The sequence below is a fragment of the Pseudomonas sp. NPDC087342 genome, assembly GCF_044744265.1.
Classification (GTDB): domain Bacteria; phylum Pseudomonadota; class Gammaproteobacteria; order Pseudomonadales; family Pseudomonadaceae; genus Aquipseudomonas; species Aquipseudomonas nunensis.
Genome location: NZ_JBIUXZ010000003.1, coordinates 342,346 through 437,835, shown reverse-complemented (window position 1 = coordinate 437,835; position 95,490 = coordinate 342,346). Strand labels below are relative to the sequence as shown.

89 protein-coding genes and 1 pseudogene are annotated in these 95,490 nt (G+C 57.5%); 50 read left to right on the top strand and 40 right to left on the bottom strand.

From position 1 onward, the window contains the following. The 8 genes from ACIOYV_RS12385 to ACIOYV_RS12350 all read left to right on the top strand — a co-directional run. Positions 1-257 (top strand): S1 RNA-binding domain-containing protein (locus ACIOYV_RS12385; protein WP_401324004.1); only part of this gene is annotated, 257 nt, incomplete at its 5' end. 184 nt (positions 258-441) lie between these two features. Next, positions 442-720 carry a hypothetical protein gene (locus tag ACIOYV_RS12380; protein ID WP_054051918.1) on the top strand — a complete coding sequence of 93 codons (279 nt, stop codon included), beginning with the start codon at positions 442-444 and terminating at the stop codon, positions 718-720. Between the two features lie 149 nt (positions 721-869). Next, positions 870-1,178 carry an integration host factor subunit beta gene (gene ihfB / locus ACIOYV_RS12375; RefSeq protein ID WP_054051920.1) on the top strand — a complete coding sequence of 103 codons (309 nt, stop codon included), beginning with the start codon at positions 870-872 and terminating at the stop codon, positions 1,176-1,178. Between the two features lie 11 nt (positions 1,179-1,189). Then, the gene (locus tag ACIOYV_RS12370) at positions 1,190-1,429 is read left to right on the top strand and encodes a LapA family protein (RefSeq protein WP_054613903.1); all 240 of its coding nucleotides are present in this window, start codon (positions 1,190-1,192) and stop codon (positions 1,427-1,429) included. Between the two features lie 226 nt (positions 1,430-1,655). Continuing rightward, complete coding sequence (gene rfbB, locus ACIOYV_RS12365) at positions 1,656-2,732, top strand: dTDP-glucose 4,6-dehydratase (RefSeq protein ID WP_163913126.1); 1,077 nt, start codon at positions 1,656-1,658, stop codon at positions 2,730-2,732. Then, entirely contained in the window at positions 2,729-3,622 is an 894-nt protein-coding gene (gene rfbD, locus ACIOYV_RS12360; RefSeq protein WP_401324002.1) for a dTDP-4-dehydrorhamnose reductase, read from the top strand. The genes rfbB and rfbD overlap by 4 nt, the downstream gene beginning before the upstream one ends. Next, on the top strand, positions 3,619-4,509 hold the full coding sequence (gene rfbA, locus ACIOYV_RS12355) for a glucose-1-phosphate thymidylyltransferase RfbA (RefSeq protein WP_054051928.1): 891 nt from the start codon (positions 3,619-3,621) through the stop codon (positions 4,507-4,509). Before rfbD ends, rfbA begins: the two co-directional genes overlap by 4 nt. Before the next feature lie 57 nt (positions 4,510-4,566). Continuing rightward, positions 4,567-5,487, top strand: coding sequence for a glycosyltransferase (locus ACIOYV_RS12350; RefSeq protein ID WP_401324000.1), 921 nt, complete (start codon positions 4,567-4,569; stop codon positions 5,485-5,487). Between the two features lie 109 nt (positions 5,488-5,596). On the opposite strand, the gene ACIOYV_RS12345 is transcribed toward ACIOYV_RS12350, so the two are convergent. From ACIOYV_RS12345 to ACIOYV_RS12310, 8 genes are all read right to left on the bottom strand, one after another. Beyond that, positions 5,597-6,532, bottom strand: a complete 936-nt coding sequence (locus ACIOYV_RS12345) for an NAD-dependent epimerase/dehydratase family protein (protein ID WP_401323998.1) — start codon at positions 6,530-6,532, stop codon at positions 5,597-5,599. Positions 6,533-6,548: 16 nt separating this feature from the next. Beyond that, positions 6,549-7,955 carry a glycosyltransferase gene (locus ACIOYV_RS12340; protein ID WP_401323997.1) on the bottom strand — a complete coding sequence of 469 codons (1,407 nt, stop codon included), beginning with the start codon at positions 7,953-7,955 and terminating at the stop codon, positions 6,549-6,551. Positions 7,956-8,013: 58 nt separating this feature from the next. Then, on the bottom strand, positions 8,014-9,684 hold the full coding sequence (locus ACIOYV_RS12335; RefSeq protein ID WP_401323995.1) for an acyltransferase family protein: 1,671 nt from the start codon (positions 9,682-9,684) through the stop codon (positions 8,014-8,016). Positions 9,685-9,779: 95 nt separating this feature from the next. Further along, positions 9,780-11,120, bottom strand: coding sequence for a glycosyltransferase family 4 protein (locus ACIOYV_RS12330; RefSeq protein ID WP_401323993.1), 1,341 nt, complete (start codon positions 11,118-11,120; stop codon positions 9,780-9,782). Next, entirely contained in the window at positions 11,120-14,893 is a 3,774-nt protein-coding gene (locus tag ACIOYV_RS12325) for a glycosyltransferase (protein WP_401323992.1), read from the bottom strand. The genes ACIOYV_RS12330 and ACIOYV_RS12325 overlap by 1 nt, the downstream gene beginning before the upstream one ends. 4 nt (positions 14,894-14,897) lie before the next feature. Beyond that, on the bottom strand, positions 14,898-16,238 hold the full coding sequence (locus ACIOYV_RS12320; RefSeq protein ID WP_401323990.1) for an ABC transporter ATP-binding protein: 1,341 nt from the start codon (positions 16,236-16,238) through the stop codon (positions 14,898-14,900). Then, entirely contained in the window at positions 16,228-17,061 is an 834-nt protein-coding gene (locus ACIOYV_RS12315) for an ABC transporter permease (protein WP_401323988.1), read from the bottom strand. Before ACIOYV_RS12315 ends, ACIOYV_RS12320 begins: the two co-directional genes overlap by 11 nt. A gap of 104 nt (positions 17,062-17,165) precedes the next feature. Further along, a complete protein-coding gene (locus tag ACIOYV_RS12310) occupies positions 17,166-18,173 on the bottom strand; it encodes a glycosyltransferase family 2 protein (protein WP_401323986.1) in 1,008 nt (335 codons plus the stop codon). A gap of 450 nt (positions 18,174-18,623) precedes the next feature. Between ACIOYV_RS12310 and ACIOYV_RS12305 the strand changes: the two genes are divergently transcribed. The 6 genes from ACIOYV_RS12305 to fabF all read left to right on the top strand — a co-directional run bounded on the left by ACIOYV_RS12305 (position 18,624) and on the right by fabF (position 25,460). After that, positions 18,624-19,595, top strand: coding sequence for a UDP-glucose 4-epimerase family protein (locus ACIOYV_RS12305; protein ID WP_401323985.1), 972 nt, complete (start codon positions 18,624-18,626; stop codon positions 19,593-19,595). Then, positions 19,592-20,620 carry a glycosyltransferase family 4 protein gene (locus tag ACIOYV_RS12300; protein ID WP_401323983.1) on the top strand — a complete coding sequence of 343 codons (1,029 nt, stop codon included), beginning with the start codon at positions 19,592-19,594 and terminating at the stop codon, positions 20,618-20,620. The genes ACIOYV_RS12305 and ACIOYV_RS12300 overlap by 4 nt, the downstream gene beginning before the upstream one ends. Positions 20,621-20,725: 105 nt before the next feature. Further along, on the top strand, positions 20,726-22,720 hold the full coding sequence (locus tag ACIOYV_RS12295) for a polysaccharide biosynthesis protein (RefSeq protein WP_401323981.1): 1,995 nt from the start codon (positions 20,726-20,728) through the stop codon (positions 22,718-22,720). Positions 22,721-22,832: 112 nt separating this feature from the next. After that, the gene (locus ACIOYV_RS12290) at positions 22,833-23,168 is read left to right on the top strand and encodes a ComEA family DNA-binding protein (RefSeq protein ID WP_401323979.1); all 336 of its coding nucleotides are present in this window, start codon (positions 22,833-22,835) and stop codon (positions 23,166-23,168) included. A 190-nt stretch (positions 23,169-23,358) separates the two neighbouring features. Next, a complete protein-coding gene (locus ACIOYV_RS12285) occupies positions 23,359-24,153 on the top strand; it encodes an SDR family NAD(P)-dependent oxidoreductase (RefSeq protein WP_401323977.1) in 795 nt (264 codons plus the stop codon). Between the two features lie 32 nt (positions 24,154-24,185). Beyond that, on the top strand, positions 24,186-25,460 hold the full coding sequence (fabF, locus tag ACIOYV_RS12280) for a beta-ketoacyl-ACP synthase II (protein WP_401323976.1): 1,275 nt from the start codon (positions 24,186-24,188) through the stop codon (positions 25,458-25,460). Here the strand turns inward: fabF and ACIOYV_RS12275 are convergent. The 3 genes from ACIOYV_RS12275 to eat all read right to left on the bottom strand — a co-directional run bounded on the left by ACIOYV_RS12275 (position 25,457) and on the right by eat (position 27,802). Then, on the bottom strand, positions 25,457-26,014 hold the full coding sequence (locus ACIOYV_RS12275; protein WP_401323973.1) for a TetR/AcrR family transcriptional regulator: 558 nt from the start codon (positions 26,012-26,014) through the stop codon (positions 25,457-25,459). The two genes, fabF and ACIOYV_RS12275, sit on opposite strands and share 4 nt — an antisense overlap. A gap of 131 nt (positions 26,015-26,145) precedes the next feature. Next, positions 26,146-26,313, bottom strand: coding sequence for a DUF2897 family protein (locus ACIOYV_RS12270; RefSeq protein ID WP_081744012.1), 168 nt, complete (start codon positions 26,311-26,313; stop codon positions 26,146-26,148). A 124-nt stretch (positions 26,314-26,437) separates the two neighbouring features. Continuing rightward, positions 26,438-27,802, bottom strand: a complete 1,365-nt coding sequence (eat, locus tag ACIOYV_RS12265; RefSeq protein ID WP_054051961.1) for an ethanolamine permease — start codon at positions 27,800-27,802, stop codon at positions 26,438-26,440. 396 nt (positions 27,803-28,198) lie between these two features. Between eat and kdpF the strand changes: the two genes are divergently transcribed. The 6 genes from kdpF to ACIOYV_RS12235 all read left to right on the top strand — a co-directional run bounded on the left by kdpF (position 28,199) and on the right by ACIOYV_RS12235 (position 36,312). Then, positions 28,199-28,288, top strand: coding sequence for a K(+)-transporting ATPase subunit F (gene kdpF, locus ACIOYV_RS12260; RefSeq protein ID WP_007899818.1), 90 nt, complete (start codon positions 28,199-28,201; stop codon positions 28,286-28,288). Between the two features lie 8 nt (positions 28,289-28,296). Further along, positions 28,297-29,991, top strand: coding sequence for a potassium-transporting ATPase subunit KdpA (gene kdpA, locus ACIOYV_RS12255; RefSeq protein ID WP_163913171.1), 1,695 nt, complete (start codon positions 28,297-28,299; stop codon positions 29,989-29,991). A 10-nt stretch (positions 29,992-30,001) separates the two neighbouring features. After that, positions 30,002-32,059 (top strand): potassium-transporting ATPase subunit KdpB, encoded by a 2,058-nt coding sequence (gene kdpB / locus ACIOYV_RS12250; RefSeq protein WP_401323970.1) that lies wholly within the window; start codon positions 30,002-30,004, stop codon positions 32,057-32,059. A 156-nt stretch (positions 32,060-32,215) separates the two neighbouring features. Further along, positions 32,216-32,761 carry a potassium-transporting ATPase subunit KdpC gene (kdpC, locus tag ACIOYV_RS12245; protein ID WP_401323968.1) on the top strand — a complete coding sequence of 182 codons (546 nt, stop codon included), beginning with the start codon at positions 32,216-32,218 and terminating at the stop codon, positions 32,759-32,761. Positions 32,762-32,899: 138 nt separating this feature from the next. Further along, the gene (locus ACIOYV_RS12240; protein ID WP_401323966.1) at positions 32,900-35,545 is read left to right on the top strand and encodes a DUF4118 domain-containing protein; all 2,646 of its coding nucleotides are present in this window, start codon (positions 32,900-32,902) and stop codon (positions 35,543-35,545) included. A gap of 68 nt (positions 35,546-35,613) precedes the next feature. After that, a complete protein-coding gene (locus ACIOYV_RS12235; RefSeq protein ID WP_401323964.1) occupies positions 35,614-36,312 on the top strand; it encodes a response regulator in 699 nt (232 codons plus the stop codon). A gap of 148 nt (positions 36,313-36,460) precedes the next feature. Here ACIOYV_RS12235 and ACIOYV_RS12230 read toward each other — a convergent pair whose 3' ends face one another. Next, complete coding sequence (locus ACIOYV_RS12230; RefSeq protein WP_401323962.1) at positions 36,461-37,498, bottom strand: patatin-like phospholipase family protein; 1,038 nt, start codon at positions 37,496-37,498, stop codon at positions 36,461-36,463. 222 nt (positions 37,499-37,720) lie between these two features. On the opposite strand from ACIOYV_RS12230, the gene ACIOYV_RS12225 reads away from it, so the two are divergent. From ACIOYV_RS12225 to ACIOYV_RS12215, 3 genes are all read left to right on the top strand, one after another. Then, positions 37,721-37,999 carry a hypothetical protein gene (locus ACIOYV_RS12225; protein ID WP_054051974.1) on the top strand — a complete coding sequence of 93 codons (279 nt, stop codon included), beginning with the start codon at positions 37,721-37,723 and terminating at the stop codon, positions 37,997-37,999. An 89-nt stretch (positions 38,000-38,088) separates the two neighbouring features. Next, positions 38,089-38,856: a CHAD domain-containing protein gene (locus ACIOYV_RS12220; protein WP_401323960.1), complete on the top strand. Its 768-nt coding sequence runs from the start codon at positions 38,089-38,091 to the stop codon at positions 38,854-38,856. 309 nt (positions 38,857-39,165) lie between these two features. Next, positions 39,166-39,963: an acyl-CoA thioesterase gene (locus ACIOYV_RS12215; RefSeq protein WP_401323958.1), complete on the top strand. Its 798-nt coding sequence runs from the start codon at positions 39,166-39,168 to the stop codon at positions 39,961-39,963. 1 nt (position 39,964) lies between these two features. Here the strand turns inward: ACIOYV_RS12215 and ACIOYV_RS12210 are convergent, their stop codons facing one another. The 3 genes from ACIOYV_RS12210 to ACIOYV_RS12200 form a co-directional block, all read right to left on the bottom strand. Continuing rightward, complete coding sequence (locus ACIOYV_RS12210; protein ID WP_265040117.1) at positions 39,965-40,327, bottom strand: Mpo1-like protein; 363 nt, start codon at positions 40,325-40,327, stop codon at positions 39,965-39,967. 204 nt (positions 40,328-40,531) lie between these two features. Continuing rightward, complete coding sequence (locus tag ACIOYV_RS12205; RefSeq protein ID WP_401323956.1) at positions 40,532-42,016, bottom strand: methyl-accepting chemotaxis protein; 1,485 nt, start codon at positions 42,014-42,016, stop codon at positions 40,532-40,534. Between the two features lie 227 nt (positions 42,017-42,243). After that, positions 42,244-43,053 carry a TatD family hydrolase gene (locus ACIOYV_RS12200; RefSeq protein WP_401323954.1) on the bottom strand — a complete coding sequence of 270 codons (810 nt, stop codon included), beginning with the start codon at positions 43,051-43,053 and terminating at the stop codon, positions 42,244-42,246. A gap of 234 nt (positions 43,054-43,287) precedes the next feature. Here ACIOYV_RS12200 and ACIOYV_RS12195 point away from each other — a divergent pair, with 234 nt between their 5' ends. The 3 genes from ACIOYV_RS12195 (at position 43,288) to ACIOYV_RS12185 (ending at position 45,804) form a co-directional block, all read left to right on the top strand. After that, positions 43,288-44,709, top strand: a complete 1,422-nt coding sequence (locus ACIOYV_RS12195) for a transglycosylase SLT domain-containing protein (protein WP_163913191.1) — start codon at positions 43,288-43,290, stop codon at positions 44,707-44,709. A gap of 103 nt (positions 44,710-44,812) precedes the next feature. Beyond that, positions 44,813-45,247 carry a DoxX family protein gene (locus ACIOYV_RS12190; RefSeq protein WP_054613922.1) on the top strand — a complete coding sequence of 145 codons (435 nt, stop codon included), beginning with the start codon at positions 44,813-44,815 and terminating at the stop codon, positions 45,245-45,247. 248 nt (positions 45,248-45,495) lie between these two features. Continuing rightward, positions 45,496-45,804, top strand: a complete 309-nt coding sequence (locus ACIOYV_RS12185; protein WP_054051989.1) for a hypothetical protein — start codon at positions 45,496-45,498, stop codon at positions 45,802-45,804. Positions 45,805-45,822: 18 nt separating this feature from the next. Here the strand turns inward: ACIOYV_RS12185 and greB are convergent, their stop codons facing one another. Genes greB through ACIOYV_RS12170 form a run of 3 tightly spaced genes read right to left on the bottom strand, consistent with a single transcriptional unit; the run spans position 45,823 to position 49,542 of the window. After that, entirely contained in the window at positions 45,823-46,320 is a 498-nt protein-coding gene (greB, locus tag ACIOYV_RS12180) for a transcription elongation factor GreB (RefSeq protein ID WP_054051991.1), read from the bottom strand. A gap of 34 nt (positions 46,321-46,354) precedes the next feature. Further along, positions 46,355-48,859, bottom strand: a complete 2,505-nt coding sequence (locus ACIOYV_RS12175; RefSeq protein ID WP_401323951.1) for an ABC transporter permease — start codon at positions 48,857-48,859, stop codon at positions 46,355-46,357. Continuing rightward, complete coding sequence (locus ACIOYV_RS12170) at positions 48,859-49,542, bottom strand: ABC transporter ATP-binding protein (RefSeq protein WP_054051996.1); 684 nt, start codon at positions 49,540-49,542, stop codon at positions 48,859-48,861. Before ACIOYV_RS12170 ends, ACIOYV_RS12175 begins: the two co-directional genes overlap by 1 nt. Before the next feature lie 10 nt (positions 49,543-49,552). Here ACIOYV_RS12170 and ACIOYV_RS12165 point away from each other — a divergent pair, with 10 nt between their 5' ends. The 3 genes from ACIOYV_RS12165 to ACIOYV_RS12155 all read left to right on the top strand — a co-directional run bounded on the left by ACIOYV_RS12165 (position 49,553) and on the right by ACIOYV_RS12155 (position 51,759). Continuing rightward, the gene (locus ACIOYV_RS12165; RefSeq protein ID WP_401323949.1) at positions 49,553-50,158 is read left to right on the top strand and encodes an arylesterase; all 606 of its coding nucleotides are present in this window, start codon (positions 49,553-49,555) and stop codon (positions 50,156-50,158) included. Between the two features lie 56 nt (positions 50,159-50,214). After that, the gene (locus ACIOYV_RS12160; protein ID WP_054051999.1) at positions 50,215-50,508 is read left to right on the top strand and encodes a hypothetical protein; all 294 of its coding nucleotides are present in this window, start codon (positions 50,215-50,217) and stop codon (positions 50,506-50,508) included. A 279-nt stretch (positions 50,509-50,787) separates the two neighbouring features. After that, positions 50,788-51,759: a L,D-transpeptidase family protein gene (locus ACIOYV_RS12155; protein ID WP_054052002.1), complete on the top strand. Its 972-nt coding sequence runs from the start codon at positions 50,788-50,790 to the stop codon at positions 51,757-51,759. Between the two features lie 124 nt (positions 51,760-51,883). On the opposite strand, the gene ACIOYV_RS12150 is transcribed toward ACIOYV_RS12155, so the two are convergent. Further along, positions 51,884-52,135 carry an Lpp/OprI family alanine-zipper lipoprotein gene (locus ACIOYV_RS12150; protein ID WP_401323947.1) on the bottom strand — a complete coding sequence of 84 codons (252 nt, stop codon included), beginning with the start codon at positions 52,133-52,135 and terminating at the stop codon, positions 51,884-51,886. Between the two features lie 645 nt (positions 52,136-52,780). On the opposite strand from ACIOYV_RS12150, the gene ACIOYV_RS12145 reads away from it, so the two are divergent. After that, on the top strand, positions 52,781-53,068 hold the full coding sequence (locus ACIOYV_RS12145; RefSeq protein ID WP_020800382.1) for a GNAT family N-acetyltransferase: 288 nt from the start codon (positions 52,781-52,783) through the stop codon (positions 53,066-53,068). 63 nt (positions 53,069-53,131) lie between these two features. Here ACIOYV_RS12145 and ACIOYV_RS12140 read toward each other — a convergent pair whose 3' ends face one another. Continuing rightward, positions 53,132-54,208, bottom strand: a complete 1,077-nt coding sequence (locus ACIOYV_RS12140; protein WP_054052004.1) for a 3-deoxy-7-phosphoheptulonate synthase — start codon at positions 54,206-54,208, stop codon at positions 53,132-53,134. A gap of 129 nt (positions 54,209-54,337) precedes the next feature. Continuing rightward, entirely contained in the window at positions 54,338-54,781 is a 444-nt protein-coding gene (locus ACIOYV_RS12135; protein WP_054613925.1) for a PilZ domain-containing protein, read from the bottom strand. On the opposite strand from ACIOYV_RS12135, the gene ACIOYV_RS12130 reads away from it, so the two are divergent. The 5 genes from ACIOYV_RS12130 (at position 54,780) to cysB (ending at position 58,735) form a co-directional block, all read left to right on the top strand. After that, positions 54,780-55,166, top strand: a complete 387-nt coding sequence (locus ACIOYV_RS12130) for a co-chaperone YbbN (RefSeq protein WP_054613926.1) — start codon at positions 54,780-54,782, stop codon at positions 55,164-55,166. The genes ACIOYV_RS12135 and ACIOYV_RS12130 overlap by 2 nt on opposite strands. Then, complete coding sequence (locus tag ACIOYV_RS12125) at positions 55,163-56,119, top strand: putative 2-dehydropantoate 2-reductase (RefSeq protein WP_401323944.1); 957 nt, start codon at positions 55,163-55,165, stop codon at positions 56,117-56,119. Before ACIOYV_RS12130 ends, ACIOYV_RS12125 begins: the two co-directional genes overlap by 4 nt. A 24-nt stretch (positions 56,120-56,143) precedes the next feature. Next, on the top strand, positions 56,144-57,049 hold the full coding sequence (locus ACIOYV_RS12120; RefSeq protein WP_163913198.1) for a 5'-nucleotidase: 906 nt from the start codon (positions 56,144-56,146) through the stop codon (positions 57,047-57,049). A gap of 94 nt (positions 57,050-57,143) precedes the next feature. Then, positions 57,144-57,647, top strand: coding sequence for a universal stress protein (locus ACIOYV_RS12115; RefSeq protein WP_054052016.1), 504 nt, complete (start codon positions 57,144-57,146; stop codon positions 57,645-57,647). A gap of 113 nt (positions 57,648-57,760) precedes the next feature. Beyond that, on the top strand, positions 57,761-58,735 hold the full coding sequence (gene cysB / locus ACIOYV_RS12110; protein ID WP_054052018.1) for an HTH-type transcriptional regulator CysB: 975 nt from the start codon (positions 57,761-57,763) through the stop codon (positions 58,733-58,735). 6 nt (positions 58,736-58,741) lie between these two features. Here the strand turns inward: cysB and ACIOYV_RS12105 are convergent, their stop codons facing one another. Together ACIOYV_RS12105 and ACIOYV_RS12100 are read right to left on the bottom strand one after the other, a co-directional pair. Then, positions 58,742-59,224, bottom strand: a complete 483-nt coding sequence (locus ACIOYV_RS12105; protein ID WP_054613928.1) for a GreA/GreB family elongation factor — start codon at positions 59,222-59,224, stop codon at positions 58,742-58,744. A 2-nt stretch (positions 59,225-59,226) separates the two neighbouring features. After that, positions 59,227-59,637 (bottom strand): hypothetical protein, encoded by a 411-nt coding sequence (locus ACIOYV_RS12100; protein WP_265040040.1) that lies wholly within the window; start codon positions 59,635-59,637, stop codon positions 59,227-59,229. Positions 59,638-59,761: 124 nt separating this feature from the next. Between ACIOYV_RS12100 and earP the strand changes: the two genes are divergently transcribed. Together earP and ACIOYV_RS12090 are read left to right on the top strand one after the other, a co-directional pair. Further along, positions 59,762-60,919: an elongation factor P maturation arginine rhamnosyltransferase EarP gene (gene earP, locus ACIOYV_RS12095; protein WP_401323941.1), complete on the top strand. Its 1,158-nt coding sequence runs from the start codon at positions 59,762-59,764 to the stop codon at positions 60,917-60,919. Between the two features lie 48 nt (positions 60,920-60,967). Further along, positions 60,968-61,537, top strand: coding sequence for an elongation factor P (locus ACIOYV_RS12090; protein ID WP_401323939.1), 570 nt, complete (start codon positions 60,968-60,970; stop codon positions 61,535-61,537). 174 nt (positions 61,538-61,711) lie between these two features. On the opposite strand, the gene ACIOYV_RS12085 is transcribed toward ACIOYV_RS12090, so the two are convergent. From ACIOYV_RS12085 to ACIOYV_RS12070, 4 genes are all read right to left on the bottom strand, one after another. Then, on the bottom strand, positions 61,712-62,728 hold the full coding sequence (locus tag ACIOYV_RS12085) for an alpha/beta hydrolase fold domain-containing protein (RefSeq protein ID WP_401323937.1): 1,017 nt from the start codon (positions 62,726-62,728) through the stop codon (positions 61,712-61,714). Between the two features lie 33 nt (positions 62,729-62,761). Next, the gene (locus tag ACIOYV_RS12080; protein ID WP_054052028.1) at positions 62,762-63,181 is read right to left on the bottom strand and encodes an organic hydroperoxide resistance protein; all 420 of its coding nucleotides are present in this window, start codon (positions 63,179-63,181) and stop codon (positions 62,762-62,764) included. A 342-nt stretch (positions 63,182-63,523) separates the two neighbouring features. Beyond that, a complete protein-coding gene (locus ACIOYV_RS12075; protein WP_401323935.1) occupies positions 63,524-63,985 on the bottom strand; it encodes a MarR family winged helix-turn-helix transcriptional regulator in 462 nt (153 codons plus the stop codon). 69 nt (positions 63,986-64,054) lie between these two features. Next, complete coding sequence (locus tag ACIOYV_RS12070) at positions 64,055-65,011, bottom strand: LysR family transcriptional regulator (protein WP_401323933.1); 957 nt, start codon at positions 65,009-65,011, stop codon at positions 64,055-64,057. Positions 65,012-65,121: 110 nt separating this feature from the next. Here ACIOYV_RS12070 and ACIOYV_RS12065 point away from each other — a divergent pair, with 110 nt between their 5' ends. After that, positions 65,122-65,871: a sulfite exporter TauE/SafE family protein gene (locus ACIOYV_RS12065; RefSeq protein ID WP_401323931.1), complete on the top strand. Its 750-nt coding sequence runs from the start codon at positions 65,122-65,124 to the stop codon at positions 65,869-65,871. On the opposite strand, the gene ACIOYV_RS12060 is transcribed toward ACIOYV_RS12065, so the two are convergent. Next, positions 65,861-66,715: a LysR substrate-binding domain-containing protein gene (locus tag ACIOYV_RS12060; RefSeq protein ID WP_054613934.1), complete on the bottom strand. Its 855-nt coding sequence runs from the start codon at positions 66,713-66,715 to the stop codon at positions 65,861-65,863. The genes ACIOYV_RS12065 and ACIOYV_RS12060 overlap by 11 nt on opposite strands. Before the next feature lie 96 nt (positions 66,716-66,811). Between ACIOYV_RS12060 and ACIOYV_RS12055 the strand changes: the two genes are divergently transcribed. Beyond that, positions 66,812-67,027 carry a DUF1127 domain-containing protein gene (locus ACIOYV_RS12055; RefSeq protein WP_054052224.1) on the top strand — a complete coding sequence of 72 codons (216 nt, stop codon included), beginning with the start codon at positions 66,812-66,814 and terminating at the stop codon, positions 67,025-67,027. Positions 67,028-67,091: 64 nt separating this feature from the next. Then, entirely contained in the window at positions 67,092-68,321 is a 1,230-nt protein-coding gene (locus ACIOYV_RS12050; RefSeq protein WP_401323929.1) for a winged helix-turn-helix domain-containing protein, read from the top strand. Positions 68,322-68,410: 89 nt separating this feature from the next. Here ACIOYV_RS12050 and ACIOYV_RS12045 read toward each other — a convergent pair whose 3' ends face one another. Next, the gene (locus tag ACIOYV_RS12045; protein WP_163913213.1) at positions 68,411-69,757 is read right to left on the bottom strand and encodes a class II 3-deoxy-7-phosphoheptulonate synthase; all 1,347 of its coding nucleotides are present in this window, start codon (positions 69,755-69,757) and stop codon (positions 68,411-68,413) included. A 146-nt stretch (positions 69,758-69,903) separates the two neighbouring features. Between ACIOYV_RS12045 and ACIOYV_RS12040 the strand changes: the two genes are divergently transcribed. Next, positions 69,904-70,659, top strand: coding sequence for a spermidine synthase (locus ACIOYV_RS12040; RefSeq protein WP_401323927.1), 756 nt, complete (start codon positions 69,904-69,906; stop codon positions 70,657-70,659). A gap of 112 nt (positions 70,660-70,771) precedes the next feature. Here ACIOYV_RS12040 and ACIOYV_RS12035 read toward each other — a convergent pair whose 3' ends face one another. Further along, a complete protein-coding gene (locus ACIOYV_RS12035; protein WP_401323925.1) occupies positions 70,772-71,563 on the bottom strand; it encodes a crotonase/enoyl-CoA hydratase family protein in 792 nt (263 codons plus the stop codon). A 421-nt stretch (positions 71,564-71,984) separates the two neighbouring features. On the opposite strand from ACIOYV_RS12035, the gene ACIOYV_RS12030 reads away from it, so the two are divergent. After that, positions 71,985-73,658, top strand: a complete 1,674-nt coding sequence (locus tag ACIOYV_RS12030; protein WP_401323923.1) for a DEAD/DEAH box helicase — start codon at positions 71,985-71,987, stop codon at positions 73,656-73,658. Positions 73,659-73,873: 215 nt separating this feature from the next. Here ACIOYV_RS12030 and ACIOYV_RS12025 read toward each other — a convergent pair whose 3' ends face one another. Then, positions 73,874-74,641, bottom strand: a complete 768-nt coding sequence (locus tag ACIOYV_RS12025) for a DODA-type extradiol aromatic ring-opening family dioxygenase (RefSeq protein WP_401323921.1) — start codon at positions 74,639-74,641, stop codon at positions 73,874-73,876. 103 nt (positions 74,642-74,744) lie between these two features. On the opposite strand from ACIOYV_RS12025, the gene ACIOYV_RS12020 reads away from it, so the two are divergent. After that, positions 74,745-75,401: a thiopurine S-methyltransferase gene (locus tag ACIOYV_RS12020; protein ID WP_054052047.1), complete on the top strand. Its 657-nt coding sequence runs from the start codon at positions 74,745-74,747 to the stop codon at positions 75,399-75,401. Between the two features lie 199 nt (positions 75,402-75,600). Here the strand turns inward: ACIOYV_RS12020 and htpX are convergent, their stop codons facing one another. Beyond that, positions 75,601-76,488, bottom strand: coding sequence for a protease HtpX (gene htpX / locus ACIOYV_RS12015; RefSeq protein ID WP_010461286.1), 888 nt, complete (start codon positions 76,486-76,488; stop codon positions 75,601-75,603). 316 nt (positions 76,489-76,804) lie between these two features. Then, on the bottom strand, positions 76,805-78,016 hold the full coding sequence (locus ACIOYV_RS12010; protein ID WP_054052048.1) for a pyridoxal phosphate-dependent aminotransferase: 1,212 nt from the start codon (positions 78,014-78,016) through the stop codon (positions 76,805-76,807). 225 nt (positions 78,017-78,241) lie between these two features. Here ACIOYV_RS12010 and msrB point away from each other — a divergent pair, with 225 nt between their 5' ends. The 3 genes from msrB (at position 78,242) to ACIOYV_RS11995 (ending at position 79,768) form a co-directional block, all read left to right on the top strand. Next, positions 78,242-78,634: a peptide-methionine (R)-S-oxide reductase MsrB gene (gene msrB, locus ACIOYV_RS12005; RefSeq protein WP_401323918.1), complete on the top strand. Its 393-nt coding sequence runs from the start codon at positions 78,242-78,244 to the stop codon at positions 78,632-78,634. A 190-nt stretch (positions 78,635-78,824) separates the two neighbouring features. Next, positions 78,825-79,310, top strand: a complete 486-nt coding sequence (locus tag ACIOYV_RS12000) for a glutathione peroxidase (protein ID WP_054052052.1) — start codon at positions 78,825-78,827, stop codon at positions 79,308-79,310. Continuing rightward, the gene (locus ACIOYV_RS11995) at positions 79,307-79,768 is read left to right on the top strand and encodes a MarR family winged helix-turn-helix transcriptional regulator (protein WP_054052054.1); all 462 of its coding nucleotides are present in this window, start codon (positions 79,307-79,309) and stop codon (positions 79,766-79,768) included. The genes ACIOYV_RS12000 and ACIOYV_RS11995 overlap by 4 nt, the downstream gene beginning before the upstream one ends. Here the strand turns inward: ACIOYV_RS11995 and ACIOYV_RS11990 are convergent. Continuing rightward, a complete protein-coding gene (locus tag ACIOYV_RS11990) occupies positions 79,752-82,073 on the bottom strand; it encodes a response regulator (RefSeq protein WP_401323916.1) in 2,322 nt (773 codons plus the stop codon). The genes ACIOYV_RS11995 and ACIOYV_RS11990 overlap by 17 nt on opposite strands. A 154-nt stretch (positions 82,074-82,227) precedes the next feature. On the opposite strand from ACIOYV_RS11990, the gene ACIOYV_RS11985 reads away from it, so the two are divergent. Beyond that, complete coding sequence (locus tag ACIOYV_RS11985; RefSeq protein WP_163913228.1) at positions 82,228-83,118, top strand: ATP-binding protein; 891 nt, start codon at positions 82,228-82,230, stop codon at positions 83,116-83,118. Further along, positions 83,115-83,597, top strand: a complete 483-nt coding sequence (locus ACIOYV_RS11980) for a GAF domain-containing protein (RefSeq protein ID WP_054052060.1) — start codon at positions 83,115-83,117, stop codon at positions 83,595-83,597. Before ACIOYV_RS11985 ends, ACIOYV_RS11980 begins: the two co-directional genes overlap by 4 nt. Before the next feature lie 135 nt (positions 83,598-83,732). Here the strand turns inward: ACIOYV_RS11980 and ACIOYV_RS11975 are convergent, their stop codons facing one another. The 3 genes and pseudogenes from ACIOYV_RS11975 to ACIOYV_RS11965 all read right to left on the bottom strand — a co-directional run bounded on the left by ACIOYV_RS11975 (position 83,733) and on the right by ACIOYV_RS11965 (position 91,007). Next, positions 83,733-86,678: an HD domain-containing phosphohydrolase gene (locus ACIOYV_RS11975; RefSeq protein ID WP_401323914.1), complete on the bottom strand. Its 2,946-nt coding sequence runs from the start codon at positions 86,676-86,678 to the stop codon at positions 83,733-83,735. 48 nt (positions 86,679-86,726) lie between these two features. Continuing rightward, positions 86,727-90,372 (bottom strand): annotated as a pseudogene (locus ACIOYV_RS11970) (transporter substrate-binding domain-containing protein). Positions 90,373-90,380: 8 nt separating this feature from the next. After that, entirely contained in the window at positions 90,381-91,007 is a 627-nt protein-coding gene (locus ACIOYV_RS11965) for a response regulator transcription factor (protein ID WP_054052066.1), read from the bottom strand. A 332-nt stretch (positions 91,008-91,339) separates the two neighbouring features. On the opposite strand from ACIOYV_RS11965, the gene ACIOYV_RS11960 reads away from it, so the two are divergent. Then, entirely contained in the window at positions 91,340-91,570 is a 231-nt protein-coding gene (locus tag ACIOYV_RS11960; RefSeq protein ID WP_401323912.1) for a hypothetical protein, read from the top strand. 163 nt (positions 91,571-91,733) lie between these two features. On the opposite strand, the gene ACIOYV_RS11955 is transcribed toward ACIOYV_RS11960, so the two are convergent. The 3 genes from ACIOYV_RS11955 to ACIOYV_RS11945 all read right to left on the bottom strand — a co-directional run bounded on the left by ACIOYV_RS11955 (position 91,734) and on the right by ACIOYV_RS11945 (position 94,038). Further along, positions 91,734-92,219: a hypothetical protein gene (locus ACIOYV_RS11955; protein WP_401323910.1), complete on the bottom strand. Its 486-nt coding sequence runs from the start codon at positions 92,217-92,219 to the stop codon at positions 91,734-91,736. Positions 92,220-92,585: 366 nt separating this feature from the next. Further along, positions 92,586-93,158, bottom strand: coding sequence for a hypothetical protein (locus ACIOYV_RS11950; protein WP_401323908.1), 573 nt, complete (start codon positions 93,156-93,158; stop codon positions 92,586-92,588). Between the two features lie 370 nt (positions 93,159-93,528). Next, complete coding sequence (locus ACIOYV_RS11945) at positions 93,529-94,038, bottom strand: hypothetical protein (protein WP_401323907.1); 510 nt, start codon at positions 94,036-94,038, stop codon at positions 93,529-93,531. A 469-nt stretch (positions 94,039-94,507) separates the two neighbouring features. Here ACIOYV_RS11945 and ACIOYV_RS11940 point away from each other — a divergent pair, with 469 nt between their 5' ends. Further along, a complete protein-coding gene (locus ACIOYV_RS11940) occupies positions 94,508-95,440 on the top strand; it encodes a hypothetical protein (RefSeq protein WP_401323905.1) in 933 nt (310 codons plus the stop codon). Positions 95,441-95,490: the final 50 nt, after the last annotated feature.

Sequence of the window (95,490 nt, the reverse complement as noted above, 5' to 3'; positions counted from 1 at the left end):
TGAAAGCCTCCGAAATCAGCCGTGACCGCGTTGAAGACGCGCGCAACGTTCTGAAAGAAGGCGAAGAAGTAGAAGCCAAGATCATCAGCGTTGACCGCAAGAGCCGCGTAATTCAGCTCTCGATCAAGTCGAAAGACGTTGAAGACGAGAAAGAAGCTATCCAGAGCCTGCGCGATAAGCCAGCTACGGAAGCTGCTGCCACTGGTGATACCACCATGGCTGCACTGCTGCGTGAAGCAATGGCCAAGCAGAACTAAGTTCTGTAAGACCATAGAAAAAGGGCGACTTCGGTCGCCCTTTTTTGTGCCCGGAATTTGGCTTCATGAACCAATCTCCTTCGCGTGCTGTCTCTTTCTTTAGTCGGATCAATCGTTTATTTGCAGCTAGGCTTACGCTTGGGGCGAACGAGAGTCGGGCGTAGCGTCCGGCATAAGGAAGTGAATGAACAAGCTCATTGTCGCAATTGCTGTGCTGACATTGACGGGGTGTACTACTAACGCCAAGACTCATGTTGTACGCGGGGTCAGTGGTATCGAGATCGATTGCTCGGGATTGGGTTCCGGGTGGGAGAAATGCCGCAAGCGAGCCGCCAAGGAGTGCAAGGCTGCCGGGTACAAGGTGGTTGCACGATCCGACGATGCCAAAGAAGAGGATGAGTTTCCTTTTGGCTTTAATCCAGCAGGCTACCTGACGCGCACCATGTTGGTTATTTGCAGGTGATAGCGTGGTGCCGCGGGTGTTTCGGTGTCCTGTAAATGGGCATTTTGAGGCTGGTAAAGATATGTCAAACCCTGGGCTGTTCAAATTCCTCCGGGCATGCTAAAACCTTTGAAGCGCTGATCTAGCTGCTTGAAAAAGAAGGGAAAAATATGACGAAGTCGGAGTTGATCGAACGAATTGTCACCCATCAAGGGCTGCTCTCATCCAAGGATGTGGAGCTGGCCATCAAGACCATGCTTGAGCAAATGTCCCAATGTCTGGCCACTGGGGATCGTATCGAGATTCGTGGTTTTGGCAGCTTCTCCCTGCACTACCGCGCGCCGCGCGTGGGTCGTAACCCGAAAACCGGTCAGTCGGTTAGCCTCGATGGCAAGTTCGTTCCGCATTTCAAGCCGGGCAAGGAACTGCGTGATCGGGTCAACGAAGAAGAGGAGGAAGGTTTTGATCTCCATAACTAAAGGTTCGGCGCATGCGTAGCCTCAAGCGTGTACTCCTTGGCTTGGTATTCCTGTTGCTGATTCTGGTTGTTCTGGCGTTCGTTCTCGAAAATCAGCAATCGGTTTCACTGTTGTTCTTTGGTTGGGCTGGGCCGCAACTACCGGTGTCGCTGGTAATGGTTCTTGCACTACTGATCGGCATGTTGATCGGGCCGATTCTGGGCTGGTTCCTGGGGCGTGCGTCCCGGGCCTCACGCAAGCGCCTTGTCTGAATTCCGATAATGTCATCGCAGGGCGAATTTGCTACACAGCTTGTCTATATCCATTAGTAAAACCTTCATTAAGCTGTAAAATGCTCCGCTTGTCCGGAGAGTGGCGCCTGCCGTTCCGTTCAGACTGACACTGTCAAAAGCCATGCTTAGTTGTTGGCTTTTGCATTCATGGATCAGACAGCGCTCGGTTGGTAGCTCTGTCAGCAGCTCAAGGGTATGGTTTCGCGTGAAAATTCTAGTAACCGGCGGCGCCGGGTTTATCGGTTCGGCAGTCATTCGTCATATCATTTCCAATACTGCCGACTCGGTGATTAATGTCGATAAGCTGACTTACGCCGGCAATCTTGAGTCATTGGCCGAAGTTAGCGAAAATTCGCGTTATGCATTCGAGCGCGTAGATATCTGCGACCGCGATCAGATCGACCGTGTTCTGCGTGAGCATCAACCCGATGCCATCATGCATCTGGCTGCAGAGTCCCATGTCGATCGCTCGATCTCTGGTCCGTCCGAGTTCATCCAGACCAACATTATCGGCACTTACACCCTACTGGAAGCTGCACGCCACTATTGGGCGGCATTGGATGATGCGCGTAAAGCCAACTTCCGTTTCCACCATATTTCCACCGACGAAGTCTACGGAGACCTCGAAGGTCCGGAAGACCTCTTCACGGAAACCACGCCATACCAGCCAAGCTCGCCGTACTCGGCTAGCAAGGCCAGCTCCGATCACCTGGTTCGCGCCTGGAGCCGTACCTATGGCCTGCCGACCCTGGTCACCAACTGCTCGAACAACTACGGCCCTTGCCACTTCCCTGAGAAGCTGATCCCGCTGATCATCCTCAATGCACTGGAAGGCAAGCCGCTGCCGGTCTACGGCAAAGGTAACCAGGTCCGTGACTGGCTCTACGTCGAAGACCACGCTCGTGCCCTGTACAAGGTCGTGACCGAAGGTGTCATCGGCGAGACTTACAACATCGGCGGTCATAACGAAAAGCAGAACATCGAAGTCGTTCAGACCCTGTGCGCACTGCTTGATGAGCTGCGCCCGGACTCCGCACATCGTCCTCACGCCAGCCTGATCACCTATGTTCAGGACCGTCCGGGCCACGATCAGCGTTATGCGATCGATGCCAGCAAAATCCAGCGTGAGCTGGGCTGGACTCCAGAAGAAACGTTTGAGACCGGTATCCGCAAAACGGTCGAGTGGTACCTCACTAATACTGAGTGGGTTGATCACGTGAAGAGCGGCAGCTACCAGCAATGGATTGACCAGAACTACGCGGATCGTTCGAGCAAGGCATGAAGATCCTTCTGCTGGGAAAAAACGGGCAAGTCGGCTGGGAGCTGCAGCGCTCCCTGGCTGCACTTGGCGAGCTGACTGCCCTGGATCGCCAGACGGTCGATGGTTTGTGCGGTGACCTGTCTGACCTCGATGCATTGCGTGCGACTATCCGTCGGGTCAAGCCTGACGTTATCGTCAACGCCGCAGCTTATACCGCCGTCGATAAAGCCGAGTCCGAAACCGAACTGGCTGATCGTGTGAACGCTCAGGCAAGTCAGGTTCTGGCAGAAGAGGCCGCGTCCCTGGATGCCTGGCTGATTCACTACTCGACTGATTACGTCTTCAGCGGTCAGGGCTCCATGCCATGGCAAGAGACGGATGGCGTCGCACCGGTGAACCACTACGGGGCCAGTAAACTGGCTGGCGAGCGGGCGATTATTGCGTCGGGTTGCAAGCATCTGATCTTTCGCACCAGTTGGGTCTACGGCGCTCGCGGCAACAATTTCGCCAAGACGATGCTGCGCCTGGCAAAGGATCGCGAAACACTGAGTGTCATCGCCGATCAGATCGGCGCCCCGACGGGTGCAGACTTGATCGCCGATGTGACTGCATTGGCTATTCAGCAAGTCATGCGGCGCCCTGAACTGGCTGGCTTGTATCACCTGGCGGCTGGCGGTGAAGTGTCCTGGCACGGCTACGCCAGTCATGTGATCGAATTTGCCCAGGCCAATGGCGAGTCACTTGCCGTCAAGTCAATTAGCCCGATCGAAACAACCGCATACCCGACACCTGCCCGTCGCCCTCTGAATTCGCGCTTGAATACTCAGAAGCTACGCGACAATTTCTCTCTACACTTGCCGGATTGGCAAAGTGGTGTAACCCGAATGCTTAGGGAAGTTCTGAACAAATGAACACGACAAATCGTAAAGGCATCATCCTCGCTGGCGGTTCGGGCACGCGCCTGCATCCGTTGACTCTCGGCGTGTCCAAGCAGATGTTGCCGATCTACGACAAGCCGATGATCTTCTATCCGCTGTCGGTGCTGATGCTTGCGGGGATGCGAGAGATCCTGATCATCTCCACGCCTGATGACTTGCCAAGCTTTCGCAAGTTGCTGGGTGACGGCAGCCTGTACGGCATCAAGCTGACTTACGCCGAACAGCCTACTCCGGATGGCCTGGCTCAAGCGTTCATCATCGGGGAAGAGTTTATCGGCAAGGACCCTTGCTGCCTGATCCTTGGTGACAACATCTTCTACGGCCAGCACTTCTCGGATAACTTGCGTTCTGCGACTGAACAGAAGTCTGGTGCGACGGTATTTGGTTACCACGTCTCCGACCCCGAACGTTTTGGCGTGGTTGAATTCGATGCTACTGGTCGTGCTCTCAGCATTGAAGAAAAACCGCTGAAGCCCAAGTCCAACTACGCGGTAACCGGCCTGTACTTCTACGACAACGAAGTTGTCGAGATAGCCAAGAACATCAAGCCTTCCGAGCGCGGCGAGCTGGAAATTACCGACGTCAACCGAGCTTACCTTGAGCGTAAGTCCCTTAACGTCGAAATGCTTGGCCGTGGTTTTGCCTGGCTCGATACCGGTACTCACGACTCGCTGCTTGAAGCCAGCCACTTCGTGCATACCATCGAACAGCGTCAAGGCCTGAAAGTGGCTTGCCTGGAAGAGATCGCCTACCACAATGGCTGGATTACTGCCGAGCAGCTGGGGGCTCAAGCTGACGCCCTGAAGAAGACGGGCTACGGTCAGTACCTGCAGAAGTTGTTGGACTCGCCTTCCCACTGATTCGAAAGACCAGTCCTTCTCGAAAAAAAGCGTTCAATCGGTTCAAGCAGGAATGGCATGCCAGTAAAACTTCCCAAGATTGCGGTTTTGCTGGCTGCCTACAATGGCATGCAGTGGATCGAGGAGCAGCTTTTATCAATTCTTGACCAGTCCTCTGTTGCGGTAACGATCTACATAAGTGTCGATCCCTCGAGTGATGGAACAGAGTCCTGGTGTGAAGCTTTTTGCGCTACCCAAGAGCGTGTTGTTTTGCTACCCGATGCAGGACAATTTGGCGGCGCTGCACGCAATTTTTTTCGATTGATACGCGATGTCGACTTTGAAAGTTACGATGCCGTTGCCTTTGCTGATCAAGATGATATCTGGCATTCAGATAAGCTGATGCGCTCCATGGAAATCATGGCTGCGCGAAAGGTTGACGCCTATTCAAGTAACGTCACGGCCTTTTGGTCAGGCGGAAAAAAGGTGTTACTCGATAAGAGTCAGCCACAGGTCGCATGGGACTATCTCTTCGAAGCGGCCGGCCCAGGTTGTACTTACGTTTTTACCAAGCCGCTTGCTAAAGCACTAAAAGAAGCTGTCTTGCAGAATTGGAGTCAGCTTCAACAAGTAAGTTTGCATGACTGGTACTGTTACGCATTTGCTCGAAGTCACGGGTATGACTGGTTTATAGACCATCACTCAACAGTGCTTTATCGGCAGCATGAAAGTAATCAGGTCGGTGCTAACACCGGGTTGTCACCATTGCTGCAGCGATATAAGACCATCCACGAAGGTTGGTGGTTTACTCAGGTGAGGGTGATTGCAGAGCTGATAGGGCAGGCTGACGAGCCGTGGGTGAAGAGTTGGTTGCGCTTCAGGCGCCGTAATCTATTGGCGCTGGCATTGAAGTCATGGCAGTGTCGTCGACGATTAAGAGACAAGATTTTGTTTTTCTTCGTGTGCTGCTTGACTGCAATAGTCGGCAGGAACATTTAACGAGAGGGGAGAAGCAACAGCTGTAACTCCAGGACGCTCTTGCTTGCCAGCTTAAGCCACTACCAAACTCATGGTTGTTAAACAGCATGAGCTTGGCTTGAAAGTGTGCTTATTCGCTCTTTAGAGTATCAACGTACCAGCGAATGGTTTGGGCCAACCCCACCTCTAGTGAATGCTTGGGCTCCCAGCCAAGGTGTGTCTTTGCAAGTGTACAGTCAAGTACATTGACTGGCACATCGAATGGTCGGGCAGGCAAGTAGTTACGGGCAACATTTTTGTGCGTAATCTTTTCTATCAGATCAATTAGCGTATTGAGCGTCGTTCCGTTGCCGGAGCCGATGTTGAAAGTAATTTGCTCGCCATCATATTCCAGGGCCTTGGAAAATGCGCTTGCGATATCCTGGATATAGATATAGTCACGGGTAACGGAGCCATCGCCCCATATATCAATAGCTTTATCACCTACAGCCCTGCTGACGAACGCCGCAATGGCGCCTTGTGCAGTTTCGATGCGTTGCCGTTCCCCATATGGGTTCGCTACACGCAGAATGACAGGTTTGATGTTGTGTAACTTGCTATAGAGATAGAGGTATTTTTCGATAGCGAGTTTGCTGATGCCATAAGACACTTCCGGATTCGTCGGATGGTCTTCTGACAGCGGGCATGAAACGGGTTTTCCATAAACAGTACCACCTGAAGAGATGAATACTATTTTGTCCACTTTCTGCTCAACCATGACGTTGAGCATATTGATGGTGGCAATGACATTAGTCTGAACGTCATAAACAGGATCTTCGTTAGAGGATTTTGGTAGCGTGGTGGACACAAGGTGAAGCACGCCGTCGACGCCCTTGATAGCTTCCTCAAGGTCATGATTGCTCTGGAGGTCGCCCGATATCCATTCAACGGACTCATGGGGCGCAAACGTGCGGTAAGGCGGAACTCGAGGTCGCTCGAAAATACGCAGGCTGTGACCTTCTTTGAGGAGCCTGTCCGCGATGGCCGAGCCAATGAAGCCACCACCACCAAAAATTACATATTTCATGATTTATTCCAATTCTTCATGAGCTGTGGATAAGGCTCGAATAAACACTTGAAAGCGTGCTGATATACGCATGCATCGGTTCACCGGCTATCCTTCCCGCGCCCTGATTGTGAGCCGGGTCACTAATCAATGCAAGGCGTGCCACAAGGCGTTCCGCCAGTTGCTCCGCATTCCCTGGCTCGAACAAGGTTACGTCGTCCGTAGCGCCCAGATACTCGGTTATACCCGTGACGTTGCTGGCCACAACCGGTGTACCGCAAGCCACTGCGTTCAATAACACGAGCGGGGCGTTTTCGCGCCAGGTAGAAGGTATGACCAGTACATCGATGGAATGCAAAATGTTGCCAATTTGTTGATGGGGAAACGTACCCATAAAACGGACGCGAGGGTCCGATTGAATAATTGCATTCAGCTTCTTGACGTAATCAGGGTTTTGATTGGTGTCGCCGTAAATAACGAAGTCGACATTCGCATCCGCAATTGTCTTTATCGCTTGAGCAAAGACATGGCAGCCTTTGTGGTCCACAAGGGTCCCTATAAAACCGATCGCAGGGCGACGACGAGCCGAAATCTCTGGCGTTGCCTCCGAGCGATAAATAAGAGGGGGCTGGATCCCATACCTCAAGCGAGTTATTTTTTGTTGCGAAATACCTGAGTTGAGCAGCAGAGATTCAATAAACAAGGTAGGCGGCAGTATTCTATCTATTTGGATCAGACTGTCGTGTATGGATTGTTTACGATTCGCCAAATCGCGAAGCACTTGCGCGTGTTTTTTAAATCGAGTTGCTGTGAACCATGACGATGCAAAAATCAGTGCAGAAAATAAAGCGCTGGGTACCACGCTCAAAAGGCGTCGAATAGGCCCGGTCTTTTTGCTCATGATCACATGCTTCAAGCAATTCCCTGATAGCAGGCTGGGTCCGGAGCATTCCTCTTTACCCCAAGGCTTGACCAGTTGGCAGGCTCTACAAGTTATCCAATAGTCAGTGGGGGTGTAGACCGTGGGGATCTTATAGTCAAAACACGCTTGAAGCGCTGCAGTGGTCAAGTTTTTAAGGTGAAAGAAATGCACCAGGTCGGGTTTGAACTCGTCGAGCAAGCGTCTGAACGGAGTAGTGATTGCCGTGTTGCGGTACTCGTTCAAAATTGCATCGCTAGAGAAACGGCCGGGCAGGTAGGTTACCTCTATTTGATGTACCTGGAAGCCTTGGTACAGGTAACTTGATGTGCCCGGGGTTTGCCGATCGGTCAGTGCAACCGTAACGATTTCAACCGTATACCCAGATGCTCGCAACGATTGCGCCGTCGATAGTGTAAGTACCTCTGTTCCCGCAGAAAACTGAGGGAAAAATTGATGTACGCACAACAAAATACGCTTGCCGTCGGCAATACTTGATTCACCTGTCATGGTGAGAAGCGGCATCGCGGATTTTGTTTTCTATCTCGGTTTTCTCATCGTCGCGGGGCATGATCCGGTTTCCTTAGTTTGACTGAATACTTGATAAATCAAGAATCACGCGTCGCCCATTGTAATCAGAAACAGGACTTTCCACGCTCATGGGTAGGGAAGGGTCGAGATAAATTGCCAGTCCCAGTTTCTCAGGTTGGCTGTTACCCGACTTCCCGCCAAGTGTCGCCACTTCCACCCATTCATCACCTGCACGCAGGCTACTGGATTTTGAAAAGTAGGTATCGGACTTGTCAATGATCTCGGAGTTCTTGTCGAGCAGGTGGACAGCGAGTATGTAGCCTTTTGGCAGCGGTTGAAGCAGCTTGAATGCCAGCTCAATATTGCTGCTGCCAGACGTAGCTTTTCGGGATGTCGCCGCAATGAGTCGAACGCTATCACCAAATTGAGGTGATTTGCTTAACGTGAAGTTCTTGACCAGATAGTTGCACTGTTCGGACTGGCAACCGTGGGGGGCAAACATCGGCGGCAACGTTTTCAGCATGACTATCAGGCTGACGGCGACCAGCATGTAGCCTATCGCTTTCCCAGGGTAGGCAGATGCAAGGCCCTTTGAGATCGAAGTTTTATTGATGCTTAGTATCAGCTTGCGGCAAGGGTTTTCGATAGCCCTTTGCATCAGGAACGCTGTCCCCAGGGCCAGCAACCAGAATGCGGGGCCTCGGATATACAAGGGGATGTTACTAAAATAGGGTTCGTTCGCCACATACCATTGGAACAGTGTCATATGAACAAGGTACAGCGAAAAGCTGATCTCGCCCAAAAGCACAAGCAGTGGATTGGACAGCGCTCGGGAAAGGATGCCTTTGCCAAGCGCAAAAGCAACGATCAGCAATGCGAAAAAAACGAAACTGCCGGATTTGATCAGGTAATAATTTAATGCTGTACCTATAACGCCGTGCATGCCAAGAAACGTGGTCAGTTTAGGTGTAAGCCACATTGCTCCTATGGCGAGAGCAACTGTAAGGCATTCGACGACAGAGAACAGAGAGGTCGGCTTGCCGTCGGCATTCGCTCGGATCTTTTGGTAAGCGCCGCAAGCGAGAATGCCGGCGAAAAACTCCAACAGCCGAACCAGGGGATTTACATACAATAAACCCATCATGCTGACTTGTGACGAGGCGTCGTCAGCAGGGATGTTCCACGCAATCGAGAATCCCAGGAACAAAGCGACTATGAAGGATATGAATAACAGTTTCGCCTTCCAGCCCGGGATGATGCTGGTGATAAGCAGCGGAAAGGTCAGGTAGAAGAACATCTCTGTTGAAATGCTCCAGGCAACTCCGTTAAAAGTCAGGAACACATCTCGCAAAGGAATCAGAGACTGGATCAGGAAGAGATTCGCCAGCGCTGTAAATCCGGCCTGCAGGTGTGACAGGGCGCCAAGATTTAAGCTTGATGTCAGCAGGTAGAGCAAGACAATGGCTGCTATATGCGCGGGCCAGATGCGTGCAATCCGGGCTTTTAGAAAGCCACCTATTTCTGCGGCGGTCGAAAGGCTAGGGTAGTTGTAGGCAAGAATGAAGCCGGAAAGCACAAAGAAAAACGAGACCCCCTGAGCGAGAGAGAGGGTTGTCGCCAAACCGAAGGAGCCGAATGCGCCGTGTGTATGGCCCAGAACAATCATCGCTGCTGCGAAAAAGCGGAGTGATGTCAGTGAGTCAAGTTTTACTGTCGCATGCATGAAAAATGGATCCTGTGCTTTAGTCTATAAAGCGAGTTCGAATTGATGAATGTTTAGCCATCCTTGGCTAAGTTGCTATCAACGGCCTTATAGACTTAACCAGCTGTTTTCATGTACATGGCAAACGTCTCTTTTGCCATGATTTCTGGTGTTCTTTCATACTTAGTGGTTTTGGCCAGTTCGTAGAGCTTTTTCGGATTGGCAATCCAGACGGATAGTTTTCGGTACAGATCCTCTGCACTGCCTCTGTCGAAAATTTCGCCATTTACGCCGGCTTCTACAAACTCCGTCATCCCGCGTACGTCCGAGACAAGAGCTGGTGTATGAGTGGCCAGTGCATTCAAAAGAACCAGCGGGCTGTTCTCATACCAGCGCGATGGAATGACCAAGGTATCCATGTCCCTAAGGATGTTGACCATGTCCTTGCTTTCGAATACGCCGCGGAATTCAATTTGAGTGCCTGCGCTTTTGGCTTTCAGCTCTTCCATGTAAGCCGGATCCTGATCTGTCGGTCCATAGATCAGTAGGCGCGCAGAGCCCACAGGCAGCCGATTGAACGCATCAATCAGCAGGTCTGTACCTTTATGTGGGGCAATCTGGCCAATGAATCCAATAGTTGGAATGTGATCAGCGGGGCGTTCGGGTTTCTCGGTGCGGTCTACATCAATCCCGAACCACAGAGTCTTCATTGGCACCTTGATATCATTATTGACATAGGCTTCTTTCAGAAACGTGGTTGGTGCGACTGCACCGGAATAGGAGCCGTTGTACAAGGCTCCCAAAATATCGGGGCGCTCGGCGATGTAATCTATCGTCGTGTCGAAAACACCATTTTTGATTCCTGGCAGTTTTCTTAAAGTTGTCGCTACGCTGGCGATCAGCTTCGCCGATGTGCCATTTTTTGCGTATTTGATCCAGCCGTCGTTAGCCGTACGAGCCGACTCCTTCAAGTAGCAGGCAACACAATTGCTTCTGGATGGCGAGGGGCCGGCACACAGCGCTCCGTCAGCAGCTTCCAGCTTGTTGGTCAGGCAGAAGCCGAAGAAGTCTGTAAAGGTTGCATACGTCGGGATGCCCAAGGCCTTGGTCGCTTCAAGCAGGGCACTGGTATGGTTAATCAAGTGCGTGACATGAACAATATCCGGTTTCAACTCCGCCAATAGGTCGGTTAATACCGGACGCATTTCGGCCTGATAGTATGTTTCTTTGATAGTAGAGTGTGGGATCTTGTTCTTGTCGATGCAGACGACCTCGAACCCCTCGTGCTGATAAGTCGTCACCAACTGTTCGGCAGCCGGTTCGCCTTGAAACAAGGCACTCACGATGACAACTTCATGGCCCCAGGCTTTATAGTTCTTGGCCAGTTCCAGCGTGTAGGTTTCGGTCCCGTAAAAGTGGTCCGGGAAAAAACAGTGTACGAAAAATACGATTTTCATTATTTCTTTTCCGCCAAGGTTGCGGCATAAATTTTGTCATAGCTTTTAATCATCGCTTTAATTGAGAAGTGAGCTTGAGCTCTCTCACGATGACGTTGGGCGATAAGAGTTCTGCGGGAGGTATTTTCCAGCAGGTTCACGATGATATCCGACAGGCTATCTGCGTCACCGTAAGGTGCGAGCAGAGATGCATCATCGACGATTTCGCCGATGGCACCGATGTCGTATCCCACGACCGGGACATGCATGTTCATCGCAAACGGACTTACCTGGCCGAAGCTCTCTTTCCAGACGGGAGCTACAAACAGCTTCATGCGGCGATAGAGTTCCGGCAACTGGGAGTAGGCCACATAGCCCGTGAACTCGAAGTTATCGCCGACCCCTGCAGTGTTGACGGCATTCTTGAATTCTTCCATCAGGCTTCCGCCACCGACAATCAGCACGCGGGTCTGCGGTCGCTTCTGTACGGCTTTTATGAACGGAAAGATGGACGCCGCATTGAGTTTGTCCGTTTCGAGACGGTAAACCATGCCGATGGTGTCTATGTCGGAAAGGTTGGGGCTCTTGGCTTCGAATATAGAAAAATCGGAACCTGGATAAACGGTGACGTTCGGATCAGTATCGTGGCCAAACACGTTGCGCACATAGTCACTGACGTAGACGTAACGCTTGATCGCAGATGATTTATGAGGCGTCACAGGCGTATTGATATTCTGGATGACCGGAATATTCAGCTGCTGCGCTGCAAGCATCGCCTGGTCATACCAAGGTTCGTCGCAATCACCCCAATAATGCATATGGATGATGTCGGGTTGAAGCGATTCAAGGTATTGGACAAATGGCTGCTCGTCCGAAGAAAGCTTGATTTCCTTTACCGTAATCCCTGCATAAGCAGCAGGTGTTGGGGAGAGGCTGGTCAGAATGCTTTGATCGAAACGGCCACCGAGGTATTCATAAATGTCGACTACCAAGCGAGAGGAGCCGCCTGTCATGAAGTTGGCGATAACGTGCAACACGCGCGGTCTGTTGTTCCGCACGGGAGAGGGCTGTTTTACGATATAGGTGTCCGCGCTGATATTGGCATCTGTGTTGGCTTCCAAAAGAACCGGAGTTCCCCTGTAAATACGCTTCAGATTATTGACCGTCGGCGCCAAAAAGCGTCGTACAGGCAATGGAGTTATCAGCGATCCGGCTAAATAGACCAGCCGAAGGCATTTTTTCAGATCCGTGGGTTGTGTCGCAAAGGCCTGGCTCAAACGATGAAGTCTGCTTCTACTGAAATGCTCAAGCTTCTGTTCTTTTTGAGAGTGCTCGGAATTTAAATGACTGATCAGCGAATCTTTCTGAGCAAGGTCTGCGTTTAACTTATCGATGGCCGAGTCTTTCTGAGCGAGCTCGGAGTTCAATTGATTGATGGTCGAATATTTTTGCGAAAGTTCGTTGTTAAAACGATCGATGGCTGACTCTTTGTTGGCCAGTTCGGAGTTCAGCTCATTGATGGCGGAGTATTTTTGCGCCAGCTCAGAGTTGAAACGATCAATAACAGTGTCTTTTTGCTTCAAAATTTCGGTGAGCGATATTTCCTGGCTCTGAAGATGCTGGGTGGCTGACGCTACTTCGTTGAGTATTTTTCCCTTTTCCAGAACCAATTCATTGATTGCGATATCTTTCTGCACAATCACTCCATTGAGGCGATTTGTTTCCGCGACAATGGTTGTGATCGTAGAAAGCTGCGAGCTACGGTCGCGCAGGTGTTGATGCCACCATTGAGGTGTACGATCTTTTTCGTTCGAAATGTATCGCAGTGAATAGGCACACGACGAAGCCAGTTCCACGATGGCGCCGAGTTCGGATACGCCGAAATCGGTAGGCTTATCGAGTGAGCCTATAGATGCGCGCCAATCCTCCCTCATTGCTTTTTCGGCGCTGATGACGCCTTCACGCCAGTACTCTACCGCTTGGGTAGTATTGCCCAGACCGGACTCGATCAGCCCCAGGTTCAGGTAGGCGCTTATTTGCTTGGTGATCAGCGTAGGGCTGAACTTTGTGCAGTCAAAAGCGATGCAGGTTTTATAGAGGGGTATTGCTCGGGATGTATCACCGGTCGCCTGCCACAGTTGCGCCATGACAAATGCCAGGGACACCTTCCAACGCAGCTGTTGTGGCGACTGATCGGGTTCATCCAGATAAGCCTGGATTTTCAGCGAAAAGGTTTCGATGTCCTCAAGCGTAAACTCGCCGTGTTTGAGGAGTTGATATGCCTGGATGCAAAGTGCTGCACCCAAGTCAGGCGATGCCGAAGAGGATTGACGCGTTACTTGATTTGCAAGATCCAGCAACTTCTCGTCGTTTTCTATTCGATGTCCGATGGTAACCAGACCTTTGACGAGCCACGGGTTTTCATAATCCGTAAAGTCAGTTGCCTTCCACTCGGTATTCTCCGGGTAGAGGTCATAGGTGGTTTCGGTGTATGGAACGGAACTGCCGAGCACGGGGGATTTCATCCCCACCAGGATGCACCACTCACAGGAAGGGTCATCTGTTTGCAGTGTGGCGGTGTCAACTTCGTACATCTCGCGGATACCAACAGCCCACTCGTGGGTGTTGTTGATTTTTGGCTTGTACTGATCTGCGGTCTGGACGTAAGCGGACTCGAGAATAAAGTCTTTCTCGAGCTCCTTAACAATGCGGTCCCAAGTGTAGACGTGGAAGTGGAACGGATTCGGGTCGTCGCCGGTCTCGTCGGACCAGTCATTGGGCACGGAAAGTACGATCCGGCCTGACGGACTTAGTATCCGATAGAATTCAGCCATCAGACCGACCGGGTCAGGCACATGCTCCAGGGTCTCGAAAGAAGTAATGAAATCAATCGAGTTGTCCGCAATTTCGTTGAGCGCCTCTGGCAGCCAGCCTTCCTTGAACGTCAGTTGTGAGTTGACCGCTGAAAAACTCGCTCCAGCATATTTGATCGCGTAGTTGCTTCCATCAACGCCTAGAATCGAGCTGGCATCGGAGCAGTTGAAAAGGGTGTAGGCCCCGTAGCCCAGGCCACAGGCAGCATCGAGCACCCGATCGCCGTTACGTACATAACGGCTCGCCAACATATAGCGAATGATATGTGCGTCTGATCGGCTCCCGGGCTCCCGGGTCATGTCCATATGCAGATCGCGTTCTTCTTTCAGTGCTTCCAGCGGGTAAAGAAGCGCTGCTTCTCTGGGGAGCTTTTCCAGAGGGATTGCAATATTGCCCTGTTCATACTCAAGCGACTGGTAGTCGTTAACGCGATAGTAGGCTGGATGCTTGCGCGCGCCATTATTGAAAAAGATCATTTCCCAGGCTTTGCGAGCTTCTTTAGTGCTCGATTCGGACGAGGTATCCAGGTACAGGAAAATATTACGTTCCGAGACCCGGGTAGTCTCCAGCGCCAAGTGCTCGAGCGAGAGCCCCAGATCGATGGCATTGCTCACCAGGATTGTAGAAAAGCTTTCGTCGCTGAACGGCAAGGCCTGGCCGTCCCATTCGACAAAACGATCAGGCAGCAATGTGTTCAGTTCATGCGTAGCGGCACCAGGGCAGACGTTGTAAACCTGTACGCCGACCATCAGGAAGGCGCGCAACAATTCTGGATCGGGTACGCCAATATGCAGCAACTTGCCGTTGCCACACGCAGAGAGTACCTGCGCTACCAACTGGCTGCGCTCACCTGTGGTCAGTGGTCGCGGTGTCCTGCCTGCTTCGGAAACCGAGCGAATGGTTGTGTTCGAGATTGTCATTGGCTCAGCCCTTTATTTCAGTTGCTTTCATGCGGAGGTCGAGTACCCCTCCGAAATGGTACTCGCGCGGTTTGGTCGCCACAGTGAAGAATGCCGCCTCGTCTCTCCAGTGGAGAATGCGCTGTTCTGCGTAATAAGGTTTGCCTTCCTGGGAGACCGCAGCCTGTATTTCATACAGATTGGCGCCCAGGCTGCATTCAAACTGAAAATCAACGGAAGACACTGTTCCTGACTTGAATGTCTTGTTCCAGAACGATTCACCGGTGGTCAGGTTGGCAGCAATCGCCATGTCCTGGTTCAGTGTGCCCCAAGAGTAAATCTTCACGCCTTCCTTGTTGCGCAGTCGCAAACTGACATTGAGATGCTCAAGGTCAACATTGGCGCGGAAAGCAACGCGAATGATCGCAACATCCGTTGCATAGAAAACCTGGGTTTCTTCTCCTTTGGCGTTCAATACCTGAACGTCCAGGACCTCGGCATCCTGATTCCCAAAGGAAAACCTGTCAGCGGCTTTTTCATCGACTTTTGTCGCCACTGCTTCTTCTTTTTGATGTTGGGCAGCTTTTTCCGACAGGTTTTTTGTCAGTTGCTGCAAATAAAGACTTTCTTGTTCGTGCAGGTTTCTGCGGTAGTCGAGAATTACATCTGCCGAGGTGCCAATACTGTGAATTTTTCCGTTCGAAAGAAAAATCGCACGTTGTGTCAGTGTTCGCACTGACTCTTCGTCGTGTGATACGAACAGAAGGGTTGTGCCATTGCTCGTCAGCTTCTCGATACGCTCATAGCAACGCTTTTGAAAGAGCGCGTCGCCCACTGCCAACGCTTCGTCGACGATAAGGATCTCCGGCTTCAGGTTGGCCTGAACGGAGAACGCCAATCGCACAAACATACCACTCGAATAGGTTTTCACTGGCTGGTCGACGAACTCGCCGATGTCGGCAAACGACAGAATGTCATCCATCAACTCATCGGTTTTGCTGCGGCTTATGCCGTGAATCGCGCAGTTGAGGTAAACGTTTTCGCGGCCGCTGAACTCGGGATTGAAGCCCGAGCCGAGTTCCAGCAGTGCGGCGATGCGTCCATCAACGTTAACGGTGCCGGACGTGGGCGTCAGGGTGCCGCAGATAATCTGCAGAAGGGTCGATTTGCCTGAGCCGTTCTTGCCAATGATGCCCACGGACTCGCCACGTGCGACTTCAAAGTTAATGTCTTTAAGTGCCCAGAACTCCTGGTGGAGCTTTTTCGAAGGCAGCACCATCTGGAGTAAGCGGTCATGCGCTTTCTCATACATGTTGAAGCGCTTTGAGAGGCCATTGACGTGAATGGCAACATCGTTAGAGGACATCAGCAAAGCCTGCGCGAGTTTTTTGAAAGAATGCAAAGCCCAGGCAGCAAATTACGATGCCGACTACATAGCTGATGCCCAGAGTGTGAAGGTCAGGAGTTTGGCCGAACAACATGGTTGCTCGTCCATTTTCAATAATAGCGGTGAGGGGATTTATGTAGAGCCATCCCTGATACTCCTTCGGCAGCGCGCTGATCGGATAAAAAACCGGCGACAGGAACAGCAGTGCTGTCGTCACCATCCCCGTGATCTGACCAATGTCGCGGATGTATGCACCCAGTGAAGCGAGAAGCCAGGATAGGCCGATCACCATCAAGACCAGTGGCAGCAGGACAACCGGGAAGTACAGCGCCGTTACGGGAACTGCCTTATAGAACACCAATTGCGCAGCGATCAGCACTGACAGGCTGACACACAAGTGGAACAGCGCATTCAACACTGAAGTGGGGGCGAGCGTTTCAATCGGGAAAACGACTTTTTTTACATAGTTGACGTTGCTTGTGATCAGTTTGGGAGCCGAGTTTATGCACTCGGCGCAAAAAGCATGAATGATCAACCCGGTAAAAAGAATTAGCGCGAAGTCTACCTTCGAGCCGACGGCTGTGCTTGCACCCCAGCGCGCTTGAAATACGGTAGAGAAGACAAAGGTATAAATGGCCAGCAGCAATAAAGGGTTTATGAACGACCAAGCGACGCCCATGACCGAGCCACGATAACGAGAAGAGATTTCCCGTTTCGTCAGTTGCAGAATCAGCTGTCGATTCTTGATCGCACTAATCAACATTCTTAAAGGAGAGGTTGGAAACGAGTCATGCATGTTCAATGAAATAGCTCCATTCGCGTCAGATCCGGAAGAAAAAGCTTCCCGCAGCCGGCGCAAGACAATTCAATCGATTTTAATAGCTGGAGTGAAGAGGCGTTCATTCGTCAGATGCCCTTCATGATGGCGGCAAAAAACAGACCGATATTGCCTGGTGTGGTTTGTCTATAAACACCTGCTCGATGGAGTCCCAGAAGCCGCCCGACAAGATTGCTCTTCCTGGCGAATTTGAAGCTTTCGAGGGTTCGTTGGTTCTCTGGAGTCAGTAAACTGCCTACGGACGACAGGCAATGGAGGTTCTGTTCGTTCCAGGCAGAGAATCGCCCTTTAAGCATCATGCGAAGTCTCAGCAATCGTGCCTTCCAGCCTGAGTTGGAACCCACCAGGTTGTCTTCATGCTGCCGGTACAGGACAAAGGGCATCGGGTCGTACGAGACCTTTCCACCTGCACCGGTTATTAGCAGATAGGCCCACCAGTCATGGGAGACGATGTCCATATTCTCGCCGGCATTCGCCATTAACTGGCGAGCAGCCTCGTTGAAGACCATCGTATTTCCCCCGGCCAGGCTCTGAACCAGAGCGTTGGCGAATGCGGGAGGACGCTTGAACAGTGGCGAACATTCCAGCGGGTGCCCGTGAGTGTCCACTCCTTGGGTTCTTCCGCAGTAGAGCGCAGGAGTCTCGGACGGTATTGTTTGCAGCCAGCTCACAGCGGTTTCAAGTTTGTTTTCGAGCCAGATGTCGTCCTGATCGGCCCACGCAAAAAAGTCGGCATTTAGGGACTGCTTGCACGCGAGAGTGAGGAAGTTGGTCGCGAATCCGCGCTTTGGACCTTGAAATGCGATGATTTTTTCGTGCCCCCAGCGTTCGCGAAACGACTCGATTATTTCGAGAGTGTTGTCGGTCGATCCGTCATCTGACACGGCGACTACCCAGCTTTCATGCGATTGGCGTTCAATCGATTCCAGCTGCTCAGCCAGAAATCGCTGGCCATTGTACGTGCACATGAGCACCGCGACATTTTTTGGCGATGAACGAGGATCGATGGCTGCCAGCCCTGTAAGGCTGTTTGGTTTGGTATCCACTTGAAAATCTGGTGTAAAAGGGCTAGGCACCAAGCACTCCGTTGCAGAGAAATGCAGCACGCAGCAGGTTACCGCTTGCCGTTAAATAGGGTTGTATGACCCAAGTCAAAAGGGGCATTGTACCGAAAATCCCCGTCTATTTGATAGAGGGAAGGGCCGGAGCGGGGCGGCTTGACTGGCGTGTGCGGTTTTGGGCGTTTGGCGTCGCGTTCTGGCATGCTGGTTGTTGTTTGCGGATATCCCGACGCCAGAAACTGCGGTGTAACGGTACGAATCCGGTTCGGCCGTATCATTACAAGAGAATTCGGTTTTACGTATTTTTCCGAGGCGTGGTCAAAACTTGATGTTTTTTTTCTACATGATTAGCAGGATCTCGTTCTCGTGTTATGGAGGTCGGCAAGTATTGTTACGGTTACCTTTGGTCACGAAAATCCGAGACGTTGTGAAACGCTTTGATTTTGCTTTTGACGAGCACAATAAATGAGTGCTGAAAGTATTCTTGTTACTGGCGGTTCGGGATTTGTGGGAGGAGAGCTGCTGCGTTATCTGGCCCGGACAGGTCAGTACTCTTCAGTCGCCGCGCTGAGGAATAAACCCGCTGATCTGCCGCCATCGGTTCGAACGTTTGAGTTCAAAAGCCTGACACCTGATCTCAACTGGCGTCCGGCTCTGATCGATATTGATGTCGTGGTTCACGCTGCTGCTCGAGTGCATGTCATGAACGAGGAGTCGGTCGACCCGTTGGCCGCTTTTCGTCTTGTAAATGTTGAGGCCACGTTGAACCTGGCTCGACAAGCTGCAGACGCCGGCGTGAAGCGTTTCATTTTTATCAGTTCGATCAAGGTGAACGGCGAAGGGACTGCCCCGGGTGTGGCATTTACAGCTGATGATTTACCGGCACCTGCAGACCCGTATGGTGTTTCCAAGTTTGAGGCCGAGGCAGCCTTGCGTGCGCTGGCGGAGTCGGTGTCGATGGAGGTTGTGATTATTCGTCCGGTTCTTGTATACGGTCCGGGCGTAAAAGCTAACTTTCTCAGTATGATCCGCTGGCTTCAACGAAGTATCCCGTTGCCGCTGGGAGCCGTCGATAACAAACGTAGCCTGGTCAGTCTGGATAACCTGATTGACCTTGTCGTGACGTGCTTTGATCACCCCGCAGCGGCAAATCAGACGTTTCTGGTCAGTGATGGCGAAGATGTTTCAACGACTCAATTGTTGTGTAAAATCGGCCGCGCTCTGGGGCAGCGTGTCTTCTTGATCCCAGTGCCTGTAGGGTTGATGAGTTTCGTGGCAAGGCTGGTGGGTAAAGGCGCTATTGCACAACGACTCTTCGGTTCTCTGCAGGTTGATATAGAAAAGAACAAACGCCTCTTGGGATGGACACCTCCTGTCACTCTTGATCGGGGATTAAGTGCTGCTGTGCAGCCATTTTTGGAATCCCGCAAACGATGATCTTATGTTGGCTCATTTTGGCATTGGCCGGTCTTTCCTATGCTCTTACTGCGATATTGCGTCGCTACGCCCTGTCTCGAAGTCTGCTCGATATCCCCAACAATCGCAGTTCCCATTCGGTTCCCACTCCAAGAGGTGGTGGAGTTTCGATCGTACTGACCTTTCTCCTGGCTCTGGCAGTGCTGTTCTCCGAGGGCCTTATTCCGGCGAGCATTTTTTTCGCGCTGGCAGGTGCGGGTGCGCTGACTGCAATTGTCGGTTTCCTGGATGATCATGGGCATATAGCCGCGCGTTGGCGATTATTGGCGCATTTCCTTGCGGCAATTTGGGGAGTTTACTGGTTGGGTGGGCTGCCCGCGTTGAATGTTTATGGCGTTAGTATCAACCTGGGCTGGTTTGGCCATCTGCTCGCAGTGATCTATCTGGTATGGATGCTCAATCTTTATAATTTCATGGATGGTATAGATGGTATCGCCGGTGTTGAGGCGGTAACGATTTGCCTTGGCGGCTGTCTTCTGTATTGGGCAGGCCATTCGGCGGATCAGGCTTGGCCTGCGGTTCTCCTTGCCGCGTGTGTTGCAGGGTTTCTCTGTTGGAACTTCCCCCCGGCTAAAATCTTCATGGGGGATGCCGGGAGTGGTTTTCTCGGTGTTGTGATTGGCGTTTTATCACTACAGGCGGGATGGGTTTCTCCTGATATTTTATGGGGTTGGCTGATACTCCTGGGCGTTTTCATCGTTGATGCCACTTTTACGTTGCTACGCCGTTTGTTTCGCGGCGACAAGATTTACGAGGCGCACCGCAGCCATGCCTATCAATTTGCATCGCGTCGGTTCGGCAAGCACCTGCCGGTCACACTGGCGGTAGGCCTGATTAACCTGTTTTGGTTACTGCCGGTGGCGTTTTGCATGGTGTATTACAAGCTGGATGGTGCGACGGCTTTGGTCATCGCTTATGTACCGTTGGTCCTATTAGCGCTGAAGTACCGGGCAGGGCAGCTTGAAGGTGTCTCGTCAAATAACTGACGAGTAGCCTTGTCGTTTGGGTTTACGGTGCTATTCCTGTATCGGAACGCTTAACCGATCGACGTAGCGGGATCAAGGGAGAGCACTGAGGTGGTGGACGGATTTATGGATAAAGTCAGAGCGTATCTGTTGGGACTTCCCCGGCGGCGCAAAAGGTTGATTCAAGTTGCGACCGACACGGTGTTGGTGTGGCTTGCCCTTTGGTTGGCTTTCATCGTCCGTCTGGGCATCGATGACATGTACAACCCGCTGCGGGTCCACTTGTGGCTTTTCGCTGCTGCTCCGCTGGTCGCCATCCCTCTTTTTATCCGCTTTGGCATGTACCGCGCGGTCATGCGCTACTTCGGTAACGATGCGCTGATTGCGATTATCAAGGCCGTGAGCCTTTCTGCCTTGATATTGGCCGTGGTTGTCTACTGGTACAGCAACCATGAGGCGGTCGTTCCGCGGTCGATCATATTCAACTATTGGTGGTTGAGCCTGGTGATCATTGGTGGCTTGCGTCTGTGCATGCGCCAGTACTTCATGGGTGACTGGTTTACGGCTGCCAAGCACGTCCCCTTTACCAATCGCGACGACGGCCTGACCAAGGTTGCGATCTATGGCGCCGGCGTGGCTGGCAACCAGCTAGTCGCGGCGCTACGCATGGGCCGAGTGATGCGGCCGGTGGCATTCATTGATGATGATCCCGGAATCTCGGATCGTTCGATATCAGGCCTCCAGGTCTATAAACCCAAACATATCCAGCAGATGATCGATGTCACCGGTGCCCAGGAAATCCTCCTGGCCCTGCCGTCATCGACCCGTGCACGGCGCCGGGAAATCCTCAATATGCTTGAGGGTTACCCACTCCACATACGCAGCGTCCCCAATGTCACCGACCTGGCCAGTGGTCGGGTAAAGGTCGAAGACATCCAGGAAGTGGATATCGCGGACTTGCTGGGCCGCGACGCGGTTCCTGCGCAACCGGATTTACTCTCGCGTTGTATCAAAGGCAAAACCGTGATGGTAACGGGGGCGGGCGGCTCGATCGGTGCAGAGCTTTGCCGCCAGATCTTCTCGCTGGGGCCGACCACGCTCCTGTTGTTCGAGCACAGCGAATTCAATCTCTACAGCATTCTGTCCGAGTTGGAGCAGCGTGGCAGTCGCGAGTCGGTGTCGGTGAAGTTGTTGCCGATCCTGGGCTCTATCCGCCATCAGGACAAACTTCTCGATGTGATGAAGACCTGGCGCGTCGATACTGTCTACCACGCGGCCGCTTACAAGCATGTGCCCATGGTCGAACATAATATTGCCGAAGGGGTGCTCAACAACGTCATAGGCACTTTGAACACTGCCCAGGCTGCCTTGAAGTCCGGTGTTTCCAATTTCGTATTGATTTCCACTGACAAGGCGGTCCGTCCGACCAATGTCATGGGCAGCACCAAACGCCTGGCCGAATTGACGCTTCAAGCCCTTAGCCGCGAAATTGCCCCGGTATTGTTCGGCGACAAAGGCAACGTGTCCCGCGTCAACAAAACCCGTTTCACCATGGTGCGCTTTGGCAATGTATTGGGGTCTTCTGGTTCGGTGATTCCGCTGTTCCACAGCCAGATCAAATCAGGCGGCCCGCTGACCGTCACGCATCCGAAAATTACCCGTTACTTCATGACCATCCCGGAAGCTGCACAATTGGTGATCCAGGCCGGTTCCATGGGGCTGGGCGGTGATGTGTTCGTGCTCGACATGGGCGAACCGGTAAAAATCGTCGAGCTGGCGGAGAAGATGATTCACCTTTCCGGCTTGAGTATTCGTTCGGAGAAAAACCCTCAAGGCGATATTTCCATCGAATTCACTGGCCTGCGTCCGGGCGAAAAACTCTACGAAGAATTACTGATTGGCGACAACGTGGTGGCCACGCCTCATCCAATGATCATGAGCGCTCACGAAGATCATCTACCTTGGGATGTGCTCAAGGTCCGGTTGACGGAGCTGCTCAACGCTGTCGAGCAGGATGATTACTCGCGTGTCCGCCTGCTCCTGCGTGAAACCGTCAGTGGCTACACTCCGGACGGCGAAATCGTCGACTGGATCTACCAGCAGCGCCGTCTCGAACCCTGATTGTTTCATATTTTGAAACGTACACACTTTTGACAGCTTCATCACATCGCCTAAGTTTGTAGAGCAGCTTCGGAAAAGCTGCTTTCTCAATCGATGTCATGGAGCTTCACTTATGCGTACAGGTTATTTCTCCTCCCTGGTTTTTGCCCTGCTCACCAGCGCCTCTATTGCCGCCATTGCTGCGCCTGCGACAAAGCCTGAGGCGGTCAATGCGCCGTTGGTAATGGACGTTACCGCCAAGGCACAAGGCGAAAAAATCGACCTGAACGGTGCCGATGCTCCAACGCTGCAGCGTGAGTTGGCAGGTGTCGGCGAAGCCAAGGCCAAGGCGATTGTTGCATATCGTGACAGTAATGGGCCGTTTGCATCGGTGGATGAGTTGCTGGAAGTGAAAGGGATCGGCAAAGCGATTCTGGACAGGAATCGCGATAAGCTCGAAGTGAACTAAGCTTGTAGAGCAACGCCAAGAGGCCGGTCATTGACCGGCCTTTTTACGTTCTGGCCCTAGCGCTGATACTCGACCTTTCGTCAGCAAATAAAAAATTACGGCTATCATATGGCAATTGAATTATGCCTATAATAAAAAGCTGAAGCGCTCTGGCGCTCGCTTTCCCTCAAGCATTTCCAGGAGCACTGTCATGAATTCTGCCAAGTCCCAAGGTACAGCTCTTGTCACCGGCGCTTCATCCGGTATCGGCGCAATTTACGCCGAGCGATTGGCGGCACGTGGTTTTGATTTGTTGTTGGTGGCTCGCGACGAACAGAGGCTGGAAGCGGCGGCGAGCAAGCTGCGCGCCGAGCACGGCATTCAAGTTGAAGTGCTGAAGGCAGACCTGACGCAAAAGGATGATGTGTTGAAACTTGAACAGCGCCTGCGCAGCGATTCCAGCATCAGTCTGTTGCTCAACAACGCCGGGGTCGCTGCAGATGGCTTGCTGGCCAACGCCGACACGGAACAACTGGAGCGCTTGATTCAGCTCAATGTCACCAGCGTTACACGCCTGGCGTCGGCAGCCGCTGCCAGTTTCGCGAAGGCCGGTCGGGGCACGATCATCAATATTGCGTCGGTTGTCGCCTTGTTCCCTGAGCGGTTCAACGCGACGTATAGCGCCAGCAAGGCGTATGTTCTGAGTCTGACCCAATCGTTGAATGCTGAACTCAACGGCACTGGCGTCCAGGTTCAAGCGGTGTTGCCAGGGGTGACACGTACCGAAATCTGGGAGCGTTCCGGTATCGACGCCAGCGGCATCCCGGCTGAAATGATCATGGAAGCCGGGGAAATGGTCGATGCGGCGCTGTCGGGTCTGGACCAGGGTGAGTTGATCACGATTCCTTCGTTGCCCGACGCTGCCGATTGGGATGCCTTTGTTGCGGCGCGTCTGGTGTTGGCTCCGAATCTTTCCAAAAGTACGGCCGCTACACGTTACAAGTGAGGCACCATGAATCAGCTTGAGGTAATTGCGGTATGAGTGATCGTCGAGTAGTTGTAACAGGCATGGGCCTGGTGTCTCCGCTGGGCAGTGGCGTCGAGGCCGTTTGGGCGCGGTTGCTGGCCGGGCGCTCCGGTCTGCGGGCGCTGCCGGACGACGTGGTGGCCGATTTGCCGGCCAAGGTCGGCGGTCCTGTGCCGAGTTTGGCTGAAGATGCGGAAGCCGGCTTCGACCCCGACCGGGCCATCGCGCCCAAAGAACAGAAGAAGATGGACCGTTTCATTATGTTTGCCATGGAGGCTGCACGTCAGGCGCTGGAGCAGTCCGGTTGGAAAGCGCTGGACGCCAATGCCCAGGAAAGGACGGCCACCATCATCGGTTCTGGCGTGGGTGGATTCGGCGCCATCGCCGATGCCGTGCGCACCACCGACACTCGCGGTCCGCGACGTTTGTCGCCGTTCACCATTCCATCGTTCCTGGTCAATCTCGCGGCCGGCCACGTGTCGATCCAGCATGGTTTCAAAGGCCCGTTGGGCGCGCCGGTAACAGCCTGTGCGGCCGGCGTTCAGGCGATCGGTGATGCGGCGCGGCTGATCCGTTGTGGCGAGGCCGATATTGCCGTGTGCGGCGGGGCAGAGGCGTCAATCGATCGCGTCAGCCTGGCCGGTTTTGCCGCTGCCCGCGCCTTGTCCAGTGGTTTCAACGACACGCCGGAGCGCGCTTCGCGGCCGTTCGACAGTGATCGCGACGGCTTTGTGATGGGGGAGGGTTCCGGTCTGCTGGTAATCGAATCCCTTGAGCATGCGCTGGCCCGTGGTGCCCAGCCCATCGCGGAACTGGTCGGCTACGGCACCAGCGCCGATGCCTATCACCTGACCGCCGGTCCCGAGGACGGCAGCGGTGCCCGACGGGCGATGTCGCTGGCATTGGCGCAGGCGGGAATTTCGCCGGCGCAGGTCCAGCATCTGAATGCTCACGCGACCTCGACGCCGGTTGGGGATCTGGGTGAATTGGCGGCGATCAAGTCATTGTTCGGGACGGACAACAAGATTGCCGTGACCTCGACCAAGTCCGCCACCGGGCATCTGCTCGGCGCCGCTGGCGGCATCGAGGCGATCTTCACGCTGTTGGCCATCCGCGATCAGATCGTGCCCGCGACCCTCAATTTCGAAACGCCGGACCCGGCAGCCCAAGGCGTGGATATCGTCCACGGCGAAGCGCGGTCGATGCCTATCGAATACGCGTTGTCCAACGGCTTCGGCTTCGGCGGGGTGAATGCGAGCGTGCTGTTCAAGCGTTGGCAGGGCTAGTCGCTGGATTGCTTGAGGTGATTGCGGGTGACGTCGAGAATCCGCTGGGCCAGCTCGGCGTTCTCGACACTGCGGGATAGTAAAAGCGCCCCGACCAGCGTCGACATGATGACGATGCTGCGCTCGACGGCGTTTTCCCCTTCGAGGGTGCCTTGCACCTGTTCCAGTCGAGCGTTAAGTACTGCATCGCTGGTGGGGCTCGCTTGCCCGCGCAACCCGAGTTCCGACGACATGGTCGGCAGGGGACAGCCCTCATGTGGGGATGTCTTGTGCCATTCGGATAAGTAAGTGTCGATGAACGCATCCAGTGGACGCTCGGAAGCGAACAGCTCGGCGCAAACGCCTTCGACTTGCTCGCCAGCGGCCACCAAGGCCTTTTCCACCAGTTCATCCTTGGATTTGAAGTGCGAATAAAAGCCGCCGTGGGTCAGCCCCAGCGCTTTCATCAACGGTTGCAAGCCAGTCGCACCGATTCCGTCGCGGCGAAAGCGTGCTGACGCTTCCTTGATAATGCGTTGGTGGGTCTGGGCTTTATGGTCCTGCGAGTAACGCATCTCTAATCTCCGCGACAATGCGCCATCTTAACCAATGAATGTTGGATGGTGACTGTACTTCTACTCCTAAAAAGCATGCAGATGCGTCGAACCACAAAAAATAAACCCCGCCTTGGTGGCGGGGTTTTTTGTCAGCGGTCCTGGGCTTCCTTGGCATCCATTTCCGCATTGCGTTCGGCGACGCGTTTACGTTGCTCTTCGGTCAGATCGACCTTGGTGGCGGTGTCGCGCAACATCATCAAACCGCCAACGATCGAGCCGATTGCAACGACCAGAATCAACCAGGCATACCAGGGCATAAGGCTCTCCTTGAAGGCAGGCCGGTTGGCGGATTTCGCCAACCGATCGTGCATACCACTTTGAGCGATTAATTTTCGCAGTGGTTCCATTCTATGCCTGATATGCCAGCAACAGCTGCGCTGTTTAAAGCCCGGTCAACATCGCATCCGCCGGCGCATCGGCCCGCAGTTGCGCGGTCAGCATGAAGTACACGAAACCCACCGCCATGAAGCCGAGGAAGATCAACCCGATCAACGCGTTGAACCACGCCATCGCCACCAGGCACACCACCGCCAGCACCAGCGCAATCATCGGCACCAGTGGATAGCACGGCGCGCGGAAGGTGCGTTCCAGGTTCGGCTCGGTTTTACGCAATTTGAACAGGCTGAGCATGCTCATGATGTACATGACGATCGCACCGAACACCGCCATGGTGATCATCGCTGCCGTCAGCGTCATGCCGCCGAGGTTGATCAAACCGTCGCTATAGATAGCGGCGATGCCGATCAGGCCACCAGCGATGATCGCCCGGTGCGGGGTCTGGAAACGCGACAACTTGGCCAGGGATTTCGGCAAGTAACCGGCACGGGCGAGGGCGAAGAACTGCCGCGAATAGCCAAGGATGATTCCGTGGAAACTCGCCACCAGGCCGAACAGGCCGATCCACACCAGCATGTGCAACCAGCCCGAGCTTTCACCGACCACGGTTTTCATCGCTTGCGGCAACGGGTCGTTGATGTTCGACAGGGTGCGCCAGTCGCCAACGCCGCCGGCAAAGAACATCACGCCCATGGCCAGCAGCACCAGGGTCAGGATGCCGCTGATATAAGCCTTCGGAATCGTGCGTTTCGGGTCCTTGGCTTCCTCGGCCGCCATGGCTGCGCCTTCGATCGCGAGGAAAAACCAGATCGCAAATGGAATCGCTGCAAACATCCCGGCAATCGCCGGCGCGCCAAACACATCGGAACCGGCCCAGCCATTCAGGGCGAAGTTGCTGAAACTGAACGCCGGGGCGACCACGCCCATGAACACCAGCAGCTCCGCCACGGCCAATACACAGACGATCAACTCGAAGGTGGCCGCGAGTTTCACCCCGAGGATGTTCAGGCCCATGAACACGATGTACGCGCCGACGGCTGCGTGTTTCGGATCAAGCGCCGGAAACTGCACATTCAGATAGGCGCCAATCGCCAGCGCGATAGCCGGTGGGGCGAAGACAAATTCGATCAACGTCGCCAATCCGGCGATCAATCCGCCTTTTTCGCCAAAGGCGCGGCGGCTGTAGGCAAATGGCCCGCCGGCATGGGGAATCGCGGTGGTCAGCTCGGTGAAACTGAAGATAAAGCAGGTGTACATGGTGGCGACCATAAAAGAAGTCACCAGAAAGCCCAATGTGCCCGCTACGCCCCAGCCATAACTCCAGCCGAAGTACTCACCGGAAATCACCAGCCCGACCGCAATGCCCCACAGGTGCAGCGTGCCCAGCGTGGGTTTGAGTTGTGTGTTCATGCGTTGCTCCCTGAACGGTTTGGAAAGCTTCGGGGAGGACGTTGCAGTGGGCGTGCCATTTTGTATTTGGGCGTCGTAAAGCGGTTAAAGCTGTCGTATCGGGGATGATCGCAGCGGGATGCGCGCATTTTGTGCGCCAGTTGGGAGCAGTACCGCCCGTTATGCCGCCTTCGCGGGCAAGCCTCGCTCCTACAATGTCAATACAAGTCCGTAGGAGCGAGGCTTGCCCGCGAAGAGGCCCGCCCGTACGCCACAAAACCAACCTGTAACGCCCGCATAAACCTACTCTTTACGCTTTCTTTATGCCCCGCCACACCCCTCGCTCTCGTTCCTTTACAGCCTTCCTTCCGACAATGACTCCACACGCGGCAATACGCCGTAACACGGAGAACTTCCATGAGCGTTCTGGACGGGGTGTCACTGCTATTGGCAGTGGGGCTGTTCATTTATCTGTTGGTTGCGCTGTTGCGCGCGGACCGGAACTAGGAGCGGCTATGCACAGTTATGACTATTGGCTGATCCTGGCCTTCTTCGCCGTGGTGCTGATCCCGGCACCGTTCCTTGGGCGTTTCTACTACAAGGTCATGGAAGGCCAGCGCACGTGGCTGTCGCCGATCCTCGGCCCGGTCGAGCGTGGCTGTTATCGGGTGGCCGGCGTGGATCCGCAGGCCGAACAGAGCTGGCAGAAGTACACCCTGGCCTTGCTCGCCTTCAACCTCGCGGGTTTCTTGCTGTTGTTCGCGATCCTGTTGTTCCAGGACCACCTGCCGCTCAACCCGCAAAACCTGCCGGGCCAAGAGTGGACGCTGGCGTTCAACACCGCCGTCAGCTTCATGACCAACACCAACTGGCAGGCCTACAGCGGTGAAGCGTCCCTGAGCTACCTGAGTCAGATGGTCGGCCTCACCGTGCAGAACTTCGTCAGCGCCGCCACCGGCCTCGCCGTGTTGGTCGCCTTGTGCCGCGGTATCGGTCGCAAGTCGACCAAGAGCCTGGGCAACTTCTGGGTCGACATGACCCGCGCCACCCTCTATGGCCTGCTGCCGCTGTGCCTGCTGCTGGCGCTGTACCTGGTCTGGCAGGGCGTGCCGCAAACTTTCGCGCAGTACGTGAATGCGGTAACCATGCAAGGTGTCGATCAGGTCATTCCGCTCGGCCCGGCTGCCAGCCAGATTGCGATCAAGCAACTGGGCACCAACGGCGGTGGCTTCTTCGGCGTCAACTCGGCGCATCCGTTCGAGAACCCGACGGCGTGGAGCAACCTGTTTGAGATGGCCTCGATCATCCTGATCCCGGTGGCCCTGGTGTTCACCTTCGGCCACTACGTGAAGGACCTGCGTCAGAGCCGCGCGATTGTGGCCTGCATGTTTGCGCTGTTCCTGATCGGCGGTGCGACGTCGCTCTGGGCCGAGTACCAACCGAACCCGACCCTGGCCAACGCTGCCGTCGAACAGACCGCACCGCTGGAAGGCAAGGAAGCGCGTTTCGGTACGACAGCCACAGTGCTGTGGTCAGTGACCACGACGGCGGCGTCCAACGGTTCGGTCAACGCCATGCACGACAGCCTCAACCCGCTGACCGGCATGGTCGCGCTGGTCAACATGATGGTCGGCGAAGTGATCTTCGGCGGCGTCGGTGCCGGGCTCTACGGCATGTTGCTCAACGTGTTGATCGCGGTGTTCCTCGCCGGCCTGATGATCGGCCGCACTCCGGAATACCTCGGCAAGAAACTGCAGGCCAGGGAAGTGCAACTGCTGGTAGTGACCTTGCTGGTGATGCCGGTTGGCGTGCTGGTGCTCGGCGCGATTGCCGCCAGCCTGCCAGGCCCGGTTGCGGCGGTGAGTAACCCCGGCGCCCACGGTTTCAGCCAGTTGCTCTACGCCTACACCTCGGCCAGTGCCAACAACGGCTCGGCGTTCGGTGGCTTCGGCGCCAACACCGCGTTCCACAACCTGATGCTGGGGCTGGGCATGTTGATCGGTCGCTTCGGTTACATCCTGCCGGTTCTGGCGTTGGCCGGCAGCCTGGCGATGAAGAAAACCGCACCGATCGGCCAGAACAGCTTCCCGACCCATGGCCCGCTGTTCGTGACCTTGTTGACCGTGACCATTTTGCTGGTGGGCGGCCTGACCTTTCTGCCGACCCTGGCGCTGGGCCCAATCGCTGAACATCTGAGCATGGGCTTCTAAGGAGTCAATGATGAATATGCCCGCAACTAAACCGGCGCCTGTCAAAGCCCCGGAACAACCGAAAACCGCGATCTCGGCCTTGTGGCGTCCGGCGTTGGTGCAAGCCTTCGTCAAGCTCGACCCACGGCAATTGCAGCGCGCGCCGGTGATGCTGGTGGTCGAACTGACTGCCGTGCTGACCACCGTGCTGTGCTTTATTCCCGACAGCACCGTGCCGACCTTCGTCGCCGCGCAAATCGCGTTGTGGCTATGGTTCACCGTGCTGTTCGCCAACTTCGCTGAAGCCCTGGCCGAAGGTCGCGGCAAGGCCCGCGCCGACAGCCTCAAGGCTGGTAGCGAAGGTTTGAGAGCACGCCGCCGCACCTCCAACGGCACCTTCCAGGTGGTGCCCGCCACCAGCCTGCGCAAGGACGATGTGGTGCGCGTCGAAGCCGGGGAAATGATCCCCGGTGACGGCGAGGTGATCGAGGGGATCGCGGCGGTCAACGAAGCGGCGATTACCGGTGAATCCGCGCCGGTGATTCGCGAGTCCGGCGGCGACCGTTCGGCCGTCACCGGCAACACCCGGCTGGTGTCCGACTGGCTGCTGGTGCGCATCACCGCCAACCCGGGCGAATCGACCCTGGATCGTATGATCGCCCTGGTCGAAGGCGCCAAACGCCAGAAAACCCCGAACGAAGTAGCGCTCGACATCCTGCTGATCGGCCTGACTCTGATTTTCCTGCTGGTGGTCGTCACCCTGCAACCGTTCGCTCACTTCGCCAATGGCAGCCTGCCGCTGGTGTTCCTGGTGGCGTTATTGGTCACGCTGATTCCGACCACGATTGGTGGTTTGTTGTCGGCCATCGGGATCGCCGGGATGGACCGTCTGGTGCGGCTGAACGTGATCGCCAAATCCGGGCGCGCCGTGGAGGCAGCGGGGGACGTGCACGTCCTGCTGCTGGACAAGACCGGCACCATCACTTTTGGTAACCGTCGTTGCACCGCCGTCTATGCAGCGCCAGGCGTTAACGCGAAAGAGCTGGCCGAAGGTGCGTTGTTTGCTTCGCTGGCCGACGACACCGCTGAAGGTAAATCCATCGTCGAGTACCTGCGCGGGACTCATCCGCAGCCCGAGCCGTCCGCCGAGTTGCTGACCGCCGTGCCGTTCAGCGCCGAGACTCGCCTGTCCGGTGTCGACTATCAGGGCCGCGTGTACCGCAAAGGCGCGGTGGATTCGCTGCTGGCCTTCGTCGGCCTGAAACGTGCGGATCTGGCGCCGTCCCTGTCCCGGGAAATCGACAAGATTGCCCAGAGCGGCGGTACTCCATTGCTGGTGTGTGCCGACGGCAAATTGCTTGGCGCGATCCACCTCAAGGACGTGGTCAAGCCGGGCATTCGCGAACGTTTTGCCGAGCTGCGCAAGTTGGGCATCCGCACCGTCATGGTGACCGGCGACAACCCGCTGACCGCTGCGGCGATTGCTGCTGAAGCGGGCGTGGATGACGTGCTGGCCGAAGCCACCCCGGAGAAAAAACTGGCGCGCATTCGCCACGAGCAGAACGACGGTCGCCTGGTCGCGATGTGCGGCGACGGCGCCAACGATGCCCCGGCCCTGGCCCAGGCAGATGTCGGTATGGCGATGAACGACGGTACGCAAGCGGCACGCGAGGCGGCGAACATGGTCGACCTCGACAGCGATCCGACCAAGCTGCTGGACGTGGTGCAGATCGGCAAGGAATTGCTGGTGACTCGCGGCGCGCTGACGACCTTTTCCATCGCCAACGACGTGGCCAAGTACTTCGCGATCCTGCCGGCGCTGTTCGCCTCGATCTATCCGCAACTCGGCGTGCTGAACGTCATGCACCTGAGCAGCCCGCAGAGCGCGATCCTCTCGGCGATTGTGTTCAACGCCTTGATCATCGTGGTGTTGATTCCACTGGCGTTGCGCGGTGTTCGAGTGCAAGCGGCGAGTGCCGCGGCGTTGTTGCGACGCAATCTGTTGATCTACGGCTTGGGCGGGATTCTGGTGCCGTTCGTGGGCATCAAGGCGATCGACATGCTGTTGACGGCGTTGCATTTGGTTTGACCCTGAGTGGTGTGCCCAACACACCGCCTTCGCGAGCAGGCTCGCTCCCACAATTTGAAATGCATTCCCCTGTGGGAGCGAGCCTGCTCGCGAAGAACCCGACACGGTCCACCTGACTAAACGCTGTATTTGTTCTCTGAATTCGAGGATTTTGAAATGTCCACAATGATACGTCCGGCCCTGAGCCTGCTGGTGCTGATGACCCTGATCACCGGCGTCGCCTACCCCTTGGTGGTCACCGGCGTTGCGCAAGTCGCGTTCCCGGACCAGGCCAACGGCAGTTTGGTACGTGACGCCGATGGCAAGGTCCGTGGCTCGTCGCTGATTGCCCAGGATTTCGTCGGTGACGCCTGGTTTCATCCACGGCCATCGGCCGGTGCATTTGCCACTGTGTCGAGCAGCGCCAGCAACCTCTCGCCGAGCAACCCGGCGCTGGCGACTCGAGTGATCGACGATGCCAATAAATTGCTGGTGCCAGGGCAAGGTCCGGTGCCGTTGGCGATGTTGACCACCTCCGGCAGCGGCCTCGATCCACACTTGCCTCCGGCGGCGATTGCCTATCAACTGGCGCGTGTTGCAGCGGCGCGTAATTTGCCGGTGTCGACGCTTCAGCAACTGCTGAACGCGAATATCGAGCAGCCGTTGGTGGGGCCGCCGGTGGTGAATGTGCTGGCATTGAATATCGCGCTGGAAAAGCTGTAGATCGGTGGTGGGGCCGCTATTCGCGAGCAGGCTCGCTCCCACATTGGAATGCATTTCAAAATGTGGGAGCGAGCCTGCTCGCGAAGGCGGCCGAATAATCACCACATCAACATCTGAAATAAGAAGAGAACTTCAAGCATGAGCGATTCCGGCCGCGCCGACGCATTGTTAGCAGACCTGCCCCGCGATGGCCGTGGCCGGCTCAAGGTGTTCCTTGGCGCCGCGCCCGGTGTCGGCAAGACCTACGCCATGCTGCAAGCCGCCCACACCCAACTGCGCCAGGGCGTGAAAGTCATTGCCGGCGTGGTCGAAACCCACGGTCGCGCCGAAACCGAAGCCCTGCTCGGTGGCTTGCCGCAACAACCGCTGGTGCGCTCGGAATACCGTGGCGTAATGCTCGAGGAAATGGACCTCGACGGCCTGCTCGCAGCCAAGCCGAAACTGGTGCTGGTCGACGAACTGGCCCACAGCAACGCCCCCGGCAGTCGTCACGCGAAACGCTGGCAAGACATTCAGGAACTGCTGGCCGCCGGCATCGACGTGTACACCACGGTCAACGTCCAGCACCTGGAAAGCCTCAACGATCAAGTGCGCGGCATCACCGGTGTTCAGGTCCGCGAAACCCTGCCGGATTGGGTCCTGCAAGAAGCCTATGAACTGCTGCTGATCGACCTGCCGCCCAGGGAATTGCTGGAGCGTTTGCGTGACGGCAAAGTCTACGTCCCGGAACAGGCGCGGGCGGCGATCGATGCGTTTTTCACCCAGACCAACCTCACCGCCCTGCGCGAAATGGCCATGCAAACCGCTGCGGCCCAGGTCGATGATGACTTGGCCCAAGGCTATCGCCAGCTCGGTCAGGCAGCGCCAGCCGTGCGCGGTCGCTTGCTGGTCGGGGTTGACGGCGATGCCCAGGCCGAGCGTCTGGTGCGTCATGCCAGTCGCGTTGCCCAGCGCCGGCATTTGCCGTGGAGCCTGGTGCATGTGGACAACGGCAGCGTGCGCGACGAGCAATCACGTCTGCGCCTGCAAAGTGCCCAGCAACTGGCCGAACGCCTCGGTGGCGAAGTCGTTCTGTTGCGCGCCGGTGAGGTGGCGAAAACCCTGATCCAGCACGCCGCCGAACGTCGCGCCAGCCTGGTGTTGGTCGGGCAGTCCCGCCAGCGCTTGCGTCGGCGTTTGTTCGGCGGTGGTCTGGCCTCGCGCTTGCTGCGCGATGCCCGAGGGCTGGAGATCAACGTCCTCGACAGCGATCACGAAGAACATGCACCACGCCAGCGTTCGACGCATTCGCTGGTCTGGTTCGACTACGCGCTGGCCGTGGTGGCGACGCTGTTGGCGAGTGCGTTGGCCTGGGCCGTGGCGAGTGTCTTGCCGCTGCCGAATATCTCCCTGGTGTTCCTCGCCGCCGTGTTGCTGGTGGCGGTGCGCAGCAGCCTCGGTCCGGCGCTGGCCTGTGCGGCGCTGTCGTTTCTGACCTACGACTTTCTGTTCATTCCGCCGAATTTTTCTTTCAGCATCCAGCGCGAAGAAGACGTGCTGACCCTGCTGTTTTTCCTGTTGATGGCAGCGCTCACCGGTAACCTCGCCGCGCGGCAGCGTCGACAGTTGCAGGCCCTGCGCGACACCCAGGAAGAAACCACCGAACTGCTCGATCTGTCGCGCAAACTCACTGCCGCCACCGATCGCCAGGCTGTGGTCAGCGCCGCCGCGCAACACTTGAACGGCTGGAGCGATCTGCAACTGTGCCTGCTTAATCGCGACGGGCAGGGCGGCTGGAAAGTCGAGACCGGTGGCCCACTGGAATTCTCCGAAGCCGAACGCGCCGCCGCCGATTGGGCCTGGCAACACGATCAACCGGCGGGCGCCGGCACCGGCACGCTGCCGTTCGGTCGTTGGTGGTGGTGGCCGTTGTCGGTCGAGGACGGACCGCTGGGATTACTCGGCGTGTGCGCCAAAGAAGGCCAGACCTTGAGCGGTCAGCGCCGACGTTTGTTGACCGCCCTGAGCCAACCGCTGGCCCAGGCCTTGGCACGTGCGCAATTGGCCGAGGACCTGGAAGCCGCGCGCCTGCATGGTGAAACCGAGCAACTGCGCAGCGCGTTGCTGGCTTCGGTGTCCCACGATTTGCGCACGCCGTTGACCTCCATGCGCGGCAGCATCGACAGCCTGCTGGCCCTCGGCGAAGCGATCCCGCTGGAGGATCGCCGCGAGTTGCTCGAAGGCACTCGCGACGAAGCCGAACGCCTCGACCGCTACATTCAAAACCTGCTGGACATGACCCGCCTAGGTCACGGCGCGCTGAAACTGGCGCGGGACTGGGTGTCGCCCGCCGACATCGTCGGCAGTTCGCTCAATCGCCTGCGCGCGGTGTTGGCGCCGTTGCAGGTCAGCACCGAAGTGCCGGCCGAATTGCCGTTGCTGTATGTGCATGCGGCGCTGATCGAACAGGCGCTGGTCAACGTTATGGAAAACGCTGCACGGTTTTCCCCCGCTCACGGGCGCCTGCAAGTGCGCGCCGGGGCCGATGACAGCGAGCTGTTTTTCTCGGTGAGTGATGAAGGTCCGGGGATTCCCGAAGAAGAACGCTCGAAGATTTTTGACATGTTCTACACCGCCGCTCGCGGTGATCGGGGCGGGCAGGGCACCGGGCTGGGACTGGCGATCTGTCAGGGCATGGTCGGCGCCCATGGCGGGCGGATCAGCGTCGCCGACGGCATCGAAGGTCGCGGTACCTGCATCACGTTGCACTTGCCGTTGCAGGCGCAGCCGGCCTTTGAAAATTAAGCGCTGAAAGTGAAGCCTGATCACGCTTGCGCTACTCTCTTGCCACTCCAATGTGTTGATGTGAATTCATGAGCCAGACCGCGACCATTTTGGTCATCGACGACGAACCGCAGATCCGCAAATTCCTGCGCATCAGCCTCGCCTCCCAGGGCTACAAAGTACTGGAGGCCGGCACTGGCAACGAAGGACTGGCGCAAGCGGCGCTGAACAAACCCGATCTGCTGGTGCTCGACCTCGGCTTGCCGGACATGGACGGCCAGCAAGTGCTGCGCGAATTTCGCGAATGGTCGACGGTGCCGGTGTTGGTGTTGTCGGTGCGGGCCAGCGAAGGGCAGAAAGTCGAAGCGCTGGATGGCGGCGCCAACGACTACGTGACCAAGCCGTTCGGCATTCAGGAGTTCCTTGCCCGGGTGCGCGCCTTGTTGCGTCAGGCGCCGGCGGGTGAAGCCCAGCAAGCGGCGTTGACGTTCGGGCCGCTGACTGTGGACCTGGCGTATCGCCGGGTGTTGCTCGACGGCACCGAAGTCGCGCTGACCCGCAAGGAATACGCGGTGCTGGCGCAACTGGCGCGGCATCCGGGGCGGGTGATTACCCAGCAGCAATTGCTCAAGGACATCTGGGGGCCGACCCATACCGAAGACAGCCACTATCTGCGGATTGTGGTGGGGCACTTAAGACAGAAACTGGCGGATGACCCGACACAGCCGCGGTTTATCGTGACCGAAGCAGGGGTGGGGTATCGGTTGTTGAGTGAGGGTGGGGTTTAGGTTTTGTGGTGTCTGGTAGGACGCCTTCGCGGGCAAGCCTCGCTCCTACGGATTGAGGTCGTTCACAAATATTGCGATTGCCCCGGCCCCGTAGGAGCGAGGCTTGCCCGCGAAGAGGCCCTCTCATTCACTCGAGAATCATGAGTTGTCAGCTCTGCTCTTTCTCATACCGATCCATCGTGTCCCGCGCAATCTCCCGACCCAATGCGATCAACTCCGGCGCCTTGTAGAACTCGAAAAACCGGCACACCCGCTTCGGCACATTGATCAGGACGTCCGGTGGATACCCGGCAATCTTGTATTGCGCCAACGAGGTCTGCATCACTTCGAAACTCTGGTTGATCAAGTCCAGCAAAGACGCCGGCCCGACGTTGTCGATGATGAACGAACCGGTGGCTGATTTCGGTGCGCCTTCACCTTGCGGGGCGGCCGCTGGTTGCTGGGCTTCGGGTTCGGCGGATTCGATCCACGGATTGATCTCCGCCGCTTCGGCCTTCAGTGCCTCCTGTTCCAGCAACAACAATTGTTCGGCCTGTTTGCGCCGGAACGGCATCTTCGAACCGAGCGAGTTGATCAGGCTGTTGAACCGCGACTTGAACGCCGCTGGGCGCTCGATCACCGGTAATTGGTAATGCCGCTGGTTGGTCGAGTTGAGGTTGACCGCGATGATCAGATCACAATGGCTCGACACCACCGGCACGATCGGCAACGGGTTGAGCAAACCGCCATCCACCAGCATGCGATTGCCCTGCATCACGGGCGTGAACAGGCTGGGAATCGCCGCCGAGGCGCGAATGGCCTGGTGTAGACAGCCGGCCTGGAACCAGATTTCCTGCTGGTTGGTCAGGTCGGTGGCCACTGCCGTGTAGGGAATGCGCAGGTCTTCAATATTGATCTCGCCGACGATCTTGCGAATCTGGCCGAAGACTTTCTCGCCGCGAATGGCGCCCAAGCGAAAACTCACGTCCACCAGACGCAACACATCGAGGTAATCCAGGCTTTCGATCCAGTCGCGATACTCGTCGAGTTTGCCGGCGGCATAAATCCCGCCGACCACGGCGCCCATGGAGCAACCGGCGATGCAGGCGATGTCGTAGCCACGCCGTTCGATCTCTTCAATGACACCGATATGCGCGTAGCCCCGGGCTCCACCCGAGCCCAGCACCAGTGCGACACGCTTTTTCATTAATCGCCCTCGTCTGACAAGGTTCAACAATGCACCCATCGAGGGGCGCGCTTCAATCGGTAAGGTCGTTTGCCGGGGCGGGGGCGTCGTTTTTTCGACACTGCATGGCGCCAGATGGGTATGCTCGCGAGCGCTATAGTTTGTACGGGCGGGGCAAGGCACTTTTTGCGCGGCGCACCGTCTTACTTGCACGACTGTTTATCTATCTTTGAGGTGTTATCGATGAAAGCCTGGATCTGTGTGCCTTTGATTGCCTTGGCTCTGGCCGGTTGTGCCGGCAAAACTGCGTACCGCGACAGCTGCGGCACCCAGATCGATGCGGCCTGGCATGAGCTGGACCTGGCCAAGGCCGAAGGTTTCGCCGGCACGGTCAGTTACTCCAAGGCCCTGTCGCTGTTGACCGGCGCCAAGACCCAACAGCAATTCGAAGCCTACGAAGGCTGCACCAGCAAAGCTGAAAAGGCGCGTTTCTATATTCGTGAGTCGCGCGCCGGTCGATAAGCGCATGATGTAGCTCAATGCCTGCGGCATGCGCCGCAGGCAGGATGAGATTGAGCGCGATAACGGAAACTCGATTCAGGGAGCAAGTGATGTCTGCCTTGGTTGACCGGTTGGTGGCTCAGGTCTTGAGCATTGAAGTTCGTTTGCTGGCCTGCCAGGCACGCTTGAGTGCTCGCACCGATCCGGAGGCGCTGCACGATTTGCGCACCACGGTTCGGCGCTTGCGCAGTCTGTTGCGACCGTTGCGCGGTTTGCCCGGAGTCGAGCAACTGGAAAGCGCGGCGTCCGGGGTCGGTGAACTGACCACGCCGCTGCGCGATCGCGAAGTGCTGGCGGCGTACTTGCTCCAGCACGGTCAACCCGAGGCGGCGCAGCGGCGCATGGCGCAAATGGACGTGGCTTACCCGACCGTTGCGACCAGCCCGCAGGTTATTCAACTGCTGATGATCCTCGATGCTTTTCCGCGATTCCTGCGGGCGTCCCAGCGTCAGGGGTTGCTCAAGGGCTTGCGCCAGCGCATCGAAAAGCGCCTGGCCAAGCAGTGGAAAAAACTCGATCACACCCTGCACGATCCGGCTCACGATCGTCATCTGCTGCGTTTGTTGATCAAGCGCGTGCGCTATGGCATCGAGGCCTATCCCGAACTGGATCGCCTGCCGAAAGCGGCGATGCCCCGACTCAAATCGGCCCAGGCTGCGTTGGGCGATTGGCACGATTGCTGGCAGTGGTTGCTGCGGGCGGAACAGGAGGCGGATTTGCTGCCTTGTGTCGCGGTCTGGAAAATTACCATGGCCAAGGCTGAAGGCCGCGCCGACCGCGTGCTCGATAAACTCAGCAAGGCCTGCTTCAAATCCTGAGAACACCACAAAATCCATTGTGGGAGCGAGCTTGTGTGGCGAGGGGGCTTGCCCCCGTTCGGCTGCGCAGCAGTCGTAAAAACATCGCATGCGGGTATGCATGATGCTCCACGGTCACAGGTTTTAGGGGCGCTTCGCACCCCAACGGGGGCAAGCCCCCTCACCACACAAGCTCCCACATTGGATTTTGTGTAGGCCGTGGGACCTGTGCGGCTCATCTGTCAGTGCATTTGTCCGGAATAAGCGCTGTATCCCCTCCGCAGGCTGGTTAAGATCCCTTCATTCTTTTTCCGCATTCTTGAGGTTCCCATGCGCTTTTCCGATCTGCTTGACGCTGTGCGCAGCCAACCGCAGGAATTGTCCATTCCTGCCGAATGGGGCCAGGGCCGGGCCAGTTTTGGTGGCTTGGTCGCCGCGTTGCAATACGAAGCCATGCGCGCGAAAGTCCCGGCGGATCGTCCGGTGCGTTCGCTGGCGATCACCTTTGTCGGCCCGGTCGAGCCGGATGTGCCAGTCAGTTTTGAAGTCGATGTATTACGCGAAGGCAAGGCCGTCAGCCAGGTGCTGGGCCGGGTAGTGCAGAAAGGTCAGGTGGTGACGTTGGTCCAAGGCAGCTTCGGCGCGTCGCGACCGTCCGAAGTGGCCGTGGCGGCCCAGCCAGCACCCGAGATGAAACACTGGGACGACTGCCAGGAACTGCCTTACATCAAAGGCGTGACCCCGGAATTCATGAAACATCTGGCGATGCGCTGGAGCGTCGGCGGGTTGCCGTTCACCGGGAACAAATCCCGGGACATGGGCGGTTGGGTGCGGTTGCGCGGGGATGTGAAGGAAGAAGCGCTGAGCGAGGCGTACATTCTCGCGCTGGTCGATGCCTGGCCGCCGGCCTTGTTGCCGCACCTGAACAAACCGGCGGCGGGCAGCACGCTGACCTGGACCATCGAATTCGTCCAGCCGCTGCTGGCGTTGAACACTCTGGACTGGTGCAAATACCTGGTGGACATCGAACTCGCCCGCGACGGCTACGGTCACGCGGCGGCGAAGCTGTGGAGCGCTGACGGTCAGTTGATCGCCATGAGCCGGCAGACCGTGACGATTTTCGCCTGACTCACCGGTGGTGGCGCTTACGCCAGGCGCGCCACCAGCCGCCGCTGAGGAAAAACCGTGGGAAGGTCAGGAACTGCTCGACCAGCAAGCGTGACATCGCATCTTTGCGATCAGTGAACGGCTCGGAGGCTTGCGCCTCCAGGCTGTGACCGTGACGCTGCAAACCCAGGCCGGCGATGATGCCAATCACGCCGATCACGACATTCAGCAAACTCAGGCTGAACACCCCGGACACTATCAACAGAAACCCGATAATGAACAGCGGCACCGCAATCAGGTGCAACGCCAGGTTGGTGGGGTGCTGATGATTGTGCGGGTAGGACTTCCATTGCCAGGCCGGAAGGTTGGGGTGACGTTTGCCCATGATGAAACTCCTCAAATCCATGTTGAACACATGCTTGAAGAATAGGCGCGGTGCTGGAGGGCGGCGAATCAAGGTTGGCTATCGAAGTGATAGGGGTAATGACAGAAATTGATGTTGACGGGGCGGACGCCTTCGCGGGCAAGCCTCGCTCCTACAGGTTCGCGCATTACAATGTAGGAGCGAGGCTTGCCCGCGAAGAGGCCCTCAGAGCTTCAACTGCCCTATAGCCTTACTCAACTCCCCAGCCAACGTCGCCAATTCATTACTGGTATTCGCCGAATCCACGGTCTGCTGCACGGTGTTCTCGGTCACGTCACGAATGCTCACCACCGAGCGATTCATCTCCTCCGCCACATGACTCTGCTGCTCGGCAGCCACGGCGATTTGCGTGTTGCTCTCACGCATCTGCGCCACGGCGCTGGTGATTTGCGCCAGTGCAGCGCCAGCCTCCTGAGCCTGCTGCACGCAGTCGTCAGCCTTGAACGAACTTTCCTGCATGAAATCCACGGCATCCCGCGTCCCGGCCTGCAAGGCTGAAACCATCAAGGTGATTTCATCGGTAGAAGTTTGCACGCGCTTGGCCAGGTTGCGCACTTCATCGGCTACCACTGCAAAACCACGGCCCATTTCACCGGCCCGCGCAGCCTCGATGGCGGCGTTGAGCGCCAGCAGGTTGGTTTGCTCGGCGATACTGTGAATCACACTGACCACGCCGTTGATCTTCTGACTGTCTTCGGCCAGTCGCTGGATCATCTCGGCGGTCTGTTGCACGCCGCTGGACAACCCGGCAATCGACTTTTGCACCCGACTGACCACTTCCTGGCCACTGCCAGCCAGAGTGTCGGCGCTTTGCGACAGGTCGCGGGTGGCGCCGGCGTGTTGGGCGATGTGATAAACCGTGGCGGTCATTTCATTGATTGCGGTGGCGGCTTGATCGGTTTCGCTTTGCTGACCGAGCATGCCGTGGCGCACGTCGTTCATGCTCGCCGCCAATCGCGCCGCGCCGACGTCCAGCTGCTTGGCGGTATTGGCGACGGTGTTGACCACCCGCTGATAACCGGCCTGCATCGCATTGAACGCGTTGGCCATCTGCCCGACTTCATCCTTGCAGGCCAGAGGCACGCGGGCGGACAGGTCGCCGGTTTTCTCGACGTGCAGCATTACGTCTTTTAAGGTGTTGAGCTGGCTGAGCAGGAATCTGATCAGCAATTGCGAAGCGCCGAGCATCGCCAGCATCAGGATCGCCACCGCCATCGCGTAATTGAAGAAGCGCTCGCTGAACACCTGGCTCAGGCTCGGACCGTAGGCGATCACCGCGACTTGCTGGCCGTCAGCGCGGCTGAAGACCTCGGCACCCATCAACGGGTTGTCGCCGAACAGCGGCATGGCATTGATCTCGACCCAACCGTTGTTGGTGTCCGTCAGTTCCAATACCGGTTGTTCGTTCAGCCGTGGGGCCTGGCCGTGACTGAACGTCAGCACGTTGTCGGCCTTGGGCAATGGCTGCCCGCCGGGCCAGGCGCTGAGCAAACGCGCCTGGGCTTGGGCCGACGCCTGAGAAGCGTGGCTGCGGGCCTGCTGTTCGAGTTGTACGGCGTACAACACCAACAGCAGGGTAGTGACGAAGGCGACCGCATTGACCGCCCAGAATTTATATTTCAGCGAGATGTTGCTAAGCCAGGCACCCATAGGAAGGTCTTCTCTGATAGCGGAAACAGCATTGGCAAGGTGCCAGTATTGTGCCGCTATGCAGGGGGTTGGATTTGACGCAGGTCAACAACAGATACACAGATATTGAAGACAACACTGATCCCCTGTGGGAGCGAGCTTGCTCGCGATGGCGATGGCACATTCACTAACAAGGTGTCTGTCAGACCGCTTTCGCGAGCAAGCTCGCTCCCACAGGGGAGTTGGGGTTACTGGGGAATTGAGGGGAGACGGAAGAATGCCCGCGCACAAGCCGTCGTATGCGCCGCCAGGTCCTCTTCGCTCTCTTCACGATGCAACGCCACTTCACGCAGCACCTCGGTCAGATACGCCGGCTCGTTGCGCCCATTCTTCGGCTTCGGCCGCAAACTGCGCGGCAGCAGATATGGCGCATCGCTCTCCAGCATCAAGCGGCCGCGCTTGATCTCTTTCACCAGCGGATGCAGGTGCGTGCCCCGACGCTCATCGCAGATCCACCCTGTGATGCCGATGTGCAGATCCAGGTCGAGGTAGCTGAACAGCGCTTTCTTTTCGCCGGTGAAGCAATGCACCACGGCGGCGGGCAACTGATCGCGGTAGTCCCGCAGGATTTCCAGCAGGCGCTGGCTGGCGTCGCGCTCATGCAGGAACACCGGCAATTGCAGCTCGACCGCCATGGCCAGATGCTGCTCAAGGACCTTTTCCTGCTGCGGGCGCGGCGAGAAGTCGCGGTTGAAATCCAGCCCGCATTCGCCCACGGCGACCATGTTCGGCTCCTTGAGCAAACTGCGCAGGCGCTGTTCGCTGTCGGCGTTCCAGTCGCTGGCGGAGTGGGGGTGAATGCCGGCGGTGGCGAACAGCCGTTGTGCGCTGTCATCCAGTTGCCGACACAGCTCCAACGCCTGCTCGCTGCCGTCCACGCTGGTCCCGGTCAGCACCAATTGGCAGACCCCGGCCGCGTAGGCGCGATCAAGTACTGCCTGGTGTTTATCGTCGAAACTGGGGTTGGTCAGGTTGACGCCGATATCGATGAGTTGCATGGTGCTACCTCGGACCAAAGGCCGGAAAGCATATCAGAGCTGTAGATTTATAAGAAAAGCCAAGAACTACAACGAGTTGAAGCTGTCTCTTGATGCCGCGAGACAGGTCGGGTTGGTGAAACTGCCATCACTGTGCCAGTCTTGCGCACGTTGCCAGCGCTCCAGGCGCTCTGTTTCTGTCGTTCGATGTCATGAATTTTCGTGAGGTCGGCCAGTATTCTTTCCGGAGAGTGGATGACACGTCCCTCGGTTTTGCTACTGCTGTGTTGTTCGTTGCTGCTGCCGTTGCCGGCGGTTGCGCGTCTGGCCGGACCGCTGCAAGCCGTGCCGGCCACCAAGGTGCGCGATCTGGCGGAAATCCGCAGCAGCCGTGTGCTGAAAGTCCTGGTCAACCAGAGCCGTAACAGCTCCGGCGAAGTCCAGGGGCAGGCCATCGGCGTCGAATACCATCGCCTGCGCGCCTTCGAGCAATACCTCAACGGGCATGCCCGCGACGGCCAGGAAATCACCCTCAAGATCATCCCCAAAGCCAAGGATCAACTGCTCGGCGCGTTGCAGCGCGGCGAGGGCGATCTGGTGGCGCCGGGAGAATTGCTTGATCCGCAATCCGGCCACGCGGTCAGTACCAGCGAACCGATTGCCAGCAACGTGCCGCTGATTCTGGTCGGGATCAAGGGCGAACGCCGTTACACGAAACTCGAACAGCTCTCCGGCAAGACCCTGGCGTTGCCCACGGGCAGTGCCGCCGGGGATGCGGTCAGCCAGATCAACCAGAAACTTGCCCTGCACAAACTGGCGCCGATAACGGTCGAGTGGGTCGATCCCAGTCTGGCGGTCGAGGACGTGCTGGAGATGGTTCAGGGTGGCATCTTCCACCTGACCATCGTCGAGCAACCGATCGCCGAGCGCTGGGGCAAGATCCTGCCCAAGTTGCGCTTCGATCGGCAGTTGCTGATCAGCGAGCCGGGCGAGGAATACTGGTTCGTGCGCCGCGATGCGTCGATGCTGCGGGCCAGTATCGATCGCTTCCTGACCACTTATAAAAAGCCGTCGGATGAGGACGTGGCATTCCTGCGTATCTACCGACGGCTGTATCAAGTCCACTATCCGCTGGCCAAGGCTGACCGACAGCGTCTGGAAAAACTACGCCCGGTGTTGCAGAAGCACGCAGATGCCCAAGGTATGGATTGGCTGAACCTGGCGGCGCTGGCGTTCAAGGAGTCGGCGCTGCAACCCGAAGCTCGCGGTGGCGGCGGCCCGACCGGCCTGATGCAGATCACCCCGTCCGCCGCCCAGCGCGTCGGGGTCAACAATATTCAAAATCTCGACGCCAATGTGCAGGCCGGGGCCAAATACCTGGCGATGATCCGTCGCAAATTCTTCTCCAGCCCCAAACTCAACGAGCGCGAGCGCATGGCGTTTGTGCTGGCGGCCTACAACATGGGGCCGGAACGGGTTCAGGGGATGCGCGCCGAGGCCCGGCGCCGGGGTTTGAATCCGAATCAGTGGTTCTTCCAGGTCGAGCGCATTGCCATGGAGCAGGTGGGGATGGGCGCCGTCAGCTATGTTAATAGCGTGAACAAGTATTACTTGGCGTTCGATCGGGAGCGGGAGTCGTTGGAGCCTCAGGGGCAAAAAGTCGCCTCTCGGAAATGATCGACTAAACTGATGGTTATGGCGAAATATTTGCGCTTTTATCATTCGATTTAACGATTAGTATAGCGGCCAACCAACACACACATTCAATGGATGACACAGCATGAGCTCACTGATCAACAAAGTACTGTTTACCCGCGCTGGCTACGGCCTGACTGTTCTGCGGATCGTTGTCGGCATTATCTTCGCTGCCCACGGCTCGCAGAAACTCTTCGGGATGTTCGGTGGCTACGGCATTGCCGGCACCGCGCAGTACATGGAAAGCCTGGGCCTGGCGCCGGGTCACTTGATGGCGATCCTGGCCGGTGGCACCGAGTTCTTCGCTGGCCTGGCCTTGATCATCGGCCTGCTGGTGCGTCCGGCGGCACTGGGTCTGATCTTCCTGTCGCTGGTCGCTATCTTCACGGTGCACATCAGCAACGGTTTGTTCATGGCCAACAACGGTTATGAGTTCGCCCTGGCCTTGCTCGGTGGCAGCATCGCGGTACTGATCGAAGGTGCCGGCAAGCTCTCGGCGGACCGCGCCATCGCCGGCTGACCGCTCTGGCTCAACGAAAAGGCCCGCATTGTGCGGGCCTTTTTTGTTGCGCGTCATTCTTGACACTGTCCGGTCAGGTTCTCTAGGATGCTGCTCATGCGCCGATTTAAACAGCTACTTGCGGGGCGCCAGGTGACTCATTCAGTTGCCGATAGAAGCTTGAGTCAGGCTTCGAAATACCGCTAAAGCGCTGGTTCGGTGTTGCCTCTCACCTGCCATGCAGACTTTCGAGGCAGAGACACGACCCAATGAATGCACTAAGCCCCGTTGTACGCCCCGCGCCGATCACGGCACACCTCACCCAGCGCAATCCAAAAATCCTGCTTGGCGGTAAACATCAGCCGACGCTTCTGCGTTATCTCGATGGCTGGCCACGTCGCACCGGCGGTCCTGCCGCGTTCCTGATCCAGTTTGTCGAAGACGGCGAGTCCCTGGCGCGTTTTGCCAACGACAGTTTCGATCTGGCGGTGATTCAGTCGCCCACGCTTGAAGACGCACCGGAAGTGATCCGGCAACTGACTCGCGTTGCCCGTCAGGGGTTGATTACCCGGCGCTGAGAATTACAGCGCTGCGGCTCATGGATACTCGATCGCCACGATGTACACGCACTGCTCGCCAGTCGGTGTCTGGACCCGCACTTCAGCGTCCAGCGCCTTGCCGATCAGTGCCCGCGCCAATGGTGAATCGATACTGATCAAGCCCAGTTTCAGATCCAGTTCATCCGGGCCGACGATGCGGTAGCGCGACTCTTTGCCTTCTTCATCTTCAATCGTCACCCAGGCACCAAAGTAAACCTTGTTCGGATCACTGGGCTTTTCGCTGACGACTTTCAGGGCTTCCAGGCGCTTGGTGAGAAAACGCACGCGGCTGTCGATCTCGCGCAGCATTTTTTTGCCGTAGGTGTACTCGGCGTTTTCCGAGCGATCACCCTGGGCCGCCGCCTCGCTGACCGATTGCGTCACCTGCGGGCGGCGCACGTGCCAGAGTTCGTGAAACTCGGCACGCATCCGCGCTTCACCTTCGGGGGTGATCAGCGCGGTGCCAGCGGTGCGGGGAGGGCGATAACGGCTCATGGTGACTTCTTGTAGTAGAGAGTGCTTGAGTCTATCAACCCTCGCGCAAGACTGTCAGGGGGCTGGCATTCAAGGCGCGACGCGTTCCGAACACACCAGCGCCGCCGATCAGCACCGCGCCAATCAATGGCAACACCAGCAACCACGGATGCGGATGCCAAGGCAGGTCGAAGGCGTAGCGGTAAAGCACCAGGCTGACCAACTCCGAACCCAGTGCCGCCAGCAACCCGCTGACCGCGCCGAGCAGGCCGAACTCGATCCGCCGGGCCTTGACCAGCAACTGGCGCTCCGCCCCGAGTGCCCGCAACAACGCGCCTTGGCGAATCCGTTCATCCAGCGTGGCCTGCAGACCGGAGAACAGCACCGCCATCCCCGCCGCCAATACAAACAACAACACGTACTCCACCGCCAGAGTGACCTGGGCGAGGATGCTGCGCAGCTGTTCCAGCAAGGCCTCGACTTGCAGAATGGTCACGGCCGGGAACGCCCGGGACAGATCGACAATCTGCTGATCGTGACCCGCCGCCAGGTAGAAACTGGTGAGGTAAGTCGCCGGCAAATCTTTCAAGGTGCCCGGCTGGAAGATCATGAAGAAGTTCGGCTGGAAGTTGTCCCAGTTGATCTCCCGCAGGCTGGTGACTTTCGCTTCGCGATTGACCCCGCCGACAGTGAATACCAGATGATCGCCCAGCTTGAGTTTCAGGCTCTCGGCGACCTTGCCTTCGACCGACACGCCAGGAATCTCATCCGGCGTCTGTTCGGTCCACCAGTTACCCGAGGTGAGCTTGTTGCCCGCCGGCAGGTCCGCCGCCCAGGTCAGGCTCAGGTCACGCTGGATCGCCCGGTCACCGGCCGAATCCTTGCTGACGATGTCCTGCACCGCTTCGCCATTGATGCTGATCAACCTGCCCGGCACCACCGGGTACAGCGGCGCCGATTGCGCCGACAGTTCGATCAGTCGATCAGTAAACGCCTGCTTGTCCGCCGGCAAAATGTTCAGCGCGAAATAATTCGGCGCATTTTTCGGCAGTTGGTTTTGCCAGGTATCGAGCAGTTCGCCGCGCAGCAAAGCGATCAGCGCCATGGACAGCAGAATCAAACCGAAGGCCAGGGATTGGCCGGCCGCTGCCAGTGGATGACGCAGTAATTGACCCAGACCCAAACGCCAAGGCAACGAAGCACGGGCCAACAACCGGCGCAGGCTATTGAGCAGCAACAGCAGCAAGCCGCCGAGCACCACGGCCGCGATTACGCCGCCACCGAGCAGGGCGAAGGTCAGGACCAAGTCCAGGCTCAAGCGCCACATGATCAGCCCTAGCGCACCCAGCGCCGCGCCGTAGACCATCCAGGTGCTGGACGGGATTGGCAGCATGTCCCGACGCAACACCCGCAATGGCGGGACCCGGCCGAGTGCGGCGAGTGGCGGCAGGGCGAAACCGGCCAGCGCCACCAGCCCGGTGCCGATCCCGGCAACCGCCGGCAGCAAACCACCCGGAGGAACATCGGTAGGCAGCAAGTCATGCAGCAGCGCAAACAGCCCGAGCTGCGCGAGCCAGCCGAGGAGGGCGCCGCTGAGACTGGCGAGCAGGCCGAGTACCGTCAGCTGCAAACTGAACAGCACCATGGTTTCCCGACGTGACAAGCCCAGGCAGCGCAGCAAGGCGCTGGCATCGAATCGGCGCGTGGCGAAGCGTGTCGCCGACAGCGCCACCGCTACACCCGACAGTAAAACGGCGACCAGACTGGCCATGTTCAAATAGCGTTCAGCCTTGCCCAACGCGCCGCCGATTTGCCGGTTGCCGTCTCGGGCATCCTGGATACGTTGGTTAGCCGCCAGTCCCGGTTTGATCAACTGACGATAAGTTTCCAGCGCCTCGGCCTTACCGCGCCAGAGTTCGCGGTAACTGACGCGGCTGCCGGGTTGCACCACGCCGGTGGCGGTGAGGTCGTTTAAGTTGATCAACACCCGTGGTGTCAGGCTGTAGAAATTGCCGGCGCGGTCGGGCTCGTAAGTCAGCACCCGCGTCAGCTTCAGGGTTTTCATGCCGACATCGATGCTGTCGCCGATCTTCAGGTCCAGCGCCGTCAGCAACCGTGCCTCAACCCAGGCTTCACCGGATTTCGGCCCGCCACCGGGCTCTTCAGGAGCGAAGGGCGCGGGGGCACTTTTCAGTTCTCCGCGCAGCGGATAGACATCGTCGGCTGCCTTGATGCTGGACAACTGGATGCCGTTGTCGGTCGCGATGACGCTGGAAAACTCCACCACCTGGGCGTGTTCCAGACCCAGCTCGGTGCCGCTCTTGATCTGTTCCGGTCGCGCCGGCGAACTGCCTTCGAGCAACAGGTCGGCGCCAAGGAACTCGGTGGCGCGCAACATCATGGCGCCGTTGAGGCGGGCGCCGAAATAACCGATGGCGGTACTCGCCGCCACGGCCACCAGCAAGGCAAAGAACAACACCCGCAGTTCACCGGCGCGGGCGTCGCGCAACAGTTGGCGGATGGCGAGGCTGAACAGGCGCAATAGCGGCAAGCGTGCCATCAAGGCTCCAGAGGGGCGACCAGCAGGCCGGCTTCAAGGCGGATCAGGCGCCGGCAACGATGTGCCAGGCGTTCGTCGTGGGTCACCAGCACCAGGGTCGTGCCGCGTTCCTTGTTCAGTTCGAACAGCAGATCGCTGATGCGCTCGCCGGTGTGGCTGTCGAGGTTGCCGGTGGGTTCATCGGCAAACAGCACGTCCGGTTCAGCGGCAAACGCACGGGCAATCGCCACGCGCTGCTGTTCCCCGCCGGAGAGCTGGCGTGGCGAGTGAGTCAGGCGCTGGCCCAGGCCAACCCGCTGCAACAATTCGGTGGCGCGCTGTCGCGCATCTTTGCGGCCGTCGAGTTCCAGGGGCAGCATGACGTTTTCCAGGGCGTTGAGGCTGTCGAGCAACTGAAAGGACTGGAAGACAAATCCCACATGCTCGGCGCGGATGCGTGCCCGTTGATCTTCATCAAGATTGCTCAAGGCTTGCCCGGCGAGGGTGACTTCACCACTGCTCGGCAGATCGAGGCCGGCCAGCAGGCCGAGGAGGGTGGATTTGCCGGAACCGGAGGCGCCGACAATGGCCAAACTGTCGCCCTTGTTCAGTTCCAGGCTGAGTTCGTGCAGGATAGTCAGTTCACCTTCCGCGCTGGGAACCACTTTGCTGAGGTTCTTCGCGGTGAGAATGCTTGCGCCCATGGAGAATCCGATGCGTGTGTGGTTTTTGAGTGCTGGCCTGGCCTTGATGTGCATGGCCCAGAACGCAGCGGCGGGTACAGTCCTGATCGTTGGCGATAGTATCAGCGCCGGTTTCGGACTGGATACCCGCTTGGGGTGGGTGTCGCTGCTTGAGCAACGGCTCAAGCGCGAAGGTTTCGACGATAAAGTGGTCAACGCCTCCATCAGCGGCGACACCAGTGCCGGAGGCCAGGCACGCCTGCCGGCGCTGCTTGCAGAGCATAAACCGGAGTTGGTGATCCTCGAGTTGGGAGGCAACGACGGCTTGCGCGGAATGCTGCCAACGCAATTGCAACAAAACCTTGCGGCGATGATCGACAGCTCCAAAGCGAGCGGTGCCAAAGTCTTGTTGCTGGGCATGCAACTGCCACCGAACTACGGTGCCCGTTACACCGAGGCCTTTGCGAAGGTCTATGGCACGCTGGCAGAGGAGAAAAAAATCCCGCTGGTACCATTTTTTCTCGAAGGAATCGGCGGCCATCCAGACCTGATGCAAGCCGACGGCCTGCATCCGGCCGTGGCGGCTCAGGACAAGTTGCTGGAAAATGTCTGGCCGACACTGAAACCGCTGCTTTGACGCTTTTCTAGTGGCGGTGTTTCGGCTAAGGTGGCGCCCCCGATTTGGAGCCCCCGATGCCGCGTCCTGCCTGGTCCCTTTTTGCCTACCAACTGATCGAGCCTGACGAGCAGCTGGATCTGTTCGCCTGCCAGGAAGTGCGGGTGCATCTGGTGGCGCGTCAGCTGGAGCTCGGCGGTTCGGCGGACCGAACCCTGTGTGGCAGCCTGTTGCCGGCACAGCCGCGCTGGTCGAGCGTGAATCGCACGGTGTTCCAGGACCAGCGTTTGTGCTCGCTGTGCCGGGCCATCCTCGAGTCGCAGAAACGCGGCACCTCGCCGATCTGGCCGGAACTACGGTTCGAGCTTTAGACCTGTGTGATGGGCTTGTGTGGCGAGGGGGCTTGCCCCCGTTGCGCTGCGAGGCAGTGCCAATCCTGCGGCCTGGTTTTAACTGGCGCACCGAGTGTGATGAATTTACGACTGCTTCGCAGCCGAACGGGGGCGAGCCCCCTCGCCACAAAAGCATTTCCAGCCACATGAAAAAAACGTCATGTATCGCCTGCAACGTTCTCGGCCTCCCCGAATTTACGGGCGTCGGTGTACAATCGCCTTCTTATACCCTTGTCGATCATGCGAAGGATTTTCCGGATGTTGCCGCGCTTTCCTGCCGTCACCCGCTGCCTGACCCTCGCCGCCCTCTGTGTGGCGGGTCCAGTTTCAGCACTAGAGCTGCCTCTACCGCCCCCTGGTGAAGACATCATCGGTCAGGTGCAAGTGATCAAGGCCAAGTACGAAGATACCTTCGCCGACCTTGGGACCACTTACGATCTGGGCTATTCGGAAATGGTCGCGGCCAACCCGGGCGTCGACGCCTGGCTGCCGGGCGCCGGCACCGAAATCATTCTGCCGACCCGCTTCATCCTGCCGCCGGGTCCGCGTGAAGGCATCGTCATCAACCTGGCCGAATACCGCCTCTACTACTACCCGAAAGGCCGGAACGTGGTGTACACCTTCCCGCTGGGTATCGGCCGTGAAGGCTGGGGCTCGCCGATTGCCCACACCACCATCACCGCCAAAACGCCGAACCCGACCTGGACTCCTCCAGCGTCGATCAAGGCCGAGCACGCCGCTGACGGTGATCCGTTGCCGAATGTGGTGCCGGCCGGCCCGGACAACCCGCTGGGGCCGTTCAAGTTCAACCTGGGCACGCCGGGCTACTTGATCCACGGCTCGAACAAGAAGTTCGGCATCGGCATGCGTACCAGCCACGGCTGCTTCCGTATGTTCAACAACAACGTGCTGGAAATGGCGAGCATGGTGCCGGTCGGCACGTCGGTGCGGATCATCAACGACCCGTACAAGTTCGGCCTGAGTGGCGGCAAGGTTTATCTTGAAGCGCACACGCCGCTGGACGACAACGGCAATCCGTCGGTGGTCGACAAGCACACCGCCGTGATCAACGCGATGCTCAAGCGTGAAGACATCACCAACAACCTGCGCATGAACTGGGATGTGGTGCGTGACGTCGTGGCTGCCGAAGATGGCCTGCCGGTGGAAATCGCCGTGCCGAATACCTCCGCGCCGATGGTGTCGAGCGTGCCGGTCGATCTGCAGCAGTAAGCTCGAAGAAAAGGAACCCGCCGACGTTGGCCGTCGGCGGGTTTTTTTATGGCCGGTACTAAACGCCGGGCATAAAAAAGCCGATCCATAAATGGATCGGCTTGATAACAATCCCGAAGGACTATTACTTGCGGCTAGCTTTGTCCAGCATGCGCAGAGCACGCTCGTTAGCTTCGTCAGCAGTCTGTTGTGCTTTTTGAGCAGCAGCCAGAGCTTCATCAGCTTTACGGTAAGCTTCGTCTGCACGAGCCTGGGAGCGAGCAGCTGCGTCTTCAGTAGCGGTCAGACGTGCTTCGGTTTCTTTCGATACGCTGCTGCAACCGGTAGACAGAACTGCGGCCAGAGCCAGAGCAGAGAATTTCAGAACGTTGTTCATCGTGTTCCCCTTCAAGGACTTTCTATTAAGTAGCTGTCTCCTCAGAGTGAGGAAATAGCCGGCGTACATACTACCCATTACTTGTCGTAAGTAAACTGACGTAAAGCAAGAAGCAAAAAAAATTGTAGGCGTTGATTCTTTTTCGAGCAACTTTTAACTGCTCTGTATAAAAAATACCCAGCTGCAAGGCCCGAGATGAGCGAGCCGCATGCGAAAAGTTCCCTATTCCGAAGGCAGTATTTCCAGTCTTTGTTAAAGTCTGTCTAGATGCTTTCGTCTACACTTTTGTTCGGATTTTGCGCAGCGCCTCTCATATCTTTCTGCATGTTGAGGTGACTTTAACGAAGGGCGCTCGTCTTAAGTCTCAACATCCGGCAATGTTCAGGCTTTCGACCCGGGAAGACCTTCGGTCGAGCCGTCCCTGCGTAACCCCGGAGCAGCACCCGCAGTCCGCCTCGGCATGATGACGAGCGCACCTTGAGCATTTTCGCCAATGGTGCCTACTATTTGATACGTGCCCAGGTTGCGCGAGATCGGTGTCGCTCTTCTCGGTGTCCATTCAGGCACAGGGTGGCGTAGATGTTCCTTCGCCGGAAAAACATCGGTAAGGTAGGGGTCAGAATCCAAGACCCGCGAGGAGTAGTGATGAGCGAGGCGTTGTCCATCCACCATGACCAGGCTGGTCATCAGTTCGAGACCAATGTGGACGGTCATCGTGCCTACCTGACCTATATGGATCTGGGGAAACAGACCCTGGATATCTATCGCACCTTCGTGCCCAACGCATTGCGTGGCCGTGGCATTGCGGCGGCATTGACCGAGCAGGCGCTGCAGTACGCCGAAGAAATGGGCTACACGGTGATTCCATCGTGCTCCTACGTGGAGCGCTACATGGAACGTCATCAGCGGCACGCGGCCAAGCTGAGCCAGTAAACGCAACACATAAAAAAACGCCGGGTTTAAGCCCGGCGTTTTTTTGTGCCTGAAAAACAGTATTCAGCTGCGATCGCGTTTCGGCAGCACATCCTTGAGCTTGGCGTGCATGCTGCGCAAGGTGTTCTCGGTGGCGGACCAATCGATGCAGGCATCGGTGATCGACACGCCGTATTGCAGGTCGGCGAGGTCTTTCGGGATCGCCTGGCAGCCCCAGTTCAGATGACTCTCGACCATCAGGCCGATGATCGACTGGTTGCCTTCGAGGATCTGGTTGGCGACGTTCTCCATCACCAGCGGTTGCAGGGCCGGGTCCTTGTTGGAGTTGGCGTGGCTGCAATCGACCATGATGTTCGGCTTGATCTTGGCCTTGTTCAGCGCTTGCTCGCAGAGCGCGACGCTGACCGAATCGTAGTTCGGCTTGCCGTTGCCACCGCGCAATACCACGTGACCGTAGGCGTTGCCCTTGGTGGTGACGATCGACACGCCACCTTCCTGGTTGATACCCAGGAAACGGTGCGGACTGGAAACCGACTGCAGCGCGTTGATCGCCACGGTCAGGCCGCCGTCGGTGCCGTTCTTGAAGCCGACGGCCGAGGACAGGCCGGAAGCCATTTCACGGTGAGTCTGGGATTCGGTGGTGCGTGCGCCGATGGCCGACCAGCTGATCAGGTCCTGCAAATATTGCGGGGAGATCGGGTCGAGGGCTTCGGTGGCGGTCGGCAGGCCCATCTCGGCCAGGTCCAGCAGCAACTGGCGACCGATGTGCAAGCCATCCTGAATCTTGAACGAGTCATCCAGGTACGGATCGTTGATCAGACCTTTCCAGCCGACGGTGGTACGTGGCTTCTCGAAATACACTCGCATGACCAGATACAAGGTATCGGACACTTCAGCGGCGAGGGTTTTCAGGCGCTCGGCGTATTCGTGGGCAGCCTTGATGTCATGGATCGAGCACGGCCCGATGACCACGAACAAGCGGTGGTCGGTGCCATCAAGAATGTTGCGAATGACTTCGCGGCCCTTGGTCACGGTGCGCAGGGCGGCATCGCTCAAAGGGATATCACGCTTGAGCTGATCGGGAGTGATCAGGGTTTCGTTGGAAGCGACGTTTAGGTCGTTGATCGGTAAATCAGCCATCGTTTACTCGTCAGGTCACGGGTGCCGGCCGCCAGCGAACCCGCGCGGCGGAGCACAGCAAATTAAGCGCGTCGGGGGACCCGAACCTTAGCGCGTTACACCGTGGCTCGACAATGGGCAAACACCGGTTTAATCCAGCACTGGCTGCGCAAAAGCCTTGCGAACCGTGTCGTGGGAGAACTCATCGGCATGCTGCTGCACCCATTCGAGGGCCAGGGCTTGAGCTTCCTGCAGATCATCATGGGCATCATGCAGGCGGCAATAGCGCTCGATCTGGCACACCTGCTCGCCCATCCGCGCACTGAACAGCATCTGCTCATCGACAAAGGCAATGCCCACCAGATAGCCGCGCTTTCGGCGCAGGCACCAGGCTACGTAGCCCAAAAAACGCAAATCGGGGTTCAGGGTCGGCATGCGTACTTCCAGCGCCGTGCCGTGGCGCCAGGCGCGGTGGTAATTGCAAGCCATGCCGCCGAGGCTGATAGTGTGCAGCCGTTGCCGTGAAATGCACTCATGTTTGAGCAGCGTAAGTTCCACGGGCACATCGTCAGGATGAGGAAGAAAACGTCCCATGAACACGGACTCCCTGTGTCGCCCATTTGACATTGTTTCCCCCAGTATAGTGGTCGAATCGGAACTGACCGATTTCGACGCCGACCAACGGCTGCTGGCGATGAGCGGCATTTCCCTGGTGATTTTCACCAGCGTCGGTTGCGCCAGTTGCCGTTTTGCCCGCGAGCAGTTGCCAAGACTCGATCTGGCGATCGACCGGCTGTGCTGGATCGACGCCGCTGACAATGGCGGGTTGGTGGAACGTTATGAGGTCTTTCATTTGCCGGCGCTGTTTGTGGTGCGCGACGGTGAGTTCTTTGGGGCGGTACAGTCGCGCCTGACCGATACCGAGCTGAATCAGGCGGTGGGCCAGGCGCTAAGTCGAATTGCTGAGGAGTTGCCATGATGGGAGCAGTTGCCAAGCCGACAATCGGCATTATCGGGACCGGCGCAATCGGTGGTTTCTACGGGGTGATGTTGGCGCGGGCCGGTTTCGATGTGCATTTTCTGTTGCGCAGTGAATTTTCCGCAGTCGCCGAACGCGGGCTTCAGGTTGACAGTGCGCCGCATGGGGCGCTGACGTTAAACCCGGTCCAGGCCTATTCGAGCGCCGAGGACATGCCGCCCTGTGACTGGTTGCTGATCGGCGCCAAGACCACCAGCAACGCCGATCTGGCGCCCGCCATCCTTCAAGCTGCTGCACCGAACGCCAAAGTGCTGGTGCTGCAAAACGGCCTGGACGTCGAGGACAGCCTGCGCGAATTACTTCCCGATTCGCTGCATGTGCTTGGCGGACTCTGCTTTATCTGCGTTCATCGCACCGGGCCTGGCGTCATCACGCATCAAGCGCTGGGCGCGGTGAATGTCGGTTATCACAGTGGCCCGGCCGCTGATGAGTCGGCCCGCATGGCGATTGTCGAGGAGGGCGCCGGGTTGTTCCGCGCGGCGGGCATCGATTCTCAGGGCATGCCGAACCTGCACCAGGCGCGCTGGCAAAAACTGGTGTGGAATGTTCCTTACAACGGTCTCTCGGTGCTGCTTGGGGCGAGCACTACGCCGTTGATGGCCGATGCCGACAGTCGGGAACTGATCAAGGCGTTGATGGCCGAAGTGGTTCGGGGCGCAATCGCTTGTGGTCACGAGATTCCGGCCGGGTATGCCGATCACCTGTTTATGGTGACCGAAAAAATGCCCGACTATTGGCCGAGCATGTACCACGATTTCCTGCACAAACGACCACTGGAACTGGAGGCGATTTATGCCCGGCCACTGGCGGCGGCGAAAGCGGCGGGATGTGAGTTGCCACGCATCGAGGCCTTGTACCGGGCGCTCGGTTTTATCGATCGACGGAACGTTTGAGTCGATCCACCAGAGGGGAAAGGCATGGCCAAAGACATAGATGACAAGCTGGTGCTGGCGATTTCTTCGCGAGCGCTGTTCGACCTGAGCGAAAGCCACAAGGTCTATCTGTCGGACGGGGTCGAGGCCTATCGGCAATACCAGATCGAGCACGAAGACGAAGTCCTCGCACCCGGTGATGCATTTCCGCTGGTGGAAAAACTCCTGAACCTCAATGCCAGTCTGGGTCGTGCCCGGGTCGAAGTGGTGCTGGTGTCGCGCAACAGTGCCGACACCGGATTGCGGGTGTTCAACTCGATTCACCATTACGGCCTGGCGATTTCCCGAGCGGCGTTTGTCGGCGGACGCAGTCCTTATCCGTACCTCAAGGCCTTTGGTTGCGACCTGTTTCTCTCCACTCATGCCGAAGATGTGCGCAGTGCGCTGGACGCCGGTTTTGCTGCCGCGACCATTCTGTCGGGCGGTGCGAGCCGTGCTGCCAGTGATGAATTACGCATTGCCTTCGACGGTGACGCGGTGCTGTTTTCCGATGAGTCGGAGCGGGTCTATCAGTCCGGTGGGCTGGAAGCTTTTCAGGCCAGCGAGCGCGAATCAGCCCGGGAGCCCTTGCGTGGCGGCCCGTTCAAAGGCTTCCTCGCGGCATTGAATTTGTTGCAGCGCGAGTTCCCCGATAACGCCTGCCCGATCCGCACCGCGCTGGTCACCGCGCGTTCGGCACCGGCCCACGAGCGGGTGATTCGCACGTTGCGCGAGTGGGACATTCGTCTGGATGAATCTCTGTTTCTCGGCGGCCTGACCAAAGCGGCGTTTCTGGAAGCGTTTGCCGCCGACGTATTTTTCGATGATCAGGCCGGTCATTGCGAACTGGCGCGCGAAGTCGTCGCCACCGGCCATGTGCCGCATGGCATAAGCAACGAGCAGAAAGTTTAAGCCCTTGCGTCAAGGTGTTACGCGGCCCGTCGTACTCGGCAAGGCACTGCTAAGCTGAATCAATCTCCGCCATGTCGGCACGCAAGGAGGTCATATGATTCGTTCCATGTTGTATGCCACCGACCTCGGCCTGTACGCACCGTTGGTGATGCAGCACGCCCTGGCGCTGGCGCGAACTTTCAATGCCGACTTGTATGTGGTGCACGCGGTGGAACCCATGGGGTTGTTCGCCGAGTCGGTGCTTCAAAGTTATCTCGATGAACAGGCGTTGAACGAATTTCACAGCCAGGGCCTGAACACGGTGATCGCCAATATCGAACGGCGGGTGCTGGAAAGCTTTCGTGAAGAACTGGGGGATGAGGGGGAGCAGGATCTGGAACGGATTCAAGCGGTGCGGGTGCTTCAGGGCGACCCGTCGCAGGTGATTCTCGACCAGGCGCAGAAACTCTCGGTGGATTTGCTGATCGTAGGAAGTCATAGCCATCGCGCCAGCGCGGAAACCCCTCTGGGCCGCACTGCAGCGCGGGTCTTGCAGTTGGCCCGGGTGCCGGTCTATCTGGTACCTCTGGTGGAGCGTCGGCGTCAGGGAGATAGGTAGAACACGAATAATGGCGTTTTGATAAAAAAGTTCTAGATTTATTCTTCAAACCATTAATATAGTTATATACCGTCGCTGATGCCCGTGGCGTCTACCTGCTTTGAGGGATTCATATGAAGCTTCAACAACTGCGCTACATCTGGGAAGTGGCGCACCACGACCTCAACGTTTCCGCTACCGCCCAAAGTCTCTACACCTCGCAGCCGGGCATCAGTAAACAGATCCGTTTGCTGGAAGACGAATTGGGCGTCGAGGTCTTCGCCCGCAGTGGCAAGCACCTGACCCGTGTCACCCCGGCTGGCGAACGCATCATCACCACCGCTGGCGAAATCCTGCGCAAGGTTGAAAGCATCAAGCAGATTGCCCAGGAATTCTCCAACGAGAAGAAAGGCACCCTGTCGATCGCGACCACCCACACCCAGGCGCGTTATGCGTTGCCGCCGGTGATCAGCAATTTCATCAAGCAGTACCCGGACGTGGCGTTACACATGCACCAGGGTTCGCCGATGCAGATCGCCGAAATGGCCGCTGACGGCACCGTGGATTTCGCCATCGCCACCGAAGCCCTGGAGCTGTTCGGTGATCTGGTGATGATGCCGTGCTACCGCTGGAACCGTTGCGTGGTCGTGCCCCAGGGTCACCCGTTGACCAAGCTGCCGAAGCTGACCCTCGAAGCCCTCGCCGAATACCCGATCGTGACGTACGTGTTTGGTTTCACCGGCCGTTCGAAACTCGACGAAGCTTTCAGCCATCGTGGCCTGACGCCGAAAGTGGTGTTCACCGCCGCCGACGCCGACGTAATCAAGACTTACGTGCGCCTGGGCCTGGGCGTGGGCATCGTGGCGAAAATGGCGGTCGATGCCAAACTCGACAGCGACCTGGTGATGCTCGATGCCAGCGATCTGTTCGAATCCAGCATCACCAAGATCGGCTTCCGTCGCGGCACCTTCCTGCGTGGCTTCATGTGCGACTTCATCGAGAAGTTTGCCCCGCACCTGACCCGCGAAGTCATGGCCAAGGCGATCCAGTGCCACAACAAGCAGGAACTGGAAGAACTGTTCGACGGCGTCGAACTGCCGGTTCATTAATCTGCGTTAAATCACCTCGGTAACAGCAAACTGTTGCCGAGCGCCCGCCACCAGAATCTCTACCTCGTCCCCTTCGAACTTGCCCAGCAGGCTTTTGCCCAGCGGCGAGCGAGGGGTGATGACGGTAATCATCTGCCCCACCACATCAACCTTCAAACCCGCCGCATCGGGGGCCAGGAACAGCCACTGTTCACGTCCCTTTTCGTCTTCCAGACCGAGCAGGGCGCCGACTTCGATACCGCGCTGATCGTCATACGGACGCAATGTCAGGTTCTGGCACACCGTCAGTGAATGACGAATTTCCTCGACCCGTTTCGCCTGCCCAGCTGCCAGGTACGACGCCTCCAGACCTAGCGTGTCGTACTTGTTTTCGGCGATGTTTTCTTCGTGGGTCGCGGTTTCGTACGCGGTTTGCGCAGCGCGTTCGGCGATGTCGAGATCGATGCGCAGTTTGTCGAGAATCAGTTGGTGGACGATTTGCTTGTTCATGATCAATCGCAGAATTGCTGGACGTTGGCGCGGCTTTTTTCGCTCGGCGCGGTCTGGTCCTGTTGCAGCCAGAACTGACATTTAGGGTTCGACAGGTTGCGGTTATTGGTGCGGGCCTGATCGAGGAATTGCTGTTGTTCGTTCTTGCGCAGGTTTTCTTTGTATTGCTCGAACAGCGGGCTCTGCGGCGGGATGTCCGGCGCTGGTTGAACCACCACCGGCGGTTGGGCCAGTTGCTGCACGGCCTGAGCCACTGGCGCCAATTGCTCGGGGAAGATAAAACGCGAAGCGAGCCAGCACGTCAGCGCGATGGCCAGGAAGCCCAGCCAAAGACCCAGGGCAATGCTGCCGGTCAATTGCAGGGCATTGAGGCGGATCGGCAACGGACGGCGCGGGTTGGGACGATAGGGCATGGCTGCCTCCTGGCGGGTGTTCGCGGGCGGATGGCGATTGTCGCACGAAGATTAATCGTCGTCGGCCCTTCTGCACGGGGTAATTTATGCGGACAATCGGCGCCTTTGCCAACGGAAGCCTTTAATGCCTGAACTGCCTCAAATGAAAAAACGCGGGCGCTGGGATATTTTTTGCACCGTGGTCGACAACTTTGGCGACATCGGTGTGACCTGGCGCCTGGCCCGTCAACTGGTGGCCGAACAGGCAGTAGACGTTCGCCTGTGGGTCGACGACCTGCGGGCCTTCGAACGCCTGTGCCCCGAGATCGACATCCACGCGCCGCAGCAATGGCAGCAGGGTGTCGAGGTGCGGCAATGGCCGGCCGAATGGCAACCGGTGGAGGCCGCCGATGTGGTGATCGCCGCGTTCGCCTGCCAATTGCCGAGCCCGTACATGGACGCCATGGCCGCGCGGGAAACACCGCCGTTGTGGATGAACCTGGATTATCTGAGTGCCGAAGACTGGGTCATCGGCTGCCACGGCTTGCCGTCGGTGAAGTACAAGAGCGTGCAGAAGTTCTTCTTCTTTCCGGGGTTCCAGAAAGGCACCGGTGGCTTGCTGCGGGAAACTGGATTGCTGGAGCGGCGTCGGCAATTTCAGCAAAATCCCGAAGCCCGGCGCGAATTCCTGCAAGGCTTGGGGATTGATCCTGCGCCCGCTGCGCAACTGATCTCGCTGTTTGCCTACGAGAATAGCGGGCTGGCGAGCTGGCTCGACACACTCGCCGCCGACGCTGCGCCCACGCATCTGCTGGTGCCTGAAGGGCGGATTCTCGGTGACGTCGAACGCTGGCTCGGCGTGAACGGGCTGGTGGCGGGAGCACTGCACGTGCGCGATGCCTTGACCGTGCAAGTGCTGCCGTTCGTCCGACAGGATCAATACGATCACTTGCTCTGGTGCTGCGATTTCAACGCCGTGCGCGGCGAAGATTCGTTTGTGCGTGCCCAATGGGCCGGGCGGCCGCTGCTCTGGCACATCTATCAGCAGGAAGAAGATATCCACCTCGACAAGCTCGAAGCGTTCCTCGCGCTCTATACAAAAGGCTTGTCGGCGCCTGCTGCAGAGGCAATCAGCGGTCTTTGGCGCGCCTGGAATGCCGGGGAAGACATCGCCGACCAATGGCTGGCGACCCGCAAACACTGGCCAGAGCTGCAAAAACACGCCGAGGCGTGGTGTCTGGAACAAGCCTTGCAGGCGGATCTTGCCGCAGCGCTGGTACAGTTTTATGTAAATTGGATATGATACGCGGCCTAGATTTTTGTAAATCCCATCCAAATTCGGATATTCGCAATGAAAACTGGTAAAGAACTGAAACCCGGTACCGTGATCCGTCTCGAAAACGATCCTTGGCTGGTTCAGAAAGCTGAATTCACCAAGTCCGGTCGTAACAGCGCGATCATGAAGACCAAGCTGAAGAACCTGCTGACCGGTTACAAGACCGAGATCGTTTACAGCGCTGACGACAAACTGGACGACTTAATCCTCGACCGCAAAGAAGCGACCCTGTCCTTCATCAGCGGCGACACCTACACGTTCATGGACACCACTGACTACACCATGTACGAGCTGAACGCTGAAGACATCGAAGCCGTTCTGCCTTTCGTTGAAGAAGGCATGACCGATGTTTGCGAAGCGATCTTCTTCGAAGAGCGTCTGGTTTCCGTAGAACTGCCGACCACTATCGTGCGTCAGGTTGACTACACCGAAGGTTCCGCTCGCGGCGACACTTCCGGCAAGGTGATGAAGCCTGCCAAACTGAAGAACGGTACCGAACTGTCGGTTGCTGACTTCATCGAAATCGGCGACATGATCGAGATCGATACCCGCGAAGGCGGTTCCTACAAAGGCCGTGCTAAATAAGCACAGCTTCAGGAATGAAAAGGCCCGACCATTGAGTCGGGCTTTTTTGTGCCTGCCAGAAGCACATGCCCCGTGTAGGAGCGAGGCTTGCCCGCGAAAGCGGTTTGTCATTCAACATTGATGTCGACTGACACGACGCCTTCGCGGGCAAGCCTCGCTCCTGCAAGGGTGGGGTTATTTCTTCAGGTGTTGCTTGAGTTCTTCAGACGCCTGCAGCATCGCCGAACGCACCGCTGGCACCTTGCTCACCACGTTCAACAACCCATAATCGTGGATCATGCCGTTGTAGCGAACCGCCGTGACCGGCACGCCAGCCTCGTCGAGTTTGCGTGCATAGGCCTCGCCTTCATCGCGCAGCACATCAGCACCTGCGGTCTGCACCAGCGCTGGCGGCAGCCCTTTGAGTTGCGCCGTGGTCGCCCGCAACGGTGACGCGTAGATCTCGTTCCGCTGATTGGCGTCGGTGGTGTAGTTGTCCCAGAACCACTTCATCATGTTTTTGGTGAGGAAGTGCCCCTCGGCAAACTGGTTGTAAGACGCGGTTTCGAAGCTGGCGTCAGTCACCGGCCACAACAGCACCTGGAACTTGATCGCCGGCGTTCCTTTGTCCTTAGCCATCAACGCAACCACTGCGGCCATGTTGCCACCGACGCTGTTGCCGGCCACCGCCAGGCGTTTGCCGTCGACGTTGATCTCTTTACCGTGCTCGGCCACCCACTTGGTCGCGGCGTAGGCCTGATTGATCGCCACCGGGTAATGCGCTTCCGGCGACGGCGTGTAATTGACGAACACCGCCGCCGCACCCGAACCCACCACCAGATCCCGAACCAGGCGTTCGTGGGTCGGGAAATCCCCCAGCACCCAACCACCGCCGTGGAAGAACATGAACACCGGCAGCTCACCCTTGACCCCGGCCGGACGGACGATTGTCAGGCTGATCGGTTGGCCATCGACTTGAATGGTCTTCTGGCTGACATCGGCTTTGGGCAGCGTCAACTTCACCCCGGCTTGCGCACCCACCAGCACTGCACGGGCCTCTTTCGGCGTGAGTTGCTCCATCGGCTTGCCGGTGCCGGCATTCAGTACATCGAGGAACGCCTGGGTGTTGTGTTCAACCCCATCGCCCGCGAATGCACTGTGGACGGAGAGGGCGAGAAGGGTGCCGGTCAAGACTTTGCTGAACGTGTTCATGGTCGTTTCCTGTTCGGGCCTGGGAATCAGCGGTTAGACGGTGACGTGCAGGCGCACTTCGACGTTGCCACGGGTGGCGTTGGAGTACGGGCAGACCTGGTGAGCCGCATCGACCAGGGATTGCGCATCAGCTTGATCCAGGCCCGGAAGGCTGATGTGCAGGTCGATGTCCAGACCGAAACCTCCAGGGATCTGGCCGATGCCGACATGGGCAGTGATCGAAGCGTCGTTCGGGATGCTGCGTTTGGTCTGGCTGGCCACGAACTTCAGCGCGCCGATGAAGCAGGCGGAGTAGCCGGCTGCGAACAGTTGCTCAGGGTTGGTCGCCGCGCCGCCAGCACCGCCGAGTTCTTTCGGGGTGGCAAGTTTGACGTCGAGGATGTTGTCGCTGGAAACCGCACGACCATCACGGCCACCGGTGGACGTTGCGATTGCGGTGTAGAGAGTTTGCATGGTGTGAGCCTCATTCGGATTTGGGTGTTTTGCGCTAAATGTTTGCGCGCTAAGTAACTGCCAGGTAAATGTAGCTCGCTAATATTTAGCGCACAAGATAAATTTTTGAAAAAGTTTTCTGCGGGGAGGCGAGTCGGAGGGCGAGTCTTGTGAAGACTATTGAGCTAGAAGGGTTTGATCAGGATTTAAAGGACGGAATTTTTTTCAAGGAAGGCCACAAAAACAACTGTGGGAGCGAGCCTGCTCGCGAATGCGGTATGACATTCAGCATTGATGTTAACTGACACAACGCATTCGCGAGCAGGCTCGCTCCCACAGGGGAGATTTGTGGTGGATTGGGGATTAGAGGCTGTCTTGCAGGTGGCTACGCAGTTCTTGCAGGTCATTTTGCAGCTTCTTCAACTGCTCGATCGTCTGCCCGCTGGCGCCCAGAATGCACTGCGGAATATCTCGCGCCTTGTCGCGCAACGCACGGCCCTGTTTGGTCAGCTCGACAATCACCACCCGTTCATCTTCCCGGCTGCGGGTGCGGCTGAGCAGTCCTTCGGCTTCCAGGCGCTTGAGCAGCGGCGTCAACGAGCCCGGATCGGTCAGCAGACGGTTGCTGATTTCACCGACGGTCAAACCATCCTTTTCCCACAACACCATCATCGCCAAGTACTGCGGATAGGTCAGGCCCAGTGCTTGCAGCAACGGTTTGTAGACCTTGGTCATCAGCAGCGAAGTGGAATGCAGGGCGAAGCAGACCTGATTGTCCAGCAGCAGGTCGTCGCAGTTGTCCGGGGTGTTGCGTTCGGTGGTCATGTCAAAGCCTTGATCAGTGATCGTCATGAATCTAGCGGGCGAATCTTTAATGCGCCAGATAATTCTGGCCTAGTAGCCGGTCAGATTGCCTTGCAAGGCTAGATCCCACGGTGCAATCGGGCTGAAGCGGGTTTTCAGGTATTCCAGCAACAGACGACTGCGTGAGCTGGCCTGTTGCTCCAGGCGCAAAGCGTAAATCCCGGCGGTTTCCGGTTTCGGCAGGCCGTTTTCGCAGAACAGCGGCAGCAATTCGCCGCGCAGCAGGTATTCACTGGCCAGCCACGTCGGCAAATGCGCAATGCCGAGTCCGGCCAGTGCGCCGCAAACCAGCGCCTCGGCGTTATTGGCGCTCATGCGGATCCGCGCCGGGCGGTGCAGTTGCATGCGCCCGTCCTGTTCGAAGCGCCAGGCGAAGGGCGGGGCGAGGCCATCCCAGTCCAGGCCGTCGTGTTCCACTAACTGCGACGGATCGGTCGGCACGCCTCGGCGTTTCAAATAGTCGGGGCTGGCGCAGGCGATGCGCACCATGTTCGCCAATGGCGTGGCGACCAGCCGGGTGTCGGCCATTTGCCCGGCGCGCAGCACCAGATCGACCTTGCCCAGGTTCAGGCCCTGCATGTCGACAAAACTGTCGATCAGGTGCAATTGCACGTCGAGACCGGGATACAACATCAGGAAGTCAGCGATGACCGGTGCCAGATGTCGACGCCCGAACGCGGCAGGTGCGTCCACCCGAATCAAGCCTTCAGGCGCGCTGCTGAGGGACACTGCTTCCGCCCGGGCCAGACGCAGTTCAGCCACGATCCGCCGCGCCCGTTCCGCGAACGCCAAACCCGCCGGCGTCGCCCGCACCGCGTGGGTGCTGCGCAGGAATAGCTGACTGCCGACCGCGTTTTCCAGACTGTCGATACGCCGGGCCACCGCTGAAGGCGTCAGAGGATGACGCCGGGACGCGGCAGAAAAGCTCCCGGTTTCGAGCACGTCGAGGAACAGCCCGAGTTGGTCGGTCAATTGATTGGGATTCATGGTGTTACCAGCGCTTGTGCGAAATCGGCACAGCCATTGTGCGTTGCTGTGCGTTTCCCCGCTAGGTCTGACTGCGTAGGATGAAAAGCCTGACAAGAGGGAATTGGCCTGTGATTGAGTTTCTGCTGTACCTGATCTTTGGCGTGGCCCTTGGCACTCTGGGTGGTTTGTTCGGAATCGGCGGTGGCTTGGTGGCTATCCCGCTGCTAGGCGTGCTCTGCGGTCTGGACCAGCAACTGGCCCAAGGCACGGCGCTGGTGATGGTGGTGCCGAACGTGATGCTGGCGCTGTGGCGCTATCACCAGCGCAATCGCATCGAATTGCGCCATGCATTGCCATTGGCCTCGATGGGGTTTTGTTTCGCGTGGATCGGTTCGATCTGGGCCGTGGGCATTGATGCGCAAACCATGCGCATAGGATTTGTCGCGTTCCTCGTGGCCTTGTCCACCTACAATCTGGTGCGCATGTTCACCGCCAACGCACCGGCGACTTCGCAGATGAATTACTCATGGCCATGGCTGGGCGTGCTGGGCGCGGCGTCCGGGACCATGGGCGGGTTGTTTGGCGTCGGTGGCGCGGTGGTGGCAACGCCGGTGCTGACCAGTCTGTTCGGCACTACTCAAGTAGTCGCTCAGGGTTTGTCGCTGGCACTGGCATTGCCGAGCACCGGCGTGACCCTGGTGACTTACGCGGTACACCATGAGGTGAACTGGATGATCGGTTTGCCATTGGCGATTGGCGGTCTGATGAGCATCAGTTGGGGTGTGAAAATCGCCCACGCCTTGCCGGAGAGGCTGTTGCGCGGGCTGTTTTGCGGTTTCCTGGTGTTCTGCGCGGTGATGCTCGCCCTTAAAGTTTGAAGCCTTCGACGATGTGCTCGGCCAGGCATTCGGTGATCGGCGACGGGTTGTGCAGATTGCGCACCAGCATGATGCTGGCCTCGGGCAAAAGCGGCAGGTCTTCGGCGGCGCCGAGGATGCGCATGTCCGGGGTGATCAGGCTTTCAAGTTGCGCAGTCACCGCCAGGCCGGCGCTGACCACGGCCATCAGTGCCGACAGGCTCGAACTGTTGTAGGCGATGCGGTAATCACGGCCCATCGCGTCGAGGGCATTGCACGCCCACAACCGGCAGAAACAATCACTGTTGAACATTGCCAGCGGCAGCGGCGTCTGCTCGTGGGCGCTGAAACATTGCGCCTCGGCCCAGACAAAACGCTCCTTGCGCAGCAACTGGCCGATCTCGGTGCCAGGCTCGCGGGTCACGATCGACAAGTCCAGGTCCTGGCGCTGCAATAGCTGCTTGGTCGATTCGCAGTGAACCTCGATCTGGATCAGCGGATAGAACTTGGCGAAGCGCGACAGGATCCCCGGCAGAAACCGCATCACGTAATCATCCGGCGTGCCGATGCGCACCGTGCCGACCATGTGCGGTTCGCGCAGGGTATTGAACACTTCACTGTGCAGTTTGAGGATGCGCCGGGCATAGCCGAGCAGCACCTGGCCTTCAGCGGTCAGCTTGACCTGGCGACCGTCGCGTTCAAACAGCTGGCGCTGCAACACGTCTTCTTCCAGGCGTTTCATCTGCATGCTCACCGCCGACTGCGTGCGGTTGACCAATTCGCCGGCGCGGGTAAAACCGCCCTGGTCGGCGATCGCGACAAAGGTACGCAGCACATCGGTATCAATACTGGGGAAAGCTGACATTCATCAATCTCCGAGATGCATACCATCAGAAACATTCGTTGGATTGATCTTAGCTCTGGCGCGAGACTTGAGCCATCCCTAAAGGAGGGCAACATGATGAAAGGTCAACACGAGCATGTAACGTCAGAAAAATTCTCAATCCACGCTGTTTCGGATCTGCTGCACAAGTTTAGCCGCTGGTACGAACTTCACCGCGAACGCGAGCTGTTGGCGAGCCTGAGCGATGAAGCGCTGAAGGACATTGGCGTGAGTCGTGCGGATGTCGAGCACGAATCGATCCGGCCGTTCTGGGACGATCCGATGCATAAATGATGAGGCCATTGCTACACAAACCCCTCTCTGGTGAGGTAGGTTGCGAGCAGACAAGGAGATGCTCATGCCCGCAACGCTGTCCTTTTCCATCAAACAGGCTCGACGTCTGGCACTGGCTGCCCAAGGGTTCAACGGGCGCCAGCCGCCAGCGGCGATCAAAGCGGTGCAGCTCAACCGGCTGATCGAACGCCTGGGCATCTTGCAGATCGACTCCGTCAATGCGTTAGTGCGTTCGCACTACCTTCCGTTGTTTTCCCGTCTTGGTAACTACTCATCCGATTTGCTCGACCAGGCTGCCTGGAGTCAGGGCCGACGACGCACGTTGTTCGAATACTGGGGCCATGAAGCTTCGCTGTTGCCGTTGTCCATGTACCCGTTGATGCGCTGGCGCATGCAGCGCGCGATCCGTGGCGAAGACATCTATCAGCAATTGGCGCGTTTCGGTCGTGAGCAACAGGACACGATTCGTCGGGTGCTGGCATCCGTTGAAGAACTGGGGGCGTTGGGTGCAGGAAGCCTGTCGACCCGTCAGGAACGAGCCGGGCCGTGGTGGGACTGGAGCGCTGAAAAGCATGCGCTGGAATGGTTGTTTGCCGCCGGTGAAGTGACCGTCGCCGGGCGGCGTGGCTTCGAGCGACTTTATGACCTTCCGGAGCGGGTGATTCCTTCGGCGATTCTCCAGCAGCCTTTGCTCACCGAAGCCGAGGCACAGCGCGGGTTGTTGTTGCATGCGGCAACGGCGTTGGGTGTCGGCACGGAAAAGGATTTGCGCGACTATTTCCGTTTGAACCCGGCCGACAGTCGGTTGCGATTGGCGGAGCTGGTCGAGAACGGAGAGTTGCAGGCCTGCGAAGTGCAAGGCTGGCGCCAACCGGCCTACTGTTTGCCCGAGCCCAAGGTGCCGCGCAAGGTCGAGAGCAGCGCTTTGCTGTCGCCGTTTGATTCGCTGATCTGGGAACGCAGCCGCACCGAGCGCTTGTTCGATTTTCGCTATCGGCTGGAGATTTACACGCCGCAGGACAAGCGGGTCTACGGCTACTACGTGCTGCCGTTTTTGCACAATGAGCGGATTGCCGCGCGTGTGGACTTGCGCGCCGAACGGGCGCTGGGCCGGTTGGCGGTGCATGCGGTGCATGAGGACGAGCCAGGGCTGGATGAGGCGGGGATGTTGGCGTTGGCGGTTAATTTGCGGCAGATGGCGGATTGGCTGGGGCTGGAGCGGGTGCAGTTGAATTGTCAGCGGGTGAGTGCGGGGCGGTTGAGGGTGGCATTGGCCAGCGTTGGCGGTGATTGAAAGGACGCCTTCGCGGGCAAGCCTCGCTCCTACAAAGGATCGCGTAATCCTGTAGGAGCGAGGCTTGCCCGCGAAGGGCGCGACGCGGTTTAGCGTCGAACCTGTTTCAACGTCTCGGCAATCAAAAACGCCAATTCCAGCGACTGATCGGCATTCATCCGCGGATCGCAATGGGTGTGATACCGATCCGACAACCCGTCTTCCGTAATCGGCCGCGCGCCACCAATGCATTCGGTGACGTTCTGCCCGGTCATTTCGATGTGGATACCGCCGGCATAGGTGCCTTCCGCTTCGTGCACCTGGAAGAACTGCTTCACTTCGCCGAGGATCTGCGCAAAGTCGCGGGTCTTGTAGCCGCTGCTGGCCTTGATGGTATTGCCGTGCATCGGGTCGGAACTCCACAGCACTTTCTTGCCTTCACGTTCCACGGCGCGGATCAGTTGCGGCAAGTGATCGCCGACCTTGTTTGCGCCCATCCGCGCGATCAGGTTCAAGCGGCCCGGGTCGTTGTCCGGGTTGAGCACGTCGATCAGGCGAATCAAGTCTTCCGGGTTCATGCTCGGGCCGACTTTCACGCCGATCGGGTTGTTCACTCCGCGCAGGAATTCCACGTGTGCGCCGTCAAGCTGACGGGTGCGATCGCCGATCCACAGCATGTGGGCCGAGCAATCGTAGTAATCGTTGGTCAGGCTGTCGCGACGCACGAAGGCTTGCTCGTAGTTCAGCAGCAGCGCTTCGTGGGCGGTGAAGAAACTGGTTTCGCGCAGTTGCGGCGAACTGTCCATGCCGCAGGCGCGCATGAAGGCCAGGGTTTCATCGATACGATCGGCCAGGTGGCTGTACTTCTCGGCCAGGGCCGAGTTGGCGATGAAATCCAGATTCCATTTGTGCACTTGATGCAGGTCGGCAAACCCGCCTTGGGCGAAGGCGCGCAGCAGGTTCAGGGTCGCGGTGGACTGGTGATAGGACTGCAGCAGGCGTTCCGGGTCCGGCACGCGGCTTTTTTCGTCGAAACCGATGCCGTTGACGATGTCGCCACGGTAGGCCGGCAAGGTTACGCCGTCGATGGTTTCGTCATTCGCCGAACGCGGTTTGGCGAACTGGCCGGCCATGCGCCCGACCTTGACCACCGGACAACCGGCGGCGAAGGTCATGACGATCGCCATTTGCAGCAGCACTTTAAAGGTGTCGCGGATCTTCGCGGCGGAGAATTCGGCGAAGCTTTCGGCGCAGTCGCCGCCCTGCAACAGAAACGCGCGGCCCTGGGTCACTTCGGCAAACTGACGGCGCAACTCCCGGGCTTCACCGGCAAACACCAGCGGCGGATAGCTGGCCAGGGTTTGCTCGACGTGCAGCAAATGCGCGGCGTCGGGGTAGCGGGGTTGTTGCTGGATCGGCAAGGCACGCCAGCTGTCAGGGCTCCAGGGTTGGCTCATCACGGTCTCTAGTGTTTACGCACGGGTCCTTATGTTATCAGCAATTAGTGCGTGACCTGTTCCCGTCGCTTCGCGGACAATCGCGCCTTTGCCGCTTTATGTTGCGGTGTATTGGTTGCCGGGCCCGGTGACGATCTGGAGACGAAATGACTGAGGAGCGCGTCGAGCATCTGCTCGCCGAGGTACAGGATGAGTTCGGCGTGATTCGCGTGCTGGAAGTGGCCGATTATCGCTTTCTCGAATTCGGCGATGCCATCGAGCAAAGCTGCGTATTCACCGCCGACCCGAGTTGGCTGGAGTACGACTACACCCGCGCCATGCTGATCGGTGCGTTGTTCCACGAGCAGCCGGAAAGCGCGCTGTTCCTCGGCCTCGGTGCCGGCACGCTGACCCAGGCCTGCCTCAAGTTCCTGCCGCTGGAAGACGTCGAAGCCATCGAATTGCGCCCCGACGTGCCGCGCTTGGCCATTGAATATCTTGGGCTGGATGACGATCCCCGACTGTATATCCGCGTTGGTGATGCGCTGGAGTTGCTGGAAACGGCTGAGCCGGCGGACCTGATTTTCGTCGACCTCTATACCGATGTCGGGCCGGGTGTCGGGCACCTGGCCTGGAGCTTTCTGGAAAACTGTCAGAAACGCCTGAATCCGGGTGGCTGGCTGGTGATCAATCAGTGGGCCACCGACGACGGTAAACCGCTGGGGGCGGCATTGTTTCGCGGGCTCTATCACCGGCATTACTGGGAACTGCCGGTGAAGGAGGGCAACGTGATCCTGATCGTGCCGTCAGAGCTGGATCAGGAGCTGGACATGGACAGCCTGATCGCACGGGCCGAAGGGCTGGCGCCGCAGTTGGGGTATTCGTTGCTGTCGTTGATTAAGGCGATTCGGCCGGCGACTTGATGCGCTGCCTGTGAGGGCCTCTTCGCGGGCAAGCCTCGCTCCTACAAAGGTTGCGCATGACCTGTAGGAGCGAGGCTTGCCCGCGAAGGCAATATCCGCATCGCCACAAACCTCACACCCCTTTGAATACGCCCGGCCGCTTCTCGATCATCGACCGCACACCTTCCTTGGCGTCCTCGCTGGCCAGCAACTTCTTCACCATCGGCGGCAACGCCTGCGCCGCCGCTGTCTCTCCTTCATAACGCGCCTGTCTGGCCGACATCAACGTCGCCTGAACCCCCAGCGGCGCCTGCCGGGCGATGCGCTCCGCCAGTTCAATCGCCCTCGGCAACAGATCCTCGCTGGCCATGACTTCCTGGACCAATCCAAGGCGCAACGCGTCATGGGCATCGAATTCATCGCCGGTCAGCAACCAGCGCATGGCATTGCCCCAACCGGCGACCTGATGCAGGCGCAACGTGGCGCCGCCGAACGGGAAGATCCCGCGCTGCACTTCCATCTGTGCGAAACGGGTGTTGCTGGCGCAGAGGTTGATGTCGGCGGCCAGCATCAGCTCGATGCCGATGGTCAGGCAGTAGCCTTGCGCGGCGACGATCACCGGTTTGCTCACCCGTGGTCCGGCGAACACGCCCCACGGATCACAGCCGCCGGCGGGTGCCTGCCAGCCTTCGGCGAGGGCGGCGCTGGCATTGATCAGGTCGAGCCCGGCGGTGAAATGCTCGCCATGGCCGAACACCACCGCCACCCGCGCCTCGCTGTCGGCCTCGAACTCGCCGTAGGCCAGGCTCAGTTCGTTAAGCAGATCCAGATCGAAGGCGTTGCGCTTGGCGACCCGGTCCAGGCCAAGTAACAAGACATGACCACGTCGTTCACGGCTGACACGGCTGGAAACGGTCTGATTCATGGGGCATTTCCTCGGGCGGGAAGGGGAGGTCAGACCGAAGGTCTGCGTCACAGGGGTGAACCGTTTTAGCGCCATCACCAGCAGGGCCGGGCCTTTGAAAAATAGACCGTTGCGCGATTATCCGCAAAGCCTGTGACACAACGGTATATACGTCAGTTTTCCGACAAATAATGCTCCCTTTTTGGCCGAATTCCGGTATAGTGCGCGCCGGCCTTTAACCGGGCCGCGTTTAGGTAGCGCAATTCCCCGAAGTCAGCTTCGGCTGCACGTCCGCACAGCGGACTCTCCCTTGACGAATCTTTTTCATTCATTCGTTTTCGCAAATCCCCGCCGACAAAGCAGCCAGGGCGACTCTTGAGTCTTACACGGCATGCGCAGCTTTGGAGCATGGGTCTTTGCGGATGCACTTAGAGGCAGACCCATGACCCAGGAAACCGGCGGCTTCGCCGCTTTTAATCTTAATCCGAATATTCTTGCAGCCGTCATTGCGACCGGCTACGAAGAACCTTCGGCTATTCAGCAGCAATCGATCCCGATCATCATGGCCGGCCACGACATGATTGGCCAGGCGCAAACCGGTACCGGTAAAACCGCCGCGTTCGCACTGCCTATCCTGCATCGCATCGATCCTGCCAAGCGCGAGCCGCAAGCCCTGATCCTGGCGCCAACCCGTGAGTTGGCGCTGCAAGTAGCAACCGCTTTCGAAACCTACGCCAAGCAAATGCCGGGCGTTACCGTTGTGGCCGTTTACGGCGGCGCCCCTATGGGCCCACAACTGAAAGCAATCCGTAATGGCGCACAGATCGTTGTCGCCACTCCGGGTCGTCTGTGCGACCACCTGCGTCGTGACGAAAAAGTCCTGTCGACCGTGAACCACCTGGTTCTCGACGAAGCGGACGAAATGCTCAAACTGGGTTTCATGGACGACCTCGAAGTTATCTTCAAGGCTCTGCCACCAACCCGTCAGACCGTATTGTTCTCGGCGACCCTGCCGCAGTCGATCCGTGCCATTGCCGAGCGTCACCTGCGTGATCCGCAGCACGTTAAGATCCAGACCAAGACTCAGACCGTTACCGCGATCGAACAGGCTCACCTGTTGGTTCACGCTGACCAGAAGACCTCGGCTGTATTGAGCCTGCTGGAAGTCGAAGACTTCGACGCCCTGATCTTGTTCGTGCGCACCAAGCAAGCGACCCTGGACCTGGCCAGTGCCCTGGAAGCCAAAGGCTACAAAGCCGCTGCGCTGAACGGTGACATCGCCCAGAACCAACGTGAGCGCGTAATCGAATCCCTCAAGGATGGCCGTCTGGACATCGTTGTTGCGACCGACGTAGCTGCTCGTGGCCTGGACGTTCCGCGTATCACTCACGTGTTCAACGTTGATATGCCGTACGACCCGGAATCCTACGTTCACCGTATCGGCCGTACCGGCCGTGCTGGTCGCGAAGGTCGTGCACTGCTGCTGGTGACTCCACGTGAGCGCCGCATGCTGCAAGTGATCGAGCGTGTAACCGGTCAAAAGGTTGCCGAAGTTCGCCTGCCGGACGCTCAAGCTGTTCTTGATGCCCGCATCAAGAAGTTGACCAACAGCCTGTCGCCGCTGGTAGCTGACGCCGAATCGACTCACGGTGATCTGCTTGATCGCCTGACCGCTGACATCGGTTGCACCCCGCGTGCCCTCGCCGCTGCTCTGTTGCGCAAAGCCACCAACGCTCAGGCGTTGACCCTGGCTGCAATCGAGAAAGAACGTCCACTGGTGCCGAACAACGCACCGCGTGGCGATCGTCCAGAGCGTACCGGTGATCGTCCGGACCGTGGTGATCGTGAGCGTCGTGCTCCGGTTCCATTGGCTGAAGGTCGTGCTCGTTGCCGTACCGCGCTGGGTGCGCGTGATGGTATCGCTGCCAAGAACCTGCTGGGCGCTATCCTGAACGAAGGTGGCCTGGCTCGCGAAGCAATCGGTCGCATCCAGGTGCGTGACAGCTTCAGCCTCGTCGAGCTGCCGGAAGATGGTCTGGAAAAACTCCTGACTAAACTGAAGGACACTCGCGTTGCTGGCAAGCAGTTGAAGCTGCGTCGCTATCGCGAAGATTAATCCGCTCTCGGGCTGATTGATCGCACATAAAAAATCCCCGACTGGTTCGGGGATTTTTTTTGCCTGCTGTTAGTGCTTGGCTGAAGACCGAGGTGCCCTCATTCGCGAGCAGGCTCGCTCCCACAGTGGATCTCCAGTGAACACAATATCTGTGTATTGCAGAGATTCCCTGTGGGAGCGAGCCTGCTCGCGAAGGGCGCGACACGGTCTGACTGTCAGCCAAACCGGTAAATATCCATCCCCAGCGCCCCCATGGTGAACCCCTGGTGCGCAATCCCGAACTCACCCCCGGCCCCACGAGCAAAGTACAACGGCAGCAAATGCTCATCACTCGGATGGTTGCGCACAGCATTCGGCGCCTGCTGACGATAATCATGCAGCGCGGCCTCGTCATCGGCAGCGAGTTTCTCAATCATCCAGTCGCGGAACGCCTTGGCCCATGGCTCAACGCTCTCCGGGCCGGCATGCCAGTCCAGTTCACGCAGGTTGTGGGTGATGCTGCCGGAGCCGATCAACAGCACGCCGTGGTCACGCAGGCTGGCCAGGGCATGACCGACACGGGTTTGCAGCGCCGGACCGCCGCGGGTGGGCAGTGAGACTTGTACCACTGGAATATCGGCCTGCGGGTACATCAATGACAACGGCACCCAGACCCCGTGATCGAACGGCCGCTTGGCGTCGATGCGCGCAGGCAGACCATCGGCTTTCAGCAATTCGACCACCTCGGCCGCCAGTTGTGGATTACCGGGCGCCGGGTATTGCACGTCGAACAGGGCTTTGGGGAAACCACCGAAGTCATGCCAGGTATCAGGCTGCGGATTGCCGCTGACCAGCAGCTCGTTGCTTTCCCAGTGCGCAGACACGATCACGATGGCTTTCGGTTTCGGCATTTCTGCAGCCAGGCGCGCCAGGGCCGGGCCGCTGGCGCCCGGTTCCAGTGCCAACATGGGCGAACCATGGGATATGTACAGGCTGGGGAACATGAATGAGCTCCTGAGGGGTAAGATGGCGTCATCTTCAGTCAGATCATTGATCTAAATCTAATATAAGTTTTAGGGTCTTTTGATCGAATTTTCGGGATTAATTATGCAGCCGGAGTTTTGGCACAAGCGGTGGACGACGAATCAGATCGGCTTCCACCTGCCGGAAGTGAATCCATATCTGCAACGGTACTGGCCGCAACTGAGCCTGGAAGAGGGCGCGCGGGTGCTCGTGCCGCTATGCGGGAAAAGCCTGGATCTGCTGTGGCTGGCCAAATGCGGTCACGAGGTGCTGGGCATCGAGTTGTCGGAAAAAGCCGTGGAAGACTTTTTCCATGAACATCAATTCGACCCGGACGTCAGCGACCAAGGCCCTTTCACGGTGTATCGCGCGGGCTCGATTGAAATATGGTGCGGCGATTTCTTCGCACTGACCGCCGGCGATGTGGCTGATTGCAGCGCGTTGTACGACCGCGCGGCGTTGATCGCTTTGCCGCCGAAGATGCGTGAGCAATACGCCGAGCACCTGAAGCGGATTCTGCCGAAGGATTCCCTGGGGATTCTGATTACCCTCGACTACGACCAGGCGCAAAAGGACGGCCCGCCGTTTGCCGTGCTGGATGATGAAGTGCAGAAGCTGTTTGGTGCATCGTGGGAGCTGAAGATTCTGGAGGACCAGGATGTTCTGGGTGAGAGCTGGAAGTTTGTCGAGAGCGGCGTGACACGGCTTGAAGAGCGGGTGTATCGGGTTTCCAGTCGTTAAGGTGTGGCGAGCTTGATGGCCTCATCGCGAGCAAGCTCGCTCCCACAATGGATCTGTGGTGATCACAAAATTGTGTTTCAACTCGGTCAACTGTGGGAGCGAGCTTGCTCGCGATGAGGCCCGACTGAGCACCACAAAAACCGCCAGACAAAAAAAGGCCCGCATTCAATGCGGGCCTTTTCTTTTAGTGCGAAGCCAATCAGCCCCGACGACGCAACGCGTCAATACGCTCTTCCAGCGGCGGGTGGCTCATGAACATGCGGGCGAAGCCCTGTTTGATGCCACCGTTGATGCCAAAGGCGTTCAAGGTGTCCGGCATGTGCACCGGCAGACCTTGTTCTGCCCGCAGGCGTTGCAGGGCGCCGATCATTGCGCTAGTACCGGCCAGGCGTGCGCCGGCTTCGTCAGCGCGGAATTCGCGTTTGCGCGAGAACCACATGACGATCGAGCTGGCCAGGATGCCCAGCACCAGTTCGGCGAAGATGGTCGCGATGTAATAGGCGATGCCCTGGCCTTCTTCGTTCTTGAAAATCACCTTGTCGACAAAGTTGCCGATGATCCGCGCGAAGAACATCACGAAGGTGTTCACCACGCCCTGGATCAGGGCCAGAGTGACCATGTCGCCATTGGCCACGTGACCGATCTCGTGGGCCAGCACGGCTTTGACTTCATCCGGCGAGAACCGCTCGAGCAAGCCCTGGCTGACGGCGACCAGCGCGTCGTTCTTGTTCCAGCCGGTGGCGAAGGCGTTAGCCTCGTAGGCCGGGAAAATCCCGACTTCAGGCATCTTGATCCCGGCTTCCCGGGACAGTTGCTCGACCGTTTGCAGCAGCCATTGCTCGTGACGGGTGCGCGGCTGGCTGATGATTTGGGTGCTGGTGCTCATCTTCGCCATCCACTTGGAGATGAACAGCGAGAACAGGGAACCGGCGAAACCGAAGACCGCACAGAAAATCAGCAGCTGATTGAGGTTGAGATCAACCCCGTTGGCCGCCATGAACCCGTTGAAGCCGAAAAGGCTCAGGGTGATGCTGGCAATCAGCACGACCGCCAGGTTAGTGGCCAAAAACAGCAGGATGCGCATCATGGTTGTAGAAATCTCCTCATACTAAAGATGTAGCGTACTGCGGGGTATATAAGGTGCTGCACCGTGCTATTCAACCGGGTGACTATTTCAAACTGTGTCCTACAGCAATAGTTTAGCTGCGTGCAGGGCATTTCCGACGCGGACGCAGGAAGGGTTTGACAGACGATTAACCGCGTAGCCCCCGTCTTTGTTAGACGCGAGCGCAGATACCGTCATCAGGCAGCGATGGCAACAAGGGTGTGCGGCAAGATATAGAGATGTGTTGCTGAATCAATCACCGTGCGACCCGGACCTGCGCCGCACGGTGACCGTCGGCTTACTGGCGGTAAGTCTTGAGGAAGTTGCCGATCCGGCCGATGGCCTGATCCAGTTCGTCGACCCGGGGCAGGGTGACGACGCGGAAGTGATCCGGCCATGGCCAGTTGAACGCCGTGCCTTGCACCACCAGCAGCTTCTCGGAGAGCAGCAGGTCGAGCACGAACTTCTCGTCGTTGTGAATCGGGCAGACTTTCGGATCGATCCGCGGGAACGCATACAGCGCGCCCATCGGCTTGACGCAGCTCACGCCCGGAATGTCATTGAGCAATTCCCAGGTGCGGTTGCGTTGTTCCAGCAAGCGACCTTGCGGCAAGACCAGGTCATTGATGCTCTGGTAGCCGCCGAGTGCGGTCTGGATCGCGTGCTGGCTTGGCACGTTGGCACACAGGCGCATGTTGGCCAGCATGTCGATGCCTTCGATGTAGCTCTGGGCGTGGTGTTTCGGCCCGGAAATGGCGATCCAGCCAGAACGGAAACCGGCCACGCGGTAAGACTTGGACAGACCATTGAAGGTCAGGCACAACAGGTCCGGCGCCAGCGAAGCGGTGCAGATGTGCACGGCATCGTCGTAGAGGATCTTGTCGTAGATCTCGTCGGAGAACACCACCAGGTTGTGCGAGCGGGCCAGTTCGAGCATGCCCAGCAACACTTCCTTCGAGTACACCGCGCCGGTCGGGTTGTTCGGGTTGATGATCACCAGGGCCTTGGTGTTCGGGGTGATCTTGGCCTTGATGTCGGCCAGGTCCGGGAACCAGTCGGCGCCCTCGTCGCACAGGTAGTGCACCGGGTTGCCGCCCGCCAGGCTTACGGCGGCGGTCCACAACGGGTAATCCGGAGCCGGCACCAGCACTTCGTCGCCGTTGTTGAGCAGGGCCTGCATCGACATCACGATCAGCTCGGACACGCCGTTGCCCAGGTAGATGTCTTCGATGCCGACGCCTTCGACCTGCTTCTGCTGGTAATACTGCATCACCGCTTTGCGCGCGCTGAACAGGCCCTTGGAATCGCTATAGCCCTGGGCGGTCGGCAGGTTGCGGATCACGTCCTGGAGGATTTCATCCGGCGCTTCGAAACCAAAGGGCGCCGGGTTGCCGATGTTCAGCTTGAGGATGCGATGGCCTTCCTCTTCCAGGCGTTTGGCGTGCTTGAGCACTGGGCCGCGAATGTCGTAGCAGACGTTGGCGAGCTTGTTCGATTTGCTGACCTGCATGGCGATGTGTTCCCGAAAATGAACGATCCAGGCGGCGGATGGACAACCGTACTGGGAATCCTGCGTAATCACACAGGCCTGACGCCTTCAGTGGCGACACTCATAATCCGTTTGAATGCGCGGGGTCTGGCTGCCAGACTGGCGTTTGACGAGGCGCAATCATACGTGCCGCCCGATCCGTGGAAAAGGTACAGATCGGGCTTTTTCAGCTGCTGAGGTGTGACGATGGAAAAGTTGGATAAAACCCTGGAAGAATGGAAGGCGATGCTCGACCCGGAGCAGTACAACGTTTGCCGCCTCAAGGGCACCGAACGGCCGTTCTCCGGCAAGTACAACGACACCAAGATTGACGGCGTCTACCACTGCATCTGCTGCAACGAGCCGTTGTTCGATTCCAAGACCAAATTCGATTCCGGCTGCGGCTGGCCGAGCTTCTACGCGCCGATCGGTGAGAGTGCGATGGTCGAGATCCGTGACGTCAGCCACGGCATGATCCGCACCGAAGTGGTCTGCGCCAAATGCGACGCGCACCTGGGGCACGTGTTCCCGGATGGCCCGCCACCGACCGGTTTGCGTTACTGCATCAACTCGGTGTGCCTGGACCTGGTGCCACGCTAGTAATCCGAGTCCCGTAGGAGCGAAGCTTGCTCGCGAAGGCGTCTTAACATTCGACATTGATGTTGACTGACCGGACGCCTTCGCGAGCAAGCTTCGCTCCTACAGGGGATCGGTATTGAATAATTAGATTGCACACAATTCAATTGCTTACTATGTTTGACGCTTCTTCCTTCATCTGGAGCCCGAACCCATGAGCGACAACCTGCTGAACATCCCGGTCACTACCATCAAGGGTGAACAGAAAACCCTGTCCGACTTTGCCGGCAAAGCCGTGTTGGTGGTCAATACCGCCAGCAAATGCGGTTTCACCCCGCAGTACAAAGGTCTGGAAGAACTGTGGCAGACCTACAAGGATCAAGGCTTGGTGGTGCTGGGTTTCCCCTGCAACCAGTTCGGCAAGCAGGAGCCCGGCAACGAAGGTGCGATTACCGAGTTCTGCGAGCTGAACTACGGTGTCAGCTTTCCGCTGTTCAAAAAGATCGACGTCAACGGGTCCGACGCCCATCCGCTGTTCGTCCAATTGAAGAAGCGTGCGCCGGGCCTCTTGGGTTCCCAAGGCATCAAGTGGAACTTCACCAAGTTCCTGATCGGCAAGGACGGCCAGTTGGTCAAGCGTTTTGCCCCGGCCACCAAGCCGCAGGACTTGACCGCCGAGATCGAAGCGCTGCTGAAATGAACAGCGTTTCCGCCGATTCCCTGAAACTCGACAGCCAGCTCTGCTTCAAGCTGTATGCCGCTTCCCGGGCGGTGATTCGTGGCTACAAGCCGATGCTCGATCAGCTCGGCCTGACCTACCCGCAATACCTGGTGATGCTGGTGTTGTGGGAATGGCAGGAAGAGGCGCCGGAGCAGCCGACCGTCAAGGCGCTGGGCGAACGTCTGGCGCTGGATTCCGGCACGCTCACGCCGTTGCTCAAGCGGCTTGAGCAACTGCAACTGGTGCAGCGCCAGCGTTCGGCGCGGGATGAGCGTGAGGTGCACCTGAGCCTGTCGCCCGCCGGCCAAGCCTTGCGCGAGCAGGTCGGGCCGCTCAAGGCGCGTCTGCTGTGCGACAGCGGCGTGGACCTGAATCGCCTGAATGAGCTGCGTGACGGCCTCGATCAGTTGTTGGGGCAGATCAAGGCACTGTCGTAGTCGGGATCCACAAGTCGAGCAGGGCAGCCAGCTCTTCCCGGCGGAAGGGCTTGGCCAGGTAGTCGCTCATGCCCGCCGCGCGGCAGCGTTCGCGTTCTTCGGACATGGCATTGGCGGTCAGGGCGACGATCGGCAGCTGCGGCCAACGCCCGCTGCGACGAATGTGCCGACTGGCCTCGTAGCCGTCCATCACCGGCATGTTGCAGTCCATCAGCACCAGATCGAATTCGCTCAGCTCAAGTTGATCCAGGGCTTCGGCGCCGTGGGCGGCGACAATCACTTCGCAGCCGAGTTTGCCGAGCATGCCCTTGGCCACCAATTGATTGACCGGGTTGTCCTCCACCAGCAGCACCCGACCGCGCCGTTGGGGCGTGAGGGCGTCGAGTTGCGCGTCGTTGATCGTCGCTGTGTCCGGCTGCAACACCCGGCGCAACGTCTGGTACAGCGCGTTGCGGGCCAATGGCCGCGCCTGTTGTTGCAAAGGTGCCAGGGCTGCAGCTTCTTCGCTGGGCATGAAACTGCCATAAGCCGTCACCAGCAGGATCGGCGCCGTCAGCGTGGGGCGCAGGCCGAACAGGCATTCCGGGCAGTCGGTGATCAGGACATCGGGATCCAGCCCCAGCAACGAGTCTTCAATGGAGCGCTGCTGATAGTCGAGGCCCCATAACGGCAGCAGGCTTTTCAAGAGTTCCGCCAGGCCACTGCTGGCCGTCGTAATCGCGATGACTTTGCCTTGCAGCGGCGGGGGCGCAATCGCGCGGGTGTGGCAAGGCAGTGGCAAGTCGGCGCAGAACTGGCTGCCGAACCCGGCTTCGGAACTGATCGTCAGCCTTCCTTGCATCGCTTCGCAGAGGTTGTAAGTCAGGGCCAGGCCCAACCCGGTGCCGCCGAATTGCCGGGTAATGCCGGCGCCGGCCTGGGTGAAAGGCTGGAAGATTTTGACCTGCGCATCCTGAGCGATGCCGATACCGGTGTCGCACACCTCGATGCGCACGCCATCTTCAAACGTCGAAAGCCGCACATCGACCCGCCCGAATCGGGTGAACTTGAGGGCGTTGGACAGCAGGTTGCTGACAATCTGCCGCACCCGGGTCGGGTCGCCCAACACCAGGGCTGGAAACTGCGGATCGATCAGGCAGGCCAGTTCGACGCTGGGTGCGGCGTTCTGCGACAGCAGGTTGGCGGTGTCCTCAATCAACGAGCCGAGGTCGAACGGTATATGTTCGAGCTCCAGCTGCCCGGCGTCGAATTTCGAAAGGTCGAGAATATCGTTGAGCAGTTCCACCAACACTTTGCCCGAGTCATGCGCGATCGACAGTTGCTGTTGTTGCTCGGCATTCAACGGGCCGTCGAGCGAGAGCGCGATCATCCCCAGCAAGCCGTTGAGCGGCGTGCGGATCTCGTGACTCATGTTGGCCAGGAACGCCGAGCGCGCTTCAGCCATGTCGAGTGCGGTGCTGCGGGCGACTTCCAGCTCTTCATTTGATTGGCTGAGCCGGGTGTTGATGGCCTTGAGTTCGGCAGTGCGCGCCGAGACGATGTTTTCCAGTTGCGCGAGGTAGTCGGTCAGGCGGTTTTCCGCGTTGCGCCGTTGCTGGATTTCGGTGGCGATGTTCTCAAACTGTTGATTGGCCACTTTGACCAGCACACCGATTTCATCGTTTTCATGCCCCGCCGGGTATTCCAGCCACGTCGGTTCCGCGCTGCGCGGATCGCGGCCGCTGAGTTCGCGGATGACCCGCACCAGCGGCTTGGTCAGCATCACATAGAACAGCGCCAGGAGGATGCCGGTCAGGATCAGGCTACGGGCGAAACCGTTGAGCAAGGTCACTTCGGCCCGGCGCAGGAAGCGGTTGCCGAAGGAATAGGTGTCGACCTCAAGCTTCAAGGTGCCGAGGGATTCGTCGGGCAAATGGTCGAGGTAGAGCCGGTCTTCGAACTGCCGGTTGGCGCCGAACAGGAAGTCGCTGATCACCCGGTAACCGCTTTGCAAGCCCTGGCGCTTGACGCTGGCCAGCACGGTATTGTTGTTATCGGTCAATTGCGCGCTGATGATCGCCGGCGAACGCAACAGGCCCATGGTCAGCTCCTGGGCGAGTTCGGCGTCGATGTTGTAGGCGATGCGTGAGGCCGGGTTATGGCTGATTTCCAGCAACGACAGGATTTCGCGGTTGATGGAGGCGTCTTCGCTGGCATAATCGATGCCTATTTGCACCAGACTGAGCAAGGTGCCCAGTATGAAACCGACCAGCACAGTAAGCCGGGCCTGCTTGTAAGACAGCCGGTGGGTGAACTTGATATCCATGGGGTGTTGAACCACTTCCGTTTCCCTTCGCTGCTCAAGCATAGTCGATCATGCATGGATACCGATGTTCCCACGTCATCCTCTTTCGAGGGTGCTGGTTGTTGTAAGTTGCTGTATCGCCATCATTACTGTGAAACGTGCCCGAGGAGAAGACGTGGATTCCCGATTGAATGCTTTTCTTGAACGCGCCGATGCCGTTCTGGCCCGTATCGAACCCCTGCTGCCGGCCCCTCGGCAAACCATCGACTGGGCGCATTGCCTGGCCGCGCGCTGGCAGCGTGAGGGTCGCAGCGGTTTCCTGTTGCCGCTGCAAGTCAGCCTCGACACCCGTTTGACCGACCTGATCGGTGTCGATCGCCAAGTGGAACAACTGGGCCGCAACACCCAGCAATTTATCGACGGCATGCCGGCCAACCATGCACTGCTCTGGGGCTCGCGTGGCACCGGAAAATCGTCGCTGGTCCGCGCGTTGCTGGCCGAACACGCTGCCGCCGGTTTGCGCCTGATCGAGATCGAGCGCGATCACTTGGCGGACTTGCCGCGTATCGTCGAACAGATTGCCAAATTGCCCCAGCGTTTCGTGCTGTTCTGCGATGACTTGTCGTTCGAATCGGGCGAAGGCGATTACCGCGTGCTCAAGAGCGTGCTCGACGGCTCCCTGGAGCAGGCGCCGGACAACGTTCTGCTGTACGCCACGTCCAACCGCCGCCACCTGGTGCCGGAAAAGGAAAGCGACAACGAAAACTGGAAACGCGTCGATGGCGAACTGCATCCCAGCGAAGCGGTGGAAGACAAAATCGCGCTTTCGGACCGTTTTGGTCTGTGGCTGTCGTTCTATCCGTTTACCCAGGAACACTTCCTCAATGTGGTCGAGCACTGGATCGGGCAACTGGCCGACAAGGCCGGCCTCGCCTGGCAGCGCACCGAAGAGCTGGATATCCTCGCGGTCCGCTGGGCGACTGGCCGGGGTAATCGCAATGGCCGTTGCGCTTATCAATTTGCACGTTATTGGGTTGGACTGAAGTTGTTGGAGAACAAGGCATGATCGATTTACAACAAAGCGGCCAGGGCCTTGAAGGCTACGGCATGCTGCACGCACAGCTGGAATCCTTGCTGGCGGACGAGCGGGATTTCATCGCCAACGCCGCGCAGTTTTCTGCGTTTCTGTTCAATCAGCTCGATGACCTGAACTGGGCCGGTTTCTACCTCAATCGCAACGAAGAGCTGGTGCTGGGCCCGTTCCAGGGGCAGATCGCCTGTGTGCGGATTCCGTTCGGTCGTGGTGTATGCGGGGCGGCTGCGGCCACTTTGCAGACGCAGCTGGTGGAGGATGTGCATGCGTTTCCAGGGCACATCGCCTGCGACAGCGCCTCGAACAGCGAACTGGTGGTGCCACTGGTCAAGGACGGCCGACTGATCGGCGTGCTGGACCTGGACAGCCCGAAACTGGCGCGGTTTACCGCTGACGATCAGGCTGGCATCGAGCAACTGGCGGCGATCTTCCTGCGTTTGACGGATTGCTGATCACAACTGATAGCCTTCTGCATACAACCTGTGGGAGCGAGCTTGCTCGCGATAGCAGTCTTACATTCAACACATGTATTGCCAGTCAGTCCGCCATCGCGAGCAAGCTCGCTCCCACAGGGATTTTGACCGGCATTACTGCAAGCCCGCCTTGGCCAGCAGGCTTTCTGCGTCCACGACATCGATCTGTTTCGGGTCGAGGAATTGCTCGGCGTACTGCCGGTAAATCTGCTCGTTGATAAACAGCCCGAATAGTTCCGGATCGATATGGGCATCGCGGCACATCGTGGCCATGATGCCCAGCGCTTCGCTCAAGGACTTGGCTTTCTTGTAGGGGCGATCGGCTGCGGTCAGCGCCTCGAAAATATCGGCAATCGCCATCATCCGCGCCGGCAGGCTCATGTCGTCGCGCTTCAATTGTTTGGGGTAACCGGTGCCGTCCATTTTTTCGTGGTGGCCGCCGGCGATTTCCGCGACGTTGTTGAGGTGGCCGGGGAAGGGCAGGTGGCTGAGCATCAGAATCGTCTGCACCATGTGGTGATTGATGATGTAGCGCTCTTCGCGGGTCAGGGTGCCCCGGGGAATGCTCAGGTTGTAAAGCTCGCCGCGATTGTATTTGTGGTGCGGCACATCGAGCTTGAAACCCCAGGGATTGTCGGCGGGGATCAGTTCGCTTTCGGCACGTTCCAGCAGGTGCTCGGGTTTGTCCGCCAGCAACGGTTCACTGACCGGCAGCGCTGGCGCCGGATTTTGTGCCTGGCGGCGGTTCTCTTCCCAGGACACCCCCAGTCGATCATCCAGGGTTCGGGTCCAGGTGCGTTGGGCGATCAGGTTCAGACGCTTGAGGTCAGCCTCGGCCATCGCCTCGCCGCCCAGGTTGCAACGGGCGATAAAGGCGAAGTCATCGTCCAGCCCGGCCAGATTGGCATTGCGCAGTTCAGCCAGGTGGTGTTCGTCGCCACCCAGGGCGATGGCCTGCCAATAGTTGATCCAGGCGTCACGCTTGAGCACTTCGAAACGGGTGCGGATTTCGTGGATGCGATCGTTCAGGGTTTCCAGTTTGGTCGCCTTGTCGACCACATATTCAGGCGTGGTGACCTTGCCGCAATCGTGGAGCCAGGCGGCAATGTGCAGGGCTTCCCACTCATCTTCGGTGGGCTGGTAGCCGCTGAACGCGGGCTCTTGGCTGGCTGCGGCCGCCTGGGCGAGCATCAGGGTCAGCGCCGGCACACGCTGGCAATGACCGCCGGTGTACGGGCTCTTGGCATCGATCGCGCCGGCCAGCAGTTGAATGAACGAATCCAGCAGTTGTTTTTGCTTGGCCTGCAGACGCTGGCTTTCGATACTCACCGCCGCCGCGCCGGACACCGCTTGCAGAAACGCGATGCGATCCGGGCGAAGTTTTTCCAGGTCGCCTGGGCTGCCACTGTCGGCCAGCAGCAAAATCAGCAAACCGACGGTTTCGTTATGCCGATTGCGCAGCCGAATGCCAATCAAATGCACCCGTGGGCTCTCCATGGCCAGCAAGACTTTCTGCAAATCCCCGGCCTGTTCGAAACCGAGACTGGCGACCACATTGTCGGCAGCCGCCAACTGTTGCAGCCACGATGGGCTCTGCGGATTCTGCAGTTCATGTCCCTGAACACCGAACGACGGCAAGGGTTGTGACGCGCCGTTGATCACCAGGCCATGGGGCTCGATGCGATCGCTGTCACTTTCGCGCAGGTAGATCAGGCCAGCCTGGGCCTGGGCGATTTTTACCGTTTCAAACAGCACCCTTTGCAGCAAGGGCGCGAACCGGGTTTCGGCACACAGGCTGTCGGTGATCTGGAAAAAACTCCCCAAGGTGTCCTTCATCCGCACCATCGACACATGTAACTGATCGACTTCCAGCACCGGTGAACGACGACTGGCGGGAAAGTTGAAATCGAAACTGCGAATCGCATCGGCTTCCTTCACCAGTGCACGCAAGGGCTTGACCAGGATCCGCGACGTCAGCCAACCCACCGGCAGGCACAACAATAAAGTGGTCAGGGTGATCAGCGCCCCTTGCCAGCGCATGCGGTAGGCATCGACCAGCAATTCATCCTCGGGCACCAGCAATGCCATCTGCAAACCCTCGGGGCCACCCTCCTGCATGTGGCTGCGGGCGACGATCCATTGCCGGCCAGCGACGTCCAGGCGCTTGCCCGTCTGTGGGTTGGCGAGCAGGGCGCCGAGAACGGGGCTCAGGTCGGCGGCTTTGCTAAGGCGGGCGGTCTGGTCGTCGATGATCAGTTTGCGGCTGTCGGGATAGGCAATCGCGTTGCCCTCGGCATCGAACAACGCAATCTCGGTGCTGGGGGTGACGACGTGTTTGGCCAGGGTCGCGGAAAGCTCGGCCAGGGTCAGGTCGGCGCCCATCACCGCACCGTCGCCACTGCGCCGGGCCAGTGTGGTGCCGACGTTATGGGTAGAGAAAAAAATGTAGGGTTCGGTGGTGATCTGGTCCGTGTCCTGCCGAGCATTGGTAAACCAGTCGCGGGTTCGCGGATCGTAGCTTTCGTCGGCAATCTGTTGGCGGCTGATGAGGTTAAGGGCCGCGTCGTAGAACAGGAATTGGGAGACAACCTGAGCGCCGCTGCCCTGATGTTCGATGCTCCACACCTGATAGGCCGCCGTGTCCGGCGCCTTGAGCTGCGTCTTCAAGGCTTCGGTGCGCAACGGCCGGACCATGAAGAAATCGCCATTGCCGTAGCCCAGGTACAGCGAGGCCAGGTTGGGATTGTCCTTGAGTGACTGGCTGAACGGCTTGAGCAGCGCCAGGCGCGACTCAAGCGTCGGGGCCTGGGTGTCCGGTGTGTCGGCCAACAGGCTCAACAGGTGCCGAATCGGCTCATAGGTCGATTGCAGGTCCAGGCGTACATCCTGCTCGATGCGATTGAACAGCTTTTCGCTGCTGGACAGGATGATCTGCGTGGTCTGCTGGTAATTGAAAATGCCCAGCACCACGCCGGTCAGCAACAGCAGGAAAGTGAACATGACGCTGATATGGACGTGCAGGGGAAACCGGCGTTGATCCGGGCGCAGTGGGCTGGGCATCACGGTCTCTCCATAGTGGTTAACGCACTGCTCAGCGTCCAAGCATAGTTAAGGCTCCGTCATTTTGCTGTGGGCGTTCAGGTCAATCTGTTGCAGCAACGCGCGCTCCAGTTCGAGCATGGCCAGATCCATGTTTTTGATGGCGTGGCCCAGTTCATTTTCAGCCGCTGGTGCCTGGCAGGCTTTTTCGAGCGCCTGGCAACAATCGATCAATCGGGAGGCCTGGATGATGCGGGCCGCGCCTTTGATTTTATGCGCGATGTCGAGCAGGGCCTGATGGTCATCGAGAGTGGACAAGCCCAGCAGCTCCTGGCGATCCAGGTGGTTGCTGCTCAACAGTTCGTCCAGCAATCGCTGGGTCATTTGTGGATTGCCCCCCGTCAACAAGTCCAGCCCTTGCAGATTGAACGGCTGCTCACGAACCGATGGCTCGATGCCTTCGACCCACTGACTCAATGCCACCAGGCTCAGAGGTTTGAACAGGCAATCATTCATGCCTGCGTGCTTGCAGCGGTGTATTTCTTCCGGCTGCGCATTGGCGGTAAACCCCAGCACGGTGCATGGCGTGCGTTGTTGCTGCCGTTCATGCTCGCGGATGGCGCGGGCCAGGTCGTAGCCATTCATGATGGGCATGTTGCAATCGACCACCACCAGATCGAAAAGCTCGACCTTCCAGGCATCCAGCCCGGCCTGGCCATCGTTGGCCCCGGTAAACCGATGCCCCAAGTATTCCAGTTGTTGGCACATGAGCAAGCGGTTGGCTGGATGATCGTCGACCACCAGAACATTCAACGGCGTGCGGGTGGTGTGGATGGGGGTTTCAACCCGGTCCGGCGCTTGCTCCGGCGCCAATGTTGCCAAGTGCAAAGAAAGGCTGACCTGAGTGCCCACCCCCAGCTGACTGCTCAGTTGCAGGCTGCCGCCCATCATTTCGCACAATTGGCGACTGATCACCAGGCCGAGCCCGGCACCGCACCTGGCCAGTTGCCCGGAATTGTCAGCCTGGGCAAACGGTTCGAACAGACGCTGCTGATCCTGTTCGCTGATGCCGACCCCGCTGTCCCGGACCTGTACCTGCATCCGCGTATGCTCGGGCTCCTCAGCCGGCAATAGCTCGACGGTAATCCTGACCTCGCCCTGTTGCGTAAACTTGATGGCATTGCTGACCAGATTCGACAGCACCTGTTTAAAGCGCAGCGGGTCGAGCAGCACATCCACGGGCGGCTGGGGCGGGTTGAACTCCAGCAGCAAGTGAAGGTTTTTTTGCCGGGCCAGCCCGTCGAAAATCCTCACCACCGAGGCCACGATTTCCCCCGGATTGACCCGTTCCGGGCTCAGGCTCAGGCGACCGGATTCGATCCGGGCAATGTCGAGAATGTCGCCGATCAACTCCAGCAAGTCTTTTGCCGAGCTGTAGGCGGTTTCGATGGACGAATGATGCTGATGCCCTTGATCCATTCGTTTGAGGGTCAGCTCCAGCATGCCGATCACCGCGTTCATGGGGGTGCGGATTTCGTGGCTCATGGTGGCCAGGAACGTACTTTTGGCCCGGTTGGCCTCATCGGCCTGCTCTTTGGCGGCTCGCAGCTTGTCGAACAATTGCCGCCGTTCGCTGATATCGATCCAGCCGCCGATGATGCCTTGCACTTCACCGCTGGAGTCGCGGTAGGGCAGGATCCAGTGATAGATCGTCAGCCGACGGCCGCCGATGTGCAACGGACGGTCGACAATCAACGGCAACCCTTCGGCCACGACCCGTTGATAGTCAGCCTGAAACTCTTGGGCTTCGAAGGCATTGTTCATGTTGCCCGGCATCACGCATTTGCCGATCACGTCCTCGCGTTTCGCCTGGAAAACCTCCAGGTAACTGTCGTTGCAGCTTTGCAGAAGCCCCTGGCGGTCACGTACATAAATCGGGTGTGGCGTGCCGTTGACCAGCGAGCGCATGAATTCGAATTGATCGTTCAGCGCGCGCTCGGCCGCCTTGCGCTGATTGATCTGACGGCGCATCCAGGCGTTCCAGGCCATGGAAATCAGCAACGGGCACGCTGGCGCCGATCACGAGCTGATAGAACACCCGGTGAAAGTTGTTCCAGGTCTTTTCCGAAGCCGCCGAGTAGCCACGCCAGCGACTGTTGATCACGCCCAGTTCTTCCGGGGCAATGCTCAGTAACGCTTTGTCGATGATCGAACTCAGTTCGGTGGCGCCCCGCGCCGTGGCCAGGGAGAACGCCGCCTGCTGGGTGCCGATGGTGGTGCTGATCTGCAATTTGTGTTCGAAGATGCGCGACGAAATAAAGTAATTGGCGATGACCAGTGAGTTGACGGCACCTTCTACCTGGCCCTCGGCGAGCAATTCCACGGCGTGAAAGGTGTCCGGCGTTTCAATCAGGTGGATACGCGGGAACTCGCTGCGCAGATAGTCCACCAGTGGGTTGCCCTGGGCGATGGCCAGGCGCTTTTCCTGTAGCTGCGAAAGGTGGGTCGCGCTGTCGGGGGACTTGCGCGTCAGCAGCACAAAGGAGTTTTCCAGGTACGGGCGGCTGAAGTTCAGCTGCGCTTCGCGTTGAGGAGTCGGCAGCAGCGCCGCGATCAGGTCGGCCTGATTGCCTTTGACCAGCGCGATCATTTGATCGTCGCCGCGGCTGCGCTGGATGTCGAAGCGCAAGCCGGTGCGCAAGCGGATCAGTTCGAGAAGGTCGGCGGTGACGCCGCGAAAGTTGCCGTCGCTGTCAAAAAACGTCAACGGTGCAAACGCTTCGTTGACCACCACACGGACGACAGGGTGCTGCGCCAGCCAGCGCTGTTCGCGGTCCGTCAGTTGCAGCTTGTGATCAGTGAGGAGAATGTCGCTGCCGGCGCTCCAGCGCTTGGCGATGTTTTCCCGTTCGCTGGTGGGGACGGCGTTGAGTATCGCGTTGACGATCAGTAGTAGGTCTGTGTTGTTCTTGTGTACGGCAAAACTGAAACCGTGAGCTTCGTGTTTACCGAAATTGGCCATGCGGATGTTGTTCAGGTAACCCTTGTTGATCATGTAGTGGGCGGAAATGGTGTCGCCGAGAAAAACGTCAGCCTGGTCGAAGGCCACCGCATTGATTGCATTCTGATAAGAGGGGTAGTCGGTGATGATCGCCTTCGGGTACAGCGCCTGAACTTCTTCCCGCGGTAAATAGTGATACACCATGCTCAGTCGCAGCCCGGCGAGTCCGTCGGTCAGTGAGCGGGTTTCTCCCTCCCGGGTTACCAGTACCGGTTGATCCACCGCATAGGGCACGGACAGTTGAATGTCGGCATTGTGTGCTTCGAATCCGTTGGCCGTGCCGAGGAGGTCGACCTCACCGTTTTCCAGTGCTTCGATGGCGGCATTGCGGCTCGCGTAGCGCTGGACCTTGACTGGCAAGCCCATGGCCTGCCCGAGGATCCCGGCATAATCAGCGGTGAAGCCTTCATAGTCACGGCCGCTGACAGTCAGGTCAAAAGGCGGGTAATCCGGGGCAGATGTGCCCACGATCAGTTCGCGTTTATTGTTAGCCCATTGCCGTTGTGATTTATCCAGTTGGACTTCCAGATGTCCGACTGTGGCGCGGCTGAACAGGGTGTAGTTCTCGACGGCGTTATGCGTCGCGGACACTGAAGTGCTCAGGCATAAACCCGCGCTCAATATTATTAGATAGTCCTTTATGCTGCTGGGCATCCTGTCTCTCACACTAAGGCGTTACGTTTTGCCATCTCGATGAGCGCTACCAGGGATTTGGCCTTGAGTTTTTGCATGAGTCGTTTTTTATAAGTGCTGACAGTCTTGTTGCTCAGGAACATGCCTTTGGCGATTTCCTTGTTAGTGCGCCCTTGAGCGAAAAGTTGCAACACCATCAGTTCCCGGTCATTCACGGACTTGAACAATTCAAGTTCGGCGTAGCGCACATCATCCGGGCGCACCGGGTTCAAGGCCTGGCTCGGGAAGTAGTTGTAGCCCGACAGGACGGCCTTGATGGCGCTCATCAATTCACTGAGATCTTCCTGTTTGCACACATACCCCGAAGCGCCGGATTGCATGCAGCGAATGCCGAATAGCGTTGGGCATTGCGCCGTCAGCACCAGGGTTTTCAGCGGGGTGCTCATTGCATTGAAGCGAGAGAGAACTTCCAGCCCATCGAGTTTGGGGATGCTGATGTCGAGAATGATCAAGTCGGGCATGCATTCACGAACCATCTGCATGGCATCGACCCCATTATCGGTTTCGCCCACGACTTTATAGCCCTCATGCTCCAGCAACATCCGGACAGCAAGGCGGATGACGGGGTGATCGTCGACAATAAAAACGGAGTTCATAATCAAGTCCCATACGTGCGCGAATAAAGCGCGCACATTAGCTCAGTTGCTTAGTACAGGCGGTAACAGTTATTCAATCTAAGGCATTGAAAATAAATGACTTTTAAAAAGTAACGGTTTTTGAGGTGGGGCTTGGGATGTGCGGTGTATGTTACTTATTTTGCCCGTAGATGCTCCGGGCTCACCGTTGCATGGATGACGTCAGAGGAAAAAGCTGTGGGAGTATCTGCTCTTGTTGCCGGCCAACGAATGAGCAACTCCTTCGCATTGGATGTTTCATTGTTTAATTAAAATTATATGTGCTCAAAATCAAAATATGGCAGGAGAAGTAAATGACGAAATACGGTTTTCGCGCGGAATGCTTGTATGATGTCTTCGAGTTTGTAGCGGCGGTAGCCGAGCGCGCAAGAATAATTGATCTGCATGTTAAACAAGACCCAATTTTTCCAGACTGCGACGCATGGGTGGTGGTGGATTTGTCTCTAAAAAAGCTTAAGAAAATCGCCTCAGATATCGTAGACGCTCACGTTATCGAAGAGTCGATAGGGGTGGAGGGCGACTGAAGGATTCGAAGGTAAGGATCGCGTGTGAGGGCTACTGCCTTGGATTCGCGCATGGCTGCGTAAACCGTTCCTTCACTCATCGGACCTTCGCTCCACCACAGCGAGGGGGAGCGCTCCACATTCGCTGGGCAGGCAGATAACGCAGGTCGTGATGGATTGCGGCCTATCGCACTGGGACTCTACGAGCACGTTTAATCGTCACCACGGCGTTTGAGACTTTGCTGGTAGGCGTGATACCAAAAATCACGGGTATGAGAGGAGGGCGTTCATCCTGAACATTCGTTAGCTCTGCGCCCTCGGCAAGCATAGTGCTTGTCTTCAGAGCCCCGTAGGAATAGAACCCGAGTAGGCTGACCAACTCTGACGCAGGCTCCGCGGCCACATTAAGCTGTGTTTGGATGTTACGGGTCAACAACAGATGAGCAAAATTTCGATCATCTCCTAACAGAAGAACTGGACTGTCATTCGTCGACGCCACCTGTTTCAAGTCGTGGCAATCGCGGTATCCCAAGATCGCCGCAATCACCTCACGAGCCTTTGAAAGCTTCATATCCCCGCCTGCGATTTTCATAAGGCGCCTGGCAGATCGGGTGATCGTTTTTCGCTCTAAGTCATAATTGCTAACAGGGAAACATACTGGATCTTTCATGGCTACTCCTCATAAGTCATGTCAAGATAGATTATAAGTTTCGCTAGTCAAGGGGGCGGGAGGATGGCGCTTCGAATATACTTTGTAATGGTGTTTAATTGATTTAAGAATTGGGCGTTCGTGACTACAGTATTTGACAACTATAATGACATTTAGGGAGGGTATTCTGGTGTGTGCTTTGGTTGCGTATAGTAGCGGTTTGAATGGTGTTTTTTTTGTACGATTGAATTACTTTTCTGTCAGCTTGAGGATTAATAACGCTTAAACCATGTTAAATAAATCTAACTGAGTTGGCGGTTTAAGCGTGCAATTTGTCACTAATGCCGCAGCTGAAAACGCTCAGAGCTACGAAGACTTTAAAGGTGATCAGATTTTATCCGTCAACACAGTCTCGACAAAAATTCTATCTTTAGATTTTGTGTATTTTGCAATCAGCTTAAATAACTTGCCGTTATGCCTGAATTTCCACTCACGGGAGTCTCCAACTTTTTCCAGTCGATACCATGTGCCCTTGCCGTCTTGAAAGCTTGTGCCTACGAGGACTGCAGTGCCATCAATATGGTATTGGGCTGCACCAAACTCGATGTAAAATTCTGGATTTGTGCTTTTCCAGGCTTCTTTTTCTGCTAGTAGTCGTGAGTCGCTCGTAACCGCGTTTTCGATCTCGGCCACTTTCTTGAGAAGTATTTGTTGTTGGCTTTCTAATTTGTTATACGTTTCAATAGGAACGTAGGTTTTTTCGGCCAGTACTTTAGATAAATAATTTTTTGTAACTTCATCGATAGAAATGTATTTCGAATCAATATCTGCTTTCAGCACATATGATCCTCTTACCAGAATGTCAGAGTTGGTGTGCTCTATCCACCACTCTTTAGCAGTATAACCACCTACAAATGCGCCTGGAACCAAGGTAAAAATAATCCACTCTTTAACGTTCATGTAAAAATACGGCCCTGAATTTTTATTGGTAAGTGCAAGTCTCAGATAGGCTACCACGACGCATGCGGCCGAGCCACTGGCTGCTGCGCTGCACAGCTAGTGTCAGTTGTAGACGCTGTTACGGTTGCCTATTATCTGCGCTCGGAGTGGTCACACCAAGCCCAGCCAACAGGTAATCGCGTTCGCATTATCCCTGGATTCAGCGTCATAACGGCGCCTTTTGCACTGAGGAAAAGATTGATAGTCACACACTAATGGGGCGTTAAAACACGTCAGTTCGGACACGGGCCTAGATGTTTAGCGCTTCCGTTAGCTCGGGGTTGGAAGGATATCCACGCTATGCGCTTATATTCTCTAGAGTGTCCTTTGGTCACAGGCAGAGGGGCGGCCTGATTAAAACAACTGAATGGATCTCAGCTGTATTATGTAGGCTCGAAAAATATCCCGTTTGACTTAAATGCAGAACAATTTCGAAGCATATCCAATGGTGGAATTGATAGAAAGCGGCAGTAAGCTGATCCTCACCGCTCTCAGTTATCTCTGGTTCTTTATTTGTGCTGTAGAAAAATACGGCTTGACCGTTCAAGTTTGCGATGCTGTGATTATTCTGAATATCTAGATTGCATACTTGCCCTTCGATTTCGGATGTTGCGAGGAACCAGCTATAAATAGTACCTTTTTCGGTGTCAGTGCGTGCTGCGATTCTGGTTGATCTGATAGACGATTTAATCGGGGTTTTTAGAATACTTACAACGTTTCCAAATTGCTCATAGGCTTTTTTCTGAAAAATGATTTTTGTAGGCCCGCCCAACACGCGTTTTACTTGATCACTATATTGTGATTGGTTACTGTTAAAACTATGTTTAATTATGTGTTCCATTAGCTATCACCTTTTTTGTTATTTGTGATTAGCTTAACGCTATAGCATGTTATCGTCAATAATCCGGATCTTCCTTTTAAGTGTCTGACTCTTTTGCTTTAATTGTTATATTTGCTTATTTGGAAGTGCACGCCATGAATGGCTTTATAGACCAACTTCGGGTTGCGCATTCTGAAGGGGTGCAACGCACCCGCTGCCATTATTCAAATTTCCAGACTATATTAAGAAAAATTTGGGAGACGCCACAATGGACGCAGCTATCACTCCGACTCAACTCCGGGAGCTTCGGAAACGATTGGGCCTAACGGCCCAGCAAGCGGCTAACTCTGTCCGAGTTAGTTACCGAACGTGGAAAGGTTACGAAGCACCTTACGGTGCGCCCTCACATCGTGATATATCGGAAAGTACCTTGGCCCATTTTTGCATGCAGCATGAGCTTGCCTATCCCCCGATATCTGATGACGGCCGTTTGATCTACAAGGATTGCAAGGTTGTAAGCTTCACAACGTACAAAGGTGGAGTAGGAAAATCACCCATCACCATTGCGGCGGCAGCGCTTTTGACAAATGAGGGTTATCGGGTGGCAGTGGTAACCAATGACATTGTGTTCCGCTGCTGCATTAAAGAGGAGAGACCTGAGAGTGTGAAGCGACTTCGTGATGAAATTGGAGTCGACTTTTATGACGAGGTTGACGTTCGGCTTTACCCGTACGAGGTCAAAGATATAGAGGAGCAGCTTGCCAGGGATGGGGTTTTCCTAGATCCCCAAGTGATAGCAAAATGTGACCCTGAGCACATGTACGCTTCCGATATCTGCCGTTTGGAGTCGAAGAGGTCTTCAAAATACAAATGGGAAGATCTTTTACCCCAATACGATTACATTTTTGTCGACTTTAATCGGATGCCTGACGAGACATTTTTGCTCTCTACTTTGGTTGTAATCCTACTCGACGGCATGTGCGCCGCCTCGATTAACAGTGCGAAAAAAATTCGAGATCGATTCGTTGAGCTGAACGGTGGAAGCTTCCCAGAAAAAGTTTTCGGTCTCATGACAAATTTCAATCCGTCAGCGCCGAGTGACAGTGCATATAGCCTTATTGGAAGTGAGGACTCCGATCAGTCTGGGGCCGAAAAGCTTGCCGAGCTAGTGAGGGCTGAAGACCTTGAAATTTATGAACACTACAGCCGAATTTCTCAGATCGTTAAGGCGACCAAGATTCCACTGTTGAATGTGCACCTTACCAATTCACATCGAGTCGAGATCGAGCGGTACAACGCCGACCGGACGTTCTGGGAAGGATTTTGCTATTTCAACGCAGTGGTCAATTTTGCCCCTGAATCACCGCCTGCAGACGAGATCAAGAGGTTGGTGAGAGAGGTCCGGACCTTACTAGGGATTTAGCAGACTGAGCATATTCCAGCGTGTGGATAACTCAGGTTGGTCGACATTCG

Coding starts and splice junctions, on each gene's coding strand:
- ACIOYV_RS12200 (WP_401323954.1), bottom strand. CDS start 43,053: ATGCAACTCATCGATATCGGCGTCAACCTGACCAACCCCAGTTTCGAC.
- msrB (WP_401323918.1), top strand. CDS start 78,242: ATGGAAAAGTTGGATAAAACCCTGGAAGAATGGAAGGCGATGCTCGAC.
- ACIOYV_RS12330 (WP_401323993.1), bottom strand. CDS start 11,120: ATGAAAATCGTATTTTTCGTACACTGTTTTTTCCCGGACCACTTTTAC.
- ACIOYV_RS11955 (WP_401323910.1), bottom strand. CDS start 92,219: ATGAAAGATCCAGTATGTTTCCCTGTTAGCAATTATGACTTAGAGCGA.
- ACIOYV_RS12140 (WP_054052004.1), bottom strand. CDS start 54,208: ATGGCTGATTTACCGATCAACGACCTAAACGTCGCTTCCAACGAAACC.
- ACIOYV_RS12320 (WP_401323990.1), bottom strand. CDS start 16,238: ATGTCCTCTAACGATGTTGCCATTCACGTCAATGGCCTCTCAAAGCGC.
- earP (WP_401323941.1), top strand. CDS start 59,762: ATGCCTGAACTGCCTCAAATGAAAAAACGCGGGCGCTGGGATATTTTT.
- ACIOYV_RS12085 (WP_401323937.1), bottom strand. CDS start 62,728: ATGAACACGTTCAGCAAAGTCTTGACCGGCACCCTTCTCGCCCTCTCC.
- ACIOYV_RS12380 (WP_054051918.1), top strand. CDS start 442: ATGAACAAGCTCATTGTCGCAATTGCTGTGCTGACATTGACGGGGTGT.
- ACIOYV_RS12350 (WP_401324000.1), top strand. CDS start 4,567: ATGCCAGTAAAACTTCCCAAGATTGCGGTTTTGCTGGCTGCCTACAAT.
- kdpB (WP_401323970.1), top strand. CDS start 30,002: ATGAATATGCCCGCAACTAAACCGGCGCCTGTCAAAGCCCCGGAACAA.
- ACIOYV_RS12030 (WP_401323923.1), top strand. CDS start 71,985: ATGACCCAGGAAACCGGCGGCTTCGCCGCTTTTAATCTTAATCCGAAT.
- ACIOYV_RS12230 (WP_401323962.1), bottom strand. CDS start 37,498: ATGAAAAAGCGTGTCGCACTGGTGCTGGGCTCGGGTGGAGCCCGGGGC.
- ACIOYV_RS12205 (WP_401323956.1), bottom strand. CDS start 42,016: ATGGGTGCCTGGCTTAGCAACATCTCGCTGAAATATAAATTCTGGGCG.
- kdpA (WP_163913171.1), top strand. CDS start 28,297: ATGCACAGTTATGACTATTGGCTGATCCTGGCCTTCTTCGCCGTGGTG.
- kdpF (WP_007899818.1), top strand. CDS start 28,199: ATGAGCGTTCTGGACGGGGTGTCACTGCTATTGGCAGTGGGGCTGTTC.
- ACIOYV_RS12150 (WP_401323947.1), bottom strand. CDS start 52,135: ATGAACAACGTTCTGAAATTCTCTGCTCTGGCTCTGGCCGCAGTTCTG.
- ihfB (WP_054051920.1), top strand. CDS start 870: ATGACGAAGTCGGAGTTGATCGAACGAATTGTCACCCATCAAGGGCTG.
- ACIOYV_RS12070 (WP_401323933.1), bottom strand. CDS start 65,011: ATGAATCCCAATCAATTGACCGACCAACTCGGGCTGTTCCTCGACGTG.
- ACIOYV_RS12020 (WP_054052047.1), top strand. CDS start 74,745: ATGCAGCCGGAGTTTTGGCACAAGCGGTGGACGACGAATCAGATCGGC.
- ACIOYV_RS12275 (WP_401323973.1), bottom strand. CDS start 26,014: ATGCGTTACTCGCAGGACCATAAAGCCCAGACCCACCAACGCATTATC.
- ACIOYV_RS12170 (WP_054051996.1), bottom strand. CDS start 49,542: ATGGGCGCAAGCATTCTCACCGCGAAGAACCTCAGCAAAGTGGTTCCC.
- ACIOYV_RS12145 (WP_020800382.1), top strand. CDS start 52,781: ATGAGCGAGGCGTTGTCCATCCACCATGACCAGGCTGGTCATCAGTTC.
- ACIOYV_RS12305 (WP_401323985.1), top strand. CDS start 18,624: ATGAGTGCTGAAAGTATTCTTGTTACTGGCGGTTCGGGATTTGTGGGA.
- ACIOYV_RS11980 (WP_054052060.1), top strand. CDS start 83,115: ATGATCGATTTACAACAAAGCGGCCAGGGCCTTGAAGGCTACGGCATG.
- ACIOYV_RS12220 (WP_401323960.1), top strand. CDS start 38,089: ATGTCTGCCTTGGTTGACCGGTTGGTGGCTCAGGTCTTGAGCATTGAA.
- ACIOYV_RS12040 (WP_401323927.1), top strand. CDS start 69,904: ATGACTGAGGAGCGCGTCGAGCATCTGCTCGCCGAGGTACAGGATGAG.
- ACIOYV_RS11975 (WP_401323914.1), bottom strand. CDS start 86,678: ATGCCCAGCCCACTGCGCCCGGATCAACGCCGGTTTCCCCTGCACGTC.
- ACIOYV_RS12075 (WP_401323935.1), bottom strand. CDS start 63,985: ATGACCACCGAACGCAACACCCCGGACAACTGCGACGACCTGCTGCTG.
- ACIOYV_RS12370 (WP_054613903.1), top strand. CDS start 1,190: ATGCGTAGCCTCAAGCGTGTACTCCTTGGCTTGGTATTCCTGTTGCTG.
- ACIOYV_RS12235 (WP_401323964.1), top strand. CDS start 35,614: ATGAGCCAGACCGCGACCATTTTGGTCATCGACGACGAACCGCAGATC.
- ACIOYV_RS12055 (WP_054052224.1), top strand. CDS start 66,812: ATGAAAGGTCAACACGAGCATGTAACGTCAGAAAAATTCTCAATCCAC.
- ACIOYV_RS12045 (WP_163913213.1), bottom strand. CDS start 69,757: ATGAGCCAACCCTGGAGCCCTGACAGCTGGCGTGCCTTGCCGATCCAG.
- cysB (WP_054052018.1), top strand. CDS start 57,761: ATGAAGCTTCAACAACTGCGCTACATCTGGGAAGTGGCGCACCACGAC.
- ACIOYV_RS12185 (WP_054051989.1), top strand. CDS start 45,496: ATGAATGCACTAAGCCCCGTTGTACGCCCCGCGCCGATCACGGCACAC.
- ACIOYV_RS12060 (WP_054613934.1), bottom strand. CDS start 66,715: ATGTCAGCTTTCCCCAGTATTGATACCGATGTGCTGCGTACCTTTGTC.
- ACIOYV_RS12125 (WP_401323944.1), top strand. CDS start 55,163: ATGATGGGAGCAGTTGCCAAGCCGACAATCGGCATTATCGGGACCGGC.
- ACIOYV_RS12000 (WP_054052052.1), top strand. CDS start 78,825: ATGAGCGACAACCTGCTGAACATCCCGGTCACTACCATCAAGGGTGAA.
- ACIOYV_RS12080 (WP_054052028.1), bottom strand. CDS start 63,181: ATGCAAACTCTCTACACCGCAATCGCAACGTCCACCGGTGGCCGTGAT.
- ACIOYV_RS12035 (WP_401323925.1), bottom strand. CDS start 71,563: ATGAATCAGACCGTTTCCAGCCGTGTCAGCCGTGAACGACGTGGTCAT.
- ACIOYV_RS12090 (WP_401323939.1), top strand. CDS start 60,968: ATGAAAACTGGTAAAGAACTGAAACCCGGTACCGTGATCCGTCTCGAA.
- ACIOYV_RS12115 (WP_054052016.1), top strand. CDS start 57,144: ATGATTCGTTCCATGTTGTATGCCACCGACCTCGGCCTGTACGCACCG.
- ACIOYV_RS12010 (WP_054052048.1), bottom strand. CDS start 78,016: ATGCAGGTCAGCAAATCGAACAAGCTCGCCAACGTCTGCTACGACATT.
- ACIOYV_RS12195 (WP_163913191.1), top strand. CDS start 43,288: ATGACACGTCCCTCGGTTTTGCTACTGCTGTGTTGTTCGTTGCTGCTG.
- ACIOYV_RS11950 (WP_401323908.1), bottom strand. CDS start 93,158: ATGAACGTTAAAGAGTGGATTATTTTTACCTTGGTTCCAGGCGCATTT.
- ACIOYV_RS12025 (WP_401323921.1), bottom strand. CDS start 74,641: ATGTTCCCCAGCCTGTACATATCCCATGGTTCGCCCATGTTGGCACTG.
- ACIOYV_RS12050 (WP_401323929.1), top strand. CDS start 67,092: ATGCCCGCAACGCTGTCCTTTTCCATCAAACAGGCTCGACGTCTGGCA.
- ACIOYV_RS11960 (WP_401323912.1), top strand. CDS start 91,340: ATGACGAAATACGGTTTTCGCGCGGAATGCTTGTATGATGTCTTCGAG.
- ACIOYV_RS12215 (WP_401323958.1), top strand. CDS start 39,166: ATGCGCTTTTCCGATCTGCTTGACGCTGTGCGCAGCCAACCGCAGGAA.
- ACIOYV_RS12155 (WP_054052002.1), top strand. CDS start 50,788: ATGTTGCCGCGCTTTCCTGCCGTCACCCGCTGCCTGACCCTCGCCGCC.
- ACIOYV_RS12105 (WP_054613928.1), bottom strand. CDS start 59,224: ATGAACAAGCAAATCGTCCACCAACTGATTCTCGACAAACTGCGCATC.
- ACIOYV_RS12290 (WP_401323979.1), top strand. CDS start 22,833: ATGCGTACAGGTTATTTCTCCTCCCTGGTTTTTGCCCTGCTCACCAGC.
- rfbA (WP_054051928.1), top strand. CDS start 3,619: ATGAACACGACAAATCGTAAAGGCATCATCCTCGCTGGCGGTTCGGGC.
- ACIOYV_RS11990 (WP_401323916.1), bottom strand. CDS start 82,073: ATGGATATCAAGTTCACCCACCGGCTGTCTTACAAGCAGGCCCGGCTT.
- ACIOYV_RS11945 (WP_401323907.1), bottom strand. CDS start 94,038: ATGGAACACATAATTAAACATAGTTTTAACAGTAACCAATCACAATAT.
- ACIOYV_RS12240 (WP_401323966.1), top strand. CDS start 32,900: ATGAGCGATTCCGGCCGCGCCGACGCATTGTTAGCAGACCTGCCCCGC.
- eat (WP_054051961.1), bottom strand. CDS start 27,802: ATGAACACACAACTCAAACCCACGCTGGGCACGCTGCACCTGTGGGGC.
- kdpC (WP_401323968.1), top strand. CDS start 32,216: ATGTCCACAATGATACGTCCGGCCCTGAGCCTGCTGGTGCTGATGACC.
- ACIOYV_RS12345 (WP_401323998.1), bottom strand. CDS start 6,532: ATGAAATATGTAATTTTTGGTGGTGGTGGCTTCATTGGCTCGGCCATC.
- ACIOYV_RS12190 (WP_054613922.1), top strand. CDS start 44,813: ATGAGCTCACTGATCAACAAAGTACTGTTTACCCGCGCTGGCTACGGC.
- fabF (WP_401323976.1), top strand. CDS start 24,186: ATGAGTGATCGTCGAGTAGTTGTAACAGGCATGGGCCTGGTGTCTCCG.
- greB (WP_054051991.1), bottom strand. CDS start 46,320: ATGAGCCGTTATCGCCCTCCCCGCACCGCTGGCACCGCGCTGATCACC.
- ACIOYV_RS11995 (WP_054052054.1), top strand. CDS start 79,307: ATGAACAGCGTTTCCGCCGATTCCCTGAAACTCGACAGCCAGCTCTGC.
- ACIOYV_RS12175 (WP_401323951.1), bottom strand. CDS start 48,859: ATGGCACGCTTGCCGCTATTGCGCCTGTTCAGCCTCGCCATCCGCCAA.
- ACIOYV_RS12130 (WP_054613926.1), top strand. CDS start 54,780: ATGAACACGGACTCCCTGTGTCGCCCATTTGACATTGTTTCCCCCAGT.
- ACIOYV_RS12225 (WP_054051974.1), top strand. CDS start 37,721: ATGAAAGCCTGGATCTGTGTGCCTTTGATTGCCTTGGCTCTGGCCGGT.
- ACIOYV_RS12325 (WP_401323992.1), bottom strand. CDS start 14,893: ATGACAATCTCGAACACAACCATTCGCTCGGTTTCCGAAGCAGGCAGG.
- ACIOYV_RS12285 (WP_401323977.1), top strand. CDS start 23,359: ATGAATTCTGCCAAGTCCCAAGGTACAGCTCTTGTCACCGGCGCTTCA.
- ACIOYV_RS12270 (WP_081744012.1), bottom strand. CDS start 26,313: ATGCCCTGGTATGCCTGGTTGATTCTGGTCGTTGCAATCGGCTCGATC.
- ACIOYV_RS12300 (WP_401323983.1), top strand. CDS start 19,592: ATGATCTTATGTTGGCTCATTTTGGCATTGGCCGGTCTTTCCTATGCT.
- ACIOYV_RS12210 (WP_265040117.1), bottom strand. CDS start 40,327: ATGGGCAAACGTCACCCCAACCTTCCGGCCTGGCAATGGAAGTCCTAC.
- ACIOYV_RS12340 (WP_401323997.1), bottom strand. CDS start 7,955: ATGCCGCTTCTCACCATGACAGGTGAATCAAGTATTGCCGACGGCAAG.
- ACIOYV_RS12120 (WP_163913198.1), top strand. CDS start 56,144: ATGGCCAAAGACATAGATGACAAGCTGGTGCTGGCGATTTCTTCGCGA.
- ACIOYV_RS12100 (WP_265040040.1), bottom strand. CDS start 59,637: ATGCCCTATCGTCCCAACCCGCGCCGTCCGTTGCCGATCCGCCTCAAT.
- htpX (WP_010461286.1), bottom strand. CDS start 76,488: ATGATGCGCATCCTGCTGTTTTTGGCCACTAACCTGGCGGTCGTGCTG.
- ACIOYV_RS12335 (WP_401323995.1), bottom strand. CDS start 9,684: ATGCATGCGACAGTAAAACTTGACTCACTGACATCACTCCGCTTTTTC.
- ACIOYV_RS12160 (WP_054051999.1), top strand. CDS start 50,215: ATGCCGCGTCCTGCCTGGTCCCTTTTTGCCTACCAACTGATCGAGCCT.
- ACIOYV_RS11965 (WP_054052066.1), bottom strand. CDS start 91,007: ATGAACTCCGTTTTTATTGTCGACGATCACCCCGTCATCCGCCTTGCT.
- rfbD (WP_401324002.1), top strand. CDS start 2,729: ATGAAGATCCTTCTGCTGGGAAAAAACGGGCAAGTCGGCTGGGAGCTG.
- ACIOYV_RS12135 (WP_054613925.1), bottom strand. CDS start 54,781: ATGGGACGTTTTCTTCCTCATCCTGACGATGTGCCCGTGGAACTTACG.
- ACIOYV_RS12165 (WP_401323949.1), top strand. CDS start 49,553: ATGCGTGTGTGGTTTTTGAGTGCTGGCCTGGCCTTGATGTGCATGGCC.
- ACIOYV_RS12295 (WP_401323981.1), top strand. CDS start 20,726: ATGGATAAAGTCAGAGCGTATCTGTTGGGACTTCCCCGGCGGCGCAAA.